Source organism: Caballeronia zhejiangensis, assembly GCF_000698575.1.
In the GTDB taxonomy this organism is placed as follows: domain Bacteria; phylum Pseudomonadota; class Gammaproteobacteria; order Burkholderiales; family Burkholderiaceae; genus Caballeronia; species Caballeronia zhejiangensis.
This window is the reverse complement of the sequence record NZ_JFHD01000004.1, coordinates 169,207-284,549: the sequence shown is the minus strand read 5'-3', so window position 1 is coordinate 284,549 and position 115,343 is coordinate 169,207. Positions and strand designations below refer to the sequence as shown.

The 115,343-nt window shown below is 63.6% G+C and carries 86 protein-coding genes and 1 pseudogene (2 of these 87 only partly in view); 37 read left to right on the top strand and 50 right to left on the bottom strand.

Going from position 1 to position 115,343, the window contains the following annotated elements; all coding sequences use genetic code 11:
• From BG60_RS09155 to BG60_RS09125, 7 genes are all read left to right on the top strand, one after another.
• A protein-coding gene (locus tag BG60_RS09155; RefSeq protein WP_008345379.1) for a DUF6484 domain-containing protein crosses the window boundary here: on the top strand, window positions 1-231 show its end. 237 nt of this gene lie to the left of the window's left edge; the window shows 231 of its 468 coding nt (coding positions 238-468); its start codon lies off the left edge, out of view; the stop codon is at window positions 229-231.
• A gap of 11 nt (window positions 232-242) precedes the next feature.
• Window positions 243-1,532, top strand: a complete 1,290-nt coding sequence (locus BG60_RS09150) for a TIGR02270 family protein (protein WP_160172880.1) — start codon at window positions 243-245, stop codon at window positions 1,530-1,532.
• Between the two features lie 61 nt (window positions 1,533-1,593).
• A complete protein-coding gene (locus BG60_RS09145) occupies window positions 1,594-2,592 on the top strand; it encodes a DUF2169 family type VI secretion system accessory protein (RefSeq protein ID WP_008345381.1) in 999 nt (332 codons plus the stop codon).
• Entirely contained in the window at window positions 2,589-3,659 is a 1,071-nt protein-coding gene (locus BG60_RS09140) for a beta-ketoacyl synthase N-terminal-like domain-containing protein (protein WP_008345382.1), read from the top strand. The genes BG60_RS09145 and BG60_RS09140 overlap by 4 nt, the downstream gene beginning before the upstream one ends.
• A gap of 15 nt (window positions 3,660-3,674) precedes the next feature.
• Window positions 3,675-4,658 carry a PAAR-like domain-containing protein gene (locus BG60_RS37835; RefSeq protein WP_051078947.1) on the top strand — a complete coding sequence of 328 codons (984 nt, stop codon included), beginning with the start codon at window positions 3,675-3,677 and terminating at the stop codon, window positions 4,656-4,658.
• Between the two features lie 9 nt (window positions 4,659-4,667).
• Window positions 4,668-5,195, top strand: a complete 528-nt coding sequence (locus BG60_RS09130; protein WP_144403556.1) for an SMI1/KNR4 family protein — start codon at window positions 4,668-4,670, stop codon at window positions 5,193-5,195.
• A gap of 17 nt (window positions 5,196-5,212) precedes the next feature.
• A complete protein-coding gene (locus tag BG60_RS09125; protein WP_008345385.1) occupies window positions 5,213-6,115 on the top strand; it encodes a type VI immunity family protein in 903 nt (300 codons plus the stop codon).
• A gap of 10 nt (window positions 6,116-6,125) precedes the next feature.
• On the opposite strand, the gene flhC is transcribed toward BG60_RS09125, so the two are convergent.
• From flhC to BG60_RS09105, 4 genes are all read right to left on the bottom strand, one after another.
• Entirely contained in the window at window positions 6,126-6,695 is a 570-nt protein-coding gene (flhC, locus tag BG60_RS09120) for a flagellar transcriptional regulator FlhC (protein WP_008345386.1), read from the bottom strand.
• Complete coding sequence (gene flhD, locus BG60_RS09115) at window positions 6,692-7,009, bottom strand: flagellar transcriptional regulator FlhD (protein ID WP_008345387.1); 318 nt, start codon at window positions 7,007-7,009, stop codon at window positions 6,692-6,694. The genes flhC and flhD overlap by 4 nt, the downstream gene beginning before the upstream one ends.
• 193 nt (window positions 7,010-7,202) lie before the next feature.
• A complete protein-coding gene (locus tag BG60_RS09110) occupies window positions 7,203-9,563 on the bottom strand; it encodes a putative bifunctional diguanylate cyclase/phosphodiesterase (RefSeq protein ID WP_008345388.1) in 2,361 nt (786 codons plus the stop codon).
• A gap of 195 nt (window positions 9,564-9,758) precedes the next feature.
• A complete protein-coding gene (locus BG60_RS09105; RefSeq protein WP_033535665.1) occupies window positions 9,759-10,694 on the bottom strand; it encodes a cation diffusion facilitator family transporter in 936 nt (311 codons plus the stop codon).
• Window positions 10,695-10,889: 195 nt separating this feature from the next.
• Between BG60_RS09105 and BG60_RS09100 the strand changes: the two genes are divergently transcribed.
• Window positions 10,890-11,213, top strand: coding sequence for a DUF4148 domain-containing protein (locus BG60_RS09100; RefSeq protein ID WP_008345390.1), 324 nt, complete (start codon window positions 10,890-10,892; stop codon window positions 11,211-11,213).
• Between the two features lie 93 nt (window positions 11,214-11,306).
• Entirely contained in the window at window positions 11,307-12,878 is a 1,572-nt protein-coding gene (locus BG60_RS09095; protein WP_008345391.1) for a S53 family peptidase, read from the top strand.
• Window positions 12,879-12,930: 52 nt separating this feature from the next.
• Here the strand turns inward: BG60_RS09095 and BG60_RS09090 are convergent, their stop codons facing one another.
• From BG60_RS09090 to BG60_RS09065, 6 genes are all read right to left on the bottom strand, one after another.
• Entirely contained in the window at window positions 12,931-13,323 is a 393-nt protein-coding gene (locus BG60_RS09090) for a hypothetical protein (RefSeq protein WP_033535664.1), read from the bottom strand.
• A gap of 65 nt (window positions 13,324-13,388) precedes the next feature.
• A complete protein-coding gene (locus BG60_RS09085; protein ID WP_008345394.1) occupies window positions 13,389-14,057 on the bottom strand; it encodes an RraA family protein in 669 nt (222 codons plus the stop codon).
• Window positions 14,054-15,094: an amidohydrolase family protein gene (locus BG60_RS09080; protein WP_008345396.1), complete on the bottom strand. Its 1,041-nt coding sequence runs from the start codon at window positions 15,092-15,094 to the stop codon at window positions 14,054-14,056. Before BG60_RS09080 ends, BG60_RS09085 begins: the two co-directional genes overlap by 4 nt.
• The gene (locus BG60_RS09075) at window positions 15,091-16,437 is read right to left on the bottom strand and encodes an MFS transporter (protein ID WP_033535663.1); all 1,347 of its coding nucleotides are present in this window, start codon (window positions 16,435-16,437) and stop codon (window positions 15,091-15,093) included. Before BG60_RS09075 ends, BG60_RS09080 begins: the two co-directional genes overlap by 4 nt.
• A gap of 186 nt (window positions 16,438-16,623) precedes the next feature.
• Window positions 16,624-17,523: a LysR family transcriptional regulator gene (locus BG60_RS09070; protein ID WP_008345398.1), complete on the bottom strand. Its 900-nt coding sequence runs from the start codon at window positions 17,521-17,523 to the stop codon at window positions 16,624-16,626.
• Between the two features lie 234 nt (window positions 17,524-17,757).
• Window positions 17,758-18,666, bottom strand: coding sequence for a LysR family transcriptional regulator (locus BG60_RS09065; protein ID WP_008345399.1), 909 nt, complete (start codon window positions 18,664-18,666; stop codon window positions 17,758-17,760).
• Window positions 18,667-18,769: 103 nt separating this feature from the next.
• Here BG60_RS09065 and BG60_RS09060 point away from each other — a divergent pair, with 103 nt between their 5' ends.
• A complete protein-coding gene (locus BG60_RS09060) occupies window positions 18,770-19,576 on the top strand; it encodes a phytanoyl-CoA dioxygenase family protein (RefSeq protein ID WP_008345400.1) in 807 nt (268 codons plus the stop codon).
• A 34-nt stretch (window positions 19,577-19,610) separates the two neighbouring features.
• Here the strand turns inward: BG60_RS09060 and BG60_RS09055 are convergent, their stop codons facing one another.
• On the bottom strand, window positions 19,611-20,498 hold the full coding sequence (locus tag BG60_RS09055) for a LysR family transcriptional regulator (RefSeq protein ID WP_034471135.1): 888 nt from the start codon (window positions 20,496-20,498) through the stop codon (window positions 19,611-19,613).
• A 126-nt stretch (window positions 20,499-20,624) separates the two neighbouring features.
• Here BG60_RS09055 and BG60_RS09050 point away from each other — a divergent pair, with 126 nt between their 5' ends.
• Window positions 20,625-21,806: an MFS transporter gene (locus tag BG60_RS09050; protein WP_008345402.1), complete on the top strand. Its 1,182-nt coding sequence runs from the start codon at window positions 20,625-20,627 to the stop codon at window positions 21,804-21,806.
• Between the two features lie 75 nt (window positions 21,807-21,881).
• Here the strand turns inward: BG60_RS09050 and BG60_RS09045 are convergent, their stop codons facing one another.
• From BG60_RS09045 to BG60_RS09035, 3 genes are all read right to left on the bottom strand, one after another.
• Window positions 21,882-22,343, bottom strand: coding sequence for a MarR family winged helix-turn-helix transcriptional regulator (locus BG60_RS09045; RefSeq protein ID WP_034471134.1), 462 nt, complete (start codon window positions 22,341-22,343; stop codon window positions 21,882-21,884).
• Window positions 22,344-22,427: 84 nt separating this feature from the next.
• Window positions 22,428-23,309: an NmrA family NAD(P)-binding protein gene (locus BG60_RS09040; RefSeq protein WP_008345404.1), complete on the bottom strand. Its 882-nt coding sequence runs from the start codon at window positions 23,307-23,309 to the stop codon at window positions 22,428-22,430.
• 461 nt (window positions 23,310-23,770) lie between these two features.
• Window positions 23,771-24,397, bottom strand: a complete 627-nt coding sequence (locus BG60_RS09035; RefSeq protein WP_008345405.1) for a TetR/AcrR family transcriptional regulator — start codon at window positions 24,395-24,397, stop codon at window positions 23,771-23,773.
• 234 nt (window positions 24,398-24,631) lie between these two features.
• Here BG60_RS09035 and BG60_RS09030 point away from each other — a divergent pair, with 234 nt between their 5' ends.
• Window positions 24,632-25,105 carry a nuclear transport factor 2 family protein gene (locus BG60_RS09030; RefSeq protein WP_008345406.1) on the top strand — a complete coding sequence of 158 codons (474 nt, stop codon included), beginning with the start codon at window positions 24,632-24,634 and terminating at the stop codon, window positions 25,103-25,105.
• Window positions 25,106-25,129: 24 nt separating this feature from the next.
• A complete protein-coding gene (locus tag BG60_RS09025) occupies window positions 25,130-26,566 on the top strand; it encodes an MFS transporter (RefSeq protein WP_033535661.1) in 1,437 nt (478 codons plus the stop codon).
• Window positions 26,567-26,863: 297 nt separating this feature from the next.
• On the opposite strand, the gene BG60_RS09020 is transcribed toward BG60_RS09025, so the two are convergent.
• From BG60_RS09020 to BG60_RS09010, 3 genes are all read right to left on the bottom strand, one after another.
• The gene (locus tag BG60_RS09020) at window positions 26,864-27,682 is read right to left on the bottom strand and encodes a MetQ/NlpA family ABC transporter substrate-binding protein (RefSeq protein ID WP_034471132.1); all 819 of its coding nucleotides are present in this window, start codon (window positions 27,680-27,682) and stop codon (window positions 26,864-26,866) included.
• Between the two features lie 119 nt (window positions 27,683-27,801).
• Window positions 27,802-28,095 (bottom strand): peptide ABC transporter substrate-binding protein, encoded by a 294-nt coding sequence (locus BG60_RS09015; RefSeq protein WP_008345409.1) that lies wholly within the window; start codon window positions 28,093-28,095, stop codon window positions 27,802-27,804.
• Between the two features lie 16 nt (window positions 28,096-28,111).
• Complete coding sequence (locus tag BG60_RS09010) at window positions 28,112-29,287, bottom strand: acyl-CoA dehydrogenase family protein (protein ID WP_008345411.1); 1,176 nt, start codon at window positions 29,285-29,287, stop codon at window positions 28,112-28,114.
• Window positions 29,288-29,466: 179 nt separating this feature from the next.
• On the opposite strand from BG60_RS09010, the gene BG60_RS09005 reads away from it, so the two are divergent.
• Window positions 29,467-30,279: a MetQ/NlpA family ABC transporter substrate-binding protein gene (locus BG60_RS09005; protein ID WP_008345412.1), complete on the top strand. Its 813-nt coding sequence runs from the start codon at window positions 29,467-29,469 to the stop codon at window positions 30,277-30,279.
• 23 nt (window positions 30,280-30,302) lie between these two features.
• Here the strand turns inward: BG60_RS09005 and BG60_RS09000 are convergent, their stop codons facing one another.
• From BG60_RS09000 to BG60_RS08975, 6 genes are read right to left on the bottom strand one after another with little or no spacing between them, the layout of a single operon-like run.
• Window positions 30,303-31,181, bottom strand: coding sequence for an ABC transporter permease (locus tag BG60_RS09000; protein ID WP_008345413.1), 879 nt, complete (start codon window positions 31,179-31,181; stop codon window positions 30,303-30,305).
• Window positions 31,178-32,170, bottom strand: coding sequence for an ABC transporter permease (locus BG60_RS08995; RefSeq protein ID WP_008345414.1), 993 nt, complete (start codon window positions 32,168-32,170; stop codon window positions 31,178-31,180). The genes BG60_RS09000 and BG60_RS08995 overlap by 4 nt, the downstream gene beginning before the upstream one ends.
• Window positions 32,171-32,175: 5 nt before the next feature.
• Complete coding sequence (locus tag BG60_RS08990) at window positions 32,176-33,897, bottom strand: ABC transporter substrate-binding protein (RefSeq protein WP_008345415.1); 1,722 nt, start codon at window positions 33,895-33,897, stop codon at window positions 32,176-32,178.
• On the bottom strand, window positions 33,833-35,539 hold the full coding sequence (locus tag BG60_RS08985; protein ID WP_034471130.1) for an ABC transporter ATP-binding protein: 1,707 nt from the start codon (window positions 35,537-35,539) through the stop codon (window positions 33,833-33,835). The genes BG60_RS08990 and BG60_RS08985 overlap by 65 nt, the downstream gene beginning before the upstream one ends.
• Window positions 35,536-36,933, bottom strand: a complete 1,398-nt coding sequence (locus BG60_RS08980; protein WP_008345420.1) for an LLM class flavin-dependent oxidoreductase — start codon at window positions 36,931-36,933, stop codon at window positions 35,536-35,538. Before BG60_RS08980 ends, BG60_RS08985 begins: the two co-directional genes overlap by 4 nt.
• A 27-nt stretch (window positions 36,934-36,960) precedes the next feature.
• The gene (locus BG60_RS08975; RefSeq protein WP_033535660.1) at window positions 36,961-38,205 is read right to left on the bottom strand and encodes an acyl-CoA dehydrogenase family protein; all 1,245 of its coding nucleotides are present in this window, start codon (window positions 38,203-38,205) and stop codon (window positions 36,961-36,963) included.
• Window positions 38,206-38,527: 322 nt separating this feature from the next.
• On the opposite strand from BG60_RS08975, the gene BG60_RS08970 reads away from it, so the two are divergent.
• The 6 genes from BG60_RS08970 (at window position 38,528) to BG60_RS08945 (ending at window position 44,117) form a co-directional block, all read left to right on the top strand.
• A complete protein-coding gene (locus tag BG60_RS08970; protein WP_008345423.1) occupies window positions 38,528-39,358 on the top strand; it encodes a CmcJ/NvfI family oxidoreductase in 831 nt (276 codons plus the stop codon).
• A gap of 267 nt (window positions 39,359-39,625) precedes the next feature.
• Complete coding sequence (locus tag BG60_RS08965) at window positions 39,626-40,564, top strand: TauD/TfdA dioxygenase family protein (protein ID WP_008345425.1); 939 nt, start codon at window positions 39,626-39,628, stop codon at window positions 40,562-40,564.
• 66 nt (window positions 40,565-40,630) lie between these two features.
• Window positions 40,631-41,716, top strand: a complete 1,086-nt coding sequence (locus tag BG60_RS08960) for an ABC transporter substrate-binding protein (RefSeq protein WP_008345426.1) — start codon at window positions 40,631-40,633, stop codon at window positions 41,714-41,716.
• Between the two features lie 51 nt (window positions 41,717-41,767).
• Window positions 41,768-42,541, top strand: coding sequence for an ABC transporter permease (locus tag BG60_RS08955; protein ID WP_235366137.1), 774 nt, complete (start codon window positions 41,768-41,770; stop codon window positions 42,539-42,541).
• 9 nt (window positions 42,542-42,550) lie between these two features.
• Window positions 42,551-43,333, top strand: a complete 783-nt coding sequence (locus BG60_RS08950) for an ABC transporter permease (protein ID WP_008345434.1) — start codon at window positions 42,551-42,553, stop codon at window positions 43,331-43,333.
• Window positions 43,334-43,346: 13 nt separating this feature from the next.
• Entirely contained in the window at window positions 43,347-44,117 is a 771-nt protein-coding gene (locus BG60_RS08945; protein ID WP_033535709.1) for an ABC transporter ATP-binding protein, read from the top strand.
• Here the strand turns inward: BG60_RS08945 and BG60_RS08940 are convergent.
• A complete protein-coding gene (locus BG60_RS08940) occupies window positions 44,114-44,488 on the bottom strand; it encodes an ester cyclase (protein WP_008345436.1) in 375 nt (124 codons plus the stop codon). The genes BG60_RS08945 and BG60_RS08940 overlap by 4 nt on opposite strands.
• A 173-nt stretch (window positions 44,489-44,661) precedes the next feature.
• Here BG60_RS08940 and BG60_RS08935 point away from each other — a divergent pair, with 173 nt between their 5' ends.
• Window positions 44,662-45,975, top strand: coding sequence for a Gfo/Idh/MocA family protein (locus BG60_RS08935; RefSeq protein ID WP_008345437.1), 1,314 nt, complete (start codon window positions 44,662-44,664; stop codon window positions 45,973-45,975).
• 899 nt (window positions 45,976-46,874) lie between these two features.
• A complete protein-coding gene (locus BG60_RS08930) occupies window positions 46,875-47,576 on the top strand; it encodes a sterol desaturase family protein (protein WP_008345438.1) in 702 nt (233 codons plus the stop codon).
• A 61-nt stretch (window positions 47,577-47,637) separates the two neighbouring features.
• Here BG60_RS08930 and BG60_RS08925 read toward each other — a convergent pair whose 3' ends face one another.
• The 11 genes from BG60_RS08925 to BG60_RS08875 form a co-directional block, all read right to left on the bottom strand.
• Window positions 47,638-48,528 carry a LysR substrate-binding domain-containing protein gene (locus tag BG60_RS08925; protein ID WP_008345439.1) on the bottom strand — a complete coding sequence of 297 codons (891 nt, stop codon included), beginning with the start codon at window positions 48,526-48,528 and terminating at the stop codon, window positions 47,638-47,640.
• 65 nt (window positions 48,529-48,593) lie between these two features.
• Window positions 48,594-49,319, bottom strand: a complete 726-nt coding sequence (locus tag BG60_RS08920) for an amino acid ABC transporter ATP-binding protein (RefSeq protein ID WP_008345440.1) — start codon at window positions 49,317-49,319, stop codon at window positions 48,594-48,596.
• Between the two features lie 43 nt (window positions 49,320-49,362).
• A complete protein-coding gene (locus tag BG60_RS08915; RefSeq protein ID WP_008345442.1) occupies window positions 49,363-50,019 on the bottom strand; it encodes an amino acid ABC transporter permease in 657 nt (218 codons plus the stop codon).
• Window positions 50,016-50,780, bottom strand: a complete 765-nt coding sequence (locus BG60_RS08910) for an amino acid ABC transporter permease (RefSeq protein ID WP_008345443.1) — start codon at window positions 50,778-50,780, stop codon at window positions 50,016-50,018. The genes BG60_RS08915 and BG60_RS08910 overlap by 4 nt, the downstream gene beginning before the upstream one ends.
• A 43-nt stretch (window positions 50,781-50,823) precedes the next feature.
• Entirely contained in the window at window positions 50,824-51,636 is an 813-nt protein-coding gene (locus BG60_RS08905; protein WP_008345445.1) for a transporter substrate-binding domain-containing protein, read from the bottom strand.
• 39 nt (window positions 51,637-51,675) lie between these two features.
• On the bottom strand, window positions 51,676-52,758 hold the full coding sequence (locus tag BG60_RS08900) for an ABC transporter ATP-binding protein (RefSeq protein ID WP_034471128.1): 1,083 nt from the start codon (window positions 52,756-52,758) through the stop codon (window positions 51,676-51,678).
• A 13-nt stretch (window positions 52,759-52,771) separates the two neighbouring features.
• The gene (locus BG60_RS08895) at window positions 52,772-53,614 is read right to left on the bottom strand and encodes an ABC transporter permease (RefSeq protein WP_008345448.1); all 843 of its coding nucleotides are present in this window, start codon (window positions 53,612-53,614) and stop codon (window positions 52,772-52,774) included.
• Entirely contained in the window at window positions 53,611-54,531 is a 921-nt protein-coding gene (locus tag BG60_RS08890; RefSeq protein WP_008345449.1) for an ABC transporter permease, read from the bottom strand. The genes BG60_RS08895 and BG60_RS08890 overlap by 4 nt, the downstream gene beginning before the upstream one ends.
• Before the next feature lie 5 nt (window positions 54,532-54,536).
• Window positions 54,537-55,634 carry an ABC transporter substrate-binding protein gene (locus tag BG60_RS08885; RefSeq protein WP_008345450.1) on the bottom strand — a complete coding sequence of 366 codons (1,098 nt, stop codon included), beginning with the start codon at window positions 55,632-55,634 and terminating at the stop codon, window positions 54,537-54,539.
• 159 nt (window positions 55,635-55,793) lie between these two features.
• Window positions 55,794-57,269, bottom strand: a complete 1,476-nt coding sequence (locus BG60_RS08880) for an aldehyde dehydrogenase family protein (RefSeq protein ID WP_008345452.1) — start codon at window positions 57,267-57,269, stop codon at window positions 55,794-55,796.
• Window positions 57,266-58,963, bottom strand: a complete 1,698-nt coding sequence (locus tag BG60_RS08875) for a 5-guanidino-2-oxopentanoate decarboxylase (protein ID WP_008345454.1) — start codon at window positions 58,961-58,963, stop codon at window positions 57,266-57,268. Before BG60_RS08875 ends, BG60_RS08880 begins: the two co-directional genes overlap by 4 nt.
• Window positions 58,964-59,406: 443 nt before the next feature.
• On the opposite strand from BG60_RS08875, the gene BG60_RS08870 reads away from it, so the two are divergent.
• The 3 genes from BG60_RS08870 to BG60_RS08860 all read left to right on the top strand — a co-directional run bounded on the left by BG60_RS08870 (window position 59,407) and on the right by BG60_RS08860 (window position 62,105).
• Entirely contained in the window at window positions 59,407-60,315 is a 909-nt protein-coding gene (locus BG60_RS08870; RefSeq protein WP_008345455.1) for an ABC transporter permease, read from the top strand.
• Window positions 60,302-61,075: an ABC transporter ATP-binding protein gene (locus BG60_RS08865; protein ID WP_008345456.1), complete on the top strand. Its 774-nt coding sequence runs from the start codon at window positions 60,302-60,304 to the stop codon at window positions 61,073-61,075. Before BG60_RS08870 ends, BG60_RS08865 begins: the two co-directional genes overlap by 14 nt.
• Before the next feature lie 61 nt (window positions 61,076-61,136).
• Window positions 61,137-62,105: an ABC transporter substrate-binding protein gene (locus tag BG60_RS08860; RefSeq protein WP_235366136.1), complete on the top strand. Its 969-nt coding sequence runs from the start codon at window positions 61,137-61,139 to the stop codon at window positions 62,103-62,105.
• A 49-nt stretch (window positions 62,106-62,154) separates the two neighbouring features.
• Here BG60_RS08860 and BG60_RS08855 read toward each other — a convergent pair whose 3' ends face one another.
• The 5 genes from BG60_RS08855 to BG60_RS08835 are packed head-to-tail and all read right to left on the bottom strand — an operon-like array spanning window position 62,155 to window position 68,073.
• Window positions 62,155-63,387, bottom strand: coding sequence for an SfnB family sulfur acquisition oxidoreductase (locus BG60_RS08855; protein WP_034471126.1), 1,233 nt, complete (start codon window positions 63,385-63,387; stop codon window positions 62,155-62,157).
• A 22-nt stretch (window positions 63,388-63,409) separates the two neighbouring features.
• Window positions 63,410-64,747 carry an LLM class flavin-dependent oxidoreductase gene (locus BG60_RS08850; protein WP_008345459.1) on the bottom strand — a complete coding sequence of 446 codons (1,338 nt, stop codon included), beginning with the start codon at window positions 64,745-64,747 and terminating at the stop codon, window positions 63,410-63,412.
• Window positions 64,744-65,937, bottom strand: coding sequence for an LLM class flavin-dependent oxidoreductase (locus BG60_RS08845; RefSeq protein ID WP_034471124.1), 1,194 nt, complete (start codon window positions 65,935-65,937; stop codon window positions 64,744-64,746). Before BG60_RS08845 ends, BG60_RS08850 begins: the two co-directional genes overlap by 4 nt.
• The gene (locus BG60_RS08840) at window positions 65,934-67,598 is read right to left on the bottom strand and encodes a rhodanese-like domain-containing protein (RefSeq protein WP_034471158.1); all 1,665 of its coding nucleotides are present in this window, start codon (window positions 67,596-67,598) and stop codon (window positions 65,934-65,936) included. The genes BG60_RS08845 and BG60_RS08840 overlap by 4 nt, the downstream gene beginning before the upstream one ends.
• A 40-nt stretch (window positions 67,599-67,638) precedes the next feature.
• Window positions 67,639-68,073: an SDR family NAD(P)-dependent oxidoreductase gene (locus tag BG60_RS08835; RefSeq protein WP_051078948.1), complete on the bottom strand. Its 435-nt coding sequence runs from the start codon at window positions 68,071-68,073 to the stop codon at window positions 67,639-67,641.
• Between the two features lie 211 nt (window positions 68,074-68,284).
• On the opposite strand from BG60_RS08835, the gene BG60_RS08830 reads away from it, so the two are divergent.
• Entirely contained in the window at window positions 68,285-69,652 is a 1,368-nt protein-coding gene (locus BG60_RS08830; RefSeq protein WP_008345463.1) for an LLM class flavin-dependent oxidoreductase, read from the top strand.
• A gap of 144 nt (window positions 69,653-69,796) precedes the next feature.
• Here the strand turns inward: BG60_RS08830 and BG60_RS36270 are convergent, their stop codons facing one another.
• On the bottom strand, window positions 69,797-71,980 hold the full coding sequence (locus BG60_RS36270; protein ID WP_051996446.1) for a hybrid sensor histidine kinase/response regulator: 2,184 nt from the start codon (window positions 71,978-71,980) through the stop codon (window positions 69,797-69,799).
• Between the two features lie 344 nt (window positions 71,981-72,324).
• Between BG60_RS36270 and BG60_RS08820 the strand changes: the two genes are divergently transcribed.
• From BG60_RS08820 to BG60_RS08810, 3 genes are read left to right on the top strand one after another with little or no spacing between them, the layout of a single operon-like run.
• Window positions 72,325-74,316, top strand: coding sequence for a TonB-dependent receptor plug domain-containing protein (locus tag BG60_RS08820; RefSeq protein ID WP_008345465.1), 1,992 nt, complete (start codon window positions 72,325-72,327; stop codon window positions 74,314-74,316).
• 2 nt (window positions 74,317-74,318) lie between these two features.
• The gene (locus BG60_RS08815; RefSeq protein ID WP_081851830.1) at window positions 74,319-74,840 is read left to right on the top strand and encodes a YfiR family protein; all 522 of its coding nucleotides are present in this window, start codon (window positions 74,319-74,321) and stop codon (window positions 74,838-74,840) included.
• Entirely contained in the window at window positions 74,837-76,771 is a 1,935-nt protein-coding gene (locus BG60_RS08810) for a putative bifunctional diguanylate cyclase/phosphodiesterase (RefSeq protein ID WP_008345467.1), read from the top strand. The genes BG60_RS08815 and BG60_RS08810 overlap by 4 nt, the downstream gene beginning before the upstream one ends.
• 72 nt (window positions 76,772-76,843) lie before the next feature.
• On the opposite strand, the gene BG60_RS37825 is transcribed toward BG60_RS08810, so the two are convergent.
• The 3 genes from BG60_RS37825 to BG60_RS08795 all read right to left on the bottom strand — a co-directional run bounded on the left by BG60_RS37825 (window position 76,844) and on the right by BG60_RS08795 (window position 81,266).
• On the bottom strand, window positions 76,844-77,098 hold the full coding sequence (locus tag BG60_RS37825) for a hypothetical protein (protein ID WP_081851829.1): 255 nt from the start codon (window positions 77,096-77,098) through the stop codon (window positions 76,844-76,846).
• 803 nt (window positions 77,099-77,901) lie between these two features.
• Complete coding sequence (locus tag BG60_RS08805; protein ID WP_008345468.1) at window positions 77,902-78,969, bottom strand: hypothetical protein; 1,068 nt, start codon at window positions 78,967-78,969, stop codon at window positions 77,902-77,904.
• Between the two features lie 1,118 nt (window positions 78,970-80,087).
• A complete protein-coding gene (locus tag BG60_RS08795; RefSeq protein ID WP_008345477.1) occupies window positions 80,088-81,266 on the bottom strand; it encodes a porin in 1,179 nt (392 codons plus the stop codon).
• A 999-nt stretch (window positions 81,267-82,265) separates the two neighbouring features.
• On the opposite strand from BG60_RS08795, the gene BG60_RS08790 reads away from it, so the two are divergent.
• Entirely contained in the window at window positions 82,266-83,819 is a 1,554-nt protein-coding gene (locus BG60_RS08790) for a methyl-accepting chemotaxis protein (RefSeq protein WP_008345479.1), read from the top strand.
• Window positions 83,820-83,831: 12 nt separating this feature from the next.
• On the opposite strand, the pseudogene BG60_RS36785 reads toward BG60_RS08790, so the two are convergent.
• From BG60_RS36785 to BG60_RS08780, 3 genes and pseudogenes are all read right to left on the bottom strand, one after another.
• Window positions 83,832-83,993 (bottom strand): annotated as a pseudogene (locus tag BG60_RS36785) (NAD-dependent epimerase/dehydratase family protein); the annotation flags it as partial.
• A 131-nt stretch (window positions 83,994-84,124) separates the two neighbouring features.
• Complete coding sequence (locus tag BG60_RS08785; protein WP_008345481.1) at window positions 84,125-85,816, bottom strand: cyclic peptide export ABC transporter; 1,692 nt, start codon at window positions 85,814-85,816, stop codon at window positions 84,125-84,127.
• Window positions 85,816-86,691: an alpha/beta fold hydrolase gene (locus tag BG60_RS08780; RefSeq protein ID WP_235366135.1), complete on the bottom strand. Its 876-nt coding sequence runs from the start codon at window positions 86,689-86,691 to the stop codon at window positions 85,816-85,818. Before BG60_RS08780 ends, BG60_RS08785 begins: the two co-directional genes overlap by 1 nt.
• Window positions 86,692-86,845: 154 nt before the next feature.
• Between BG60_RS08780 and BG60_RS08775 the strand changes: the two genes are divergently transcribed.
• Window positions 86,846-87,505 (top strand): hypothetical protein, encoded by a 660-nt coding sequence (locus BG60_RS08775; protein WP_008345485.1) that lies wholly within the window; start codon window positions 86,846-86,848, stop codon window positions 87,503-87,505.
• Between the two features lie 101 nt (window positions 87,506-87,606).
• Here BG60_RS08775 and BG60_RS08770 read toward each other — a convergent pair whose 3' ends face one another.
• The 3 genes from BG60_RS08770 to BG60_RS36780 form a co-directional block, all read right to left on the bottom strand.
• Window positions 87,607-107,478, bottom strand: a complete 19,872-nt coding sequence (locus BG60_RS08770; protein WP_051996444.1) for a non-ribosomal peptide synthase/polyketide synthase — start codon at window positions 107,476-107,478, stop codon at window positions 87,607-87,609.
• A gap of 200 nt (window positions 107,479-107,678) precedes the next feature.
• Window positions 107,679-108,575, bottom strand: coding sequence for a cupin-like domain-containing protein (locus BG60_RS08765; protein ID WP_034471119.1), 897 nt, complete (start codon window positions 108,573-108,575; stop codon window positions 107,679-107,681).
• Between the two features lie 24 nt (window positions 108,576-108,599).
• Window positions 108,600-108,779, bottom strand: a complete 180-nt coding sequence (locus BG60_RS36780) for an MbtH family protein (RefSeq protein ID WP_008345490.1) — start codon at window positions 108,777-108,779, stop codon at window positions 108,600-108,602.
• Between the two features lie 558 nt (window positions 108,780-109,337).
• On the opposite strand from BG60_RS36780, the gene BG60_RS08760 reads away from it, so the two are divergent.
• From BG60_RS08760 to BG60_RS08735, 6 genes are all read left to right on the top strand, one after another.
• On the top strand, window positions 109,338-109,685 hold the full coding sequence (locus BG60_RS08760) for a hypothetical protein (protein WP_033535656.1): 348 nt from the start codon (window positions 109,338-109,340) through the stop codon (window positions 109,683-109,685).
• Between the two features lie 284 nt (window positions 109,686-109,969).
• Complete coding sequence (locus BG60_RS08755; RefSeq protein WP_008345492.1) at window positions 109,970-111,004, top strand: substrate-binding domain-containing protein; 1,035 nt, start codon at window positions 109,970-109,972, stop codon at window positions 111,002-111,004.
• A 33-nt stretch (window positions 111,005-111,037) separates the two neighbouring features.
• Window positions 111,038-112,519 carry a sugar ABC transporter ATP-binding protein gene (locus BG60_RS08750; RefSeq protein ID WP_008345493.1) on the top strand — a complete coding sequence of 494 codons (1,482 nt, stop codon included), beginning with the start codon at window positions 111,038-111,040 and terminating at the stop codon, window positions 112,517-112,519.
• Window positions 112,516-113,466 carry an ABC transporter permease gene (locus BG60_RS08745; RefSeq protein ID WP_008345494.1) on the top strand — a complete coding sequence of 317 codons (951 nt, stop codon included), beginning with the start codon at window positions 112,516-112,518 and terminating at the stop codon, window positions 113,464-113,466. The genes BG60_RS08750 and BG60_RS08745 overlap by 4 nt, the downstream gene beginning before the upstream one ends.
• Window positions 113,463-114,449, top strand: a complete 987-nt coding sequence (locus BG60_RS08740) for an ABC transporter permease (RefSeq protein ID WP_008345495.1) — start codon at window positions 113,463-113,465, stop codon at window positions 114,447-114,449. Before BG60_RS08745 ends, BG60_RS08740 begins: the two co-directional genes overlap by 4 nt.
• Before the next feature lie 27 nt (window positions 114,450-114,476).
• Window positions 114,477-115,343: the 5' portion of an SMP-30/gluconolactonase/LRE family protein gene (locus BG60_RS08735; protein ID WP_008345503.1), read on the top strand. Its footprint extends 42 nt past the window's final position; 867 of the gene's 909 nt are visible here — the first part of the coding sequence; its start codon is at window positions 114,477-114,479; the stop codon falls past the right edge of the window.

Below are 115,343 nucleotides of genomic sequence, written 5' to 3'. Positions count from 1 at the left end.
TGTCTGATCGGATGCGAAGCCTGGCCGTTCGACGATGCGCCCGCACAGATCGATGTCGACGCCGATGGCAAGCGGCTTCTCGTGACGGCGAAGGAGCAGATGGTGCTGCGTTGCGGAAAAGCCAGCATCACGCTCACGCGCGACGGACATGTGCGCATACGCGGAAGCAGCGTGTCGAGCAGTGCGTCAGGACTGAATCGCATCATCGGCGGATCGGTGCAGATCAACTGATGCATGTCGCCGTGGACACGACGAAAGCCGACGAAGCCGAACCGGTCGCCGACTCGGCGAGCGGCGTGCTTTTCCGCGTGCTGGAGCAACATGTCGAAGACGCCGCCGCCTTGCGGCGAATCCGCTCCCGTCTCGTGCGCGCGCCGCATGTGCGGCTCTCCGATCTGACACGGCTCGACGAACGCATCGCGGCGCATCTCGACGGCATCGCCGTGGCGGGACGCGCCGGCCTGCGTTCGAGCATTCGGGCGCTGGAGCACGCGGGCAAGGGCGAACTGTTCACCGCCGCCGTCGGTTGCATCGAGGCGCGTTCGGACCCGGCGATCATGCGGCTGCTCGCTTTGAGTCAGGCCACGCCCAATGCCAGAGCGGGCTTTCATTCGGCGTTCGGCTGGGTGAGTCCGGGCCGTCTCGCCGGTGTCGTCTCGATCCTGCTCGCGTGCGACGACCCCGCCGCGCGACTGGCTGGCATCGAGGGATGTGCGCAGCATCGCGTCGATCCGAAGCGGCATCTCGACGCGGCGCTCGTTTCCGACGACGCTGTGCTGCGCGCCCGGGCGCTGCGCTGCGCGGGTGATATCGGCCGCGTCGATCTGCTCGGAACATGTCAGGCCCATCTCGATCACGCGGACGCGTCATGCCGGTTTCATGCCGCGCGATCCGCGCTGCTGTTCGGCGATCGCGACGAGGCGCTCGAGGTCATTCGCGATATTGCGGCTACGCCATCCATGTTCGGCGACATCGCGCTCGCGCTCGCGGCGAGCGTGCTCGCGCCCGCCGATGCGCATCGATGGCTGGAGCGATTCGCTTCTAAACCGGAGAGTGCGCGCAGGCTGATTCGCGCCGTCGGTTTCACCGGCGATCCACGTTATGCGCAGTGGCTGATCGGCCGTATGGACGATGACCGCGTGGCGCGGCTCGCGGGCGAGAGCTTCAGTCTCATCACGGGAGTCGATTTCGTTCGTCTCGGGCTGGAACGCGCGCCGTTGGCATCGGGGAATTCCGGCGGCGAAAAAGATGCCGATGCCGCCGAGGAAGAGGACGACGGCGCGCCGTGGCCGGACCCCGACAAGACGCGCACATGGTGGCACGCCAACAAGGCGCGGATGCCGGGCAGCGGGCGCTATCTCATGGGCGCGTTGTCGTCGAAAGCGCAGTGCATCGACGTGTTGCGCAATGGCGCTCAGCGGCAGCGCGCCGCGGCGGCCATTCAACTGCGCCTCGCCGATCCGCGCAGCGTGCTCTTCAATTGCGCAGCGCCTGCATGGCGTCAGCGACGCGCATTGCAGGCGATGGATTGACGCTCTTTCAAAACGATTCTTCGTGCTTCGTCTTAACACTGTTCGCGATAGGGGGTCGTCAATGTGGAGCATCGAGAATCGGACTGCCTACGAAGTCGATACGTCATGGACGCGCGACAAGGAGGGCACGCACGAATGGATCGTCGCGGTAAAGGCGACCTATGACATCACGCCGGCGGGACCGCGGCTCGCGGACGAGCAGACGCCGCCGGTCGAGACCGCCGAATACACCGGCACGCCCGGACGGTCCAGCCTTCGCTACGACTCGGACTTGCTCGGGCCCAAGCCGACGACCGACATCGTGCTCAACGGTACCGCTTACGCGCCCGGCGGCAGGCCCAGCGACGACTTTCTGGTCGACATGCGGGTTGGGCCGGTTCGCAAGACGCTGCGTGTTCGCGGACATCGTAGATGGGGAAAAGGGATGCCCGGACGCATGCTGGCGGAGCCGGTCGTCCGTCTGCCGGTCATCTACGAGCTCGCTTATGGCGGCTACGATGCGCCCGGCGACGACCCCGCCAGACACGGCTATGACGCCCGAAATCCGGTCGGGCGAGGCGTAGTCGGCGCAGGGCAGAGCCGGGAAGGCATGGCGATGCCCAATTTCGAATACCCGAGCGGACGTCTGGACAAGGATGGCCCCGCCGGGTTCGGCGCCATCGACAGCTTCTGGTCGCCGAGGCGGGAACGCGCCGGCACTTACGACGATGCGTGGATGCGCGATCGCTCGCCGCTGTTGCCCGAGGATTGGAGTCCGCACTCCTTGCAGTGCGCTCCACCCGATCAGCAACCCGCAAGCCCTCTGCAGGGCGGAGAGCCGGTCGAACTGATCAACCTCACGCCCGCAGGGTCGATGTCCTTCGCGCTGCCGAAGGTGCGCCTGGCTTTCACGACGCGCATCGACACCCGCGACGACGAGCATCGCGCACGCCTTTCGTCGGTGATACTGGAACCCGATGCGCTGCGTTTGATGCTCGTGTGGGTCACGGTTCTGAAGGTCGAAGACGAACCCGATTATCTCGAGAGCACGCTGGTCCGCGAGAAGGATTACCTGTCATGAGCGCACGCGTCGTCATGGCGGCCGCCGGTGCGCGCACGCCGCTCGGTCTCGGGGCAGAGGCAAGCGCGGCGGCCGTGCGGGCGGGTATAGGGGCGGCGCGCGAGCATCCGTTCATCGTCGACAGGCTCGGCAACTACGTGAACCTGGCCTTCGACGCCGGACTCGACCCGGGGCTGCACGGTCCGTCTCGTCTGCTTGCGCTGGCAGGTTTCGCGTGGCGCGACCTGACGCGCGCCCTCGCTCACCTGGGCGAAGCGCCGCTTCGATCGCCGATGATGGTCGCGCTGCCGGAAATCCGCCCTGGCTTCACGCATGAAGACGCGAGCGCCGTCATGCAGGGATTGCGGCGGCTGGGCGGATCGACGATCGATCCGATACAAGTCTCGGTGCATGCGCAGGGGCACGCAGCCGGAGTAGCGGCCTTCAGGAAGGCGAGCGAGTCGCTCGGAAGCGGCGAACTGGACGCGTGCGTCGTCGGCGGCATCGACAGCTATCTGCATCCTGAGACGCTGAATTGGCTCGACGGGCGCAGGCAGATCGCAGGCGAAGGATCGAGGAGCGGCTTCGTCCCCGGCGAGGGCGCGGCATTCTGCCTGTTGATGAGCGACGCCGCGTGCCGGCGGCTCGGCGTTGCCGAAACGATGCACCTCGTTGCAGCTGCGACAGGATCGGAGCGCTGCCTCATCAAAACGCGCGAGGTGTGCGTCGGCAAGGGTCTGACCGCGGTCGTGCGAGACGCGCTGACGAGCGCGCCGGGCGCGCGGAAGACGATCGATCATGTCATCTGCGATATCAACGGCGAGCGTTATCGAGGCGAAGAGTGGGGGTTCGTCTGCCTGAGACTGGGCCGGCATTTCAAGGATGCCACCGGCTATCTGTCGCCAGCGGACGTCTGGGGCGATGTGGGCGCGGCGTCCGGGCCATTGTTCGCGATGCTGGCTCATCAGGCGGCGTCGCGTGGCTATGCGGCAGGCCCGAGAACATTGATCTGGTCGAGTTCGGAGGCGGGCTTGCGGGCCTGCGCGCTTTTCGAATCGGCCACGATGCCGGCCGCTTCGCGCCATTGACTTGCTCGACGCGCCATGACCAGCGTTGGAATTCATCCTCCGAAGACGCCTGTCACCAAGGGCAGTTCCGGCACCGCTCGGGCCACGCTCCCGAACATGTGCAAGATGCCGGGGCCGCCCGCTCCGTTCGTTCCGGCTGCGTTGCCCAATACCGCCAAATCGGGCGATTCGCCGGACGGCTATTCGACGAGCGTCAAGATCGAGGGCGACGAGGTGGCTATCCGGGGCGCGATGTTCAACAGCTTCGGCGACATGGCGAGCAAGGGCACGGGCGGCGGTCTGCTTTCGAGCAACACGCACGGGCCGGCCAGATTCATCACGCCGGGATCGATGACGGTGAAAATCGAGGGCAAGAGCGTTCATCTTCTCGCCGAGCCGATGCTCAACAACTGCGGCCCGAACGGTTCTCCGCCCAATACCGGCGCGACGATGACAGGCGTGAAGCAGAAAAGATCGAAACGTCCGCCGGCGACTCAGGTCGGACCGGATTGCGGGAAAAAGAAGAAAAAGAAAAAGCGCAAATGGGACGATTGCATGTGCGGTCAGGTCTGCGAGATGGTCAAGGCCTACAACCAGTCGAAGAGCAAGAAGGCGAGGCTGAGCGATAGTCCCAGCAATCCCGGTTCCGACCACTACGATGCGTATCAGGCGAGCCTCAAGCAATTCGCGAAGGACTTCGCCGACGCCGTGACCGCGGCCGCCGGCAATCCCGATCATCCGGCCATCAAGCGCATGTTTTACAGTCCGAAGAACGTGAAGCCGCCGGACTGTCAGCACGAAAAATGGAAGCAGGCGGGAGGATTGGCGGACCCCGCTCGCAGCGGCCGGGGCGCAATGAATCCGGATCACATGCACCCGGCTTCTCTTAGCGGGCCACTCACCAGCGCCAATATGCGATGGGCCGACGCCCGCGTGAATTACACGGTCGGCGGCAGCATGAACCGGCTCAAACCCGCCCCCAAGCGCATGAAAGCGCATCCCTCTTGTAACTGTGATTAAGGAGGTCGCGTGAACACCCAACAGATGCAAGACCTGCTGCAGAAGCTGAGTGATACCAAGTTCAAGCTCAACGGCTACTTCAGCGACGATCCCGTGCGGCCTCAACTGCGCCCGCCGGCGAGCGGAGGCGACCTCGCGGCGCTCGATGCCTTTCTGCAAGCGCGCAACCTCGTCATGCCGGCGAGTTATCGATTGTTTCTGTCCACGAGCAATGGCGTATCCAGCTTGATGAATGATGAATTGTCACTGCTTTCGGCGCTCGAGGTCGCGCGCGACGACCACGGTCTCCTTCCGGAAATGGTCGACGAGTACCCGGCGTGCAGCCAGTTCGTCATCGGTGCGGGGAACACGCCGGAGTGCGTTTCGTTCGACGTGGACACTTCGCCCTCTAAGCATGGCTACGAGGTTGTGTGGATTTCCAGCATCGGGGAGCAATGGCGTCACGATAACTTCGAGGCTTTCCTGAAGGGCTATCTTTCAGTGCTGGAGCGTCGTGTTGCCGCTCAGCAGAAAGACCGGAAAAACCTCAAACCCTGACCGGGAAGTCCGACGCGATGGCAAACCCCATCCTCGAATTCACGGATGATCCTTCGTCGCCCATGCCGCTGGTCGAATTGAAACAGCATCTCGTGTTCTATGTGCCCGATCCGCCCGGTCCGGTCACGGCGAGACGCGTGTATGACGCGTACCTTCGCGCGGTCGGCGATGTCTTCAGGAACTACAGGTCGACCGTTTCGTGGGCGAGGCTCGAAGCGTGGGATGCGGCGGCGCGCATTCGCTTCGAAACCGTCTTGCTTCCCGAACTGCGCAAGACGGTGCATTGGGGCTATGGGTTTTCGGACGCAAAGCCCGTCGATTCGCGGGTCTTCATGTTTCACGGCTTTCGGCCTTTTACGGAACCCGAAATGGCGAGCTTCTTTCGCTTCGAATTCGATTGGCAAGTCGATGCCGCATTCCTCCGTTCACTCGCACTCGACATGATGTCGATGTTTCCGGTTTGCTCGGGCTATGGCGGTTATCTGCTGCAGGGACGTCCGTCTTCGAAATACGAAGAAGTTTCGTTCGAGCGCATCTATGCTTTGGCGCGCCGATACTGGGGCTGCGATGTGGAGGAGATCGAACTGAGCGCGAGGGAACTCAAGCGAGGCTACAAGTGCCTGAGCTGGCTGACGGTCATCGGCGAACCTTTTCGAACGCAATTTCAAAAGGAATTAGCGCAGGCGAAGCTTGCTGCTTTCGATTTCGTCGATGGGCCTTTCGCGACGCTTTTGCAGGTGTCGGACAGCCCGACGCTCGGCGACCGCAACGTTCAAGCGGATCTGAAACCGTATTTCGATGTCGCACGTGCGTTGTTGCCGATGCAGATCAAAAGCCACGAACCGTTCTGGAGCACTCGATGGGAAGACGGCCAGACCATGGCGTGGCTACAGCGCTTCACACATGGATGGCCGACCTGAGTTCATCCACTCACGCCGCCAGCGAACCGCACTCGGCCTTGCTGCTCGCAGCCTTCTTCGTCCGCCCCGCGCGTGACGGCGGCTGACACGCGCCGCACACGAAATGCGCCTGAAGATCGTGCCTGTGCGCGACGAACTTGCCCTTGCAGCGGCAGCATGGCGTCTGCTGCAGCATGTCCGCTTCGAAGAAGCGCACCAGTGTCCATGCACGCGTCAGGCTCAGGACGACTTCGAGCCGGTTCTGCCCGCAGTGCTCCACATACAGTCGATAAGCCTTGGTCAACGCATCGAGACGCGAACAGCGTGTCTGCTCCTTGAGAAACAGATAGATGTTGTAGAAGAGCGATGAATGGATGTTGGGCATCCACGTCATGTACCAGTCCGCCGAGAACGGCAGCATGCCCTTGGGCGGCGGCATGCCCTTCAATTCCCGATACAGACGGATCATGCGGTCGCGCGATAACGTCAACTCGGTTTCGAGCAACTGCATGCGAGCGCCCAGTTCGATGAGGGCAATCGCGCGATAGACTTCCTGCGCGTCGTCGCTGACGCTTTTGCGAAGCGTGGTTTCCATGCTCATGCGAACTGTTCCGCCGGCTGTCCGGCCAGCAGGATGGCGGCGTGAGTGGCGCCGACGTCGACGTGCGTGGCCGGTTGCGTCAATGCGGACAGCAACGAATGATCGTTGAAGCGGAACGCGCACAACAACTGGTTCGAACTGCAAAGCTTGATTGTTTGCGCGGCCGTGAGATTGGCCAGAATCATGGCGATTTCCGGCGAAAGCCCGAGCCGGAACATGGCGACGGACTTGTCCTCGAGCAACATGCGTTGTGCAAGGATCACGTACGACAGATTGATCTCGCGGATCGAGTCAAGCGATTCACTGCTATTCATGGTTTCCCGCTCTTCGGAAAAACCCCGTGGTTCATGCCGGCATTCTTGCCGTGCAATTTTCTTGTGCGTCGTTTGCGACTCGATCGACGTTCGCGATCATCTTGATACAAACGTTACATTTAGTCACAACTTCGGCGTAAGGTTAGGGTTCACCGAAAGGAAAAGCAAGCGCGCGAATTTCGCGGTTCCTTTCCTAATCTATCAATGCGGACGGCGTGGCGATCGGGAGCCCGAGCACGTCGTCGGGGGCGACCGGCCGGCTCAGCAGGAAGCCCTGCACGAAGTCACATTGCGCATGCCTGAGCAATTCCAGTTGCGCTGTTTCCTCGACGCCTTCAGCCGTCACGCTCAGGCCCAGCGTGTGACACATCTGGATGATGCCGCACACGATGCTGCGCGTTGCCTGATCCGATTCCATCCGCGTGATGAAGGAGCGGTCGATCTTCACGCAGTCCGGTGCGAAATCAGCCAGATAGCGCAGACTCGAATAGCCGGTGCCGAAGTCGTCGATGGCGATGCGCACGCCCAGCTTCTTCAACGCACCGAGCGTGCGCTGTGCAAGGCTCGGGTCGTCCATCAGCGCGCTCTCGGTGAGTTCGAGTTGCAGCGTCGAGGCGGGCAGGGCATGGCGGCGCAAGGCTTCGTCGACGACATCGACGATGGTCGCGTCGCGCAACTGTCGCGCCGACACGTTCACCGAAACGCCGAGCGCGCGCGCGCCGGCCTGCCGCCATAGCGCGAGCTGACGCAGGGCGTCGTCCATCACCCATGCGCCGACTTCGGCGATGAAGCCGCTCTCTTCGAGAATGGGAATGAAGACGCCCGGCGAGACGAGCCCGCGCTCCGGATGCCGCCAGCGAATGAGCGCTTCGACGCTGCGGACCTCGCGCGTGTGCGGCTCGTGGATCGCCTGGTAGTGAAGCTGAAACTCCTTCTTGGCGAGCGCCGCGGGCAGGTCGCGCTCGAGTTCGAAATCGACGATGCGTTCGCTCGAATCCTTGTCGGCGAAACGGTAGCCGTTGCGTCCGGCTTTCTTGGCCGCATACATCGCGATATCGGCGCTCGTCAGAAGCGTCTCGCGATTCCCCCCGTTTTCGGGAAAGACCGATATGCCGATCGACGCCGTGATCGTGCCGGCGCGGTGTGCCTGATCCGCCTGCACGAGCGCATCGAGCGTGGCGCGCGCGATCTCGGCGAGCGGGTCCTTGTGCTTCGCGCCGTCGATCAGCACGGCGAATTCGTCGCCGCCGAGACGTGCGAGAAATGCATCGGCCGGCAACGCGGCCCGGATGACCCTGCTCAGCGATTTGAGCAGCCGGTCCGCCGCCGTGTGACCGAGCGTGTCGTTGAGCACCTTGAAACGGTCCAGGTCGATGAACATCAGCGCGAAGGGCGCCTGCTTGCGGCATCGCTCGTCGATCCTGCACATGAGCGCGGCGCGATTCGCGAGACCGGTCAGCGAATCCGTGAAGGCGAGGCGGTCCAGTTCGGCGAGGCGGTCCTGCTCCGCCGTGACATCCTCGCTGATGCCGACGATGCGCGCCACATTGCCCGCGCTGTCCAGAACGGGCGATCCGGTGCTTTGAATCCAGCGCACATTGCCGTCCAGACGGCGGATGCGGTATAGCGCCTTCTGGCTGACTTTCGATTCGGCGATCCGGCGCATCGCGGCCGTGAGTTGCGGCAGGTCTTCCTGCAGCACGAGCGCCATCCAGGCCTGGGGCGACTCGCGAAACGTTTGCGCATCCAGGCCGAAGACGGCCGCGCATCCCGCGCTGATGTGATGAAAGCCCGTGAAATCGGCGTTATAGGAATAGAAGCAAAGGCCGACGTGCGCCTCCATCTCCGACATCAGCGTCTCTCTGGCGCAGAGCGCGGCGGCGAGTTCCGCCTGCTGCGTCATGTCCTGCGAGGCGCAAATCACGCCTTCCACGCCGCCGTCGCCGTTCTCTATCGGAATGAGGCGCGAATGCCAGGTCTTGGGCGCGCCCGACGTGGTCGGGCAACTGCCTCGGAATGTCGCGCGTGCGCCGCTCATGGCGGCATGAAACGCATCGTGCGCGGCGGTCGCGTCTTCACCGGACCAGAAGCCGAGCCAGTTCGAACCGGCGAGTTGTTCGGGCGCGCTCGCTTCCATGAGTTCGGCGCCATATTCGGAAATGCGGACCATGCGGCCATCGGCGTCGAGCAGTTTCAGGCATTCGCGATTGGCGTCGAGAAGCGCTTTTGCGAGCGCGGTCGTGGCGTTCGCGCGCGCGGCGCTCCGGCGTGCACGACGCAAAAAGAACGCGAACGCGATCGCGCCCGAGACGACGCCCGCGCAGGAAGCCGCACCTTCGGACACGAACGACAGTGCGAGGTAGCAGAGCGCGCCGACGCCCAGGCCCGCGAGGCCGATCTGCGTGAGAACGGTCCAGGAGAGCGTCGCGCGGTCGCTTCGCGTGGACAGAAAGAAAGCGAGAAATTCCTGATTTCGCGCGGTCTTGTGCCCCTGTCGCGAGCGATCGCCGCTGGCGACGGTGCTGGACGATCCGGATTGGGGAGACTGGGACATTACGTTGATGACGCGGGCTCTCGATGAACGGGCAGCGGGCTCGGCGTTGCTTTTAGCGAAGATCACGCCTTGTTTACGTCAGCCGGATTCGGGAGCTTTAGGCGCCCGGAAGCCGGCGGGCGTCGGCCGACGCGCCGACGCGGTAATTTTGTCCAGCCGATGCCGCGTGCGCCGCGCCACGACGAACCGATGCAATCACTTGTGGCCGGCGGTGGATGCCGTGCCGAGCACGCGGTCGTCCAGACGATCGTCGACGATGCCCGCCGGTTCGACGTGCGCCGTGACGTCCGATGCCTGAAAGAGCCGCTGCACGGCTCTTTCCGCGTCATCGGCGATGGCGTGGCCCTGCGCGACGGTCAGCTCGCCGGCCACTTCGAGATGGAACTCGACGAATACGCGATCGCCGCCGTTTCGCGTGCGGATGTCGTGCACGCCTTGCACGCCTTCGACCGCCGTCACGGCCGCCGCAATGCGCGCGCGTTCGGGATCGTCCAGTTCGCGATCGAGCAGTTGCACGAGCGCAGCCACCGCCATGCCGCGCGCGTTCCACAGCATGTAGAGCGAGATGCACAGCGCGCCGATTGCGTCGGCGCGTGGCCAGTCGAGCAAGTGATCGAGCAGCAGGGCGACGAGCACGGCGATATTCACGGCGATATCGGTCGCATAGTGCGCGCGGTCGGCGGCGATGGCGGTCGATCCCGTGCGCTTCACGACCCACGTCTGCATCAGCACGAGTCCGATGGCCGCAAGCGTACTCACGACGATGACCGCGATCCCGAAGTCTGTCTGATTCAACGGTTCGGGATTCACGACGCGCTGCCCCGATTCGATGCCGAGTCCGACAGCCACGCCCGTGAGCAGCAGCGCCTGCACGAACGCCGCCACCGCTTCGGCCTTGCCGTGACCGTAGCGGTGCCCCTCGTCGACCGGGCGCAGGGCATAGCGCACACCCATGAACGTCACCGAAGACGCGACGACATCGACGAGGCCATCGGCTGCGGCGGTGAGCAGCGAAATCGATCCGGTCGCGAACCAGGCCCACACCTTCAACACGACGAGCACCAGCGCGAACACCAGCGCGACGATCGACGCCATGCGACGAAGCGCCTCGTCAGTGTTTCGTTGTGACATCGTTAGCTCCTTGCAGCTTTTCGCGCAGCATTATTCTGACGCGATTCTACGGACGATTCGCGAAGGCGTTGCCCTTCGCGCGCATCGCGTTCATATCGCGCAACGAAGAATGCGATTTTTTCCATCGGTGATCGTCTTTCATCTGCGGACGAGCACGTCCGCGTCACGAACTTTCGCATCATCAAGGAGATCATCATGAAACCGATTTTGATGGCGCTCGCGGCGGCGTCCGCGCTTGCGCTGCCGATTGCCGTGCTCGCGCAGACGGACGCGGCGCTCACGCGCGCCCAGGTGCGCGCCGAGCTCGAGCAACTGGAGCAGGCCGGCTACTACCCGGGCAGAGGCGAGGATCCCGGCTATCCGGCGGCGATCCAGGCAGCGGAGGCGCGCGTATCGAGCCGGAACGACGCGACTGGCTATGGCGGCGCGATGTCGGGCGCGTCGGCGACGGGCGCTCGCGCCGTCATGCGCCCGGCATCAGCGCAGGAGATGAAGCAGATCTATTTCGGCGGTCAATAAGCGCGTATCGCACGGCATCCGATGCCCGCCCGCCGCCCGCGAGGCATCGAAAACGCAACCCACGACGGCGGCGTTTCTCAGGAGTGTTCAGACATGGCAAACCATCCGCTCAACGGAAGCGAACGCGAGTGTTTAAAGGACGCGCAGCCCATCGGAAAGGCAGACCCGAACGAACGTCTGGAGGTCACCATGCTCGTGCGACGGCGCTCGCACGATGCGTTCGAGAAGCACATCAGCGCGCTCGCGGCGCAAGGCGCGTCGGCGAAGCATATCGATCACGACGAGTTCACGAAGCATTTCGGCGCGGACAGCGCGGACCTGGCGGCGGTCCATGCGTTCGCGCAAAAGCACGGACTGTCGGTCGTCGAGAGTCACGAGGCGCGGCGCGCGGTCGTGCTCTCCGGCACGGTCGCGCAGTTCGACGCGGCCTTCGGCGTGAGCCTGCAACAGTACGAACATGACGGCGGCACCTATCGCGGCCGCACGGGACCGATCCATCTGCCCGATGAACTGAACGGCGTCGTCGATGCCGTCATGGGTCTCGACAACCGTCCGCAGGCGCGGCCCAGCTTCCGGACCCGCGCGCAGGGCAACGTGCGCTGGACAGCGCGCGCAGCCGGCGCGTCGACGTTCACGCCCGTGCAGCTCGCGTCGCTCTATGACTTCCCGCAAGGCGACGGTCAGAATCAATGCATCGGGATCATCGAGCTGGGCGGCGGCTACCGTCCCGCGGATCTCAAGACGTATTTCGCGTCGCTGAATATGAAGGCGCCGTCCGTGACCGCGGTTTCGGTCGATCACGGACGCAATCATCCGACCGGCGATCCGAACGGTCCCGATGGCGAAGTGATGCTCGATATCGAAGTCGCGGGCGCGGTCGCGCCGGGCGCGAAGATCGTCGTCTATTTCGCGCCCAACACCGACGCGGGTTTTATCGACGCCATCGGCACCGCGATTCATGACACGAAGAACAAGCCGTCGGTGATTTCGATCAGTTGGGGCGGTCCGGAATCGGCATGGACGCAGCAGGCGATGAACGCGTTCGATCAGGCGTTCCAGTCGGCGGCGGCGCTCGGCGTGACGATTTGCGCGGCATCCGGCGACAACGGTTCCGGCGACGGCGTGGGCGATGGCGCGGATCACGTCGATTTTCCTGCGTCCAGTCCGTATGCGCTGGGCTGCGGCGGCACGTCGCTGCAGGCGAGCGGCAACGGAATCGCTAGCGAGACCGTATGGAACGACGGCGCCAACGGCGGCGCGACCGGCGGCGGCGTGAGCTCGTTCTTCGCGCTGCCCGCGTGGCAGGAAGGGCTGCGGGTCACGCGCGCGGGCGGCGCACACAGTCCGCTCGCGATGCGCGGCGTGCCCGATGTCGCCGGCAATGCCGATCCCGTGACCGGCTACGAAGTGCGCGTCGACGGTCACGACATGGTGATCGGCGGAACGAGCGCGGTCGCGCCGCTATGGGCCGGACTGATCGCGCGCATCAACGCGATCAAGGGCGCGCCGGTGGGGTATATCAATCCGCATCTCTACAAGGACCCGCTGGCGCTCGTCGACATCACAAAGGGCAATAACGACGATTTCCACGCGACAGCCGGATGGGACGCCTGCACCGGCCTCGGACGGCCCGATGGCAAGAAGGTGAAGGATGCGGTGAGTTGAGGCTGAAATGCGTGCTCGCGCGAAACGGACGTTCCTGCGCGAGCGCGCATTGTCACGGCGAGACGTCTTCGATCAGATCCGCGCGCACCGCGCGAATCCTGCGATCGACGAAGTAGCCGCCGCCTTCCGTGTAGCGCAGATACAGCCGCCCGCAGGACGAGCATTCCCAGACGCCGCAGCGGTTATACGGAAAGAAGCGCGGCGCGATGGGCGCATCGGCGGACCAGTAGTTCGTCTTGCCTGGCAGATATTCGGCGAAGGTCGGCTCCGGATCGTGCTCCGGTAACAGCGTGCCGATCTCGCGGAACTGCGATTCGTCGAGCGACAGCGGCTGCGATTGCCAGCCGTCGAGCGGCGTTTTCGTGCACGCGCAGGGTTGCGGCGCGCGGGCTTGCGCGCGTCGCGCGAGGTCGATGAGCGCGGCGGCGTCGAGAAAGTCGGGCATGGCGGTCGATAGTCGATGAAGCGAACGCGCCATCATGCGCGCGTTCGCGGCGGTTCGGCAAGGCGTCAGCCGTTCATCATGCGATCGCGCTGAACCGCGACCCACGCACGATCGAAACGGCCTTCCGCGATCGACTCGAGCGCCGCCGCTTCCTTCGCCGCCTGCTTGCGCGCGCCTTCGATCACCGCTTCGACGTCGGCGGGCGCGATGGCGAGCACGCCGTCTTCATCGCCGACGACGATATCACCCGGATTCACCACCATCCCGCCGACCGTCACCGGCACGTTGATCTCGCCCGGCCCGTTCTTGTACGGCCCACGATGCGTGACGCCGCGCGCGTACACGGGAAAGTCGCGCTGGCCGAGCGCGCCGACGTCGCGGATCGCGCCGTCGATGACGAGACCCTGCACGCCGATGCTCTGCGCGAAGCTCGCCATGATGTCGCCCATGAGCGCCTGCGTGAGCTCGCCGGCGCCGTCGATGACGAGCACGTCGCCGGGGCGGCAGTAGTCGAACGCGCGATGGATCGCGAGATTGTCGCCGCCGCGCGTGCGTACCGTGACGGCCGTGCCGGCCATCGGCTTCGGACGATGATAGGGACGCAGTCCGGTCGTGCCGCTCACGCGGGCCATGTTGTCGCTCAGAAGCGATACCGCCAGCTCGCGCAACGCGGCGAGCGTCGCGGGGCTCGCCTGAGCCGCGGATTCGTATTCACGCCATCCGGCCGGATTCATGCGGTCGCTCCTTCGTTCGATCGTTGCCGTTCCAGTTGCGCGGAAAGCCGTCCGTACACCGCGCGCGCGTTGTCCTCGAAAATGCGCTGGCGATCCGCGTCGCTGAGCCATTCGATCGCGTCGATATAACGGCGCGTGTCGTCGAAGTAATGACCCGTTTCGGGATCGATGCCCTGCACCGCGCCGATCGTCTCCGACGCGAACAGGATGTTCTTCGCCGGAATCACCTTTGCGAGCAGCTCGGCGCCCGGCTGATGGTAGACGCAGGTATCGAAGAACACGTTGTTCAGCAGATATTCGGTGAGCAGCGGCCGCTTCATGTCCTGCGCGAGTCCGCGATATCGTCCCCAGTGATACGGCACCGCGCCGCCGCCGTGCGGAATGACGAACTTGAGCGTCGGGAAATCCGCGAACAGATCGCCTTGGAGCAATTGCATGAACGCCGATGTATCGCCGTTGATGTAATGCGCGCCGGTCGCATGAAAGTTCGGATTGCACGACGACGAAACGTGGATCATCGCGGGCACGTCGAGCTCGACCATCGCTTCGTAGAGCGGATACCACGAGCGGTCGGTGAGCGGCAGCCCGGACCAGTGCCCGCCCGAAGGGTCGGGATTCAGATTGCAGCCGATGAAACCCAGTTCTTCCACGCAGCGGCGCAGTTCGGCGATGCAATTCTCGGGCGCCACGCCCGGCGCTTGCGGCAACTGACAGACGCCGACGAAATTACGCGGAAACAGGTCGACGACGCGATGCACGAGGTCGTTGCATGCTTCCGACCAGACCGCGTTGGCCTCCGCCGTCGCCAGATGATGGCCCATGCCGGCGGCGCGCGGCGAGAAGATCGTGAGATCGGTGCCGCGCTCGCGCTGGATGCGAAGCTGCCCGTTCTCGATGCTTTCGCGGATTTCATCGTCGGAGATGGCGGGGCGCGGCGGCGCCGATGCGCCGTCCTTCAGCGCGGCGATCTGCTGCGCGCGCCATGCTTCGTGCTGCGGCGGCGAGGTCGTGTAGTGACCGTGACAATCGATGATCATGCGTGGTTTTCCTGTCGTTGTGCGCCCGCTTCGTGCGAATCGGATGCGGGCAGCGAAGTGTCTTCGTCGTCGGCGGGCTTCACGCGCATGACGAGCGCGATGATCGTCGCGACGACGAGGAACGCCGCGATCGTCAGCAACGCGAGCTTGAAGTTGCCCGTCGCGTTGCGCACGAGCCCGATGCTCCACGGCCCGACGAGGCCGCCGAACTGCGCGATCGTGTTGATGAGCGCGATGGTCGCCGCGCCCGCCGCGCCGGTCCTGAACGACGAGGCGAGGCTCCAGAACAGCGGATTGCCTGCGTAGATGAAGAGGCCGGTCACGCACAGCAGCGCATAGGCGACGACCGGATTCGGCGCATACGCGCTGCCCGCGATCGCGAGGGCGCTCATGCCGTAGACGAACGCGAGATGCTTCTTGCGGTCGCCCGTGCGGTCCGAACTGCGGCTGATGATGAACGTGCCGAGCACGCCGAGAAGCGGCGGCGCGGCGGAAAGAAAGCCGACTTCGATGTTGCTCAGATGACCGAGACTCTTGACGATCTGCGGCAGCCACAGAAAGAGCCCGTAGATGCCGACGAGCGCGCAGCCGAAGAGACACGCGAGGCTCCATACGCGGACATCGCCCGCCACGCGCAGCAGCGGGAAGTGCGCGTTGCCGCCGACCGCTTCGCGCTCTGCCGCGAGCGTCGTTTCGAGCCAGCGCTTTTCGTCGTCGGCGAGCCAGTCGGCGTCGGCGGGGCGCTCCGTCATGATGCGCAGCGTGAGCAGGCCGAGCAGCATCGCCGGAATGCCTTCGAGGATGAACATCCATTGCCATCCCTGCAGGCCGAGGATGCCGTTCGCGTAGGTCATCAGCGCGGTCGAGATCGGGCCGCCGAGCACGGCGGAAAACGATCCCGCGATGATGTAGCCGCCGACCGCGCGCGCCCGATAGCGCTCGGGGAACCACTTCGTCAGATACACCGCGACGCCCGGCAGGAAACCCGCTTCCATGACGCCGAGCAGAAAGCGCAGCACGTAGAAGCTCTTGTCGTCGAATACGAACGCGGTGACGGCCGCGACCGCGCCCCACGTGAGCAGGATGCGCGCGATCCAGCGGCGCGCGCCCACGCGATGCAGCAGCAGATTGCTCGGCACCTCGAGCACCATGTAGCCGACGAAGAAGATGCTGCCTGCGAAGCCGAACACGGCAGGGCTGAAGCCGAGCGCCTTGTTCATGTCGAGCGCGGCAAAGCCGATGTTGATGCGATCGAGGTAGTTGAAGAACATCATCGCGAAGAGCAGGGGCATGAGCCGCCCGTATACCTTTCGCATCGTTGCTGCTTCGTTGAATGGGGCCATGCCGTCTCCACGTTCTTTTTCATCGGATCGCGAGGCTCTGCGGCCTCGCTTTACAAACGGCCTGCGCCGCTCGTCTGTCCGTTCGGCTGCGCGTAAGGCATGCCGGCCCAGGACATGAAAATCGATGATAAGTAGCGCGCCGGCCCGCGTCCAAGACGCGTTCCTTATGCTTCTATAAGCGTTCTCTTATAGTGCGGCGCCGGTCAGCGGCGGAGGAAGGCACGCGAGAAAGGCACGCAGATGCGCCGAATCGTCGTCCGTGCGGAATGTGGCGGCGAGCGTGGACCAGCGCGACGCACCCGGGCCTGAGAGCTGACGGAACACGACGTCGGTGCGTCCATGCCGCGCCACCGATTCGCCGACGAAGGTCACGCCGAGCCCCGCCGCGACGAGCGCGATCGCCGTCTGGATTTCGTAAGCCTGATGAGCGATGAAAGGCGTGACGCCCGCATCGCGATACAAGGACTGCACGGTGCGCTTGAACTGCGCGTTCTGATGCTTCGGATACACGATGAGCGGCGTATCTTCGAGTTCGGCGATACGCACCTTCTTCCTGCCCGCCAGCGGATGATCCGGCGACAGCACGGCCACCACATGTTCACGCAGCAGCGGATACGACGTGCAACCGGGGATGTCGAGCGGCTGACGTCCGATCCCGACATGAATGCGCAGGTCGCGCAGTGCATCGGTGTGTTCTTCGGTCAGCATCTCGAAGAGCTTGAGCTCGACTTCCGGATACGAGTGATGGAACGCCTTCAGCGCGGGCGGCAGGATGCTGTACATCGCGGATCGCGTGAACCCGATCGACAGCCAGCCGCGCCGCCCGATGCCGATTTCCTGCGCGCCCAGACTGGCTTGTTCCCACGAGCCGAGAATCTGACGCGCTTCGGTGCAGAGATAGTGGCCCGCCTCGGTGAGCCGCAGCGGGCGTCTCGCGCGATCGACGAGTTGCGTGCCGAGCCGCTCTTCCAGCAGCCGGATCTGCTGGCTCAACGCCGGTTGCGCGATATGCAGCCGCTCGGCCGCGCGGCTGAAGTTCAGTTCCTCCGCGAGAATGACGAAGCACTGTAAGGACCTGAAATTCATGTCGACCTTCTTGGAGACGATGGCGAACGTTGCAAACGCATGAGTGCGCGCCGATGCAGGCGGTGTGCTGGATGACGTCGGGCGAAGCGATCACCGAATCTTGCCGAATGCGTGGCGATCGAGCAATCGCATCAGCGTCGCATAGGGTGGCCGCACAGCAGAGCAGGTTCGCCGACATTTTCCCTTTTTCAAAACCAACCTGTTCATCGCCATTGACGCCGTACCGCTTCGCGCTTACTCGACCTTCGCTTTTCGCGGGTAGTGCGCGGCTATCTCGCGCGCTAGTTGAACAAAAGAGCCTAGCGCGGGGGGCGGACCGGGTTCCTTCCACGCGAGGTAGAGTTCGCTTTTCGCGTGCTGTTCGCGCAGAGGACGATAGACGACGTTGTCCATGTGCGTTCGTTGAACTGACGCCGGTACGAGCGTCACGCCAAACCCGGCGCTTACGAGGCCAAGCGAAGCGTAGATCTGCCCCATTTCAAAGCTCGTGGATGGGGAAAATCCGGCAAGCGCGCACAACTGGTTGATGGTGGCGTGATAGTCCGGCGCGACATCTTTCCGGTAATTGATGACGCGCAACTGCCTGCAGTCCTTGATGGAAATCCGCCGTTTTGCTGCGAGTGGGTTGTCCTTGGCGATAGCAACGTAAAACGGCTCCTGAAGCAACAAGACGCTGTTCAGTCGCGTATCAGGCGGCAAAGAGCGGACGAACGCCAGATCGATGTCCCCTCGGTCGAGCGCATTGATCTGTTCCGCGGAGGAAAACCATCGAAGCTCGACTGTCACCGCGGGATAACGCTGCTGAAATTCGCGCAAGAGCGGCGGCAGCAGTGTATACGCGATGTGCTCGAAGAACCCCACCGCCACCCGGCCGACTTCCCCTCGTGCCGCGCGTTGCGAATCCACGATCGCGGAGTTCGTTTCCATCAGGATTCGCTTGGCCCGTTCTTCGAAGACCTGGCCCGCCGACGAAAGAAACACTCGTTTGCCCCGTCGCTCAAAAAGCGCTACGCCGAGTTCTTCTTCCAGATCGCGTATCTGCCGGCTCAACGGCGGCTGCGCCATGTGCAGTTCATCCGCCGCTTTCGTGAAGTTGAGCGTGCGTGCCACCACCAGAAAGTAGCGTAGATGACGCAGTTCCATCTGGAACCTCTGAGGTATCGATACGCAACTTATTATATCTTTTACATTGGACGTGACCGGTCTTACGATCATGACATTGCGCCGACAAGTCAGGAGACCCCTCATGGAACTTACCGCGTCACAGTTGGAAGCATACGAGCGCGATGGATTCGTTGTTCTGCCGGAGCTTTTCTCAGAAGAAGAAATTGCGCATATGAAGAGCGAGTTGCGCCGAATCCAGAAGATTGACACCGACCATCTTGTCCGGGAAAAAACGGGCGGCATTGCAAAAACCATCTACAAGGTTCACGAGACAGAAAGTCCGACGGCATCGGCGGTTTTTCACGCCGCAGTGCGCTCTCCCAGATTGCTCGGGCCGGCACAACAACTGATCGACGATGACCAGCTCTACGTCTATCACACGAAGTGCAATTTGAAGACGGCAATCGACGGTTCCGTCTGGCAATGGCATCAAGACTTCGGCACCTGGCATATCGACGGCGTGAAAGAGCCGCGGATGACAACTGCCTTGGTCATGCTCGACCAGCCGACCGAAATGGGCGGATGTCTCTACTTCATCCCGGGGAGCCACAAACTGGGTTCGCTCGATCCGACGTTCGACGAGGCAACCGGTTATCGCTTCTACGTGGTACCGAAGCCGACCATGCTCGATATTTTGTCGAGCCATCCCAAGGCCGTGCCTATCATCGGCCGCCCGGGAACAGTCGTGTTTTTCGACGCGAACATTGTGCATGCTTCGGGTCATAACCTGTCCGGCGACGATCGATGGCAGGCCTATATCGTCTACAACCAGGTGAAGAACAAGCCTGAAGAAGTAGAGCAGCCGCGACCGGATTATGTGCGCTCGACCAATTTCGCTCCGCTCGAGGCCGGTTCAGACGAGATTCTCGACAGCGTTCGGATCGGTTGAACTTGCGCGGCGTCGCTTGCCTGGCGCAAGACGGTCATGCGGATGGCCAATGTTCGACGAGATAGTCGGCGAAGATCCGGATTTTCGGCGACGACAATTTCACGCGTTCAAACAGCACGTGGACCGGCGTTGCGGGCGGTGCGTACATCTCCAGGACGGGCCGCAAGCGACCCGACTGGACGTGCTCCGCGACCTGCCATGCGGGCGCGCGCACGATCCCGGCACCTTGAATCGACGCCAGTACCAGCGCGTCCAGGCTATTCATCCACAGACGGCCCGTTACGCTGACGCGCGTGCGCATCGCACGCGACTCGAAGCGCCAGTCAACGGCCCCAGGCGCGTCTGAAAAGACGAGGCAGTCGTGCTTGCGCAGATCGCCGGGAGTACGAGGCGTGCCGCGATGCGCGAGGTACGCGGGCGCTGCGCAGGTCACCATCTGAATGTCGCCGAGCTTGCGCGCGACGAGGCTCGAATCCGGCAGACGCCCGATGCGCACGGCGAGATGCAGACCCTCGTCGACCAGATTGACCGCACGATCGACGAGCAGGAGATCAACAGCCACGTCCGGATGAAGCTCGAGAAAGCGCGGCAAAAGTGGCGCGATCACCAGCCGGCCGAGCAGGTTCGGCGCGCTGAACCGTAGGCGGCCAGAGAGCTTGCCACGCCCCGCCGACATCGCACTGCCGAGTTCATCCACTTCGCCAAGGATTGCCTTCGCGCAGTCGTACAGGATGCGACCTTCGTCGGTCATCGCGAGATGGCGTGTGGTGCGTCGAAGCAGTTGCGCGCCGAAATGCTCTTCCAGCGCCGAAATGTGCCTGCTGACCGAAGTTAGCGACATCGGAATCGCGCGCGCGGCGGCCGACAAACTACCGGCATCGACGACCCGCACGTAGACGTTCATTGCTTCGAGGCGGTCCATGATTCGGCTCTTCCGTATTCAGCAAGGGTGATTGCCGCATCAGAGGGATACTGGCGAAATCCGGAATAGTCGACATTCGTCGCAAACGGAATAGCAAAGGCGGGGCGCAGCCTGAGGAGCACAGAGATGAAACGGTCGGTGTATTGGCTGATGGCCGCGGCGGCGGGCATCGTGGTCGCGAACAACTACTACAACCAGCCCTTGCTCGCCGACTTCGCGCTCACGTTTCACACCACCGAGCGCGCAGCCGGTGCAGCATCGGTTGCGACGCAGACCGGCTATGCGCTCGGACTTCTGCTCTTCGTTCCGCTGGGCGACAAGCTCGATCGACGTTCGATACTGGGCACGCTGCTGTGCATCTCTAGCCTCGCACTCGCCGCAGTGGCTGTGTCACCTACACTCGACTGGCTCGTGGCCGCCAGTTTCCTGACCGGGCTTACCAGCGTCGCGCCGCAGTTGCTCACACCCTTCGCGGCGCAAATTGCAGGACCCGAGCGACGCGGCGAAGCGGTCGGCATCGTGATGTTCGGATTGCTATCCGGCATCCTCATGTCGCGCGCGGTATCCGGATCGATCGCCCAGCATTGGGGATGGCGGACCGTGTACTGGCTTGCATCCGCAGCGATGCTTGTCACGGCCGCCGTACTGTCGCACAGGCTGCCTCGCTCGACGCCGACTTGGTCGGGCACGTACCGACGCCTGATGGGTTCGCTATGGACGCTGATCCGCGAAGAGGCGCTCTTGCGCCGGACGTCGGCGATCGCGGCCCTTCAGTTCGCTGCGTTCAGCGCATTCTGGGTCACGCTGACGTTTCATTTGCGCAGCATGAATGCGCATTACGGCAGCGAGATCGCCGGTCTGTTCGGACTTGTGGGCGTGGTCGGAGCGCTGGCCTCGACGGGAGCGGGCAAGCTGATAGACAAGCGCAATCCGCGTCTTGTGGTTTTGGCGAGCTCCGCAATTTTCTTCATGGCGTTCGCAATCTTCGCGTGGGTGGGCTACGGTATCGCCGGTCTGATCGCCGGTGTGATCCTTCTCGATTTCGGGCTGCAAAGCGCACACGTCGCGAACATGGCACGCAGCATGAGCATCAGGAGCGATGCGATGAGCCGCATTAACACGCTGTATATGACGATTCGCTTCGCGGGCGGCGCGCTCGGTTCGTTGCTGGGCGTGTGGGCGTGGAGCGTATGGCAATGGCCGGGAGTGTGTGGTGTCGGCCTCATTCTCGCGTGCGGGTCTTTGGCGTTGCAGGCCGGACCGGGGGTGGCCGGTGCCGGCGTGCAGGAAAGATGTTTGCGCGATTGATTCGACATGTGCGGTGATCTGGTTGCGGAACACGTGCTTGACGAATGACGTTCTTGCCGCAATGCATCGGAAGGCTCAGTCTTCCGACGAACGCATCGACACGTCGCCGATGAGTACCCCTCTCAACCGTTCTCGTAACGCGAGAACGTGGTCCGCACCGTTCAACTGCTCGAACTCCCGTTGCGCTTCCTGCCAGAGAGGGGCTGCTCTTTCATGCAGGCGCCGTCCCTCCTTGGTGAGTTCGACAAGGCGGCTTCGGCCATCGGTGGGCGAGGGCTTGATCGTGACGAAACCGTCGCGCTCCAGGAAGCCCACCATCTTCCCCATCGCGGTTCGTTCGATATCGAGCCGTTCGGCAAGCGCGTTGACCGGGGTACTTCCCACTTCGCGCAGGGCGGCCAGGGTGAGGAATTGCGTGATGCGCAGACCCGAGGGCTCGAGATGGCTATCGTAGAGTCGGGAGATCTGCCTGCTCGCCTTCCTCACGGCGAAGCAGTTGCATTGATCGATGCCGAGCGGCTTATTTACTGGCAACATCCGTTGCACTCCTCATTCGGTTAATTGCGAGAAGCTTACGCGCGCGTCGTGCGAAGGTGCGGCGATAGCTATTCAAGGACCTGTTCACACGAAGGCGTCCCGATACTTCGCGACGAACTCCTGGACCGACAGCGGCGGCTTCCCGGTGATCTTCTCGACGGCGTCGTTAGTGCCCGAGAAAATGCCGTCGCGATAGTCCTGCGCGACTTCGACCAGATGCTGCGTGAGGAACGGCGGAAACTTGTAAAGGGTTTCCATCTTGATCCGAAACTCCTCGATGGAAGTCGGCGCGTATTCGATCCGGGCGCCGAGAACCTCGCTCATTTTGGCTGCGATCTCGACGTGATTCATCTCGACGGGGCCGTGGAGCGTGTAGGTCCTGCCCTCGTGGCCTTCGGGGTTGGCGAGGATGTGGGCGATCACGCGTCCCTGATCGTCGCTGGAGATAGGCGCGTGACGGCCGTTGCCGAACGGAAACTCGATCTTCTTCGTGGCCCAAATTTCCCGCGCGAAATGCGGATAGACGAGCCAATCGGCAAAGAACGTCGGGCGCAAATGCGTAGTCGCGACACCCGACCAATCGAAGACTCGCTCGGAGACCCAGTGATCCTGTGCTGCGTGGCTCATCGATTCCCGACGCGCGGAAATCTGCGACATGTTGACGATCGCCGTGACGCCCGCTTCCTGTGCTGCCTGCGCGAAATAGGCCGCGGCCCCGATGATTCCCGGCGCAATCGGATGAAGGAAATAGGCCGATCGAATGCCTTCCATCGCTGCCCGAATATCGTCGATGTCGGTAAAGTCCCCGACCGCGACATCGACGCCGCGCTGCCTCAGCGCTTCCGCTCGATCGTCATCCGTACGCACATATGCCCGCACGCGTTTGCCCATCTCGAGCAGTTCGTCAATAGCATTGCCTCCGGTCCGTCCGGTTGCACCGCTCACAAGAATCTCAGGCTTGTTCATCGCATCGCTCCGTTTGAAAGTGAGAGCATATGCTCTCTCGAGATGGAGATTAGGTGCATATGCTCGTATAGTCAAGTTTTTTGTCGGCTCTTTTACGCAGAGCGCAGCGTCGGCGCAAATTCGGCCAACAGACATCCTTCAAACGAAAGCAGGGAGACGACGCGCTCTGCCGCTCGCCATGCGCCATGCGCCCCGTCGAATACAGCGCGGAGAGCGCTATCCCCGGCAGCTTCCGGTCATCCTCATTCGGATGCGACAGCAAGGCCGATGGCCGAGTCCCTGCGGAATGACGCGGGCGATTACCTTGTCATCTGGAAGCGCGTGAACGGACAGCGGAAGCAGTATCGCGACATATACGACGCCGGCCGCGTGTTGCCGGTGCTAACAGCGGTACATGCGCGGCGGCGGGAATAGGCGATCGTGATGATATGCATCGGTGCCTTCCACGGCACCACGCGCTTCTACTGCGGCATCGGCCGGTCTACTGCGGCATCCCAGATCCCCATCGCGTCGTTCACGGCCTTCTCGATGACGGCATGCCGGACTGAATCGCGGGCGAGCACGGACAACCCCTGAAAAAAGCAGTCGAGCGCGATGGATAGCGACGCCGGATCCGTGCTGCTGCGCAGCTCCCCACTCTTGATGCCCCGTGCCACGCAGGCGCGGAAGCCAGCGCGCGTGCGATTGCGCACCTCACGAAGCAACTGAGTGACGGCTTCGCTGCCGGTGGAACTGGCCCCCACAACGCCTAGCGCGACCATACAGCCTTTCGGGTGGCCGCTCTCGGTCTGCATCCTTGCCGACCGAAGCATCGCCAGAAACACGCTCTCCCGTGGCGGAAGCGACGTGTCATGGAGACTGCGCGTCACCTTGCCGTAAATCTCCATGTATCGTTCCAGCGCCTCCTTGTACAGCGCCTCTTTGGACTCGAAGGCCGCATAGAAGCTGGGCGCGGAGATGCCCCCGCCGATCGCGGCCTTCAACTGCGACAAAGACGTCGATTCATAGCCATGTTCCCAGAACAGATGCATCGCCGAAATGATTGCCGCATCGCGGTCGAACGTGCGTGGCCGACCCCGCTGAACCATGAACATCTCCTTCAGTCGAAATATACATACTAGTCGATACATAATTTGGGTGCAAGTCGCGAGCTGGCACCTCTGGTGCATGTCAGCGGGCCGTTCAAGAAAGCGGTTGACACAGCCTTCCGTATTCTTTTAAATATGTACCATTCGGTATGTAAAGCCGGAGCCGCGCGGGGTCATCACACGAATCCCGCATTTTTTTAGCTATTTGTGTACCATTCGGTATGGAATAAGCCAATGTCCAAAGAACTCGAAGCACGTCTTGACGCCATCGAAAGCCGCTTCGCCATCGAGGCGCTGATCGCCAACTACGCCGAGGCGTTCGACACCATGAATATCGAGCTGCTGGCCACGCTCTGGCATCCCGACTCGCGACTGCACCTGGGCGCGAACGGCAACTCCGATGGCCTGGAGGCGATCCTGGCGCAAGCGCGCATCAACATGAAGCGCATGCCCCACATGCATCATTGGATGGCGAACGCGCTAATCACGGTGGACGGTGACAACGGCCACGGCCTTGTAGCGGCGGACTGTCTTTTCTACGACGTCGATCAGGGCACGCTACAGGTGAGCGGCCAATACCGCGACATCTATCAGCGACGCGAAGGCCGCTGGGCATTCGTGGAGCGCACCTTCACCATGCACTACGCGACGCCGCTCCAGAACTGGCAGCCCATCGCGGGAACGGAACGCTTCGGCCGTCCGGCTTGATGCGGCCCGCGGCCGCCGGGACTTATGCATATGACAACCTCTTCCACACGTCGATGGTCGGCGTTCGCGGTGTTGCTGGTGGGCGCATTTCTGCCGCCGCTGGACTTCTTCATCGTGAACGTCGCCCTGCCGTCCATCCAAAGCACGCTCCACACGAGCGCTGCGGAGCTGCAACTCGTCATTTCCGGATATGCCGCGGCCTACGCGGTTTTCCTTATCACAGGCGGACGGCTAGGCGATCTATTCGGACGACGAAGTATCTTTCTGATCGGCGTCACGGGCTTCGGACTGACATCGGTGATCTGCGGGCTCGCATCGTCGCCCGCCATACTGATCCTCGGGCGAGTGCTGCAGGGTCTGAGCGCCGCCGCCATGGCGCCGCAAGGACTGGCCTCCATTCACGCCCTGTTTCCAGAGAAAGAGCGTGCGCGCGCCTTGGGCCTATACGGCGCGGCGGTGGGTCTGGCCGCCGTAGCCGCGCAGGCGCTCGGGGGCGCGTTGATCTCTGCGGACGTCTTTCACCTTGAGTGGCGCGTCGTCTTTCTCATCAACTTGCCCGTCGTCGCCGCTGTTCTGATCTTCGGGCTGCCGTTGCTACCCGACGTCCGCGGTGACAGCCCGGCACCTGTAGACCGAATCGGCGTGCTGCTCTGCGCACTCACGCTGGCCTTGCTCATCGTGCCTCTGGTCGAAGGGCGGGAGTTGGATTGGCCGTGGTGGGCCTGCGCAATGCTGATCGCATCCCCCGTCGCCGGGGCGGGCTTCTGCCGATATGAGATGGCCTACGCCCGCCGAGGCGGTGTGCCTCTAATCAGCGTGGAGCTGATCCGCAGGCCCGGCCTGATGAGCGGGCTTACGGGCGTCCTTTTCTTCTACGTCGTCTCTGCATTCTTCCTGACGTTCTCCGTCTACCTCCAGGCGGCGCTTGGGATGAGCCCATTCGAGACAGGGCTGGTGTTCCTTCCGTTCGGTGTCGGCGCCTTCATCGGGCCGCTGACGACCCCGCTGGCCATTCGCCTCTTCGGCGACCGCGTCCCCGCCATCGGCATGATGCTGGAGGCCGCCGGCTGCATACTCCTCGCCGCCCTCGTGGCCGGCGCGCCCGGACAGATGCCGGCTCAGTTTCCGCTGATAGGAGCAGTAGCGCTCTTGGGATTCGGTCAGGGCTGGGCGCTGCCGACGCTGGTGCGCTCGGTTATCAATCGCGCACCGGCGACCGGTTCCGGGATGATCGCGGGCATCACGAATTCGGCGTTGCAAATCAGCGCAGCACTGGGTGTCGCGGTCATCGGCGGTGTTTTCTTCAGTGTCGCGGGGACTTCGCCGGATTCGGTGACCTTGGCCAGGGCACTGGTCATCGCCATGATGTGCGTCGGCGGCAGTCTGACCGTTTCGGCCGTCCTGTCTATCGTCGCTTCGAGATCGAGCATTCATGCCGCTGCGAGGGCGGCGCCTCGTTGAGTCCGGCGCGCCATCACTCACGGCATTGCAGGGCCGTGGACATGTCGATGGCGACCCCGTGCCATTTCGGCCAGCACCATCGTCGGTTCGAGCGCCAATGCGCCAGGACCGGCGCTCGGGCACCTTCAAGCGGGACCTGTCCGCCGAGCCGGAAGACGACGCCTCCCCCGCGCTCGATACACATCCGCGAGGGCACGCTCCGCAGTCTCTGTCGCGCTGAGCGCGAAGTCGGTCCGGCGCGATATCGTGTCTTATCCGCGGTTTGCATCGGTCGTCGAAGGCGCGTCTGTCGGCCCCTCAGAACGCCGGAATGATCGCGCCTTGATAGCGCGACAGGATGAACTGCCTGACTTCGGGAGACTGATAGGCGGCGACGATCTGCTGCACCCACGGCTTGTTCGCATCCTGCTCGCGTACGGCGATCAGACACGCGTAGACCCCGGAGCCGTCCTCGCGCAGGATCGTGTCCTTCGCCGGGTTGAGTCCGGCCTTGATCGCATAGTCCGCATTGACCGTCGTGGCGTCGAAATCGTCGAGCGTGCGCGGAAGCTGCGCCGCATCCACTTCCTTGAATCGGAAGTGCCTGGGATTGTCGATGATGTCGAGGGGCGTCGCGTTGACGCCCGTGACAGGATCGATGCCCTGTCGCAGCCGAATGCTGCCCGCCTTCTGCAACAGCAGGAGAATCCGGCTCTCGTTGGCGGGATCGTTCGGAATGCCGATGGTTGCGCCGTCCGGCAGGTCCGAGTACTTCCGGTAACGCTTCGAATAGAGTCCGATCGGCCCGATCCACGTGCGGCCGATGCCGACCAGCTTGTAGCCGCGCGCGCGAATCTGCGAGGAGAGGAAAGGCCGGTGCTGGTAGCTGTTGGCATCGAGATCGCCTGCGTCGAGGGCCGCGTCGGGCTGAATATAGTCGTTGAACGACACGATCTTGATGCGCAGACCGTAGTCGCGCTCCGCGACCTTTTTCACCGCCTCGAAGATTTCCTCATGAGGTCCGCTCGTCACGCCGATCTTGAGCAAGGGCGTTTCCGCCTGCGCGGTCGCGCTCACGACCACGGCAAAAAATGCGCATAGCAGCGCGCGCAGAAGGGAAAGGGAGAGTCGTTGCACGAGAACTGTGTCCTTGTCGTGAGGATGGCGAACCCGGTCATTCTATGGACCCGATCCCGTTCCGATAACCAATCCGTTGGCATAACCTTATGCCGGCCTGCCTTCGGTTTCGGCGCGCGTCACGGCAGGATGTAAAGGTCCGCGAAATTGCCTCTCAGACCTTCGCCTGTGGATGCATGGTTCTTCACTTTGGTCGATGCGATCGTGATGTTCGGATTGGCGCCGAACTCGATCGACGGAATATCGTCATGCACGATCTGCTGGAACTGCCGGAACAGCTGACGGCGCCTGTTTTCGTCGGTTTCCACCGAGGCCGCTTCGAGCAGTCGGTCCACTTCCGGATTCGAATAGTGCGCGGCCTGAAGATCGCGCGCAGTTTGCTGGAATGGCCGCGCGCCATGGCGAAAGCGCATGGCGCGGCGCGTCGTCTCACGAATAGAACGACGGCTTCGGAATTCGTCCGTTGAGCGCCCAGTCGCCCAGCTCGCGCACCTTGTAATCGAGCGGATCGTGCAGCGTATGCACGCGCACATTGCGCCAGAAGCGGTCGAGCCGCAACGCCGCCGTCGTCGAGCGCGCGCCCGTCACTTCGAACATGCGATGCGCGACGTCGAGCCCCGCGCGCGCCGCCGCCACCTTCGCCGTGGCGACTGCGACGGCCACTTCGCCGCGCTCGCTTTCGGTGAGGGAAAGGCCGCGCGCCCACGCGCAATCGAAGGCCTGCATCGAACGTTCGACTAGCAGACACGCCCCTTCGAGCGCGACAAAGAAGTCGCCGTAGTGCGCGATCACGTACGGATCCTCGGCGGGACGCTCGGCCTGCGAGGCAATCCACGGCCGCGTCTGCGCGAGCGTCGCGTCGCGCGCCGCCTGCAATGCGCCTTCGCCGATGCCGAGATAGATATGGCACAGGATCGACTGCGCGAGCAGCGGCCGCAGCGTCGCGAACGGGCTGGAAAGCGGTCCGGGATTGAGCAGCAATTCGTCCGCCGCGATGGGCACGCGCTCGAAGATCACCGTGCCGCTGTCGGTCTGGCGCTGCCCCATGTTGTCCCAGTCGTCGAGCACGGTGATGCCCGCGCGATTCGTCGGTGTGATGCCGATCAGCAGCCGCCCGTCGCCATCGAACGCGGACGCGAGCAGCTGGTCCGAATCGCGGGCGCCGGAACAAAAGCTCTTGCGGCCATCGAAGACATAGCCGCCGGCGTCGCCTGGCAGCGCGCGCGTGCTCTTGTCGAGCGGATTGAGCGCGTTGCCCCAGAACCAGCCCTGCGCGACAGTCTCACGCGACCAATGGCGAATCTGCGCATCGCTGCCGAAGAGGCGGATCGTCGCGAGTTGCAGATGATGGAACGCGAACAGATGCGCGAGCGAGCTGTCGACTCGTGCCATCCGTCTGACGACATCGAGCGTCGTCGACCACGGAGCGCCGTCGCCGCCGTACTCCACCGGCAACGACAGTCGCAGCAGGCCGCTCTCGCGCAACAGGCGGCGCTCATGAAAGGCGGTTCCGCCGGCCTTGTCGCGTGCCGCGGCGGTTTTCGCCCATTCGCGCAGCACCGCTTCCAAAGGCTCGGCCCACGGGGCGTCTTGAGTGCGGCTCATTGCAGTGTCTCCTGTCGATGAAGGGTGCGCCGTGTTCGATGCCCGGCTTTGGCGTCAAACCGGAAAACCATAGATAAATACATTGGTTTGGCTTGGATGGGCCGATTTGTAAGCTTGTCGCGCACCATCGACGATAACCGCTTCGCTGCCTCGCGCGCGCGAAGCAAGAGGAGAACCCAATGAAGAAGTTCCATCCGTTGCGGGCCGGCGTGCTGGCCATCGCATCGAGCGCAATGATCGCATCGCTCGCGCAGGCCGCCGATCCGAACAAGCCCGAGATTCGCTTCGGCGCGACGGCCGGTCCGTACTCGGACCAGATTCGCTACGGTATCAAGCCACAGTTGGAGAAGGAAGGTTACAAGGTGACGATCGTCGAGTTCAGCGACTACGTGCAGCCGAACCTCGCGCTCGCCGACGGCGCGCTCGACGCCAACGCATTCCAGCACGAGGTGTATCTCAAGAAGTTCTCGGCGGATCACAAGCTCGCGCTCTCGGAGCTCGTGAAGGTGCCCACCGCGCCGATCGGACTCTACAGCCACAAGCACAAGCGCCTCGACGAGCTGAAGGACGGCGCGACCGTGTCGCTGCCGAACGACGTCACCAACCAGGCGCGCGCGATCATTCTGTTGCAGCAACTCGGCTGGGTGACGCTCAAGCCCGGCGTCGATCCGGTGAAATCGTCGGAGCGGGATATCGCGTCGAATCCGCACAGGATCAAGCTCGTGCCGCTCGAAGCCGCGCAACTGCCGCGCTCGCTCGATGACGTCGACTATGCGTTCGTGAACGGCAACTTCGCGCTCGCGGCCGGCCTCAAGCTCAATGACGCGCTCCTGCTCGAAAAGATTCCGCCGTACTACCTGAATCTCGTTGCGGTACGCACGGCCGATCTGAACAAGCCGTATGTGACGGACATCGCGAACGCGTACCGGTCGGCGGATTTCGCGCGCGTGATCGAGCAGCGCTTCGCGGGATTCTCCAAGCCGGCGCAGTAAGCGGGAACGCTGCGGCGCAACGCTCAAGGCCGCAGCCCTTCGACGGCTTCGAGCCGCGACGCCGCATCGTCGCGGCGGCTTCTCGACAGACGCGGATTGAACGCGGCGTGCAGCGCATCGCTCAGCAGATTGAGCGCGAGCACCGTCAGGGCGATCGCCGAGCCGGGCACCGCGATCATGTACCACGCGGTGCGCAGCGCTTCGCGCCCGGTGCCGACCATCGAGCCCCAGCTCACCACGTTCGGATCGCCGAGCCCGAGAAACGACAGCGCCGCCTCCGACAAAATCGCGTTCGCGACGAGCAGCGCGGTCGAAACGAGAATCGGCGTGAGCGCGTTGGGCAGGATCTCGATGAAGATCAGATGCGCATCGCTTGCGCCGAGCGCGATGCTCGCGCGGACGAACTCGCGCTCGCGCAGCACGATGAACTCGCCACGCGTGAGCCGCGCGATGCCCGGCCACGCGGTCACGCCGAGCGCGAACACGATCGTCGAAAGCGACGGCGTGAGAATCGCCACGAGGATGATCGCGAGCAGAAACGGCGGCACGGTCTGGAAGAACTCGGTGATCGCCATGAGCACGCGGTCGATCGCGCCGCCGAAGTAACCCGCGACGCCGCCGATCAGCACGCCCAGCACGAGCGCGATAACGGCGACCGTCCCGCCGACGGACAGCGAGACGCGCGCGCCGTGAAAGAGACCGGCGAGCAGGTCGCGGCCCATCAGGTCGGTGCCGAGCGGAAACGCGCGATCGGCGCCGGGCCATTGATAGGGCGCGGCGACCATGTCGAGCGGATCGCCGGGAAAGAGCCAGTTGGCCGAGAGCGCCGCGACAAGCGCCAGCGCGAGCAGGAGCGCGCCGACGAACGCGGAAGGCTGGCGCAGGAAAGTGAGCGGCTTCATCGGTTCGACCTCGTGCGTGGATCGACGAGTCCGTAGAGCAGATCGACCATCAGATTGAGCAGGACGACGAGACACGCCGAGAGCAGCAGCACGCCGACCAGCAGGTTGACGTCGCGGCTTTTGATGGCCTCGAACGACAGTTGCCCGAGCCCCGGCCAGCCGAACACCGTCTCGACGATCACCGAGCCGCCGATCAGCGCGCTGCCCTGCAGGCCGAGCATCGTGAGCACGGGCAGCACCGCATGGCGCAGCGCATGATGCGTCGTCACGTACCACGGCCGGCCGCCCTTCGCGCGCGCGGTGCGGATGAAATCTTCCTGCAGCGTCTCGATCATCGAAGCCCGCGCGAGCCGCGCGAAAATGGCCACGTAATACAGCACGAGCGTCGCGGCGGGCAGCACGAGATGGCGCAGATGATCGAGCAGGCGCGAAACGCCGCGATGCGCAACGTTTGTATCGGCGACACCGCCGATCGGCAGCCAGTCGAGATGCACGCCGAAGACGACGATCAGGAGCAGCGCGGTCCAGAACATCGGCGCGGAATAGCCGATGGTCGCGAGCGTGGAGACGAGCGTATCGACGACGCCGTGCGGGCGGCGCGCGGCGAGCACGCCGAGCATGAGCCCGAGACTGACGGAGACGACGAGCGCCGTGCCGATCAGCGCGAGCGTGGCGGGCAGGCGCGCGAAGATCAGCGACGCGACCGGTTCGCCGAAGCGAAACGAAAAGCCGAGATCGAGCCGCAGCGCATGTTCGATGTAATGCAGCAGTTGCCACCCGACGCCGTGATTCAAGCCATATGCTTCGCGTAACTGCGCGACGTATTGCGGCGACACGTTGCCGCTCTCGCTCGCGATGACATCGACGAGATCGCCGGGCATCAGCTTGAGCAGCACGAAGTTGAGCACGGTGGTGCCGAGCAGCACGAGCACGAGCTGAATCAGCCTGTGCCCGATCCTGCGTCCCGCGAGCGCCGATGTAAGCCGCATGACGGTCACGCCTTGTCGAACCAGACGCGCGCGAAATTGGCGCGCGAATGGCTGGCGGTGTCGGTGACGTTGCGCAAGTCCTTCGCCCACACGCCGAACCAGCGGAACTCGAACAGATTGATGAGCGACAGGTCGCGCTGCGCGATCTTCTGCAACTCGACGTATAGGTCGCGCCGTTTGGCCGGATCGGTTTCCGTCTGCGCCGCTTCGATCACGCGGTCCATCTCGGTGCTCGCATAGCCGGACGCGTTGAACCACGGCGTGCCGTTGGAGGCCGCCTTCGACCAGTAATGCTGCTCGATGCCGATCTGCGGATCGAGGCCGTCCGTGCCCCAACTGCTGATGAGCTGGAAGTTGTAATCGGTGAAGACGTTCTTGATCCACGTCGGCAAGTCTTGTCCGCGCAGATTCACGTCGATGCCCACGCGCCGCAGCGCCTGACGCACGAACTCGCCGGTGCGCCGATAGTCGTCGCCGTAGGGAATGAAATCGTGATCGAGCTTGAAGCGCCAGCCGTCCGCCTTCTTCGGGAATCCGGCCTTGTCGAGCAAGACCTCGGCGCGCTTCGGATCGTACGGATACTGCTGCGTATCCGCCGTATAGAAAGACTTCACCAGCGACGACTCCGGCCCCGTCGCGGGCACCGCGTAGCCGCCCCACACGGTCTTGACGAGCACGTCGCGGTTGATCGCGTGCGCGATCGCCTGACGCACTTCGAGCTTGCCGAGAATCGGATCGCGCAGATTCGGTTCCAGCCAGAGCCACGCCGCGTAGCCGTTATAGCCTTCACGCGAAACGACGAGATGGGGCAGCTTCGCGAGCCGGTCGGCATCGGCGAAAGTCACCGGATTGCGTTCGCCATATTGCGCCGCGCCGGTTTCCAGCGCGGTCGCGCGGCCGGAAACGTCGGGCGTGATTTTCCATGTGATGCGGTCGAGATACGGCTGACCCGGCGCCCAATACTTGTCGAAGCGGTCGAGCACGATGCGGTCGCCGCGCGCCCATTCCGTGAACTTGAACGGACCGGTGCCGACCGGCTTGTTGTTGTACGGATTGTTGCGGATGTCCGTATTCTCATAGAGATGCTTCGGCAGGATCGGCGTGCCGAGCGAATCGAGAATGCCGAAGGTCGCGGGCGTCGATTTCGACAGATGCAGCACGACCGTATGCGCATCCGGCGTATCGATCTTCGTCAGGTATTGCAGCACGCGCCGCGACGCCGGGCTGATCTTCAACCACACTTCCTCGGCTGAGAATTTGACGTCGGCGGACGTGAAGGGCTGGCCGTCGTGCCAAAGCGCATGGCGGCGCAGCCTGAAGGTCCATGCGAGGCCGTCGGGCGAGACGGTCCAGCTCTCCGCGAGCTGCGGGCGCGGCTTGAGGTCCGGGCCGTATTCGACGAGGCCGTCGAAGATCTTGCTTGCGACCGCGCCGATCATCGTCGCGGAATTGACGAAGAAGGCGAGCGTCGGCGGTTCCGGATGGATGACCGCCGTGAGCGTGCCGCCGCGCTTCGCGCCGTTCAGCGTGATCGGCGTCGTTTCGGTCGTGGCCCAGGCGTTGCCCGTGAACACGAACGGCGTCGCCGCGCCCGCGACGAGCGCGCCCGCGCCCTTGAGCAGCCTGCGCCGCTTCAGATCGGCCACGGCGGCGCCCAGCGGATCATCGCGGAACAGAAGCGTCGAGGTCGAGGTCGAGGTCGGCTGCGGCTTGCGCTTGAAAGTCACGATCAATTTTCCTTGTATCGAATAAGAATGGCGCATGCGATGACGGCACCGCGTCGATCAGCGCGCGCGTGTAGGTGTGTTGCGGCGAAGTCCAGATCGAAGCGTGATCCCCGCTCTCGACGATGCGTCCCGCCTGCATCACGAGCACGCGGTCGGCGATATAGCGGACCACCGACAGGTCATGCGAAATGAAGAGCAGCGCGAGGCCCAGCTCGTGCTTGAGGTCGGCGAGCAGGTCGAGAATCTGCGCCTGAATGGAGACGTCGAGCGCGGACACGGGCTCGTCGCAGATGACGAGTTCCGGCCGCAGCACGAGCGCGCGCGCGATGCCGATGCGCTGCCGCTGCCCGCCCGAGAACTCGTGCGGATAGCGCCGCAGCGCCGATTCCGGCAGACCGACGGCATCGACGATGCGGCGAATCCTGTCGTGCCGTTCGCGCCGGTTCGAGACGCCGTGAATGGCGAGCGCATGACCGAGCGTGCGTTCGACGGTATGACGCGGATTGAGCGAGCCGTACGGATCCTGAAAGATCATCTGCACGCGGCGGCGATAGGGCCGCAACGCACGCCGTCCACGATGCGTGACATCGTCGCCGTCGAAGACGATGCGCCCGCCCGTGGGCTCCACGAGCCGCGTCAGCGCGCGCGACAGCGATGACTTCCCGCATCCCGATTCGCCGACGAGGCCCACTGTCTCGCCCGCGCGAATCTCGAAGCTGACGCCGTCCACGGCGCGCACGCCGTCGTAGTCGACGCGCACGTCGCGGGCGTCCAGCAGCACGCGCGCGGGCGTTTCGGCGGTGGATCGCGGCTTGGCGCGCGGCGCGTCGGTGAGCCGCGCGTCGCGATAATGCAGTCCCGCGCCGAAATGCAGCGACGCGCTGAGCAGCGCGCGCGTGTACGGTTGCGCGGGCTGCGTGAACAGTTGCCGGCTCGATGCTTCCTCGACCTTCGCGCCGTCCTTCATCACGACCACGCGATCCGCCCAGCGCCCGACTATGCCGAGATCGTGCGTGATGAGCAGCACGGCCATCGACAGTTCGCGCCGCAGGCGGTCGATCAGCGCCAGAATCTGCGCCTGAATGGTGACGTCGAGCGCGGTGGTCGGCTCGTCGGCGATCAGGAGGCCGGGGCGGCACGCGACCGCGATGGCGATCATCACGCGTTGCCGCTGTCCGCCCGACAGTTGATGCGGATAGTGCGCGAAGCGCCGGCGCGGCTCCGGCAGATGCACGAGTTCGAGCAGCTCGAGCGCTTCCTTGCGCGCGGCCTGAGCGGACATCGGGCGATGCAGCGTGAGCGCTTCGGCGACCTGCTTGCCGACGGGCTGAAGCGGATTCAGCGAGGTCATCGGCTCCTGAAAGATCATGCTGATGCGATCGCCCCGCAGCGCGCTCCATTCACGCTCGCTTTGCGCGAAGAGCGGTTTCCCTTCGAAGCGGATCGCGCCTTGCACGCGCGCACGTTCCGGCAGCAGTCCCATCGTCGCGAGCGCGACGGTCGATTTCCCGCTGCCCGATTCGCCGACGAGCGCGACGATCTCGCCACGCGCGATCGTCAGATCGAACGGGCGAACCGCCGCATGGCCGCCGAAGGACACGCTCAACTGGTCGATCTCGAGCAGGGGCGTCGCGGCGCTCATGTCGCCTGCCTGTCGGCCGGCCCGGACGGATCGCGGAAGCCGGCGGCCGTGTGACGCGCGCCGAGCCGCGCGCCGCCGCCGAAGAGCTTCTCGCGCAGCGTGCCTTCTGCATACGCCGTCTTGTAGATGCCGCGCGACTGCAATTCCGGAATGACGAGATCGATGAAGTCCTCGTAGCTTTCCGGCGTCACGGTCCGCGTGAGATTGAAGCCGTCGATGCCGGCCTCGTCGACCCAGGATTGCAGCGCGTCGGCCACCTGAACCGGGTCGCCGACGATCGTCGTGTAGCGGCCGCCCAGTTGCATCTGGTCGAGCAGATGCCGCACGGTGACGCCGCGCTTGCCGTCGGTCACGCGCTGCACCGACGATTCGATGCCGCGTCCCTTGTGGCCGCCGGGCGGCGCGAGTTCGTCATCGGGCGCGTAAGTCGAATAGTCGATGCCGCTGCCCGCCGCGAAGTGCGCGAGACCCGCTTCAGGACTCGCATACCGCGCGTACTCGGCGAACTTCTCTTCGGCTTCGCGCTGCGTGCGGCCGACTACCACGGTGATACCCATGATGATCTTCAGATCGCCCGCATCGCGTCCGGCTTCGACGGCTTGCGCGCGCAGCGCGTTCACGAGCTTGCGCGTGCCTTCCTTGCTCTGGCTCGACACGAACACGCATTCGGCATGACGCACGGCGAACGCCTGGCCGCGCCCCGACGATCCGGCCTGGAACAGCACCGGCGTGCGTTGCGGCGACGGCTCGCACAGGTGATAACCGTCGACGTCGTAATAACGGCCGCGATGCCGCACCTTGCGCACCTTCGCGGGATCGGCGAACACGCGCGCCTCGCGGTCGCGCAGCACGGCATCGTCCTGCCAGCTTCCTTCCCACAGCTTGTAGAGCACGTCCAGATACTCGTCGGCGCGATCGTAGCGCTCGTCGTGCGCGATCATCTCGGTTGCGCCCATCGCGCGGGCGGCGCTGTCGAGATAGCCGGTCACGATGTTCCAGCCGATACGTCCCTCGGTCAGATGATCGAGCGTCGAGAAGCGCCGCGCGAGCAGATACGGCGCTTCATAGGTGAGATTGACGGTGATGCCGAAGCCCAAGTTCTGCGTCGCGGCGGCCATCGCGGAGACGAGCATCATCGGATCGTTGACGGGTAACTGCACCGACTCCTTCAGCGTGACATCGACCGATTGCTGATAAACGTCGTACACGCCGACGATATCCGCGATGAACAGCCCGTCGAAGAGGCCACGCTCCAGCAGCTTCGCGAGGTCGGTCCAATAGGAGAGTTTGCGATAGTCCGTCGAGCGGTCGCGCGGATGGGTCCAGAGGCCATGATTGATATGGCCGACGCAGTTCATGTTGAACGCGTTCAGAATGATGTGCTTCTTGCTCATGAAAGGGCGGGGCGATCGAAGAAAAAGTCAGGCCACGCCGATGCGCCATTGGCCCGGCGGCAGCGTGCCGTTCACGGCGAAATCGCCGACGATCCGGTCCTTGTAGATGCGCGGATTGTGCGACGCGATCGTGCGCGCGTTGCGCCAGTAGCGGTCGAGCCCGGCGGTGCGCAGCGTCGCGGATGCGCCGAGCGCGTCGAACACGCTCGCGCTCGCGTCGAGAACGAGTTGCGACGCGACCGTCTGCGCCTGCCAGATCTCGATCTCCGTTTCCGCGATGACGGCGAGCGCATCCGGCCTGTCGAACGACGCCGCCGCGCGTTCGAGCGCGCGCGCCGCCTGCGCGACGATCGCGCCGGCCGTCCAGGCGTGCGCGCGGGCGCGGCCGACTACTTGCAGCAATTGCGGATCGTCCGCGGCGCGCGTGCTGACCGCGTGGCTGTAACTGCGCGTGCGCGCGGCGATGGCGGCGGCCGCATCGCTCGCGACGGCCCGGCCGATGCCCGCGAGCGTCGCCAGATGCACGAGCTGATAGAACGCTTCGGAGTACGGGAACGGCGCGCGGCCCGCGACGATTTCGCGTTCGTCGACCTTCACGTTGTCGAAGCGGCTCGTGCCGCTCGCGGTGAGGCGCTGGCCCATGCCGTCCCAGTCGTCGATCACTTCGACGCCGTCCGCACGACGATCGACCGTGACGGACACGGCCTCGTCGTCCGCATTGGTTGCGCCGACGTGGATCCAGTCGGCGAAGAGCGAGCCGGTCGTATAGAACTTCGTGCCGTTCAGATGCCAGCCGTTCGCGTCGCGGGTGAGGCGCGTCGCGAACTGGCTGCGCGGCGCTTCGCCCGTCTCGGACCACGCCGCCCCGACGATGACGCCCTTCGCGAGCCGCGCGAGCCATCGCTCGCGTCGTTCGACGGGACTGTCGAGCGCGTGCTCGATGAAGCCGAAGTGCGCGCGCAGCGCCTGCGTGATGTTCGAATCGGCTTCCGACAACTCGATCAGCAATTCGAACAATTCGACGAGGCGGATGCCCTGGCCGCCATAGTCGGCCGGCACGCGCAAGGACGTGAAGCCGGCGTCGCGCAGCCAGGCGATTTCGTCGGTGGGAAGACGGCGTTCGAGCTCGCGCGCGACGCTCTGTGCGCGGATGCGAGCGAACACGGGCCGAAAGCGCGCGGCGAGCGCGGCGTACCGTTCCGTGGGACCGGGACCCCACGCTGCGCCGACTTCGACGCCGGAAGGCAGGGGAGCATTGCGATCGAAAGGCATGGCGCTCCGATGTGATTCGTGAAAGCGTCGATTATCTGCAACCCGTGCGCCAACGCTAAACGATGAATCATCAGAAGCTAAGCGCAATCGCCGCTATTCGCCGTTATCTGGTGTCGACGGCCATCTTCGCGGCAGGCGCGTGGGCCAGGCGAGCAGCTATAACCTCGAGCCACCGCTGGTCGCGCTTGCGCTCGGGCTGATCGACCGTCTGACGATGCCGCGGGTTCCTCGCGTGCAATGCATTGCAGAAAAGCTTCGTTGTTGAACCGTTCCGGCGAGCCTAGATTCGATCTGTCGAACCTAGCCAGCGGGGCGTGCAATCATGAGCGATGTCGTGATCGAGCAGCCGGTCGAAGTCGAGGCCGGGTTGAACTATCTCGTGCCTACGGGCGTGAAGCCCGCCTCCTACGCCTACGATCCGCCGCCCGGCGTGCCGCGCCGCACCGGCGAATATCGCACGCACGCGGTGAGGATTTCGAATGCGCGGCTGCGACCGCCGCCGGGCGGCCTGTCGCTGGACCGGAATGGTTTCGAGTTGCATCGCGAAGCGAGCGCGCTCAGCGATTTCTCCGACGATGCCGCGATTCGTTCGGTCTACTACCCGCAATCCGAGCGCCTGCTGAAGCAATGGACGGGGGCGAAGCGCGTCGTCATCTTCGATCACACACTGCGGGATGGCGCGGCGGCACGCGCGAACGGCGTGAAGGAGCCGGTGCATCTGATCCACAACGATCAGACCTTCGTTTCCGGGCCGCGCCGGGTGCGCGATCATCTTCCCGCCGATGAAGCCGCCCGCCTGCTGCAAGGGCGCTTTGCGATCGTCAATCTGTGGCGGCCGGTGGGCGAGGTCGTGGAATCGTCACCGCTCGCATTGTGCGATTCGCGCAGCATCGACGAACGCGATGCGGTCGCGCAGGACTTCATCTATCCGACGATGACGGGCGAAACCTACGCGTTCGTGCATAACCCGCTGCATCGCTGGTACTACTTCCCGCTGATGTCGCCCGACGAGGCGCTGCTCATCAAGATCTACGACTCGGCCGGCGACGGCGTTGCGCGTTTCACCGCGCACACGGCCTTCGACGATCCCGCATCGCCGCCCGATGCACGGCCACGCCGCAGCATCGAGTTGCGCAGCCTGCTGTTCTTCTGAGGTACTGCCGAGCAAGCCTGGTACGCGCTGCAAATACGAAAAGGTAACTCGGTATCGCAGAGGAAGGCATCGCACGCGGCCGCGAAAGCAACGAACGAATTCGGCTACGGCGCGCAATGGGCGAGCTGCGGGAAAGCATCGCGGGATTGCAGCGATATGCATAGTCGAAACGCTTCGTTGGCGACGCGTCTTGTCGATGCTTCAATGTTTCCGTCGCATTGAATGCGGCCTGCATCCGACAAACGCAAACCACAACGGAGATTTTCGATGTCCGAACTTTCCACGCTCGCCGCCGAATCCACGCTGTCTCCCGTCACGTCGAATGAACCGTTCCAGGTGCGCCCGATCGGCGGGCGCATCGGCGCCGAAGTGCGCGGCGTGACGCTTTCCGCCGATCTCGACGATAACGCCATCGCCGCGATCAACAATGCGCTGCTCGAACACAAGGTTCTGTTCTTCCGCGGCCAGTCGCATCTCGACGACGCCGCGCAGGAAGCCTTCGCCGCGCGTTTCGGCGAGACCGTCGCGCATCCGACCGTGCCGTCGCTTTCGAGCGGAAGCCGTCTGCTCGAACTCGATTCGAAGCATGGCACGCGCGCGAATTCATGGCATACGGACGTCACGTTCGTCGATGCTTATCCGAAGATTTCGATTCTGCGCGGCGTCGTGATCCCGCCCGCCGGCGGCGACACGGTATGGGCCAACACGGCCGCCGCATATGCGAACCTGCCGGAAGCGCTGCGCGATCTCGCCGACAAACTCTGGGCGCTGCATTCGAACGCCTACGACTATGCCGCCACGCGCAACGTGCCCGATACGGAATCCGAGCGCGAGTACCGCAAGCAATTCACCTCGACGCTCTATGAAACGGAGCATCCGGTCGTGCGCGTGCATCCGGAAACGGGCGAACGCACGCTCGTGCTGGGTCACTTCGTGCAGCGCTTCATCGGTCTTTCGCAGCGCGATTCGGACCGTCTCGCCGAAATCTTCCACGATCACGTCACGCGCCTCGAAAACACCGTGCGCTGGCGCTGGACGCAAGGCGATGTCGCGATCTGGGACAACCGCGCGACGCAGCATTACGCGGTGGCCGATTACGCCGATGCGCATCGCGTCGTGCGTCGCGCGACCGTGCACGGCGATGTGCCCGTAGGCATCGACGGGCGCAAGAGCCGCATCGTCAAGCAGGAAACGCGCACCGCCTGACGCGTGGCGCGATACCCCATGCACCGGCGATCGCATCGCCGGCGATCCACTCTTTCTCATTGCACGATGACACTACGATTCAAGCTCTTCGTCGGCGCGGCGACGCTGTTCGCTGCGCTCATCGGTCCCGCGCAGGCCGCCGATCCGGCCGTGGTGCGCATCGGCGTCGCGCAGCAGGGAACCGGCGATCCGCCCGTTTTCGGCGGCTCGCCCGCGGCGACCGCGCTTTTGCAGCATCGCGTCGAAGATGCGTTGCAGCCCGAGCACATCAAGGTCGAGTGGATCTTCTTCAAGGGCGCGGGACCCGCCGTCAACGAGGCGCTCGCGAACAAGCAGCTCGACTTCGCGTATCAGGGCGATTTGCCTTCCGTGCTCGGCCGCGCGAACGGATTGAAGACGCATCTGCTGCTGGCGTCGAACGTCCGGACCGGTGTGTACCTCGCGGTGCCTCCTGATTCGGACATCAAGAGCGTCAAGGATCTGAAGGGCAAGCGCGTCGGCATCTTTCGCGGGACGAATCTGCAACTCGTCGCCGATAACGTGCTGAAGCAAAACGGCCTCAGCGAACGCGATCTGCGCGTCATCAATCTCGATACCGCTGCCTCGCAGGCCGCGCTGGCGTCGAAGGGCGTCGATGCGGTGTTCCTCGACTACTCGCTCTTCAAGCTGCAACGTCAGGGGCTCGCGAAGATCGTCTATGCATCGCGCGATGACGGCGTGCAGTTCACGCGCCAGGCGCATCTTCTCGTGCTCGAAGACTACGAGCGCGCGCATCCCGACACGGTGCAGAAGGTCGTGACCGCCGTGGTGCAGGCCGCGCAATGGTCGTCCGATGAAACCAATCGCAATGCACTCTTCGCGTTGTGGGCGAAGAGCGGCGTGCCGGTCGAATCGTGGTCGTCCGAGTTTGCGAATCAATCGATGAAGGACCGCATGTCGCCGCTCATCGATCCGTTTCTGGTCGCGCGTTATCAGGCCGTCGCCGACGATGCGTTGCGTCTGAATCTGATTCGTCAGCCCGTCAGCGTGAATGGATGGTTCGAGCCGAAGTATCTGGATCAGGCGCTGAAGTCGCTGAAGCTCGAAGCCTACTGGCCGCGTTTCGATGCAACGGGCAAGCCTTCCGGCGAACGTCTCGCGGAGAACAGATAAATGGCCAATGCACTGACGCGTGTGTTTCAGCCCGCGGATCGTGCGCGCGGAATGTCATCAACTGATGCGTGGCGCACGATCGGCTGGACTGCGTTGCCGTGGATCGTGCCCAGCGTCTGCGCGTTGCTGTGGGTGCTCGGCTCGCACTACGGCTGGATCTCCGCGCAAGTGTTGCCGGCGCCCGCGCTCGTCTTCGAAACGCTCGGCGCACTCGCGAAGAGCGGCGAGTTGTGGACGCATCTGCTGGCGAGCACGACGCGCGCCGCTGTCGGATTCGGCGGCGGCGTGCTGCTCGGCATCGCGCTCGGCGGATTGCTCGGCCTGTCGCGCACGCTGGAAGCCTACGTCCTGCCGAGCTTCAACGCGATCGTGCAAGTGCCGGTGCTCGGCTGGTTGCCGTTTCTCATGATCGTCGTCGGCATCGGCGAGCCGCTGAAGTATCTGCTGATCGGGCATGCGGCGCTCGTGCCCGCCACGCTCTCGACACTGCAAGGCTTTCGCGGCACGCCGCGTGCGTTGCAGGAAGTTGCGTCGGTGTATCGCTATACGCGCTGGCAAGTCATCACCCGCGTGACTTTGCCGTCCGCGATTCCGGTCATCGGCACGGGCGTGCGGCTCGCGTTCACGAAAGCGTGGCTGACGCTCGTCGTCGTCGAGCTCGTCGCGTCGTCGGAAGGGCTGGGTTATCTGATCGTGTATGGACGTCAGCTTTTTCAGCTTGATCTCGTGCTGGCCGCGGTGCTGATCGTCGGCGCAATCGGCTATGCGGCAGATCGCCTGCTCGATGCATTCGAGCGCAAGCTGCAACGCGGCCGCGTCAATTGAGGATCAGCCATGTCGACTCTGGATTGGGAAGCGGGAACAGTCAAAGGATCGTGGCGCGGACTCGTGCTGCCGATAGCCGCGCTCGCCGTGTGGTGGTACGTGTCGCGCGATGCGCAAGTGGGGCGAGGCGTGATGGTTTCGCCTGCACACGTGTGGAGTACGGCGGTCGATCAGGTCCGCAGCGGGGCGCTCGCGCGTGCGTTGTCGGCATCGCTTGCGCGCGAGTTGACGGGCTTTGCGATCGGCACCAGTCTCGGCCTCGCGCTCGGCGCATTGCTCGGCATATCGAAGCTCGCGAATCGCGCGATCGCACCGAGCTTCAACACGTTCAAGCAAGTGTCGCTGTTCGCGTGGATTCCGTTGATCTCCGTGTGGTTCGGACTCGGCGATGTCGCGAAGGTCGTGTTCCTGTCGCTTGCCGCGCTCGTGCCCGTCGTGATGCATACGAGCGACGGCATCCGCGCCGTTCCCGCGAACTGGCTCGACGTGGCGCGCGCATATCGCTATGGCAGGCTGCAAACGGTGGCCTATGTCGTGGTGCCCGCAGCGTTGCCGTCCATCTTCACGGGCGTGTATCTGGCGCTCATCTATTCGTGGCTCGCGACGCTCGGCGCGGAGTATCTGCTCGTTGCGGGCAGCGGCATAGGCAATACGCTCGTCGATGGCAGCGAACAGTTTCGTATGGATCTCGTCGTGTTCGGCGTGATCGTGGTCGGTTTGACGGGGTGGGCGTTGAATGCTTTCGCACGCGGCGTGCAGCGGCGCTGGTTCGGCGCGTCGCGCGCGGCTTGAGGAGAATCCGGATATGACGACGCAAATAGAGCAAGACAGTGGCCTGACGCTGCGGCACGTGAGCAAGCGCTTCGCTGGCGATGCGGGGCCGCCGGTGCTCGATCGCATCGAGCTGTCGATTGCGAGCGGCGAGTTCGTGAGCATCGTCGGGGCGAGCGGTTGCGGAAAGTCGACGTTGCTGCGGCTCATCGCGGGCCTCGATGGCGATTACGACGGCGAGATCGATTTCGGCGGCGAACGCGTCGTGACGACGGATCTGTCGCGCGGCATCGTGTTTCAGGATCATCGGCTGTTTCCGTGGCTCGATGTCGCGCAGAACGTCGCGGTCGCGTTGCGCAACGCGCCGTTATCGAAGGCCGAGAAGGCGCGCGCGGTGGCCGAGCATATCGAGCTCGTCGGATTGAAGGGCTACGAGCGGCTTTATCCGCATCAGTTATCGGGCGGCATGGCGCAGCGCGTTGCGATTGCGCGAGGACTGGTGAACCGGCCGCGTCTGCTGTTGCTCGATGAACCCTTCGGTGCGCTCGACGCACTTACGCGAAGCCGCTTGCAGCTCGAATTGCAGCGGATATGGGAGCATGAACGGATCACGATGGTGCTCGTCACGCACGATGTGGAGGAAGCCGTGCTGCTGTCGGACCGGATCGTGGTGATGCAGGCGCGGCCGGGACGCATCGGGGAAGTGGTGGATGTATCGCTGCCGCGGCCGCGAAAGGTTGGAGATAGCAAGGTCGCCAGGTTGCGCGACGATATCGTGGACAGCTTCTTTACCGAAGCGGCCTAAAGCTGCGCTTCGATCGCCGCTTTATCGATAACGGACCACACGCGCTCGATCTTGCCATCGCGGAACTCATAGAAGACGTTCTCGCAAAACACGACGCGTCTTCCATCGATATGCAGGCCGAGGAAGTCAGCCTTCGGCGTGCATTCGAAGCGCAACCGGCAAGCGACGCGCGGCGGCTCCGCTATCAGCAGTTCGATATCGAAGCGGAGGTCCGGAATTTCGCGCACATCTTTCTTCAGGAGCTCGCGATAGTCATCGAGCGTGAGCGCGCGCGCGTTGTACTGCAGCGCATCGTGAACGAACGCGCCGAGATTCGGCCAGTCGCGCGCATTCAGGCAAGCGATGTATTGCCTGTAAATATCTGAAAGCATCGTGTGCGCTCCAAAAGGAATGGTGATGCGCTTATCGTAGCGTTGTGCGTTCGGCGGTGAACCGACCCGCGCAGCGCTCAATCCTCATCGACGACTCGCTAACCAACAAGCTTACTTCGAATGGCACGCGCAATGCTGAACGCAGGGATCACATTTCCCCGCCGGAGTTCTCCATGCCTTTTCGCGGCCAACCCGATCAGCTTTTGCCCAACGCCGCGCCCGCCGAACCGGAAGCGGGGCGCCGTTCGTTTCTGACACGCGGCGGCGCGGGCATTGCAGTCGCGCTCGCGGCCGGAACCGGCAGCGCATGGGCCGCCGGTCCTTCAGGTGCCGATGCCAATCAGGTCAAGCTGCCGCTGATTCAAGATCCGAACACGGAGCAGAAGGAAGAAACGCCCGACGCGAATCTGCCGCCCGACGCGCGCATCGGCTATGCGATCGTCGGGCTCGGACGTCTTTCGTTGAATCAGATTCTGCCCGCGCTCGCGCAATGCAAATACTCGAAGGTGGCGGCGCTGGTTTCCGGCGATCGCGAAAAGGCGCGGCGCGTCGCGCGTCAATACGGCATCGCCGATGCCGACATCCACGATTATCAGGACTTCGAGCGTCTTGCAGACAATCCGCGCGTGCACGTCGTGTATATCGTGTTGCCGAACGGCATGCACAAGGCGTTCACGCTGCGCGCGGCGAAGATCGGCAAGCATGTGCTCTGCGAGAAGCCGATGGCGAACAATGCCGCCGACTGCGAGGCGATGGTCGAAGCGATGAAGCGCGCCAATCGCAAGCTGATGATCGCGTATCGCAGCCAATACGAGCCGATGGATCGCATGGTTGCGAAGATGGTCAAGGAGAAGAAGCTCGGCACATTGCGCGAGTTCATCGCGGGAAATTCGCAAAATGTGGGCGATCCATCGCAATGGCGCTTGAAGAAGGCGCTCGCGGGCGGTGGCGCAATGCCCGACATCGGCCTCTATTGCCTCAACGCGGCGCGCTTTCTGTCGAACGAAGAGCCGATGGAAGTCGTCGCGACGGTGCATCGCCCGCAAGGCGATCCGCGCTTTGCCGAGGTCGAGGAATCGGTGCACTTCATCCTGCGCTTTCCGAGCGGACTCACGGCGACGTGCATGTCGAGTTATGCAAGCCACGAATCCCGTTTCTTCAGGCTGCAAGGCGCACAAGGCTGGGTCGAGATGGATCCGGCGTTCGGCTATAACGGATTGCGCTTGCGTCACGGCATGCTCGTCGACGGCAAGAGCGCGACGACCGAAGTGCAGATCGATCCGCAGAACCAGTTCGCGCGCGAAATCGATCACATGTCGGTCTGCGTGAAGGACGATCTCGTGCCGCACACGCCGGGCGAGGAAGGCTTGCAGGATCAGCGGATCATCGACGCGATCTACGAATCGGCGCGCACCGGCCGCGCCGTGAAGCTCGCCCAGCCGGATGCGCCGACGCGCGGGCCGGAGCCGCAGGAAGAGACTTTCTGATCGGTTGCGAACGGGTGGCATGCGGCGCGTGCGGAAGAGATAGCGCACGAGCACGCTCGCCGCGTTGACGCCCGTCGCGAGGTGGACGCCTTGTGCGCGGTAAGGATTGGCCAGCACGACGTTGGCGAGAATCTTAACCGCGAAGCCTCAGAGATCATGCGATAGCGCGTTTCGCTCGCGAACTGATTCGCGAGTCCGCAGCGGAACAGTTTCGTCACAGCGACGGTGTCTCCGGCGTGAACGCGCCCCTCTGAAACAACAGGTTGATCCCCCGCAGAAAAAGAAGCACTTTCGCCGTGGCCCGCCCCGCGCGTGCGCCAACTCTCGCACGATCGGCAAAGACGGGCGGTACATCAGCCGTCCCTCGCGGCATCAGCGATGCTAATAGCCGAAGACGCCGTTATCAGATCGATTTGACGGGGCGCGCCGGGCATTCATTCAGGCTTGCTGCTTAACCGCCCATTCCCGCGCGTCCCATTGATACGGAACCGTAAGGACGGTGTCATCCGGGCTAGCACCGATATAAGCCCGAATTATCCGGCGCATCAATAAACAGTATTAGGCGTTATGGTGCGATCTCGCTACGCTTCATCCAATGCGCTCGCTTACCACCGTCGGCGCGCACAGATGGAGACGCTGATGAACACGCGCTGCCGCAGCGAACGGCAATACCGCATTCGTCTAGCCGGTGTTGTCGTCCGCGCGCGGCAGCGCCGATCATGCGCCCGTGCTGATCTTCCAGAACGAGCGCGTGCATCGGCTTCGCGATCAGCGTTATTCGTGGTGCCAGAGACGCTCGACAAGCTCGAAGGCGGCTGCGCGCGGACTCCCTCCCGAATCATTGCGCATAACGGCGGACGCCAACGGGCACACGCCTTTCACAACAGCCGGAGACATTGATGAAATACGAAGATGACGTTCGTGCGCGTTCCTACAAGTTCCGCGACGAATATGTCGATGCCACGCCATGGTGGTATCGCGGCGAAATGCACCTCGGCTTCACATTGCTCTTCACGGGCGGCGTGATCGTCTTTTGTCTGATGCAGCTTCATGCGCCGACGCTCGCCGAATGGCTGGCCGTCATTCCGCTCTTTCTGTTCGGCAACTGGGCGGAATGGGCGGCGCACCGCTATGTGCTGCATCGTCCGACGAAGTATTTCAGCATGATCTACAAGCGCCATTGCGCGGTTCATCACCGGTTCTTCACGCATGTGACGCTTGAATACAAGGGTCACCGCCACTGGCGCGCGCTGCTGTTTCCGCCTTTCGCGCCGGTTGCATTCGTGCTGGCCGCCGTGCCGTTCGCGCTCCTGATCGGGTTCGTATTCTCCCGCAACGCAGGCTACATCGCGCTGTTCACGATGGCGGCATACTTTCTGATGTACGAGGGCCTGCATACGCTCTCGCACGTCACCGACAGCCCGTTCCTCGACCGCGTTCCGTTCGTGAACACAGTGCGGCGCCTGCACGCTACACACCACGATCCCGAAGTGATGGCGACACAGAATTTCAACCTCACGTTCCCGATCTGCGACACGCTGTTCGGCACACGCAGCGACGTTCCCGGTCGTGCGCGTCAACCGTTGGAACGCGGCCACTAAGGCGCTTGTTTCCGCAAAACACAGTCGCTCGCGACGTGGCGTTGCGTACGGCGGCCTCGAACTACCCGGCCGTCGCAGCCGCCTCACGGTTGCGCATGATCCATTCGCTGAAGAGTTTGACCTTCGGCTGACTCGCGACGCACTCCGGATAGACGAAGTAATAGCGTGAGCCCGTTTGGAGCACGGTGTCGAACGGCATGACGAGCCGCCGGGCCGCCACGTCTTCGCTGACCAGCGTCCGGTCGCCGATCGCGACGCCGAACCCTTGCATGGCGGCGTTGGTCGCCAGATCGAGCGTTTCGAATGTCGGTCCGAGCGTCGCGTCGATCTCGCTCGCACCCGCGCAATCGAGCCAGAGCTTCCAGTCGCGGTGATCGCGCGTCGGATGCAGCAACGCATGATGCGCGAGATCAGCCGCGGCGGCGAGCGGACTTTCATTGAGCAGTTCGGGCGAGCACACGGGCGTGAGCTGCTCGTCGAAGAGCGGCACGGCGTGCACGTCCGCACCGGGCGACGAGCCGTAGATGATCGCCGCATCGAACGATTCGACCTCGAAATCGACATCGTGCTGCCAGGTCGTCGTGATCTGCAATTGCAGTTCGGGATGCTCGCTCTGGAAGCGCATGATCCTCGGCAGCATCCATCGCATCACGCAGGTGGGCACTTTCAGCGCGAGATCGGTGCGCTGGCGCGTGAGACGCAGCGATACCTCTTCGATGCGCCCGAAGCTCTCTCTCACGACGGGCAACAGCACGTCGCCTTCCGCCGTCAAGGTCAGGCCCCTTGCGCCGCGGATGAAAAGGGGAAAGCCGAAGTATTCCTCCAGCGCGAGAATCTGTCTGCTGATCGCCCCCTGCGTGAGGCACAGATGTTCCGCCGCACGCGTGAAGCTGCGGTGACGCGCGACGGTCTCGAAGATCTGCAGTGCGTTGAGCGGAGGAAGTCGTCGCATCGGGGCGTGTCTCCGATCATGAAAATCACGTCAGCCGGAAATAGTGTAGCAAGCCGGGCGCGGTGCTAATGCAGTATCTTGCCCAGAAAATCCCTCGCCCGGTCGGACCGCGGATGCGCAAAGAACGCGTCCTTATTTTCGTCTTCCACGATGCGCCCGTGATCCATGAAGATCACCCGGTGCGCGACCTTTCTGGCGAAGCCCATTTCGTGCGTGACGCACATCATCGTCATGCCTTCCTGTGCCAGTTCGACCATCACGTCCAGCACCTCGTTGATCATCTCCGGATCGAGCGCGGAAGTGGGTTCGTCGAACAGCATCGCGACCGGGTCCATCGACAGTGCGCGCGCAATCGCCACGCGCTGCTGCTGGCCGCCTGAAAGCTGCGCGGGATACTTGTCGGCGTGCGCGCGCAGGCCGACGCGCTGGAGCAGACGCAGCGCCTTGTCGGACGCTTCGTCTTTCGAGCGCCCCAGCACTTTCGTCTGCGCGAGCGTGAGGTTGTCCGTGATCGACATGTGCGGAAACAGCTCGAAATGCTGAAACACCATGCCCACTTTCGAGCGCAGTTTCGACAGGTTGGTGCGCCTGTCGTGGACGGACTCCCCGTTGACCGTGATGCTGCCGCTCTGGAACGGCTCGAGCCCGTTGACGGTCTTGATGAGCGTCGACTTGCCGGACCCGGACGGCCCGCAGACCACGACCACTTCGCCTTTGCCGACGGTGGTGGTGCAGTCGGCCAGAACCTGGAACTGGCCGTACCACTTCGACACGTTACCGATGGAAATCATGCGCAAACCTTTTTGAAGTGCGTTAGCCATTGAGACGCGGCTTTTAGCGATGTCTGCCGACGCGATACCGGCGCTCGAGCGCGCGCGCATACCAGGTCAGCGGAAAGCACATCGCGAAGTAGAGCAACGCGACGAGGGCGTAGATCGGGAAGGGACGGAACACTGCGTTGGTGATCATGGTGCCGGTCTTGGTCAGCTCCGTGAGACCGATGATCGACGTGAGCGCCGTGCTCTTCACGACCTGCACGAGAAATCCCACGGTGGGCGGCACGGCGATCTTCCATGCCTGCGGCCAGACGACGTAACGCAACTGCTGCGTCCACGTCATGCCGAGGCTCGCCGCGGCGCTCCACTGGCCGCGCGGCACCGCCTCCACGCAGCCGCGCCAGATGTCGGCGAGACAGGCGCCCGTGTACAGCGTGAGCGTGACGGTCGCGGCAGCCCAGGGCGACACTTCGACGCCCAGCAGCGGCAAGCCGAAGAAGCCGAGGAAAAGCTGCATCAGAAGCGGCGTGCCCTGGAACACCTCGACATACAGCACCACCGTCCGGCGCAGCCACGGCAGCGGCGACACGCGCATGGCGAGCAGCGCCAGTCCCGTGAGGCCGCCTCCGACGAACGCGATCACCGAAAGCACAACCGTCCAGCGCGCGGCCAGCGTCAGGTTGCGGGCGATATCCCACAGCGTGAACTCGATCATCGTGAACGCTCCTTCGGAAGGCCGGGTTCGGCCGCGCCGATGCGCAGGGACAACAGGTTGCGCAGACCGCGCCGGGAAGTGGTCGCGGCCGCGCGGCCGGCCCGTCCCGCGAACAGCCGCTTGCCGAGTCGGTTGATCAGCATGCGCAGCACGATCGACAGCAGCAGATAGATCGCGGTGACGATCACGTAGCACTCGAACGAACGGAAGTTGCGCGACTGAATGAAGCTGGCGGCGTGCGTCAGGTCAGGCACCGAAATCTGCGATACGACCGCGGAGCCGAGCATCACGATCAGCACCTGCCCGAGCAGTGCGGGAAACACGTTGGCGAGCGCCTGCGGCAACACGACGTGGCGGAACACGTGCGGTCCCCGCAGGCCGAGCGCCATCGCGGCCTGGAGCTGTCCGCGCGGTATCGAGTCGATGCCCGCCCGGACGATTTCCGTGGCGTACGCGCCGAGGTTCACCGTCATCGCCAGCACGGCGGCCTCGATTTCGCCGATATGCACGCCGAGGCTGGGCAGCCCGAAGAACACGAAGAAGAGCTGCACGAGAAACGGCGTGTTGCGAATCAGCTCGACATATGCGGTGATCGCCGCGCGGACCGGCTTCGGGCCCGTCACGGCGAGACACGCGCCGCCGATGCCGACCAGGCCGCCCAGCAGCGTCGATATGGCGGTCAGGCCGAGCGTCACCGCGACGCCATGCGCGAGCACATCGACATAGAGGCCGACGTCGCTGAAGTCGAACGTGTAGGTCATCGAGCGATCCTCCCGCGTGCGAGTGAACGGAGCGCTCCGCGCATCACAGGTCGGCCGGCAGCGGTGCGCGTAGCCACTTCTGCGAGATCGCGTTCATCGTGCCGTCCTTCTTCGCCGCGGCGATGGCTTCGTCGACCTTCTGCTTGAGGCGCGGCTCGTTCTTGTTCAGGCCCACGTGATCGGGCGAGCTGAAGAGCGAGAACTTCTGCTCGGGATCGTTCGACGGATGACGGGCGATGATCGTCGCGCCCACGTCGTTGCCCACCACGAGCAGTTGCGCCTGCCCGGCCAGAAACGCGGAGATCGCGCCGTTCGGGTCGTCGAATCGCTTGATCGACGCGGACGGCGGCGCGACCTTGCTCACGCTCAGGTCTTCCAGCGTGCCGCGCGCGACGGCCACGCTCTTGCCGGCAAGGTCGCCCGCGTTCTTCACGGGCAGCGACTTCGGACCGAATACGGCCAGGTTGTACGGCGCGTAGGCCTGCGAGAAGTCGATCACCTTTTCGCGCTCGGGCGTCTTGCCGACCGAGAGCAGCATGTCGGCCTTATGGTCGACGAGATACGCCATGCGGTTGTCGCCGGTGACCTGAATCAGTTCGACCTTCGCGTTGAGGGTCTTGCCGATCAGGCTGGACACGTCGATGTCATAGCCCTGCGGCTTCATGTCCGGCCCGATCGAGCCGAACGGCGGATAGTCCTCGAAGACGCCGATCCGGACGACGCCGGACTTGTTGATCGAGTCGAGCGCGTCGGCGTGCGCCAGCGGCGCGAATGCGCCGAGGCCCGCGATGCCCGAGAAGGCGAGGAGGGCGGCGGTGCGGGCGAGGAAGCGCTGCGCGGAAGTCGTCGTGTGCATGAAGGTCTCTCCTGTGTCGATACGGTGGGCGGCGTGAATTCAGTGCGCGGTGCGTGCCGCGATGAGCTTGCAGGCGTGCGGCGGAAGTTCCGCGAAGACGGGCATGCCGATTCGCAGGTCCGGCGTCTCGCGCGGCGTCGTGGCGGCGGTGAGCGTGACGCCCGCGCAATCGATGGTCGCTTCGAGCGACGCGCCGACATCCCGGATGAACGCCACCTTTCCGGCGAGCACGTTGGGCCCGGGATCGACGGCGCCGTTTACGGCTGTCCGCATGCAGACGTCTTCGGGACGAATCAGCAGGCGGACGTCGCCCGCCGCGCCGCGCGCGGGCGGTGCGGCATCGACGACGATCTGCTGGCCGCCCGGAAGCGCGATCCGGTCTCCGCCTTCGAGCGTGACGGGCAGGATGTTGCCGAGGCCGATGAAGTCGGCGACGAATTCGCTGACGGGATTGCGATAGATGTCGAGCGGCTTGCCGACCTGCGCGATGCGTCCTTTTTCCATGACGACGATCTCGTCGGCCATGGTCATGGCTTCGCGCTGGTCGTGCGTCACCATGATCGTCGTGATGCCGAGGCGCTGCTGCAGGAGACGGATCTCGACCTGCATCGCCTCGCGCAGCTTCGCGTCGAGCGCGGAGAGCGGCTCGTCGAGCAGCAAGAGCTTCGGCGACGACGCGATGGCGCGCGCAATCGCCACGCGCTGGCGCTGTCCGCCCGACAGCCGCGAGACCGGCCGGTCCGCCATGTGCGGCAACCGGATCAGATCGAGCAGCTCGGCGACGCGGCTGGCTTCCGCCTCCTTGCCGACCCGGCGAAGACGCAGCGGATAGGCGATGTTCTGCGCGACCGTCATGTGAGGAAAGAGCGCGAGCGACTGGAACACCATGCCGAAATCGCGTCGGTTCGCGGGCACGTCAGTCAGATCGCGGCCGGCGAAGGCGACCGTTCCGGACGACGCCGTTTCCAGCCCCGCGATGATGCGCAAGAGCGTCGTCTTCCCGCAGCCGGACGGCCCGAGAAAGCACACCAGCTTGCCGTCGGGCACGGCGAGATCGACATGATCGACGGCGTATGCGGCGTGGAAGCGCTTCGTTACCGCCTGAAGTGTCAGATGAGTCATGAGGGTTCCCCGGTTACAGCGCGACGCCTTCGTCGCCGACCAGCTTTTCGAGCAGCCAGATCAACGCAAAGTCGATGAGCACGATGACGACCGCGAACGAGAACACGGTCGGATCGAGCGAGGACACGGTGCGGCTGTACAGCCAGATGGGCAGCGTCATCGTGTCGATGCCGTACAGAAAGAACGTGACCGTGAACTCGTTGAACGAGACGATGAAGGCGAACAGCATGCCGGCGAGAATGCCGGGCCGCATGAGCGGCAGGACCACATCGACGATCGCGCGGCGCGGGCTCGCGCCCATCAGGCACGCGGCTTCCTCGAACTCCGGGCCGATCGCCGCGACCGAGGCGGCGCAGTTCTTCACCGTGAACGGCAAGGCGAGGATCACGTGCGCGATGATGAGCCGCAGAATGCCGAGCTCGACGGGCAGCACGTTGAACACGAGCAGCAGCGAGAGCCCGAGCATCACGAGCGGATAGACCAGCGGCAGCGCGACGAGCTGCTCGATAACCGCCTTGCCGCGGAAGCGATAGCGCGAGAGCGCGTAGGCGGCGGGCACCGAGACGGCGGTGGCGATGATCATCGTCGATACCGCGACGACGAGGCTCGTCGTGAGGGCCGTGCCCATCGAGAGCACATCGCTTGCGTCGGGCGATACGAACGTGTGCCACGCGGCCCGATACCAGCGCAGCCCGAAGCTCGGCGGCGGGAACTGGAGCGTGTCCGAATTGCCGAACGACATCGTCACCATCGTGAGGATCGGCAGGGCGGCGAGAAAGAGCACGACGGTCGCGAGCAGGCTGGCGGCGCGGCTCAGGCGTCCCGGCATGATCGCGGAAAGGCGCAGGGCGCTCATGAACGGGCTTCCTCCGTGCTTTGCATGCCGCGTACGAGCCGTTGCGATACCGACATGACGACGAGCGTCGCCACCATCAGCACCACGCCGGATGCCGACGCGGCGGGCCAGTTCAGAAGCGGCGCCACCTGGTCGTGCACGAGCACGGCGAGCATGGGCACGCGGCGGCCGCCCAGCAGCAGCGGCACGGCGAACGCGCTCGCGTTGTAGGCGAAGACGAGCAGCGCGCCGGAAACGAGACCGGGCATCGCGAGCGGCAGGACGATGTGGCGCAGCGTCTGCGAGCGCGTCGCGCCGAGCGTAGCGGCCGCTTCCTCGTAAGAGCGCGAGATGGCGCGCATGGCGCTCGCGAGCGGCAGCACGGCGAGCGGGAACGCGGTCTGGATCAGGCCGAGCAGCACGCCGTTCTCGCGATAAAGCCACTGCACCGGACGCCGCACGACGCCGGCCGCGAGCAGCGCGTTATTCAGCATGCCCGCCGGCCCGAGCATCACGAGCCAGCCGTAACCCTGCAGCAGCAGATTGACGAGCAGCGGCAGCAGCACGCCGGCAAGAAGGAGCCGGCGAGCGAGCCGCGATTCGGTGCGCGCCATCGCGAGCGCCACCGGAATCGCCAGCGCCACCGCGCAGACCATGCTCTCAAACGCGAGCTTGAGCGTCAGCCCGAGCGAACGCAGGAAGTACGAATCGGCGAGGTCCGCGTAATTGTGAAGCGTGAGTGCGCGCCATTCGTTCCCCGGCACGCCGAAGCTCATGCGCAGCACCGCGAGCGACGCCGCGACGAGCACGGCGAGAAACGCGAGGATCGGCGCGAGCAGCACCCACGGCGGCACCCTGGGCAGCGCGGGAGCCGACGTCTGTCCGGAGGCGGCGTCTGCCAGCGCTGCCGTCCTGCGGCGGAAATAGAGTGCGGACATGGAGCTCAGGCCGAGAAGATTTCCGTATAGCGCTTGATCCACGCCGGTTGCACCGCCGCCAATGCCTTGTCGTCGTGCAGCACGGCGTTCTCCGCGATTTGCTGGGGAGACGGCACGAACGCGCGGCTTTCGGCGGGAATCGCCGCCTTCGAGTTCACCGGACCGTTCAGCACGTCGGCGGCCATGCGGCCTTGCACGCCTGCGTCGAGCGAATGGTTGATGAACGCGTGGATCAGGTCGATGTCGCCCGGATGCGCCTTCGGTATGACCGTGAACATCAGCTGGGTGGCGAAGCCTTCCTTCATCCCATACGTGACGGCCATCTTGTACTCGGGCTTGCGCAATTGATCGGGGAAGAACGCCGGCGAGTAGATGCCGCCGATATCCAGCGAACCCGTGCGGAACAGGTCGGCGACCTGATTCGGATTCTCGCCGAGCGTGAGCACGCGGTCCTTGAGTTGCGCGAGCTTCGCGAAGCCCGGTTCGATGTTCTGCTGCGAGCCGCCCGCCATCTTGGCGGCGATGATCGCGAGATCGACCGCTTCGGCCCATTCCGGCGGCGGCAGGAAAATCCGCCCCGCATACTTGGGATCCCAAAGCGCTTCGTAGGTCGTGGGCGCCGTCTTGACCGACGACGTGCTGTAGACGAGACCGTCCGACCACAACAGATAGCCGATGCCGAAGCCGTTGGCGCCCGTTTGATACCGCGCGGCGACATCCTTCAGGTTGGGGAGTTTGTTCAGATCGGGCTTCATCAGCAGACCGGCATCCGCGAGACCCGAGGCGCCCACGCCCGCGAGCGTGATGACGTCGTAGGTCGGGCGGTCTCCGGCCGCTTTCACTTTCGCCACCATGCCGGAGGTGCCGTCGGCGCGATCGGCGATGACCTGCGCGCCGGTCTTCTGGCTGAACGTCGCGGCAATGTTGCGCAAGGCCGCCGCGCCGGTGTCGTCGGACCATGTGAGCAGGCGCAGCGTCTTGCCGGCGAAGCTCCTCTCCTGCGCCTTCGCGGTGCTGATGAACGGCATCGGCAGACTCGATGCGGCGAGCGCCATGCCGATGGTCTTGATGGCCTGCCTTCTGCCTCGTTTGATGTCATGCATGGTTCACTCCTCGCTGAACGTGCAGCAGTCGGTCAATGCGGTCGGTCGATCAACAGCGGCGTTGTGAGAGCACTCTAGGTACGCAAAATTTCGGCAACAATCGAAATCTCGGCATGGTTGCCATGAGCCGAACGCATGGCTCGGCCTTAACAAAAGCTTTCAGTCGGAATCGGCCGCAGTCAGCACCTGCTTGATTTCCTGGAAGGCCGCGAGTCCGAACGGCCCGAGTTCGCGGCCGATGCTGCTCTTCTTGAAGCCGCCCCAGGATGTCTGAGGAAAGATCAGTTGCGGCGCGTTGATCCAGACGACGCCCGCCTGCAACGCGGCCGCCACGCGCTGTCCGCGTGCCGCGTCGCGCGTGACGACGCTTGCGACCAGCCCGAACTCGGTGTCGTTGGCGGTGGCGATCGCTTCGTCTTCCGTGTCGAAGCTGCGCACGCACAAGACGGGTCCGAAGATCTCTTCGCGCCACACGGCGCTGCCGGCGGGCACGTCGACGAACATCGTTGGCTGCACGAAGTATCCGGGTCCGTCGGGCGCCTGGCCCTGGACCACGAGGCTCGCGCCGTCCGCCTTGCCCCGCGCGATGAAGCGTTGCACGCGTTCGTGCTGCGCGCGGTTCGTGAGCGGCCCCATCTGCACGGCGGCGGCGAACGGATCGCCGACGACGGTGCGCGCGACCCGGTCGGCGAGGCGAGCGATCAGCGCCTGCGCGAGCGGCCGTTCGACCAGCACGCGCGACGTGGCCGAGCACATCTGTCCGGCATTGAAGAACGCACCGCCGATGACGAGATCGACGGCGAGATCGAGGTCGGCGTCCGCGAAAACGACGATGGACGACTTGCCGCCCAGTTCGAGGCTCACGCCCTTGATGGACTGCGCCGCCGCCTTCATGACCTGCTCGCCGACCGCCGTGCTGCCGGTGAACGAGACCTTGGCGATGAGCGGATGCGTGGTCAGCGCCGCGCCGACATCGGTGCCGGCGCCGGTCACGATGTTGAACACGCCGGGTGGCAGGCCGGCCTGCTCGACGATCGCGGCCAGCGCCAGTTCCGGCAGCGGGGTGAATTCGGAAGGCTTGAGCACGACCGTGCATCCCGCGGCGAGCGCGGGCGCGAGTTTCCAGGCCGTGGTCACCATCGGGAAATTCCACGGCACGATCAGGCCGACCACGCCCGCGGGTTCACGGCGGATCACCGCGCGATGCCGGTCGCTCGGGATGGCGATCGCTTCGCCCGGTTCATCCAGCCGTTCGGCCAGCCCGGCGTAGTAGTCGAAGGTGGCGACCACGTCGCCGACATCGATGCGGGATTCGGCGATCGGCTTGCCGTTGTTGAGCGACTGAAGCGCGGCGAGTTGCTCGGCACTGGCTTCCACGCCGCGTGCGATCGCTCGCAGAAAGGCGGCGCGCGCGGCGCCCGAAGTCTGTTTCCAGGCGCGCCATGCGTGCGACGCGGCGCGCACCGCGCGATCGACGTCGGCGGGACCGGCCGCGTCCACTTCGGCGATCGTCTCTTCGGTCGATGGATTGATGACGGGCAAGCGTTGCCGCGTTTCGGGCGCGCACCAGCAGCCGTCGATGAAGAGCTGGGTGCGCAGCGGAAAGTCGAAGACGGGGCGTGCGTCCGCGTTCATGACGGCACCCGTGCAAACCAGTCGGCTTCGCGGACCTCGATCACGGTCGGGACGTCGCGCGATGCTGCGCGCCGCAGCTCGGCTTCGAGGGTCCGCGGGTCGTCGACTCTTGCGGCCTCGCATCCGAAGGCTTTGGCGAGCGCGGCGAAGTCGGGCGTGTAGATATCGACGCCGACGGGCGTGATATCGCGTTGCGCCATGTATTTGCGGATCTCGCCGTAGCCGAAGTTGTTCCACACCAGCACGATCACGGGCACGCGCGCCTCCACGGCGCTCGCCAGTTCCGGCAGCGTGAACTGCAGACCGCCATCGCCGATCAGGCAGACGACCGGCCGCCTGGGCGCGGCGAGCTTCGCGCCGATGGCGGCGGGCAGTCCATACCCGAGCGTGCCGTAGCCGGTCGACGAGTTGAACCATGAGCGCGGCGCCGGTGCATCGTGGAGAAAGTTGCCCGCGTAGACCGGGCTCGTCGAATCGCCTGCAATGACGACGCCGGGCAAGGTGCCGACGATCGTGTCGATCAGGCGCTGCTGCGAGCGCATCGCGGCGTCGTAGCCGGCCAGGTTGGCGGCCCGCACCGCGGCGACGCGCGCCGCGCCCCAGTCCGTCGCGGCCGGGCGAACGGGACGCTCGTGCAGTCTCGTCGACAGCTCGCTCAACGCCTCGCGCGCGTCGCTGACGATGGCCACATCCGGACGAACGTTGCGCATCAGTTGTTGCGCATCGATATCGATGCGGATGAGCTTGCCTGCGATCGCAAAGCCGCCGTCGAAGACGACGTCGTAATCGGTTTCGCCCAGTTCGGTTCCGACCGCGAGCACTACGTCGGCTTCGCGGATCATCGCGCGGGTGTGCGGCAGCGACTGCGTGGACCCGATGAGAAGCGGCTGTCCGGACGGCAGCAGACCTTTCGCATTGGTCGTGAGCGCCACCGGCGCCTGCAGCCGCTCGGCGAGTTCGCGCAGTTCGGCGGCAGCGTCGGCCGCGCCGCCGCCAGCGAGAATCAGCGGGCGGCGCGCCTCCGCGAGCAGTTCCGCGGCGGCGGCGAGCGCGGCGGGGTGTGCAGCGGGTTTCGCCGCACGCACGGCGCACGACGCCTCGATGACGCCCGCCGGCGACACGATGACGTCGAGCGGGATCTCGATATGCACCGGCCGCGGCCGGGCGCTCTCGAACACCGCGAACGCGCGGGCCAGCACCTGAGGCAGATCGGCGGCATCGAGCAAGGTGTGCGAGAACGCGCCGAGCCCGTTGAATACTTCGCGCTGCGAGGGCAGTTCGTGCAGGCGTCCGTCGCCGCTGCCGAGTTCGCTGCGCGCATTGACGCTCGATATCACGAGCATCGGGATGGAATCGGCATGGGCCTGTGCCATCGCGGTCGCGATATTGGTCATGCCCGGACCGGTGATGATGAAGCACACGCCGGGCTTGCCGGTGACACGCGCATATCCGTCGGCCATGAAGCCCGCGCCCTGTTCGTGACGGGGCGTCACGTGCCGGATCGACGAGCGCGCAAGACCGCGATAGAGCTCTACTGTGTGCACCCCCGGGATGCCGAAGACATACTGGACCCCGTAAATCTCGAGCAAGGTGACGAGCGATTCGCCACAGGTTCGATGGCGCGAGCCGGCCTGGCCGTTTGCCGTTCTCACGTTGCGATCGTCGAAGTGCCTGGTGGATTCACGAAGGTTCATCGGTCGTTGCATTCCTGATTGGTTGGACTGCGGAGGCGGCTGGGGTGCAATCATTCTCGACGCGGCTCCGTCGCGAAGCCAATCGAAAAGATCTCATGAGGCGCATCAGATTTCGGCATGGGTCAGGCAGGCCGCGCGTGGATGGATGGCAGCCCCGCGGCGGGCTCGTGCTCCGTGCTTCGGAAGCGCATCGCGGATCTTCAGCTCGGGACACGCGGCTGCGTGAAATGCGACGCTCGCGCTGGTCGGCGGACCGATCCGCATCGGCCTGACAGATGAAGAGGTGGAACAGCGCGGCTCGCCGGATCCGGATAGTCCCTCGACTGCAATAGTTATTCGGGAAAGCGCGCATAGCATCCGGCAAACGCTTCGTTTGCTCGCAATGGGGGCGAACGTACCATCATTCGTTCAACCCGCTCCCGGTCATTCCCGCCCGCCTGCCCATGAACGTTCCCCGCTATCCTTCCGCCGCGCTACGGCTCGATGCCGGCGCGCCCCCCGAACGGGACGACAAGCGCACAAACGATACGCGCGCGCTAGTCGACCTGCCCACACGCGAAGCGGCGCAGGCACGCGCGCGCACGTTGAGCGCGCTGCGCTCGCGGGGTTTGCGCATCGGCGTTCCGCTCGCGTTGATCGTGTTGTGGCAGCTTGCATCCTCGCTGCAACTCGTCGCGCCCGAAACCTTGCCGCCGCCGACCGTCATCGTCGCGGCACTGAAGGAACTGATCGCGGACGGCGAACTGCAAAGCGCGATCGGCGTGTCGCTCGTGCGCGCGGCGACGGGCTTGGCCATCGGCGGCGGCATCGGTCTTTTGGCGGGCCTGTTTGCGGGCCTGTGGCGCGTCGGCGAAGAGATCGTCGATGCGCCACTGCAGATGCTGCGCACCATTCCGTTCATTGCCCTGATTCCGCTCTTCATCACCTGGTTCGGCATCGGTGAAGGCGCGAAGGTCGCCGTGATCCTCGCGGCCACCATCTTTCCGATGTATCTCAACACGTATGCCGGCGTGCGCGGCGTCGATCCGAAGCTGCTCGAAGCGGCGCGCGTTTTCGGGCTGTCGAGCCGGCAGATGGCGCTGCGCATCATTCTGCCGACGGCGCTGCCATCGATCCTCGTCGGCGTGCGCTATTCGAGCGCCGTCGCCTTGCTCGCGCTCGTCGTCGCGGAGCAGATCAACGCGCAGAACGGCATCGGCTACATCCTCGTGAACGCGAACCAGAATCAGCGCGCGGACATCATCATCGCGGGCATTCTGGTGTATGCGGCGCTCGGCATCGTCACCGATCTCGTGATGCGCGCGCTCGAACATCTCGCCCTGCCGTGGAGGCCGCGTTTTGAACTCGCCTGACATCGAACGCTCCGACGCGTTGCAACAGCGCGAAGCCGCGCTCGAACTCGACCGCGTGAGCCGCGTGTTCTCAGGGCGCGCGGTGCTGAAGGACGTCTCGCTCACCATCAGGCGCGGCCAGTTCGTGTCGATGCTCGGCGCATCGGGCGCGGGCAAGACGACGCTGTTGCGCATCCTCGCCGGGCTCGATCGCGCCGACAGCGGTCGCGTGCGCGTCGCGGGCGCGCGTTCCGTCGTGTTTCAGGAGCCGCGTCTCGTGCCCGCCAAGCGCGTATGGGAAAACGTCGTCATCGGCCACGACCGCCTGGGCGCGGCGAAGCAGTCCGCGCTCGCCGCGCTCGACGAAGTCGGCTTGTCGCGCCACGCGCAAGGCTGGCCGAAGACGCTTTCCGGCGGCGAGGCGCAACGCGTCGCGCTCGCGCGTGCGCTCGTGCGCGAGCCGAAGCTCTTGTTGCTCGACGAACCCTTCGCCGCGCTCGATGCGTTGACGCGCATCCGCATGTACGAACTCGTCGCGCGTCTGTGGCGCGCGCATACGCCTGCGGTCGTGCTCGTGACGCACGACATCGACGAAGCGATTCTGCTGTCCGATCGCATCGTCGTGCTATCGCAAGGCGAGATCAGCGCGGATGTGACGGTCGATTCTCCGCGTCCGCGTTCGCGCGGCGACGAGCACGCCATCGCGTTGCGCGCGCGGCTGCTCGCGGAACTCGGCGTCGACGACGCTGCATTGCAAGCCGCGTCCCGAAACGCGGCATGAAGACTTCATTCACTCAGACCACACGTTCATGCGCATCAGGAAACGCTTCATCGCTTTTTTCGTGACGAGTTTCGTCGCGGGGTCGTCGGCATCGTTCGCGCAAGGCGAACCGCTGACGCTCACGATCGGCACGCAGGACGCCGCATGGCCATTGATCGTCGAAGCGTCGCACGTGCTCGACGGCGCGCCGTACAAAGTCAAATGGGCCGTGCTGACCGGTCCGGCGGCGCAACTGTCCGCGCTGTATTCGAAGGTGCTCGATGTCGGGCTGATGGGCGATACGTCGCTCATCATCGAACAGGGCAACGCACGCACGCCGTGGACCGCGGACACCGCGCCCTTGCAGATCATCGCGGGCTGGCGCAATCCGGATAGCAGCTATCCGCCTATCGTCACGGTCGTGCGCAAGAGCGCCGACGTCAAGGACCTCGCCGATCTCAAGGGCAAAACGTGGGGCTATAACTTCGGCGGCTTCAACTATCTGCAATACGTGCTCTCGTATGTGAAGGCCGGACTCAAGCCGAAGGACTTCGAAGCCGTCAAGTTCGGCGACGGCAACGTGTCCGCGTCCGCGTTCAATGCGGGGCAGGTCGCGGTGTATTCGGGCGGCTACGGCCCGGTCAAGGAAACGGTGGACAAGGGCGATGCGCGCGTCATCATCAGGAGCGACGAACTCGACATACCGGCGTTGTCCGTGTTCACCGCCCGCACCGACGTGCTGCGCGATCCGAAGAAGAGCGAGGCGCTCGGCGACTTCCTCGGCCGCCTGAAGAACTCGTGGACGTGGTGGGCGCAGAACGTGCCGGCTGTCGAGAAGATCTATCTCGAGAAGATGAAGCAAAGCCCGGCGCGCGCGAAATTCTCCGCCGAAAACGGACGTTCCCGGTTCTATCCGCTCGACAAGGAACTGGTGGCGCGCGAGCAGAAGATCGCGGACACGCTCTATAAATCCGGCGACATCAAGAATCAGATCAAGGTGGACGTAGAGTTCAACCCGGTGTTCGACAGGCAGGCCGTCGCATCGCACTGAAGCTTCGCGGAAACGGCGTGCCTTTCGTGCTGAAGGCACGCCGTTTGACTTACACGTCGAGCTTCGTATAAGGATTCGCGTAAGTGAACGGATCGCAGAGTAGATCGTTCAACGCATACTGCCCGACCGCGTGATATTTCCACCGCACGCTGTCGTGCAAAGTGTGCGTGCGCGCATTGCGCCAATGCCGGTCGAGTTTGTGTTCGGAGCGCGTCGATTGCGTCCCCGCGAGTTCGAACAGATTGTTCGATGCATCGAGCGCGAATCGCGTCGTGACGATCTTCGCTTCCGCCGTCGCGACGATGGCAGCGGCGACGGCCTCGCGCGGCGCGTCCGGGTCGCGCGCCCGGTCGATCGACTCGGCGGCGCGTGCGGTCAGCGCCTCGGCCGCATGCAAATCGACCGTCAGTGCGCCGATGTCGCGCAGCGTGTACGGGTCGTCCGTCGCATGCGATGCGCCGCTGCCGCGCGCGGGATGCGCGAACGCGTGCAGGAAGCGCTTGGTCTCATCGAGCGCGGCCCGGCCGATACCGAGATCGATCGCCGCATGGAGCACCTGCGACACGGCATTGGCCGCATCGATATACGGACGGCGCCCGCGCGCGACGATCTGCAGCGCATCGAGTTCGACCTCGTCGAGCCGCACCTGACCGCTCGCCGTCGTGCGCTGACCGAATCCCGACCAGTCGTCGATGACCTCGACGCCGCGCGCATGCCGTGCGACGAAAGCGGTCACGGGAAGACCGTCGTCATCGCGCGCGGCGACAGGAATCCAGTGGGCGAAAAGCGCGCCCGTCGAATACACCTTGCGGCCCGTCAGCACGAAGCCGTTGCCATTCGCGCGGCGGCGCACGCGCGTCTCGTGCTCCGAGGGCAGACGGTCGCCCGGTTCGGCGGTCGCATTGCCAAAGCGTTCTCCGGCGAGCGCGCGTGAAAAGAAGAAGTCCTGCTGACTCGGCGTGCCGTCGTGTCGCAGACGTTCGAGCGTCGCGAAGTGATTCTGCGGAATTTGCCCGAGCGACGAATCCGCCGCCGAGATCGTATCGAACACCTGCGCGATGGTGCGCACGGAGACATCGATGCCGCCGAATGCGCGCGGCACGCCGATGCCCCATAAGCCGCTCGCGCTGAACACTTCGATCTCGTCGAGCGGCAGCCGGCGATCGCGATCGCGCGCGGCGGCGTCGACGGCGAATTCGGCGGCGAGACGCCGCGCGGTGTCGAGGGCTTCGTCGTCCGAGCGGATGAGCGCCGCGCGCGTGAGTTGCTTGTCCTGTGTCATGCGGTTCCTGTCCTCTCGATGTTCATGCGGCATGCGCCGACGATGCATACTGGCTGGCCGGTCGCGGCAGGCCGAGATGGTCGCGCAGCGTCGTGCCTTCGTAGTCGCGGCGAAAAATGCCTTTGCGCTGCAGGATCGGCACGACGTGATCGACGAAGGCCGCGAGGCCCGAAGGAAACACGTCGGCGTTGAGATTGAAGCCGTCCGCGCCGCGTGCCTGGAACCATTGCTCGATATCGTCGGCGATCTGCTCGGGCGTGCCGACGATCATCCGGTGGGCGCCGGGGTTGCGGTCGAGCAGATCGCGCACCGTGAGGTTCCCGCTCTTCGCGAGCGCGACCGTCGAGTCGATGAAACCGCGCGGCAGGTCCGAACGCGCGACCTTGCCGATGAGCTCGTAGGGCAAGGGCGCATCGATCGACAGATCGTCGGGCGCGAGGCCGAGTGCGCCCGCAAGCCGCGCGATTTCGCGATCGGTATCGAGCAGCGCGTCGAGTTCGGCCTTGCGTTCGCGCGCCTCGCGCTCGGTTCCGCCGACGACCGGATACAGCCCCGGCAGCAGCAGGAAATGATCGGGATTGCGGCCATGCGCGCGCACGCGGTCTTTCATCTCCGCGTAGAAAGCCTGCGCCGTCGGCAGCGTCGTCTGTGCGGTAAAGACGGCGTCGGCGAAGCGTGCGGCAAGCGCGCGTCCGCCTTCCGAGGAGCCGGCCTGCACGAGCACGGGCCGCCCTTGCGGGCTGCGCGGCACGGACAGCGGCCCGCGCACGGAGAAGTACTTGCCGCGATGCTCGATCGTATGCACGCGCGCGGGATCGGTATAGCGGCCCGACGGGCGGTCGGCGACGAAGGCATCGTCTTCCCAGCTGTCCCAGAGCTTCGTCACGACCTCGACGAACTCCTGTGCGCGCGCATACCGCTCTTCGGTCGAGAGCGGAATCTCGTGGCTGAAGTTCGCGGCGGCGTGCGTGTCGTAAGTCGTCACCGCATTGAACGCGATGCGTCCGCCGCTCAGATGATCGACCGATGCAAAGCGGCGCGCGAGATTGAACGGATCGTTGAACGTGGTCGATGCCGTCGCGATCAGGCCGACATGTTGCGTCGCGCCCGCGAGCGCGGTCAGCAGCACGGTCGGTTCCAGCGCCTGCGACGGGCCTTCGGCGTGATTGCGCAGCGACAGGGTATCGGAGAGAAACACCGCATCGAGCTTGCCGCGCTCGGCCGTCGCCGCGATCGCCTTGAAGAAGCTCAGATCGATGATCGAACGTGGATTGTCGAGCGTGCGCCAGCCCGCCGGATGCCGCCCGGTGCCGGTCACGTTCGTGTTCAGATGGAGTTGCCGTGGCCGCGTGGTGGTCATGTCGTCGTGTGCGGAGAGTTGGATCCGGCGAAGTCGCGACGCAGGCCCGCTTCGACGAGCAAAGGCAGCACCGCTTCACCGAAATAGGCGAGATCGGGTTCGAAGTCGAAAAAGGTCAGTTGCACGCCGTCGCATCCGGCGCGTTTCAGCGCGAGCAGCTTGTCGACGATCTGCTCGGGCGAACCGATCAGATGCAGATTGCCGCCGAGGATGCGCTGCTCGCGCTTGTGCTTCGACCACGCTTTCGCGTCGCTGCGGCTGCCTTGCGCGACGAAGCCGTCGAGCGCCCCTTCATCGGCGTGCGCGACGATGGCGTCGCGATACGCATACGCCTCGCGCTCTGTCGGACGGCATACGATCGTCGGGTTAATGAGCGTGCGTACGCGCCGTTCGACGCGCGCCGCGCCTTCGCGAATTTTTGCGGTGTGCGCGGGCAAGGCGCCGATGGCGTCGTCGAAATCCGCGCCCGCCGGACTCGTGATGAAGACGAGGTCCGAATGGCGCACCGCATAGTCGATGCCGGCATCGGAGCCGGTCGCGTTGACGAGTACCGGACGGCGATAGCGCGGGCGCGGGCTCACGAAGGCATCGTCGAGCTGCCAGCGCGGCGTGCGGATCGTCAGGTTCGCGTCGCTGCGCCAGAGCGTGTCGAGCACGCCGACGAATTCCGCCGCGCGCGCATAGCGCTCGTCGTGCTCGATCATCGGCTGGCCGAACATCGCCCATTCGGTGGAGACGTGACCGGTCACGAGATTGATGCCCCAGCGCCCGTTCGAAATGTGATCGAGCGTCGCGCCGAACTTCGCGAGATGCAGCGGATGCCACGGCCCGTAGAGCGCATGAACCGTCGAGATCAGCAGGATGCGCTCGGTGATCGCGGCGAGCGCGCTCGTCGCGATGAATGCATCGAGCGACTGCTCGCGATACTTCATCTCGCCGCCGTGACCGTTCTTGCCGAGCCATTGCGCGAGCCCGAAGACGAGATCGAAGCCGAGCGCTTCCGCCTGCTTCGTCAGACGCGCGTTGTAGTCGAAGCGCCAGTCGGTGCCGCGCGGCAGCGTCGAAATGGACCAGCCGCCGTTCTGGATCGGCAGGAAGAGGCCGCGGATCAGCGGTTGCTGGAACGCCGCGTGCAGCGGACTGCCTTCGATGTCCGCCGGGCTCGATGCGCCGTCGAACGTGGGGCTCATTCCGCGCGCCCCGCGATGTCGGCGAGCCGTTCGCGGCTGCGGCGCGCGGTGGGCGTTTCGAAGTCGAGCACGTCGATGGACGCGATCGCATCGCGGTCCACCTGTTCGACGAGTTGCAGCTCCCAGGCGAGATACGCGTTCATCTGCGCGGCGACCTGATCCGCCTTTGCGTGATACGGGCTGTACCACGCGTCGTCGTCGCCGGTCAGGTTGCCCGCGTCGCCGGCGTCCTGGGGCAGTCCGAGCGCGAGCCAGCGGCGCGTGCCGCCGATGAGCGCGGATACGCCGCCGCGCGTCTGCGCGATTTCCGCCGCGACAAGTCCCGCGAGCACGCCGTCTTCTGACGTGAGCACGATCGGCGTGTCGCGCGGCAAGTCGCTCAGATGCGCGAGAACGGCGCTCGCCGCGACGAAGCGCGCTCCCTTCACATGGGCGCGGCGGAACGCGAGGCTGCTGTCGATATCGATGGTCTGCACGGCGCCCGCTTCGATCTCGCGCAACAACGCATCGGCTTCTATCCAGCGCGTGCGCGCGCCGTGCGGACGCACGCGCACGGCCTGCGCACCGGCTTCGACGTGCTCGGCGACGAGCGATGCGCTCCCCGCATCGTCGAGCACGCGGACATCGAGATAGCCGAGTTGCTTGAGCCACGACGCCGTCATGCGCGCGCGCACGCCGTCGTCGTCGCGCAGCACGACGCGCGCATGCAGCGTGCCGACGTATTCGTCGGTTGCCTGCACGAGCTGTCCGCCGGGCGCGTTTTGCCAGTCTGCCGGATGACCCGCTTCGTATTCGAGCGGATCGCGCACGTCGAAGCGATACAGCGTGCGTTCCCCGCTTTCGCGTTCGAGCGCGGCGAGCGTGTCGCGGTCGATGACCGGCACACGGGCGCGGCGCGCGGCGGCGGCGGCGAGCTCGCGCGCGGTCGCGAGCGCCTCGCCTTCGGGGCGCGGCGCGGTGCGGATCTTGCCGTGTTCGAGTTCGAAGCCTTCGAGCAGCCACGACATGGAGCCGCCCGTGAGCGCGGCGACCGGGTTCGGCACGCCCGCGTTGATGAGCGACTGCGCGCCGAGGATGCTGCGTGTGCGGCCCGCGCAGTTCACGACGATCAGCGTATCCGGCGACGGCACGGCAGCGAGCGCGCGATAGACGAGTTCCGCGCCCGCGCAATCGATGCCGCCGGGAATGCTCATCGTGTTGAATTCGCCGAACGGACGCGAGTCGAGCACGACGAGATCGTCGCCGGCATCCTGGCGGGCCTTCAACGTCGAGGCGTCGATGTTGGGCGTATGCAGCTTGTGCTCGATGACTTCGCCGAATGCCTTGCCCGGCACATTGGTGCCCGAAAAAACTTCGAAGCCCGCCTGCGCCCAGCCTTCGACGCCGCCTTCGAGGATCGCGACGTCGGTATAACCCCAGCGTTCGAGCAAGGCGGCTGCGCGCGGCGTGTACTCGCCGTGGGTATCGACGAGAACGATGGGTGTGCCGCGGCGCGGCACGAGGCGATCGATCAGCAGTCCGAGCCGGCCCACCGGCGCAACCGACGAATAGAACAGACGCTTTCGCGCGGAGACGCCTTCCTCGCGCACGTCGAGCACGGCGAGTTCCGAGCGTTGAGCGATGAGCGTGCGCAACTGCGAGGCGGATACGGAACGGGACATGAGAGAGAAGTCCTTGAAAGTAGGAAGCGGAATCGAGAAATCAGGCGTACGGCGGGCCGCCGCCATCCACATAGAGACGCGTCCCGGTGACGAAGCGGGCATCGTCGGAGAGCAGATACGTGACCGCGGCCGCGACGTCGTCGGGCGTGCCGGGGCCGTCGAGCGCGGTGAGACGCGTGGGTTCGGCATCGACCTGGCCGGTCGTCATCGACGCGAAGCGCGGCGATTCGATCGGACCGGGCGCGACCGCGTTGACGCGCACGCCATGCGGCCCGTACTTGCGTCCGAGACCTTGCACGAGCAGGTCCAGCGCGGCGTTGACGCTCGAACCGGGGAAATGATTATCGATGTTGCGCGAGGACGCGACCACATGCGCGCCTGCGCAAGCGAGTCTTCGCACGACGGCCGCGCCGAGCGCGCCGAATGCGCCTGTGACCCAGAAAACCCGGTCATTGAACTGATCGTGACTGGACATGGACGGATGCACATGGGATGGAAGCTCTCCATGTTGATTCCTCGTGTCGTCAGGACGAACGGATCATTTCGCGAAAGCTCTGCACGATGGGCGTAATGGGCTTGCCAGCGACCGGTCAATTTGCTTAGCTGATTAACTTGGTTGGCGCGACGCGGCCTCTCTCCTAGTGTGTATCGCTCCGAAATGCCGGCCGCGAGAAAGCGCGCGCACCATGAACAGACATCTGCATTTCAACGCGTTCCACATGAACGCGCCCGCGCATTCGTGGGCCGGATTCTGGCGGCATCCGCGCGACCGTTCTCTCGAACACAACACGCTCGGCTACTGGATCGAACTTGCGCAGACTGCCGAACGCGGCCTGTTCGACGGCGTTTTTCTGGCCGATGTCTTCGGCATCTACGATGTCTACGGCGGCGGCGTCGACGCGACGCTGTTCTCCGCCGCGCAATCGCCATCGCACGATCCGCTGCTGACGGTGCCCGCGATGGCGCATGCGACGAAGCACCTGGGCTTCGGCGTGACCGCCAATTTGACGTACGAGCATCCGTATCAGTTCGCGCGGCGTTTCTCGACGCTGGATCATCTGACGGGCGGGCGCGCTGGCTGGAACGTCGTCACTGGATATCTGGAGAGCGCGGCGCGGGGCATGGGACTGGAGAAGGCGCGCGAGCACGACGAGCGCTACGCGGCGGGCGAGGACTTCCTCGAAGCCGTCTACAAGTTATGGGAAGCAAGCTGGACGGAGGGCGCGGTCGTGCATGACAGGCGCGCGGGCAAGCCTTACACGGACCCGTCGAAGATCCGCCGCGTGTTGCATGAAGGGCCGTACTTTCGCGTCGATGGCTTCAATCTCGTCGAGCCGTCGCCGCAACGCACGCCGGTGTTGTATCAAGCCGGCGCATCGGGACGCGGCAAGGCGTTCGCCGGCAAGCATGCCGAATGCGTGTTCCTCGAAGGCCAGACGCCTGCCATCGTCGCGGCGGCGGCGCGTGACATCCGCAAGCATGCGGTCGATGCCGGCCGCGCGCCTGACGACGTGCTGCTTTATCTCGGCGCGACCGTCGTGGTGGCGCGCACGTCCAGGGAAGCTCGGGCACTCCACGCCGAATACGCGGAATATGTCGACACGCTCGGCCAGCTCGTGCTCGTGTCGGGATGGACCGGCATCGACTTCGCGGCGATGGATCTCGACGAACCGATCCGCTATGTCAAAAGCAATGCGCTGCAATCGACCGTCGAAAACCTGACGAAGCGCGCCGGGCGGCCGATCACGCCGCGCGACATGACGCGCTTCGATCAGATCGGCGGGCGCGGGCCGTTCATTGTCGGCGATCCCGCAGAAGTGGCGGATCAACTCGTCGCGTGGGCCGATGAAACCGGCGTCGATGGCTTCAATCTGCGTCGCACGGTCATGCCGGAGAGCCTGCATGCGTTCGTCGATCTGGTCGTGCCGGAGTTGCAGAACCGTGGCCGATACCGCACGGCGTATGCGGACGGCACCCTGCGCGAGAAGCTGTTCGCGGGACGCGGGCCGCATCTGCGTGACACGCATCCCGGCGCGCGTTATCGCGCGGGCTGAGAAGCGCCGCCCGCGATGCGGTGCCGCTTTCATAGACAGCATGGGCCGAGTACCGAACTCCGCACTGCGTTATCGGGAGGAGCGCAGGACTTGATCTACCAACTTCGCCAGATCCGCCATTACGGGTCGGCAGACGCCTGCCTGTCAACGCAATTCGCCTGTCGGGCGATGGTGTTCTATTCGCGATCCGCGCGCGAAGCGACATCGCCAAGCAGGGAAAAAAAGTCTCCGCACGTCCAATGGCTTGACAAAGTGATGATCGAACCCGGCGGCGATCGCCTTCTCTTTGTCCTGTTGCAAGCCGTATCCAGTTACTGCGATGAGAACTTTGCGCGCGGTCTCCGGGCGGCGCCTGAGTTTGGACGCCAACTGATATCCGTCCATGTCGGGCAAGCCGATGTCGAGAAGGCATACGTCGGGATTCCACTGTTCGACTTCCTTCAGGGCTCCATTGCCGTTTGCCGCGACACGTACTTCATTTCCCAAGGTTTGCATCAGCATGGCAAGCGTCTCCGACGCGTCCGGGTTATCGTCAACGATCAACACCCGCAATCGGGATAACACAGGCAGCTCAAGAGAATTGTCCGTCTTGTCATTTCGTTGGACATTCGAGGTTTCAGCCTGCTTCAGGCATACAACAAACGTGCTGCCTTCGCCGGGACCTGCGCTGTACGCGGTGACGGTACCTCCATGGAGCTGGACCAGACTCTTGACGAGTGCGAGTCCTATCCCCAGTCCACCTTGAGAGCGATCGGAACTGCGTTCGCCTTGCGCGAACAAGTCGAAGGCGCGCGCGGCAATTTCCGGCGTCATCCCGATGCCGTTGTCGGCTACGACGGCTTTGACACAGTCGTCGTTCAAGCTCACGGTGAAGTCGATAACGCCTGCTTCCGGCGTGTACTTGGCTGCATTACTGAGCAGATTGACGAAGACTTGGGTCAGCCGCTTCTCGTCTGCCCGTACCAGCGCCGCCGTCGACGACGTACGCAGCGAAAGACGATGCCTTTTCCTCTCGATGATCGGTCTGACCTGCTCGATTGCGTCAGCCGCAACCCGATTTGCGTCGAGCACCTCGACGTTGAGGTTGATCAGTCCCTGCGTTACCCGTGACACATCGAGAAGGTCATCGATGAGTCCCGTCATGTGTTTTACTTGTCGCGAGATGATTTCGCACGACTTGCTGACCCGTCGCGCATCGTTAGGTGCGACCCTCATCAGTTCTGCCGCGCTTGCGATAGGCGAGAGCGGATTGCGGAGTTCATGTGACAACATGGCGAGGAATTCGTCCTTCCGTCTATCGGCGAGACGCAACTCCTCTTCGGCGTTGACGCGATCGGTGATGTCCAACTGTGCGACAACGGCGCCGACGATGGCGCCATGATCGTCCCTGATGGGGGCCCCCGTGCTCAGTAATGTCCGTCGATTGGGCGGGTCATCGAAGCTTTCGATGGAGACGATATCCCTGGCGGCGGCTTCACCGTTTAAAACGCGCGCCGTAGTCCACTCATGGGCGGTGAGTGTATGACCGTGTCTGTCTGAATGATCGGCCCAGCGTCCTTTCCACATCTCGAAGTCTTCGATGTTTTGTGGGCGCGGATGATTCTCGCCCCAAAACTGAGCAAACGATCGATTCACTCGTTCGATCGCACCGCCTCTGTCGCTGACGACAATGCCGATCGGCGCGGCTTCCAATACTGCGTCCAGGCGGCGGGTAGCGTCCAGTGCTTCGCGCGCGGCGCTTCTTGCGTTCCGCTCGCTGGCGACCAGACGTTGCTCATCTTCTCGCTGCTCGGTAATGTCAGAAAAGAGGACTCCCACCTGATGAGGCGTTGCAGCGTCAGGGCGGAATGCATAGATGTCGAACCAGCGTCCTAGCTGCGACGCCTCCCTCTGTGCGTGAATCGGGAGGCCATTCCTGGCGACCGCGCCATAGATCGTGGTATGGGAGACGCAGAGCAGCGTGCCCTCTGAATTGAAAATCGGCGTGTTGACAGCACTCCAAAAGCGTTCTTCGTAACGTGTCTTCCCGTCGTCGGTGGTCACCCAGAGCGGGAATCGCTGTAGCGGCAATGTCTGAGGTTCACCCGTCTCGATTGCACGAGCAATCGATTGGCGCAGCGCTTCGACCCCTGTGTCTTCCGGATCAGCTTCATTGTGGGGGAACACATCGAAAAGGCTCCGTCCGACCATCTCTTCTCTGCGAAGCGTCGAGGCCTTGAGGAACGCATCGTTGACCGCAAGGATGATTGCGTCCCGTGTGGGGGAGAGCAAGTAGCTCCCGACGGGCGCCGTGTTGAAAATTTCTGCGAAGATCTCAGGGGAGGCCATGGGGACGGAGGCGCGGCAGGAGACGCCTTGAATTCTCCGGAGGATGGAGAAGGCAGTTGCGCAACATCCGTGCCGCCATGCTTCAGGGTAAGCGATCAGACGACGGCGCTGGCGTGCGCTCACGCCAGCACACAGCGCGGTGCGGGGTGCCGCGAAAGTATTACCGACACGCGGCCGCTGAAGCGCGCCGACGCATGGAGTCCGACTCAAGCGGCCGGGTGCGGATGCCGATAAGAAAAGAACCCTCGAATTCATTAGAACATGCCGTACAGATGTCGATCTTCACCCAGCCGCCAAGTCTTTGTTCCGCTGATGCACCGCTGCACTTTGTCGCCGGACTGTTCATGGCCGCGTTCGTCGGCGCGTGCGTGACGCCCGCGTGTGCGGCTACCGCTCCGTCGCTCGCGCGCGCATCGCTCCAACCGGAGAACGAAGACCTGGCTTCGATGCCGCTCGAGTCGCTGATGAGCATGACCGTGAGTGGTGCGACGCGGGTCGCACAGTCCGCGGCGAGCGCGCCTGCCGCCGTCATCGTTCTGACCGCCCGTGACATACGCGACTACGGCTGGCGCACGCTGGCCGATGCGCTTGCAACGCTGCCCGGACTGTATATCACCTCCGATCGCATGTACTCGTATCTCGGCGCGCGCGGTTTCCAGCGCCCGGGTGATTACAACAGCCGCTTCCTGCTGCTCGTCGACGGAATGCGTTTGAACGACGGAGTCTATGATCAGGCGCCCGTCGGCTCGGACTTTCCGATCGACATGGATCTCGTCGAGCGTATCGAATACATACCCGGCCCCGGCTCGGCCGTGTATGGTTCCAATGCGTTGCTTGGCACCATCAACGTAATCACAAAGAAGGGCAGCGAGATCGGTGGCGTTCAACTCGCCGGCGCTGTCGGCAGCTTCGGTGAGAAACAAGCTCGAGCGACGTATGGTTGGCATGGCGCGCACGGCGCGGACCTCGTGCTGTCCGCGACGGCCTACGAGCGCCACGGCCAAGACCTCTTTTTTCCCGAGTTCGATACGCCGGACAACAACAACGGCGTAGCAAACGGACTCGATGGCGAGCGCAACCAGAAGTTGTTCGCGAAGTTCGGCATCGGCGGCTTGCGCATCAGCGCGGGCTACGGCAACCGCACGAAGGACGTTCCGGGCGCGCCTTACGACGCTGTCTTCAACGCACCCTTCAGCGTAACGGACACGCATTCCTTCGTGGATGCCACGTACACGCATCATTTGCGCAACGACATTGCGATCGACTATGAGCTTTATTCGGGGCGTTACGACTACACGAGCCGTCAGCTCGTCTCCCCCGCGCCGGGCATCAGCAACGTCGATGGCGATCATGCCGTGTGGTACGGCGGCGATGTGCATGCGACCGTGCGCACGGTGCCGCGCAATCGCATCGTGGCCGGCGTCGATTACACGATAAACACGGCACGCGACCAGTGGAACTACAACGTTGGGCCGTATGAGCGCCTGCTCGACGACCATCGCGTCAGTCAGCGCGTCGGCGTGTATGTCGATGACGAAATCAAACTCGCCGAGCCGCTGACGCTCGACATCGGCGGCCGCTTCGATAGCGAGACGCGCATCGGCGGTAATTTCAGTCCCCGTATCGCGTTGATCTGGCGGCCGACCGCAAGCGATACGTTCAAGCTCGTCTACGGCACCGCATATCGCGCGCCGAATGCCTACGAGATGTATTACGCAATTCCCGGCGAAGGCGGGCAGCTTGCGAACCCCTGGTTGAAGTCGGAACGTATCGGCACGCAGGAGTTCGTCTACGAGCGTGCATTGGGCGGCACGGGACGCGTGACCCTCTCGTTGTTCCGTTACTCGCTTCGGGACCTCATCACCGAGTCCATCGACCCGGATTCGGGTCTCTATGTGTTTCGCAACGTCGATCGCGCGCAGGCACGCGGCGCGGAACTCTCATGGCAGCAGCAGTTTGCCTCGGGCGTGCGCGCGCGGGCCAGTTACGCCTATCAGTTCTCGCGCGATTCCGTGTCGGGCGGCGCGCTTCAAAACTCGCCGCGCCACATGGCCAAGGTCAACGTGAGCGTCCCGCTGTTTGCCATGTCGGCGCGCGCAGGTTCCGAAGCGCAGTGTCTGTCGTCGCGGCTCGCACAAGCGGGTTCGGCGGGGGGCTACTGCGTCGTCAACGTGTCGCTCCACAGCCGGAAACTTATTGCGCCGGCAGATGTGTCGCTGTCGGTTTATAACGTCTTCGACCGCCGATATGCGGATCCGGCCGGCCCCGGCTTCGCTCAGAACGTCATCGTGCAGCAGAGCCGCACGCTGCTGGCGAAAATGGTCTACGGGTTCTGAAGATGTGGATCCGTCGAGGCATAGCGCTCTGTTTGTGCACGGCCGGTTCGCTCGCGGCATGGTGTGCGCACGCGCAGGTAGATCTGCCAAAGCTCGAGAGCGCCTACATCTTCAACTTCACGCAATTCACGCAATGGCCCGCTGAACGCGCTCGCGGCGCCGAATTGCGCGTCTGTGCGAGCGAGCGCAGTTCGCTGCGCGACGCGCTGGCTGGACTCAATGGGCGGCTGGTGGGTGCGCGCGTGTGGCGTTTTATGACCGTGGGCAGCAAGGGGGCCGGCGAATGCGACGTGCTTGCCCTGGACGACGGCGACAGCACGAGCGCGGAGATGCGCGAGGCATTGCGGTCGGACGATGCAGTGCTCGTCATCGCTGGCGCCGGCGCGACCGCACCCGGTGAGGCGGTCATCAAGCTGATCGCGGAGGACGAACATTTGCGCTTCGACATCAGCAACACCGAGGCCTTACGCCGAAAGCTGGTTCTTAGCTCGAAACTGCTGCGGCTTGCAAGGAGACTCAAATGACCATGCGGAGCAGCAGTCGGAGCGCCGAGCGTCTGACGGTGCACGCGAATCTCGTGAGCGTCGGCATTGCGCTGGTGGTCGCGAGCATCGTGCTTCTCGTGTACCAGGCGGTGGCATTCCGCAGCGCTCTCTATGACGATGCGTCGCTGCAAGCGTCCGTCATCGCAGAGAACGTCAGCGCATCGTTGATGTTCGATGACGAAGCGTCGATGACAGACGTCTTGCGATCGCTGCGCCGCGTTCCCTACGTCGAGAGTGTCAGCGTATATCGCGACGACAACCGGATCTTCACTCGCTACGCGCGCGCAGGAATTAGCGCGGAGCACATCGACGAGGGTACGCTCGCGTCGACGGAGCATCGCACGACACTCTCGCTCGGTGACGTCTACGTGCGCGCGACGATCGAGCATAAAGGCCACAAGCTGGGACATGTGGTGCTCGTAGCAACGAGCGACCTGGTGCGTCGACAACTCCTGCAATATGCGTGCTTTCTCGGCGTCGCGTGTCTGGGTGCGCTCTGGGTTTCGACACTCGTCATGCGCCGGATGCGGCGACGAGTGACGGAAGCGGAACGCGAGTTGGAGCACCTGGCGCGCACGGACCCGCTCACGAGCCTGTCGAACCGGCGTACGTTCTATGAAACGCTGGAGGCGCGGCTCGGGGCGGCAAAGGACCCGCATCGCCATCTTGGTCTCGTGCTGATCGATCTCGATGACTTCAAGACGGTGAACGACACGCTCGGTCACGGGGCCGGCGACGAACTGCTGCAGCATGTGGCGCGCGTGCTGACGAGTGCCGTGCGCGGTCGTGGGATCGTGAGCCGGATGGGCGGCGACGAATTCGCCGTAACGGTAGAGTGCTCCTGGAAACGGAGCGCGGTTGAGGAAGTCGCGAATGAAGTCGGACACGCGCTCTGCCAGCCCGCGATAATCGACGGCGACGAGATCAGCGTGACGGCGAGCATCGGCTATGCGAGCTTTCCGGAGGCCGGGCACGACAGCGGAAGCCTTGTCGCCAGCGCGGACATCGCGTTATACGAAGCGAAAACGCGCGGCAAGAACATGGTCGTGGGATTCTCTCGTGAACTGATGAATGCAGCGCATCGCCGTGCGTATCTCGAAGCGGAATTGCGCAAGGCCGTCGACGGCGGTGCGCTCGATCTCGTCTATCAACCGCAGTTCGACTGCCGCAACGGTTCGCTCGTCGGTGCAGAAGCGCTGACGCGGTGGACGCATAGGGACGAAGGCGTCGTATCGCCGGCAGAGTTCATTCCGATCGCAGAGAACAGCGATCTGATCGTGCGGCTCGGGCGTTCGGTGCTGCAGCGCGCGTGCGTTGCAGCGGCGACGTGGTGCGCCGACCATCAGAACGTGAGCGTTCGCGTTGCGGTGAACGTGTCGGCGCGGCAGTTGCGGCATCCGGCCTTTGTCGACGACGTCCTCGCGGCGCTCGCGGCGAGCGGCCTCGCACCCGGGCTGCTCGAGCTCGAGCTTACCGAGAGCCACCTCATTGCCAACCGCGAGACGGCGCTCGACGTGATGAATCGTCTGCGCACTGCGGGTGTGCTGTTATCCATCGATGACTTCGGCACAGGGTATTCGTCGCTGTCGTATCTGCATGCCTTCCCTGTCAATACGATCAAGATCGACCGTTCATTCATCGAAAGGCTTCCAGAACATGGACAGCCCATCGTGACGGCGATCCTGTCGATGGCTCATAGCTTCGGGCTTGACGCGGTTGCCGAGGGGGTGGAAGACGCGAAACAGCTCGCGTGGCTGATGGAAGCGGGATGCGACGTCGTCCAAGGTTATTTCACCGGCACGCCCATGTCGATCGACAGATTTCGTGCCCTTCTACGAGAGCATGCATTGGCGCAACAGACAGGTACGTCCGGGATCATCGCCAATGATGAACACCCGCAATCGGCATAACACGGGCAGCTCAGGAGAATTGTCCGTCTTGTCGTTTCGTTGAGAGACCGGAAGAGGGTGCAAGCGGATCAATCACGTCGCAGTCGGCTCTCCGGACATACTGAAGACCATCGACGGCGGGCCTAACGGAGCGACTTCTTCGCGGGTTGAAATTCCAAGAAGATCCAGTAACGCGATCAAGCGACGGCGATCGCGGGCGGACAGTCCCGGAAACACCAGAAGCTTTTCCGTCTGAGCAGCCCAGTATTCACGGCGGATCAATGTGGGTCGGCATATCAGGGTGTTGACGGACCGTTCAAGTTGCCGAATTTCATTTTCGAGGATCACCCCAGCCTCCTGCCATGTGCATGAACTGAAACCGCGTCCCCGAACGTACTACCGAGGTAGCGTCTGCATCGGAAAGCGGTACTTTTCTCATCGAATCAGTCATCTTTTTGCCAAGTCCGGCGCATCGATTCGGACCGGCTTCTGCAATCCCAATTCGGGCTATGCGACGCATCAAAGCGCCATGTACGGCTGCTCGAAACGCCTGGTCACGCAAACGTTGGCGCTCTTGCGTGCCGTTATGACCTGTTGCTTGCAGCGGATAACGGCAATTTGACGAGACGAGTTAATACGGGAAAACCAGTATTTCGCGGCATAGGCGATTCCTGCTCGCCGAGCCGAGGCCCGACGGTCGGGAAGTGATGGAAACGGCGCGTGGACCGCTGCGGCGCTAAGCCCGTGGTGAGCGCGCTTGCACGAGTCTGCGAAATTCTTCCGGTCGCATCGGCAGTTCTTGAGTGGAATCGGTGATACCGCAAAGGGGGCTGAGGGGCACTTGTGCGCCAGACGTCCTTGCCCACTCGGGGAATGTTGTTGAGACCGCAGACGCCTCGACAGTGGGATGTCCCGAGGTTGTTGTCGCCGGTTCGTAAGCGCGGGACCGATGGTTGCCTTGGCGAAAGATCGAGAGGTCGTGCTAGACGGTCTTAGCCGGCCAACTCAAGTCGTTATTAGTCGGTGGAGGATCCGAGGGAATCGAATATCTTTCGAAGTGAGCGATTCCCTTGTTCGCCGGGTTTTTCGATGACCGCGTCATCGAAAGCCCCGACGCGGCGAATTTCAGCTGGCGACCGCCCTGCCGCTTATTACTTCGGGTGGCTCGCAATGAAATTCTTGACTGCCATGTACGAGGCCTTCTTCGTCTTGCCATCGCTTTGCAGCATGCCGTAGTTGCCTTCCTGGGAGTCGTACAACTCGAAACCTTGAATCGACTGGATGTTGTACTTCGACGCCTGGGTGTAGTACTGCTGCATCATCAGGTTACCGGTCAGGTAAGAAGCGATAGTGTCATTCGCGCCATATTCCGGACGCACGCCGAACTCGTTGATCCAGACGGGCCTGCCAAAGGAACTGATGATACCGAGAATGTCGTGACACCCCGTGCCCCCGCACGCATTCGTCATGTCGCCCTGGTCGGAGTACCAGTGCCATGCGGTGATGTCCCAGCTGACGGTCGGGTGACCGTGTGTTCCGTCGGGCTGTGAGCCGTCGAGAAGCATCTGAAAAAACGCAATGTGCTTCCATGTGCCATCGACGATAATCTTCGCGGAACTGTCGACCGACTTCACACCCGCGATCATGCCACGGATCACGCCGCGCGCGATCGTGAACGGCCGATTGCTGTATTGCCACCAGATGTTGCCGTCGTAGTTTCCAGCCAGCGCGGCAGAATCCAATTCGTTGGCGACTTCGTAGTACGTGTACTTATAGGTCTGTGCCGTTTGCTGACCCATTACGAAGCCCGCATTGTAAGCCGCTTCCTCGCTGTCAAAACCCAGCCCGAGCAGCATCACCGGATACACCTGAACCCCTCCTGCCGCAAACTGTTTGGCAACGGTAGCGAGCACTTTGGCGGATGCCAAGTTGTACACGTCGTTGCGGAAAATCTTTACGCCAAGGTCTTGGAGCTGCGAGAGCTGTGTCGCGTAGGGCGTGTTGTCATAGGCGCCGCCGTTGGTAATGTGACCGTTCATGCCGTAAAAGATTGAAGCCGTGGTGGCCGCCTTTGCGGTCGCCTCCGGCATATCGGTGGCTTTCGCCGTGGCGGCCTCGACGGCGCCTTCGCCGCCGCCGCCGCATGCCGCGAGCATCAGACTGGTGGCGACGGCAACGACGGCCGCCGAGATATTGACGAGGCGGAAACGGTCACGCAAGCAATGGCCAGGTTTTCTGTGGTTTGTCATGGTAGTTAGCAATACGAATTGATGTGTTCCGAAGCCGTGGGCGTGCGGACTGATGACGCCTATTTCTCTAAGTCGGTAGTCAGACCGCGATGGAATGCAGGTTTCGGACTGAAACGCCCGGTTGCTGCAGTTCGGTCGGTACGCTGTATGGACCGGAGCGTTAGGGGATTAATGAGGACGACTTGCACGGCAAGGGAGCCGGGTTCGCAAATCGGCCGCAATGTCGCTCCGCGATGTTGCTACCCCGTCGACCTTTGAGGACGCATAAGGGTTAGCCAAAATTACCGAATGGATGAGCCTTATAAACAGTTTTACGGCAAGCTTTGTGCGTTCTTTAGGTTATTCGGAACGGGATACCGAAACGCAGTCGCTTTGAATCCTGGGTAAGAGGTAATAATTGCGTATTCGCCGGGAAATCTATTGCACATTCCGCGGATCGACGCCAGCCCGGCAATGACTCAGCCGACGGTCGCGGAAGCAGCGCGGGAAGCGGAGCACTACACGTCAGATCTGAATGTGACTAGTCGGCCGGGCCTGGCCTGCAAATAAAGCGGCGCCACCGTCGAGTATCAAGTAAGCGATCCTAATAAATAAAGTGGCGCCGGCTTTCGTGGCTTCCTGGGTCCGGCGCGATAGAGCTTTCGCCGCTGTATTCTTGACGTCGACCGATGCTTCTTGAATTGGACGCATTGCGAATCTGCTCTCCTTAACTGAAGGTGAGCCGCGCGCCATACGCGGCGCTGTCATTCGAAGGAGATACGCATGCGTCGCTTGCTCGACATTGTGGTCTCTCTTCTTTTGAGCGTCACGCCGCTTTATTCAGGTGCCGGTGGCGACAAGGATGGGGCCTAAAGGCGCGCGGCTGTTCTTCATCCGTTCCGATCGCTACGATGCGGCCTCGCAATGTGTTAGTGGCTCCGCGCGCGACGATGCAATTAGCGCACAGTGCGCCGTTGTTCCACCGTTCTTGGCGATCGGTGGCCGCACACGACCGGGAGGACCGCTTTGCGCGGTCATCCGTCATCGATAGATTCGTCGTTGGATAGTGTCCTTCGTCCGGTTTGACGCTTAAGGCTGTTTCGAGGGCGTCAGAAGCGATGCTTCAAGCCGACGGCCGCTTCGAGCTGATTCGTCGTGGAAGCCGGGGCGGTCACGCCGTTAATCCATGCCACGCCCAAGGGCGAAGTGCCGCTCGGGCTCGACCGTTGCCACGCGCCCTGAATGTAGACATCGGTGCGCCGAGAGAAGCGGTAATCGGCCATCGCGCTTACCTGATTCCAATGTGGAACGCCGCCGCCGCCATTTCCGCCTGCGCGCGAATAGGTGTACGCGCCCGAAAGTTCGACCGCCGGCGTCAGCGCATACCGAATGTTTCCTTCGAAGTTCTGGAAAGTTCCGCTCAGCCCAGTCTGAAAGAATTGGGAGAGCTTGGTGTGCGAGTACACGAAGCCGGCCACAGCCGGACCGAAGGTGTAGTTCACGCCGGCGCCGAAGGTCTTCTGACTGCTGGCCAGCACGCCCAAAGGCACACCCGTCGGCGTCAGCGCGCCTTGCAGGGACGCGCCGGTTGTATCGGTGACTGCGCCGTTCGTATTCAACTGTGCCGGCGTGCGCGCAGAACTGCTGAGCGCGAGATAACCCGCACCGAAGTTCCACGCGCCCGCGACGTATGAGATGCCGAAGCTATACGCACGATTGTTCGCGAATTCGCCCGCCTGATTGGAGAAGCCGTACAGCCCACCGAACCGAAAGCCTGCGATGTTCGGGCTCAGGTACTTGACCGCGTTGTTGATCTGAAACGAGTCGTTCAGATTGTCGTTGTCTAGCGGATGCGCGAAGTGCGTGCCCCCGAACTCCGTACCCGTCAATGAAAGCGGCGCGACGAAATCGACCATGCTGTCGGTCTGGCGGCCTAGCGTGAGCGCGCCGTAATCGCGGCTCGACAAGCCGACATACGCCAGGCGATTGAAGAGGCGCATGTTTGCCGAGTACTGCCCGGTATTCAAATTGAAGCCGCTTTCCAGTGTGAAGATTGCCTTCACGCCCCCGCCGAGGTCCTCGGCCCCGCGCAAACCCCAGCGGCTGTACTGGACTGCGCCGCTCGTCATTTCCCACTTGCTGTGCCCGCCGCCCGTCCCGCTGATCTGGCTGTTCGTATAGGTCAAACCCGCATCGATTAGCCCGTAGAGCGTGACGCTGCTTTGCGCATGCGCTGCCCCGCCGAGTGTGAGGATCGTCGTCGCACCTATCTTAAGCATCTTGTTCATGTGCCTGCTCCAGCAGCCAAGACCGGGAGATACATTCTCTGGGAACGCTTTCTACACGGAGCTAGATGTCTTACGGGCGCGCAGCCTTGCGAGTCATCGATACGAAAAGGCGCGATGTGCTCTACCTGACTTTATGCGATCGCGGTCAGATCTGCCAACTCAAAAGCTACGCAGACACAGATGTCGGGACATCCGTGCTGGAACAACAGGCACGCAGCTAACTAACGCCCGCGACCAACGGACTGACTACTGCGCAGATGGGCAATCCGACGAGCTTCGTACGATCGGGACCGTCATTCCGTAACGTCACGACATGGTGGGCGTCGGCCTGCGTCGTCGTGGTCCGACTTCACTTCGATGTACTTTCCGAAGACGGGTGTTCGGCCTGCTCAGCCGGAATCACACGACCGCTTACCGAGGTCGCGTCGGCTCTGTGCTGCGTTCGACTCTCGTCGCGTGGAGCGGTTGCGAGAACCCCTCCAACAGCGATCGCGCCGATGATGGCGATGCTCGACGCGAGCAACATCTGCCGGCTGACGCTTTGTGACGAGGACGTCAGAGATTCTCCTGTCGCTTCATCCGGAGGCGGATTCGGCGGCAAATGTGTCTGGCAGCGTTTGCATAGAGAGGCCATAGCGCTTACTTCGGCGCCGCATGTATCGCATATTTTGTAGCGCATTCAGTTATCTTCTCGAGTTTCTACTTCGCGCGCAGCGGTGGCGTCCGGAGCTAAAGAGGCGAAAGCGATCTCGCCATATCGGCAGTGGAAGCGCAAGACTTGAGACGCCCGATGCCTGAGGGTGTGATTGCCCGAATGAGGAAGTACAAGCGACGGCAAAACCAAGGCGATGCGCTAGCCCGTTGCTTTGCGCGGCACACTCGTCAAAAGACGCCGAAAGCACCGTAAAGTAAACCGAATGCTATCCGTAAACAGTATGAAAGCAGTGGATTTCTCATCCTGGGAAACCCGCTCGCATCTGTCTACGGAGAATCACAACCATGAAGGTCGTCACCAAACTGGGTCTGGGCTTCGGCATCGTGCTGTCAACGTTGTTCGCCGTGCTCGTCTTCGGTCTCGTGAGCATGTCGCAAATCCAGGCGCGCTTCGATGAAGTCGTCGAAGTCAACAATGCGGAGGCGAAGCTCGCGCACGTGCTGAGCCTGTCGGTGAGCGACCGGATGATTGCACTGCGCAACATCGCGCTCCTGACCGATGCGGCCGCGGTCGAGACGGAGAAAGCGCGCATCCGTACGCAGGCGCAAGGCTACGCGCAGGCTTACGACGCACTCGGCACGCGCTTCAAGGAAAGCGATCAGACCTCCGCAAGCGAACGCGCGGTATTCGAGAAGCTTCGCGCGAACGAAGCCGCCGCCGCGCCGATCATCGAAAAGGCGATCTCGCTTGCCGAAGCGCGCGAGCAACAGGCGGCAATTCGCGTGCTGATCGACGAGTTGCGGCCTGTGCAACGGGACTGGATGAGTACCACGAAGGACATGATCGCGCTGCAGGATGAACAGAACGATATCGCCAACCGCGACGCCGACGCCGCCTACGCCCGCGCCAAAGCGATCATGCTCGCGCTCGGCGTAGCAGCCTTGCTTGCCGGCATCGTAGCCGCGCTTGTCATCACGCGCGGTCTTACACGCGCGCTCGGCGGCGAACCGGGCGAAGCGATGGCGCTTGCGGCACGCATCGCTCAAGGCAATCTACGCGATGCGATCCCGCTCGAAGGCCGCAGCCCCGACAGCCTGATGGTCTCGCTCGAGACGATGCGCGCGCGTCTGAACACGATCGTGGTTGGCATTCAATCATCGAGCATGGCGATTGCCGAATCGGCCAGCGAAATCGCGCAGGGCACTGTCGATCTGTCGAAACGGACGGAGTCTCAGGCGGCATCGCTCGAAGAAACGGCGGCGAGCATGGAAGAACTCGCGAGCACGGTCGCGAAGAATGCCGACAACGCCGCCGAGGGCACGCACGCCGCGACGAAAGCATGCGGCGACGCGACTCAGGGCGGCGACACGGTCAACGACGTGGTCGCGACCATGCGCAGCATCGCGCAGGCTTCGTCGCAGATGGCCGACATCATCGGCGTGATCGAAGGCATCGCGTTTCAGACCAACATCCTCGCGCTCAATGCGGCCGTCGAGGCCGCGCGGGCAGGCGATCAGGGCCGCGGGTTCGCGGTCGTCGCCGGCGAAGTGCGCGCACTGGCGCAACGCAGCGCCGTGGCCGCCAAGGAGATCAAGACGCTCATCGATGCTTCGAACGCGCGCGTGTCGAACGGCTCGGCGCTCGTCGAGCATGCCGGCGGCACGATCGAAGGCCTGGTCGCGTCAGTGAATCGCGTGACGGCCATCATGAGCGAAGTGGCGGCGGCATCTGGCGAGCAGCGCATGGGCATCGATCAGGTGAATGTGGCCGTCGCGCAGATGGACGAGGTCACGCAGCAGAACGCGGCACTCGTCGAAGAGGCGTCCGCCGCCGCTCAATCGCTCGCCGAGCAGGCCGAAGCGTTGCGTCGGGCGGTCGCGGTGTTTCAAGTGGAGTGAGCCGCGCGGTCCTGGATCGCCGCGCAGCGCCTGCACGATGAAGTTCGACGCGACGCGTCCGTCCTGAGGGTCCATGCGCGGACCGTAGGTGTTGAAGATGCGCGCGACGCGCACATCGGTGCCGTACATGCGGCGATAGGCGAAGCACAGCGTCTCCGCGGCGCGCTTGCCTTCCACTGGTTGCGCAGCCCTAAGTTTTTGCGGAAGGAATTACGCGCCAAACGTTTGCTTGGTCGGCGCTGACTTTGCCGGCGTCGCTGTCGAACGCCGTAGGTGGGGACGTCTTGTTCGAGCGAACGGCGAAGTTATTCGGCCACTGCCGAGCCGCTGCGTCCCGCGAAGAGGCCTTCTTTCAGTGCTTCGGAAGAGACGTCGATGAGGCGCCCGTTCGCAACCTGAACGAGACGATCGGCGCATTCGAAATAGGCATCGTCGTGAGAAATGACGATGACCGTCTTGCCCTTGCGCTTGAGCTCGGGAATCAACTGCGTATAGAACACGCGCCTGAATACGGGATCCTGGTCGGCGGCCCATTCGTCGAAGAGATAGATCGGGCGGTCTTCCAGATACGACGCTATGAGCGCCATGCGCTTGCGTTGTCCGGAAGAGAGATTGACCGTGCTGAACCGGTTGCCCTTCATGCTGACCTTGTGGTCGAGTTCGAGCTTGTGAAGATACTGTGCCGCCTGCTTCGCGATTTGCGACTGGTCTTCACACAGCACTTCATCGAACAGATGAAAGTCGGCGAACACGGCCGAGAAGCGCTCGCGATAATGCGCAAGGTTGTCTCTCTCGACTTTTACACCGTTCAGTTCTACGTGCCCTTGCTCGGGCTCGTACAGTCCGAGCAGCAGCATCGCGAGCGTGGTCTTGCCGCTGCCGTTTCCGCCGATCAGATAAACGACTTCGCCCTGACGAATCGACAGATCGATCGGTCCGAGTGTGAACGGATGATCTTCCGTCAGCCCCGGATAGCGATGCGATACGGCGGAAAACCGGATCAGCGGCACGCCTTCGACCGCGGCCCCGAAGGGATCGTCTGCGGACCCATGACCGTCATCGTCCGCTTGCTGCATGAGCTCGGCATCGAGAATGCGGATGCGCTGGAGCGCAATCGACGCCTGACGAAGAATCGGCAAGATCGTCATGACTTCGCTGACCGGATGGATCAGGAAAAGAAGCAGGAGGGTGAGCGTCACGAGCACGCCGTGGGATTGTGGAAACCAGTGCGGCACGACGAGCAGGATCAGGCCGATCGCCACATAGAAGAGCATGCCACCGGCGTTGGCGACGAGCGAATAGATGAGCATCGCGCGGGTGAACGATCGGCGGAATGCGTGTGCGGTCGAATGGACGACGTGTTCGGTGAAGTATCGGGCTCGCGCGTCGTTGAGTTGCAATTCCCGCGTGCCTTCAAGCAAGGAACGAAAGTGCCGGAAGATGACATCGAGCTGATCTCGCACCGCTTGCATTTCGCGCAAGGGCCAGCGTTCGATACTGTGATAGATCGCCCCCCCGACGACGAGAAAGACGAAAAAGCACGCGAACGCCTGCCACGAAAGCCAGGCCATATACACGAGGCATACGACAATGAGCACGACGTTGCCGAACGCGAGCGGCAGCATTTGCGATGCCTGCGCGAACGTGTTGATGTCCGTGGTAAGAATGGCGAGCAGGCGCGGCTTCCCGAGCGATTGCAGCTTCTTGTAGGGCGTGCGCAGGATCTTGCGGCATAGCTCGATTCGAAGACTGCAGATCACCTGCTGACCGAAATCGAGCACGATGATCTGCGAACTCGTTCTGAACAGCAATTGCGCCGCGCACACCGCGAAGAAAACGATCACCAGTCCGCGCGTTTCGATCTGGCCGGCGGCGACCTGGCCGATGAGACGCGCGATCTCCGCGCTGCACAGCGCCCCGGCGAACCCGGCGATGACTGCAATGACCAGTCGCGGCATCGACTGTCGGCGAAGCTGCGCGGGAATGATCGAGAACATCACTGACCTCCGCTCACGGCATCCGGCAGCGAAGCAAGGAAGGCGTCGATCGTACGATTGAATTCGTCGGGGTTATCGGTCATCACCGCATGGCCGGCGCGGGATATCGTGGCGAGTTGCCCTTCACATAGCGCGTGATGCGCCATGCGTTGCGCAACCTGCGGCTTTAGCACCGCTGACCCGACGCCTCTCACGACGAGCGTCGGGCAGCGCACGGACGCCAGCATCTGCCACAGTTGTTCCGCCTGCGGCTCCCTCTTTTGCGGCGACTCATCGGCGACGCGCCGGTCCAGCTTCGGCTCGAACACTCCGGCCGGCGTGCGGCGCAACGCATGCAGCGCGAGATTGCGAAGCGCACGGCCGTTGGCCAGCGGACGCCGTTCGAGCAACCACGAGACATATCCGTCGACCGTGTCGAATGTAGCCGGCGTCTCGCGTATGTCGGCACGAACGCGTTGTGAACCCGATGCATCGGATTCCGGTCCGAAGTCCACCATGACCAGTCCGGAAACATGGTGTCCGAGCAGTGCGTTCAATTGCAGTGCGACACTGCCGCCGAGCGAATGACCGATAAGAACGGGCTTTCTTATGTTCATTGCAAGCAGAACCTGCAATACATCGCCCGCGAGGGTTGGCGAATCGTAAGCGCGCTCCGGGTCCCAGCTCGAATCTCCGTGGCCCCTCAGATCGATCGACACGAAACGATGTTCGGCCGACGCTGCGTCGGTCAATGTTCGCCATACGCCGCTGCACTCGCCGCGGCCGTGCAGCAAGACGCAGGGCGTGCCGATACTTCCGGACTCTTCGACGGAAATATCAAAACGGCCGTCGCGAACCTTGATGCTGCGACGCTGCATGAATAAGGGACGTTTCATCGTGAGCACCTGTCAGGAATGACGCTTAGTGTGTCTTTCGAAAGTTAGCGTGGGATGAGGACGCGGATCGGTTCGAATCACGGTCATGGGCTAACTGCGAACTAACTCTCGACGCATACCCTGACGCACATCCAAACCTACCGGTGGAGTGCTCATGAAAAGCGCCGAACATGTTTATGAAGCGCAGGATTCGCTGCTCGTCGAGTTTGCGGACACCGAGACGACCGACGTATCGCCGGAAGCACTCGCAGCGATGGTCGCCGAGGCAATGCGCGTGAAGCGATGCGTCGTTTCGATACCCGTCGACGATCGCGTTGTTGAGTTGTGCGCCGCTCGCGCGGAGGCATTCGGCGAAGTGCATATCGGGGAGAAGACGGCCATCGTCGAATACTCGGACGCGCGCGACAAGATGTTCGCCGTCCTCGCGCTGAACGGAAAGACGATAGGCGTCGTGCAAGTATCGGGACCGCGGCTCGGACGGCAATTCGATGAACATGATCTGAAGCTGCTTCGCATTCTCGGCACGTTCGTCACGCGATCCGTCGAGGCGGACCGGCTTGAGAAGCTCGTCGCCTCGCCGTTCGCTCAGGCAACGATCAAGCGATCCTCGGATCAGACGATCGGCGACATCGTCGCGCAATCCGTACAGAACCCGAGCCAGCTCTCGAAGATGCTTGCACGATCGTTCTATCGGGAGATGACGCGCGCGGGATTCGACTTCGGTCAGATCATCGGCGCAGCCACCGAAATCATTTCGGAACTCGCCAGCAACGTGCGCAAGCATACCGATCGCAAGCAGCGGCGCGCAGGTTGAGCGATCGTCATATCGGCGGCCTCGGCGCACTCTTTTCACTCCTTCCATTCCTTCGTTCGATAGCAGCGCCACCGGCCTAAGCCCGTGGCGCTGTTCGTTCTCTACTTCGCTGATGCACCAATCACATTCATCGATGCGAGGTTCTGTCCGATCATCGCGAGCGACGATGGCAGGCACATCTCGCCATGCATGCAGTCGATGTCGTAGTTCACGATCGAACCATTCACGCACGCTCGCCATTGCGCGCTACGTCGGGGTTGTCCGGGCGCTTCGGAGCGCGTCGCCGTGAAATAGACGATATCGCCATGGAACGACCGGGGCGTGTACATCGATTGCAACTGCATGTTCCGTTGCGTCGTGCCGATCAGCGTTGTGACGTGCTCGTCGGTGATATACGCCGGTATCAGCCGATGCTCACGCAGCGCGACCACGCGCTCGGTGGTCGATTGCAATGCCTGAAGCGTGAGCGTCAGATCGGGCGACATGTCCGGGAACGTCGCGGCGAACAGCGCCCATTCATCGACTTCGGATGCAGTGAGTCCGTCCGGAAGACGCGAATCCAGCAACACGAGCTCGCCGATCTTCTCGCCAAGGTTTTGCAGTTGCGTCGCCATTTCGTACGCGAGCAGTCCGCCGAAGGACCAGCCGAGGAGGTGATAGGGACCGTGAGGCTGAACCGTGCGGATGCGCGCGATATAGTCCGCCGCCATGTCGACGATGCTCGCGGGACGGTAGCCGGGCTCCTTCAACGCCGGCGTCTGGACGGCGTAGAGGGGCCGGTCGTCATCGATGATCTTCGCGAGACCCGCATAACTCCACGCCAGTCCGCCGACCGGATGAATGCAGAAGAGCGGTGCGCCGCTCCCCGATGCCCGGATAGGCAGAATCGGATCGAATTCGTTGTTCGAAGGCGCGGCGTTCAGTTGATCGGCGAGTTCCGCGACCGATGGCGCATTGAAGAGAACGCGAATCGAAATGTCCTGGCCGAGCTTCGCGTGAATCGATGCCATCAACTGAACAGCCAGCAACGAATGCCCGCCGAGCGCGAAGAAGTTGTCGAAGACACTCACGCGCTCGAGTCCGAGGACGCTGGCAAAGCACTGCGCGAGCGTATGTTCGAGCGAGGTGCGCGGCGCGACATAAGCGGCGAGATCCTGCCACTGCGGATCGGGCAATGCGCGCCGATCGAGCTTGCCGTTGGGCGTGAGCGGCAGCGCATCGAGCGTGACGAACGCCGATGGCACCATGTAATCCGGCAAGCGCGCAGTCACATGCTCGCGAAGCGCGTTCGTATCGATAGCGGTGGCGCCAGTGACATAGGCGATGAGCTGCTGGTCCTGCGTCTCTTCACGCCGCGCCCGTGCGATGACGACGGCCTCGCGCACGGCCGGATGACTCGCGAGCTGCGCTTCGATCTCGCCGAGTTCGATCCGGAAACCGCGAATCTTGACCTGATGATCGTTGCGTCCGAGGAACTCGAGATTGCCATCGGCGCGATAGCGCGCGAGATCGCCCGTGCGATAGATGCGCGCATCGGCAATGAACGGATCGTCGAGGAAGCGCTCGGCGGTGAGCTCGGCACGATTGAGATAACCACGCGCCACCCCCGCGCCACCGATATACAACTCGCCCACGGCACCCGGCGGCACGAGCCGGTAGTGCGCATCGAGCACGTACAGACGCGTGTTGGCAATCGGCCGGCCGACCGATACCGTGGATGACCTATGCGCGTCGCGGCCCGTGCGATAGCACGAGGACCAGACCGTCGTTTCAGTCGGACCGTAGAGATTCCACAGCGCCTTGACCTTCTCGTTCAGACGCGCCGCGAGGTTCGCGGACAACGCTTCGCCGCCGCACAGCGCGGTAAGCTTCGCGCTGCCGCTCCACTGCGTGTCGAGCAGCATGCGCCAGGTGGCCGGGGTCGCCTGCATGAAGCTGATGGCGTGTGCATCGATGAGCGCTTGCAACGCGAGCGGATCGGCCGCATCGTTGCGCGATGCGAGCACGATGCACGCGCCGGCGCTCAAGGGTAAATACAACTCCAGGCCCGCGATATCGAAGGATATCGTCGTGACAGCGAGCAGTGTGTCGGCGGCGTTCATCGAGGTGATATCGCGCATCGAGCACAGGAAGTTCAGCATCTGGCGATGCTCGATCATCACGCCTTTGGGCTTGCCTGTGGAGCCCGATGTAAAGAGCACGTATGCGAGATGATGTGGTTCGATTCTGGTTTGAGGATTGTCCTCTGATGCATCGAGCGATGCGTCCGGATCGAGCACGCTCAACGTACCCGTATCGCCGAGTGCTTCACGGCCGATGGCATCGGCGAGCAAGAGGCGCGGCGTCGAGTCAGTGAGGATGTGAGTCAGGCGTTCGCCGGGGTAAGCCGGATCGAGCGGCACATAGGCGCCGCCCGCTTTGAGTATCGCGAGCAACGTCACCACCATGCCGATGCCACGCTCCACGCACAGCGCCACGCGATCTTCCGGACGCACGCCCAACTTGATCAAATGATGCGCGAGCCGATTGGCACGCGCATTGAGTTGCGCATACGTGAGCGTCTGATCTCCAAAGATCAGCGCGATCGCATCGGGCGTGCGCTCGACCTGCTGCTCGAACAACTGATGAATGCACAGATCGACAGGGTACGACGCAGCCGTATCGTTCCACGTCTGGACCAGTAACTGACGCGTCTTGGGCGGCAGCACATCGAGTTGGTCGACGGGCGTCTGCGGTGCCTGCTCGAGTGCCTGCACGAGGCTCGATAACGCTTGCTCCATGTACCCGCACAACTGATCGGGCGAGAGCGGCGCGAGCGTTTGCGCGGTCAAGCCAAGGCTCTCGCCGTTGTCTTCGACAGCGAGCATGAGCGGATAGTTGGTGCGCTCTTCGGCGCCCAGCAGCTCGATCCCCTCGAAGGCATATTGTTCATCGGCGACGGCCTGGTTGTGGCGATAGTTCAGCAGCGCGCTAAAGAGCGGCGCGGGCGCGGCCACGCCACTGCATCGCTGAGCGAGTGCGAGCGGAGCATGCTGATGCTGCAGCAAGGCCGCGAGACGTTGATGCGTGTCACGCACGCTATCGACAACAGAGACATCGTTCACATCGAGGCGAATCGGCAAGGTGTTGATGAGCAGCCCGAGCGCCTGATCGACACCTGCCTGCATGCGCCCGAGCAGCACGGTGCCGAAGACGATGCGGCCATCGCCGGTGCTTGCCGCGTCGAGCACACGCGCCCATGCGAGATGACAGAGACTGGCGAGACTGACGCCGAGGTCTCGCGCCTGCGTGCGCAGACGCGTGTTCAACGCCGCGGGCAACGTCACGCGAGCTTCGGCGATCGAGGAGCCGTCGTGATGCACATCGGTGAAGCCGAAGGGCAGCGTGGGCTCGCTGAGCTCGGCGAGCATGTCGCGGAAGAACGCTTCATGCTCCTGCTGAGTGGCGCCGAGCCGCGCCTGCGCGACCAGATCGCGAAACGGTTGCGCCACATCGAGCGCATCGGCATGGCCCTCGAGCAATGCGCTGATCTCTTTCTGAATCACTTCGAGCGTAACGTGATCGCCGATCAGGTGATGCCACACGAGCAGCGCGAGCCAGCGCGGCGAATCGTGTTCCTTCGCGAGGGTGAGTCGAAGCAGGGGCGCCCGATGCAGAGGCAGGCGTTGCGAGCGCGCATCGAACAGACGCGCCAGTTGATCGACAGCCGGACCGTGTGCGGGATCGAGCTCGATCTCATCGATGGTGACAGGCGCTTGGCGACAGACGACTTGCGCGGGCGTGCTGATGCCGTCGTGGATGAAGGCGGTGCGCAGGATGTCGTGCCGTGCGATGATCCGTTGCAGCGCATCGAGCCAGGCATCCAGACGCTCGCGGCTATCGAAGGCGATGCGCGCGGTTTGCAGATACGGGTCGCCCTCGGTGCTCAGCATGTGATGGAACAGAATGCCTTCCTGCAGCGGTGCGAGCGCGTAAATGTCCTGCACGTTCGTTATGCCGCCCGGGACTTGTTCGACGATGGAGTCGATATCCGCTTGCGTCAAGGCGATGAGCGGCAGCATGGCAGGGGTGAGCGCGGTCGTGTCGGGCGTGATGACATTGGGCGGCACGACGATATCGTGCGCAATCGCACCGCGCTCGATCGATGCGGCAAGCGTGCTGAGCACGGGCGTGGCGAAGAGATCGCGCACATTGGCGTGCAGGCCGATGCGGCGCATGCGTTCGATGAGCGTGACGGCCAGCAGCGAATGGCCGCCGAGCGCGAAGAAGTTATCCTGCCGGCCGACGCGATCGAGGCCCAGCAATTCGGCCCACAGATCGGCGAGCGACGATTCGGTCTCGCCCAAAGGCGCTTCGAAGGGACGCAACGCGAAGGCATCGGCGTGCGGATCGGGCAGCGCGTGACGGTCGAGCTTGCCGTTGGGTGTGAGCGGCAGTGCATCGAGCATGACGATCGCTGAGGGCACCATGTAATCGGGCAAGCGCTCGGCGAGATGCTCGCGCAAGACACTGGCATCGACATCGGCGAGCAGCGTGACATAAGCGATGAGTTGCTGATCCTGCGAGGCTTCGCTGCGGGCCCGCGCGATGACGACCGCTTCACGCACGGCGGCATGATCCACGAGTTGCGCTTCGATCTCGCCGAGCTCGATACGGAAGCCGCGCACCTTCACCTGATGATCGTTGCGGCCGAGGAACTCGATGTTGCCATCGGCACGATAACGTGCGAGATCGCCTGTGCGGTACATGCGCTCGCCGGAAGCGAAGGGGTCGGCGACGAAGCGCTGCGCGGTGAGCGCCGCGCGCCGCAGATAGCCGCTCGCGAGACCCGTACCGCCGATATACAACTCACCCGTCACGCCGAGCGGCACAGGACGCAGGAATTCATCGAGAACATAGGCTCGCGTGTTGGCCAGCGGTCTCCCGATGGGAATCGACATGCCGTATGCGATGTCATCGTGATAGGCATGCGTCAACACGCCCACGGTCGTCTCGGTCGGGCCATAGTGATTCAGAATGCGCATGCCGGGCTTCAGTGCCTGCACGCGGCGGATCCAGTCGGAGCGCGTCGCTTCCCCGCCTAGCACGAGCAATTGCGTCGGCAATGCAGGCGCGGTGTCGAGCGTAACGTCAACGAGCGCGCGCAAATGTCCGGGCACGATCTTGAGCACATCGATTCCGCGCTGACGCATGTACTGCCCGAACAGATAGCTGTCAGTGGTGCGGTCGTTCGACAGCACATGCAGCTCGTGGCCAGCGACCAGCGCACCGAACAGAATCGTATTGCCCAGATCGGTCGCGATGGTTGAAGCGAGGGCCATCTTGCACGGCGCGAGCACGTTCATCCTCGCAAGCACGCCGCTCAGATAGTTCGATAGATTCCGATGACTCAGCACGACGCCCTTGGGCTTGCCGGTCGAGCCGGACGTGTAGATCACATACGCGGGGCTGTGCGACTGCAGGTCAATGGCGGGATCGATATCGGGACATGCTTCGATACGGCACGCTTCGTCGTCGGGACAAACGATCGAGACGTTAAGCGCGACCCGTGAAAGACCGTCGAGCAACGATGTCTGAGTCACGAGCAGCGATACATCGGCGTCGTCGAGCATGTACGCGAGGCGCTCGGCGACCGAGGCGGGATCGAGCGGCACATACGCAGCGCCTGCCTTGAGTATCGCCATCAACGCGACGATCATGTCGATGCCGCGCTCCATGCACAACGCGACGCGATGTTCCGGTTCGACGCCAAGCGCGATGAGATGGTGCGCAAGCCGATTAGCGCGCGCATCGAGTTGCGCATACGTGAGGGATTCGTCTTCGAAAACGAGCGCGATCGCATCGGGCGAGCGTCGGACCTGTTGGGCAAAAAGTTGATGGATACTCAAGTGCTCGGGATACGCAGCAGTGGTGTCGTTCCATCGCCTGAGGGATGCATGCTCTTCGGGTAGCACGATGTCGAACGCCTGCAGAGGCGCATCGGGTTTTTCTAGCGCTTGTTCGAGCAGACGCGCGAAGCGTTCCCCGAGCCTCGCAATCGTGTGCTCGTCGAAAAGATCGGATGCGTAGCTCAGGCTACCGGTAAAGCGCCCTTGCGTGTGCGCGAGCTTCAACGTGAGATCGAACTTCGCGCCGGCTTCGGAAGGAGGCAGCAACTCGAGCGTGAGTCCGGGCAAGGCGAGCGGCTCCGTCGGGGCGTTCTGCAACACGAACATCGCCTGGAAGAGCGCCGTACGGCTAGTATCGCGAGCGGGCGCGAGTGCTTCGACGAGCTTCTCGAACGGCAAGTCCTGATGCGCGTACGCGGCGAGCGTCGTATCGCGAACTTGCCTGAGCAATGTACGCAACGAAGGCGAGCCGGAGAGATCCGCGCGCATGACGAGCGTATTGATGAACAGGCCGATGAGCGGCTCGACTTGCGCATGCGTGCGATTGGCGATCGGCGAGCCCACCGCGATATCCGTTTGCCCGGACAAACGCGCGAGGAGCGTCTGGAAGACGGCGAGCAGCAGCATGAAGGGCGTGGCGCCTTCGCGTTGCGCGAGCGCGATCAGCCGCTCGGAAAGCGCCGGGCTGAGGGCGAAGGGCAAGCTGGCGCCGCGCCCGCTGATGTGCGAGGGCCGGGGGTGATCGGTCGGCAGATCGAGCGGCGCGAGGCCTTCGAGCCGATCGCGCCAGTACCGAGTCTGTCTTTCGAGCTCGGCGCCGGCGAGCCAATCGCGCTGCCACAAGGTGAAGTCGGCGTACTGCACATCGAGCGGCGGCAACGCAGCAGGCGCGTTCGACAACGCCGCCGTGTAGCACGCGCCGAGTTCACGCACGAGCACGCCCGTCGACCAGCCATCGTAGATGATGTGATGGATCGTGAACAGCAGGACATGCTCTCGCGCGGACAGGCGCAGCAATCTCGCTCGGAGCAGCGGACCCTGTTCAAGATCGAATGCGCGTGTTGCCTCATCTTGTGCGAGGCGGCGGACTTCGGTGGCCTGCGCATCGGCATCGAGCGTATCGAGCGCGATCAGCGGCACGGTGACCTGCGCTTGCATTGCGATGCGTTGAACCGGAACGCCGTCGTGTTGCGCGAAGCAAGTGCGCAGGACTTCATGCCGATCGATGAGCGCGTTCATCGCGGTCTGCAACGCCCGAGCATCGAGCGATCCGGTGAGACGCACGGCCACTGGAATGTGATACGCGGACTGACCCGGGTTGAGTTGCTCGAGGAACCATAAACGTTCCTGCGCGAAGGACAACGGCAGATGCGCGGGGCGCTCGCGCGTCTGCAAAGGCGGCAAGATGCTCGCGCGATCCGAAGGCGCATCGAGCGTCAGCGCTTCGGCAAGCAAAGCGACGCCAGGCGCATCGAACAGCGTCCGCAAGGGCAGCTCGATCGCAAGCGTCTGACGCAAACGCGAGACGAGTTGCGTAGCAAGCAGCGAATGGCCGCCGAGCGAGAAGAAGTTGTCGAAGACGCTCACGCGTTCGAGGCCGAGTACATCGGCGAAGCACTTCGCGAGCGTGTGTTCGAGCAAGGTGCGCGGCGCGACATACGCGGCAAGGTTTTGCCATTCAGGATCGGGCAACGCGCGACGATCGAGCTTGCCGTTGGGTGTCAGCGGCAGCGCGTCGAGCAGCACGAAGGCCGACGGCACCATATAGTCGGGCAGACGAGAACGTGCATGTTCCCGAAGTGCCTCGATGTCGATATCGCCGGTTGCCGTAACATAAGCGACGAGTTGCTGATCCAGCGTTTTTTGATGCCGCATGCGGCCGATGACGACAGCCTCGCGCACCGACGGATGACTGGCGACGTGCGCTTCGATCTCGCCGAGCTCGATACGGAAGCCGCGTATCTTGACTTGATGATCGTTGCGTCCGAGGAACTCGATATTGCCATCGGCGCGATAACGCGCGATATCGCCGGTTCGATACATGCGCGCGCCCGCGATGAACGGATCATCGATGAAACGTTCGGCCGTGAGTTCGGGCCGGTTCAGATAACCACGCGACACACCCGCGCCGCCTATAAACAACTCACCGATCGCGCCCGGCGGAACCCGCCGAAGGTGCGCATCGAGCAGATAGATGCGCGCGTTGGCAATCGGCTTGCCGATGACCGGCTGCACCTGGTCAGCCGTGATCTCGGTAAGCGCCGCATCGACGGTGCATTCGGTCGGACCGTAGACGTTGAACGCGCGAATCTGTTCAGCGTTCGCCAGTCGATTCCACGTCTGTTGTGTGATCGCTTCGCCGCCGATAAGCAAGGTCAGCTTCGACCGCCGGCGTTCGAGCAAGCCGCTGGCGAGCATGACATCGAGTTGAGTGGGCGTGCAGTCGAGCACGTCGATATCGGCGTTGTTCAGATAGTCGATGAGCACCGCACTATCGGTGCGCACGTCGGCGGGAATCACGATCAGTCGATGACCTGCAAGCAGCGCCGTGAGGCTCTTCAATGAAGAGTCGAACGCGATGCTCGCGTTCAGACCGATGCCGGAGCGCGCGGCGCAACGTGCGAACACCGTCGATTGCAGCGCGTAATGCAGATTCACGACATGGCGATGTTCGACCATCACGCCCTTGGGCTTGCCGGTGGAGCCGGAGGTGTAGATGACGTAGGCGAGATGATGCGGCGCGACGTTCGTTTGCGGGTTCTCTTGTGGGAGCGCTTCATCGAGCGATGCATCGATTTCGAGTACGTCGAGCGCGCCGGTGTCGCCCAATGCTTCCCGGCCCGCGGCATCGGCGAGCAGCAGACGCGGCGCGGCATCGGTGAGGATATGGTTCAGGCGCTCGCCCGGATAAGCCGGATCGAGCGGCACGTAAGCGCCGCCTGCCTTGAGTATCGCCATCAACGCGACGATTATGCCGATGCTGCGCTGCATGCACAGCGCGACGCGATCGTCCGGCCGGACGCCGAGCGCGATCATTCGATGCGCAAGCCGATTCGCGCGCGCATTGAGTTCGGCATACGTGAGCGATTCGCCTTCGAATACCAGCGCGGTCGCTTCAGGCGAGCGTCGTACCTGCTGCTCGAACAGACGATGGACGCATGCATCTTCGGGATGCGCCTCGGCCGTGTCGTTCCATCGTTCGAGCAGCGCATGCTCGTCAGGCAGCACCAGTTCGAACGCGTGCAAGGGCGCATCCGGTTGATCGAGCGCCTGTTCGAGCAGACGCGTGAAGCGTTCGCCCATGCGCACGATCGTCTGTTCATCGAACAGGTCGGTCGCATAAGCGAGCGTGCCTTGGAATCGATCTTGTGTATGCGTCAGATTCAGCGTGAGATCGAACTTCGCGCCGGCATCGGCGGGGCGCATCACTTCCAGCGTCAGGCCGGGCAGCGCGAGCGGCTCCATCGGCGCGTTCTGAAGGACGAACATGACCTGGAACAACGCCGTGCGGCTGGTGTCGCGAACCGGCGCGAGCGCTTCGACGAGCTTCTCGAACGGCAAGTCCTGATGGGCGTAAGCGGCGAGCGTGGTCTCACGCACTTGCGCGAGCAGGTCACGCAGCGACGGCGATCCCGAAAGATCGGCGCGCAAGACGAGCGTGTTGACGAACAGGCCGATGAGCGGTTCCGTCTGCGCATGCGTGCGGTTTGCGATCGGCGACCCTATGGCGATGTCGTTTTGACCGGACAGTCGCGCGAGCAGCGTCTGGAACACGGCGAGCAGCAGCATGAACGGCGTGACGCCCTCCCGATTCGCAAGCGCGTCGATCCGTTCGCATAACGCGGCACCTACCGCGAATGGCACACTCGCACCGCGTCCGCTCATTTGCGATGGACGTGGGCGATCGGCGGGCAGGTTCAGCGGTGCGAGTTCGGCGAGCTGATTGCGCCAGTATTGCGTCTGACGGTCGAGTTCTGCACCCGCCAGCCAATCGCGCTGCCACAAGGTGAAGTCGGCGTATTGCACGGCCAGCGGCGGCAGTGAAACAGGCTCATTGCGTAACGCAGCCGCATAGCCCGCACCGAGTTCACGCACGAGCACGCCCGTCGACCAGCCATCCGAGACGATATGATGCATCGTGAACAGCAGCACATGTTCGTCTTGTGCAACGCGCAGCAGGAGTGCGCGCAGCAACGGACCGCGCTGAAGATCGAATGCCCGCGTGGCTTCGTCCTGCGCGAGTCGACGCAGTTCGGCGGCTTGCGCATCAGATGCAAGCGCATCGAGCGCGATGACCGGCAGCGCGATGTGCAAGTGCGGCGCGATGCATTGCACGGCCTGTCCGTCGTATTGCGCGAACGTGGTTCGCAAGCTCTCGTGACGCTCCACGAGCGCGTTCAGCGCGGTCTCGAATGACGGCACATCGAGCGATCCGTTCAGACGCACCGCGACTGGAATGTTATACGCGGATTGTCCGGGATCCAGTTGTTCGAGGAACCACATACGTTCCTGCGCGAAGGAAAGCGGCAGATGAGCGGGTCGCTCGCGTGCTTGCAGAGGCGGCAAGGCGCTCGCGACGCGACGTGACTCATCGAGCGCAAGCACTTCGGCAAGCGCTGCAACGCTCGGCGCATCGAACAAGGCACGCAGCGGCAAGTCGATGGAGAGCGCTTGGCGCACGCGCGAAACGAGTTGCGTGGCCAGCAGCGAATGACCGCCCAGCGAGAAGAAGTTATCGAACACGGCGACACGTTGAAGGCCGAGCACACTGGCAAAGCATTGCGCGAGGGTTTCTTCCAGCGATGTGCGCGGCGCGACATATGTGGCCTGATCCTGCCACTGCGGATCGGGCAATGCGCGACGATCGAGCTTGCCGTTGGGCGTCAGCGGCAAGGCATCGAGCACCACGAACGCCGAGGGCACCATGTAATCGGGTAAGCCCGATGCAAGATGTTCGCGCAACATGCCCGCGTCGATCTCGTCCGTACCGGTGACGTACGCGATGAGTTGCTGATCCTGCGTCGCTTCATGCCGCGCGCGCGCGATGACGACAGCCTCCCGCACCGACGGATGACTCGCGATCTGCGCCTCGATCTCGCCGAGTTCGATACGGAAACCGCGAATCTTGACTTGATGATCGTTGCGTCCGAGAAATTCGATGTTGCCATCGGCGCGATAGCGTGCGATGTCGCCGGTGCGATACATGCGCCCGCCCGGTACGAAGGGATCGTCGAGGAAGCGCTCAGCGGTGAGTTCGGGACGGTTCAGATAGCCGCGTCCGACACCCGCGCCGCCGACATAGAGTTCGCCCACGGCGCCGATAGGCATCAGGCGGCGCTCGGCGTCGAGCAGATAGATGCGCGTGTTCGCGATGGGACCGCCGATCGGCACCGGGTTCGACTCTTCCGGCAGGCACCGATACGCGGTCGCCCAAACCGTCGCTTCCGTCGGACCGTATTCGTTGTAGAGGGCGACCGGTCGAGGCAGCGTGGAGCTTTGCTTCGCGAGTCCGGGCGGGCACGCTTCGCCCGCTACGATGATCTCGCGAAGCTTATGATCATCGCTCGACGACATACTGTCGAGAATGGCCTGACCGAGCGACGGCACGCACAACACACGCGTGATGTCGCGGTGCCGCACCAGTTCGATGATCGCGTCCGGGTCTCGCGCGGTATCGAGATCGACGAGCGCAAGACAGCCTCCGTTCGTGAGTGTGCCGAAGAGGCCTGCGACGGAGCTGTCGAACGCGAGCGACGACAGCAGCAGGAAGCGTTCGTTCGGTGCGCGCTCATAGAACCGGTGCCGCGCGAAGGTGGACGCGACGAGCGTTCCGTGCTCGATCGCCACGCCTTTGGGCTTGCCGGTCGAACCCGATGTATAGATCACATAAGCAAGGTTGCTCGGCCTGACGTTCGGGTGCGGATCATCCTGCGGATACGCGTCGTCGAGCGCTGCTTGCGGATCGATGACAGTGAGCGAACCCGTGTCGCCCAATGCTTCGCGACCGGCGGCATCGGCAATGAGCAGACGAGGCATCGCATCGGTGAGGATATGCGTCAGGCGTTCGCCCGGATAAGCGGGATCGAGCGGCACGTACGCGCCGCCTGCCTTCAGTATCGCCATCAACGCGACGATTCCTCCGATGCCGCGTTCCATGCAGAACGCGACGCGATCTTCCGCTTGCACGCCGAGCGCGATCAGCCGATGCGCAAGCAGGTTCGCGCGCGCATCGAGCTGCGTGTACGTGAGCGACTGGTCCGCGAAGATGAGCGCGAGGGCATCCGGCGTGCGCCGGACTTGCTCTTCGAAGAGTTGCTGAATGCAAACATCGTCGCGATAAGCCGTTGTCGTGTCATTCCATCGTTCGAGGAGCGCGTGCTCCTCGGGCAGCACGATGTCGAGCGCAAAGAGCGGCGCATCGGGCTGATCGAGCGCCTGTTCGAGCAAGCGCGCGAAGCGCTCGCCGAAGCGCGCGATGGTGCGTTCATCGAAGAGGTCGGTGGCGTAGTTCAGGCTGCCGGTCAGATGGTCTTGCGTATGAGTCAGGTCCAACGTGAGATCGAACTTGGCGCCGGCTTCGGCCGGTGGCAGCGGTTCCAGCGTGAGGCCGGGCAGCGCGAGTGGTTCGAGCGGCGCGTTCTGTAACACGAACATCACCTGAAACAACGCGGGGCGGCTAGTGTCCCGAACCGGCGCGAGTGCTTCGACGAGCTTTTCGAACGGCAAATCCTGATGCGCGTAAGCAGCGAGCGTCGTTTCGCGGACTTGCGTGAGCAACGTACGCAACGACGGCGATCCCGAAAGATCGGCGCGCAGCACGAGCGTATTGACGAAGAGGCCGATGAGTGGCTCGATCTGTGCATGCGTGCGATTGGCGATGGGCGAGCCGACGGCGACATCGTTCTGTCCGGAAAGGCGCGCAAGCAGCGTCTGGAACACGGCGAGTAGCAGCATGAAAGGCGTGACGCCTTCCCGCTGCGCGAACGCATACAGCCGTTCGCACAGCGCGGGGCCGAGCGCGAAAGGCAAGGTCGCGCCGCGTCCGCTGATCTGTGCGGGGCGTGGACGGTCGAGAGGCAAGTCCAGCGGCGCGAGATCGGCAAGACGACCGCGCCAGTATTGCGTCTGGCGTTCCAGTTCCGCATCGGCGAGCCAGGCACGCTGCCAAATCGTGAAGTCGGCGTACTGCACGGGCAAGGGCGGAAGCGCAACCGGCTCCTTGCGCACGGCAGCCGTATAGCATGCGCCGAGTTCGCGAACGAGCACGCCGATAGACCAGCCGTCCGAGACGATGTGATGCATCGTGAACAACAGGACATGTTCAGCGGATGACAACCGCAGCAATCGCGCGCGAAGCAGCGGTCCATGTTGAAGATCGAAGGCGCGCGAGGCTTCGATCTGCGCGAGACGGTGAACCTCGGCGCTTTGCTCATCGGCGACGCGTTCATCGAGTTCGATGATCGGCAGCGCGATCTTCAGACTGGGCGCTATGCATTGCATCGCTTGGCCGTTGTGCTCCACGAACGATGTGCGAAGGCTCTCGTGACGTGCCACGAGCGCGTTCAACGCGGTTTCGAATGCGTGAACATCGAGCGAGCCGAAAAGGCGCACGGCGACGGGTATGTTGTACGTCGATTGTCCCGGATCGAGTTGATCGAGGAACCACAAGCGTTCCTGTGCGAACGACAGCGGCACTTGCGCGGGACGCGGCAACGCTTGCAACGGCGGGCGCGCCCCGGCGCGATGAGCCGTGTCCTCCAACGCGTCGGCGAGCGCGGCGACGCTCGGCGCATCGAACAGCGTGCGCAAGGACAATTCGATCGACAGGGCTTCGCGCAGTCGCGAGACGAGTTGCGTGGCGAGCAGCGAGTGCCCGCCAAGCGCAAAGAAGTCATCGAAGATGCTCACGCGTTCGAGGCCGAGCACGCTGGCAAAGCACTCGGCAAGCGATGTCTCGAGCGATGTCCGCGGCGCGACATACACGGCGAGGTTCTGCCATTGCGGATCAGGCAGCGCGCGTCGATCCAGCTTGCCGTTCGTCGTAAGCGGCAAGGCATCGAGCGTCACGAACGCGGACGGCACCATGTAATCCGGCAGACGCGAACCGAGATGCTCGCGAAGGTCGCTCGTGTCGATGTCGGAAACGCCGGTGATATAGGCGATGAGTTGCTGATCCTGCGTCGCTTCATCGCGTGCGCGCGCGATGACGACGGCTTCGCGCACCGCCGGATGACTGGCGATCTGCGCTTCGATCTCTCCCAACTCGATACGAAAGCCTCGAACCTTGACCTGATGATCGTTGCGCCCGAAAAACTCCAGACTGCCATCGGGACGATACCGTCCGAGATCGCCCGTGCGATAGAGCCGCGCGCCCGGAACGAAGGGATCGTCGATGAAACGCTCCGCGGTCAGCTCGGGCCGATTGAGATAGCCGCGCGCCACGCCCGCGCCGCCGACATACAACTCGCCGACCGCACCGACAGGCGCGAGCCGCTGTTGCGCATCGAGCAGATAGATCGTGAGGTCAGGAATGCGCACGCCGATCGGGCTGTGGCTGTCCGCGCAGTCTTCGCGATCGAGCGGTCGATAAGTCACATGCACGGTCGTCTCGGTGATGCCGTACATGTTGACGAGGCGCGGATGCCGATCCGGATGACGCGCGTACCACGGCTCCAGCATCGAAGGATTCAACGCCTCGCCGCCGAATATCACATAGCGCAACGCGGTGGGCGCATCGTTCGTCTCCTGCGCCTGAATCAATGCGCGAAACGCGCTCGGTGTCTGATTCAGTACGGTCACGCGTTCCCGCTGAAGCAGTCGAAGAAAGTCGGGCGCGAAGCGCGCAAGCTGTTGCGGCACGATCACGAGCTTGCCGCCATAACGCAGCGCGCCCCACATTTCCCAGACCGAGAAGTCGAAGGCGAACGAGTGGAACAGGCACCATACGTCGCGTTCATCGAAATTGAACCAGTCGTGCGTCGCATCGAAGAGGCGAACGATCTGCGCGTGCTCGATCATCACACCCTTGGGCTTGCCGGTAGAACCGGACGTGTAGATCACGTATGCGAGATGCGACGGAGCGACGGCCGTGACCGGATCGTCTTGCGAGATGTCGTCGTCGAGCAATGCATCGGGATCGATCACGGTAAGCTCGCCCGTATCGCCGAGCGCCGCGCGGCCGGGGGCGTCGGCGAGCAACAGGCGCGGCGTCGAGTCGCTGAGAATGTGGCTCAGGCGCTCGCCCGAATAAGCGGGATCGAGCGGCACATAAGCGCCACCGGACTTGAGGATCGCGAGCAACGCGACCATCATGCCGATGCCACGCTCCACACGTAACGCGACGCGATCTTCCGGCCCCACGCCCAGCGCGATCAGACGATGCGCGAGCCGGTTCGCTCGCGCATTGAGCTTCGCATAGGTCATGGATTGATCTTGGAAGACGAGCGCGACCGCGTCGGGCACGCGCCTGGCCTGTTGCTCGAAAAGCTGGTGAATGCACATGTCCGATGGATACGAAGCCGTGTCGTTCCATGTCTTCACCAGCAGCTCATACGTGTCGGGCGGCACGACGTCGAGCTGATTCACTGGCGTTTGCGGCGCTTCTTCGAGTGCGTGCGCAAGGCTCGACAAAGCCTGCGCCATATATCCACAGAGCTGTGCGGGCGACAGCGGCGCAACGGTCTGCGCGATGAGACCGAGACTATCGCCGTTGTCATCGACGCACAACGTCAGCGGATAATTGGTGCGCTCTTCGGCGCCGAGCAGTTCGATGCCGTGGGTGTGCCGGTCGTCGGATGCGCGATTATGACGATAGTTGAGCAGCGCATTGAAGAGCGGCGCGGGCGCGGCGACGCCGCTGCATCGTTGAGCGAGCGCGAGCGGGGCATGCTGATGCTGCAGCAGCGCGGCGAGACGGTCATGCGCAAGACGCGCGCTGTCAGCGACGGAAGCGTCGTCGATGTCGAAGCGAACCGGCAAGGTGTTGATTACGAGCCCGAGCGCCTGGTCGACGCCCGCCTGCATGCGTCCGAGCAACACGGTGCCGAATACCACGCACCCATCGGAATCCAGTGCGCTGCCCGCGTTCAACACGCGCGCCCACGCGAGATGACAGAGACTCGCGAGACTGACGCCGATATGCCGGGCCTGCGCGCGCAGACGCGCATCGAGTTCGGCGGGCAGCGTGATCTGCGCTTCGGCGACGGCCGAGCCGTCGTGATGCACATCGGTCAAGCCGAACGGCAACGTGGGCTCGCTGACATCGGCGAGCATGTCGCGGAAAAAGGCTTCCTGCGCGTCATGGTTCGCCCCGAGCCGGGCCTGCGCGACAAGGTCGCGGAATGGTTGCGCCGCGCCCAACGCGTGCGCGCGGCCCTCGAGAATCGCGCCGATTTCCGCATGCATGACCTCGAGCGTCGCATGATCGCCGATCAGATGATGCCAGTTCAATTGCATCAGCCAGCGATCCCCGCTCGCGTCGCGTGCGATTGCAATCTGCATCAGGGGCGCGCGAGCGAGATCGAGGCGCTGCGTGCGCGCATCGAAATGATGCGTCAGATCGTCGACCTCGACGATCGTCACGGGCGCATGACGCAGGACGACTTGCGCCGCCGTCGTCACGCCTTCGTGAACGAACGCAGTGCGCAGAATGTCATGCCGCGCGACGACGTGTTGCAACGCATCGACCCATGCATCGAGACGGGCGCGGCTGTCGAACGCGAGGCGCGCGGTTTGCAGATACGGATCGCCTTCCGTCGTGAGCATGTGATGAAACAGGATGCCTTCCTGAAGCGGCGCGAGTGCATAGATATCCTGAACGTTAGAGATTCCGCCAGGCATTTGATCGGCGATGCGATCGATATCCGTCTGCGTCAGCGAGATGAGCGGCAGCATGTCCGGCGTGATGGCGCTGTTCGCGGGCGTGATGACATTGGGCGGCACGACAATGTCGGACTTCGGCGCGGCGTAATCGATGGCATCGGCGAATGCGCTGAGCACGGGCGTCGCGAAGAGATCTCGCACGCTCGCTTGCAACCCGATGCGCCGCAAGCGCTCGATCAGCGTCACCGCGAGCAGCGAGTGGCCGCCGAGCGCGAAAAAATTGTCATGCCGACCGACACGTTCGATTCCCAGCAGTTCAGCCCACAGTCCGGCAAGCGCGCTTTCGGTGCGACCTTGCGGTGCTTCGAAGGGACGCAGCGCGAAGGCGTCGGCTTGCGGATCGGGCAACGCGCGGCGATCGAGCTTGCCGCTCGGCGTAAGCGGCAGCGCATCGAGCGCAACGAACGCGGCGGGCGTCATATAGTCGGGAAGACGCGTGCTCAGATGTTCGCGCAAGTCGCTTGCGTCGATGCCGAATTCATCGCGTGCGGTGACATAGGCGATGAGTTGCTGATCCTGCGAGCCGGGCGTGCGCGAACGCGCAATCACCACCGCATCGCGCACGGCCGGATGACTCGCGATCTGCGTCTCGATCTCGCCGGGCTCGATGCGGAAGCCGCGAATCTTGATTTGCAGATCATTGCGTCCGAGGAATTCGATATTGCCGTCGAGATGAAAGCGGGCGAGATCGCCGGTGCGGTACATGCGTGCGCCGGGCACGAACGGATCGTCGAGAAAGCGCTCGGCCGTGAGCTCGGGACGATTCAGATAGCCGCGCGCGACACCCGCGCCGCCGATATACAGCTCGCCCACCGCGCCAGGCGGCACCGTGCGACGCCGTGCGTCGAGCACATACGTGCGCGTGTTGGCGAGCGGCTTGCCGATAACCGGTCGCGCCTGTTCATGCGTGATCTCCGCGAAAGTCGCATCTACCGTGCATTCGGTCGGACCATAGACGTTGAACGCACGTATGCCTTGTGCGCGCGCAAGACGGCTCCACGTCTGCGGCGTGAGCGGTTCACCGCCGACGAGCACGGTCAGTGGCGCTTGCCGTCGTTCGAGCAGACCGGCCGAGAACAGCGATTCGAGTTGCGTCGGCGTGCAGTCGAAAACGTCGATACCGGATGTGTCGAGAAAATCGACGAGCGCCATCGCGTCGGTGCGCACATCGGCGGGAACGATGACGAGCCGATGCCCGGACAGCAACGCGGTGAGATTCTGGACGGACGCATCGAAGGCGATGCTTGCGTTCAGCGTCACGCCCGCATGCGGCGCGCAATGCGCGAACACGGTCGATTGCAACGCATGATGCAGGTTCATCACGTGCCGGTGCTCGACCATCACGCCCTTGGGCTTGCCGGTGGAACCCGACGTGTAGATCACATACGCGAGATGATGCGAGGCGAGGGCGGGCACATGCGGATCGTCTTTCGGCAGGGCATCGTCGAGCGATGCATCCGGATCGAGCACCGTAAGCACGCCGATATCACCGAGCGCGTGACGGCCCGCTGCATCGGCGACGAGCAACCGAGGCGAGGCATCGCCGAGTATGTAACTCAGACGTTCGCCCGGGTAAGCTGGATCGAGCGGGATGTAAGCGCCGCCCGACTTGAGTATGCCGAACAACGCGACGATCGCGCCGATGCCGCGCTCCATACACAAGGCGACGCGACCTTCGGGACGCACGCCGAGCGCGATGAGCCGATGCGCGAGCCGGTTCGCGCGCGCATTGAGCTGCGCAAACGTGAGCGATGCGCCATCGCAGACGAGTGCGACGGCGTCGGGCGTGAGCCGTGCCTGCTGCTCGAGAAGCCGATGAATGCACTCATGCTCCGAATACGGCGCGGTCGTGTCGTTCCAGCGTTCGAGGAGCGCCTGCCTTTCAGGTAACACGAGCTGAAGCGTATGGAGCGGCGCATCGGGCCGATCGAGCACTTGTTCGAGGAGACGTGTGAAGCGGCGCGCGTGCGCCTCGACGGACTCGGGCGTATAGAGCAACGGATTGCCATCGAACATCAATTCGATGCCAAGTTCATCGCCCTGGTCATGCACGATCAGCGCGAGATCATCGGGCGTGCCATAGAAGGAGCGATTCGAGCCGATGATGCAGCCCGCGAAGTTCAGCGCACGGCTGTACTCCGGCATGATGTTCACCGTGGGACCGAAGAGCGGCCTGTCGGCTTCGATGCGGCCGACATCGCGCCGGATATCTTTCACGCGATAGCGCTGATGACGCAGCACGCGGCGGCTTTGCCGCGAGACGGCATCGAGAAGATCGACGATTGTCGTGCGTTCGTCGACGATCGCTCGTAACGGCAGCGCATTCGACAACATGCCCGGCACGCTTCTCGCCAGACGTCCGACGCGTGCGGCGACGGGCAACCCGAGCACCACTTCGGGCTGGCCGCTCAGACGTGCGACATAGGCGGCCATGACCGCCGTCATGATTTGCGGCCAGGTCGTGCCGTTGCGTTCGGCCATATCGCGCATGAGCGCGGTCGTGTCGGGCGACAGACGGATCCGCGCGCTCGCCTGCGAATAGGCTTCTGCGGGCATCGGCTCGGGCGCCATGCATGCCGAGAGGATCACAGGCTCGGGGCAACCCGCCATGTATTCGTGCCAGAACTGCCGATCGTTTTCGAAGGCGCTGGACGCGCGATACGCGGCGTCGTTATCGAGGAGATCGGCAAGACGCGCCCAGCCGGACGGTGCGGGATCGTCTCCTTGGATCAGTGCCGAGTAAATGGCTGCGAGCCGCTGCGTGAACAGCAAAAACGAAAAGCCATCGAACGCTACATGGTGAATCCGCTGAAAGAAGAAGAAGCGCGTGGGGCTCGCCTGAAAGAGCTGCCCATCGAATAGCGGCCAATGGCCGAGGTCGAAGGCGGTGGCCAGCGCGATCTGCACAGCGCGATCGATTGCTTCCAGCGGATCGGGTGCATCGCTTACATCGACCACGCGCAGTGTGAAGTGCAACGGCTCATCGGGGACGATCTGACGCGGCAACCCGTCGGTGACGGAGAGGCGCACGCGCATGCCTTCGGCTTCGTCGATGGTTTGCCGCAGCGCTGCCTGAAGCGCATCGACATCGAGCGGTCCGATGATCTCCGTGAGTTGAGCAAGATTGAAGCGCGGATCGCGCAAATCGAGTTGCTGTCGAAAGAAGATGCCCGATTGAGCGGGCGTGATGGGAAAACCGTGCATGGCGTCGATCCGTAGTGGAGAGCACGCGCGTGCTCTGAAAGCGATAGTCGAGAACGTCGTCATCGGAACGCGTGGAAGAAGCGCACGCGCGTTCGCGCGTGGTTGCATCTGGCACAGGTCCTTGCGTGTTCGTCAGACTGATGCGGCGGCGTAAAGCGACGCAAACGCGCCTCGATTGGCCGCGGGTATGAATGTGAAACTCAGGAAGTCACGAGCCTCGAAAGCGAACCGAGGGCGACGAACGCTCTCATCCGGAACGCGAGCATGGCGCTGTGCTGCGCGCGGATGACGTCTTTCACCGCGGGATCGCTCAGTGAACCGAGGCGATTGAGCGGCGTTTTGAAACAATGAGCGAGTGTGATGCCGAAATCGTTATCGGCGGGATCGACGCCATGCCACCAGAACGGTGGGATATAGAGAACGTCGCCGGGCGCAAGCGTGGTTTCGAACTTCGTCAGTGCACCGTCCGCGGGAAAGAAGCGCGCGCCATCATTCATGTGATGAAGATTGGACTTGATCGGCACGGCATACGCTTGCCAGTTTTCACTGGACAGCCTGAACATGGAAATGCGCTTGGTGCCGATGATCTGCGTGGTTAGCGTCTCGTCGGTCGTGTGGTAGTGCCATTCGGTCGAAGCATTCCGATAGATGAAGAGCCGGTCTTGTGCATATGCGCGCGGCGGTCGATCGTGCTCTCTTTCGAGAAACTCATAATGGCCGAGATCGGGTTTCCATTCCGACGGAATAGGGAGCGCGCGGATCGCATGCGTCTCGTCCGGCCCTGCGTCGCGCAGACGCGTAATGGCCTGATTGAGTTTCAGCTTCGGGAGATTTGCATACCAGAGACCGGTGGGCGAGGCGTTGAACGCATCCGAGATGCCGACTTCGCTATCCGTCAATGCTTCGAGATAGCCGGGTGCGTTCCATTTCCGGAGAGCAGGCCAGTTGCGCACCGCTCCTCTGATGACAACAGGTTTCTGAGCGCAGACATTGTCGCTCCAGAATTGTCCGTGTCTGAGCGTTTCATTATCGATGGACGGAAGCTGAACGCTGCGTCCCGGAACGAGGTCGATCACTTTCACAATGCGCTTGGCCATTTCCCACTCCCAGATCGAGAATCATCAGGACCGTGCAGTCCAGTTCTGTTCGATGTAGTCCAGGCATTGCCTGCGTGAGCAATCTGGATACTCCACCGTCCAGCCGTCCGGAACCTCGAGATGAGCGGGCCAAAGCGAGCGCTGCTGCAATTCGTTGATCAGCACACGGAATGTGCCCTGATCGTCGTCGAATGGATTGTCCACGCTGTTGCTCCCTTCGTTCGTGCTTCGGATTGCAACGAAATATAGGCGCCGGGAGTTAGCATTGAATGAGGTGTCGCGAGAGCCATAGCGTGCGTCGAGCGTGGCGCGCACTCGATGCGACGAGCACCTTGCAAAAGACGTGAGGAATGCATCGCTATTTAATATCGGCTTCGGATTGGTAGCAAGGGAAATTGCGGGGGCCTTACCGAGTTCGATATGTCTCGCGTGACGAGTGCTTTGCGCGATGCCCACATCGCGCTCGGCGCAAGGCACGTCGAGTTGCTTGTGACGCGTGTGCTGCCCTTGGGGGACGAGGTACGCAGCTATGGAAGCGCTTCCCGATGGCCTCGATCGCAATAAAAGAAGCGTATCAAGGATTGGTTTTCTAATTCAAAGCGCCCGGCATTTGCATGCAGACCGGCACAGACTCGGTCTTAACTCGAAAGAGCGTGCGCTGTGCACCTCGCCCGAGTTTGTGAGTGCTTCAAACATGGACTGCGGTCCCGGTGAGCCGCGCACGCGCGTATCCCGGCGCATACGACAACTTTCCGCGATGCCGTGCGCTGGCGCCAGGCGCTGCGGTTCCGTCGCGCGGGCTCGACTGCACCCGCCGACGCCATCGAACGCGTGGCGCGTCATGCGAACTTCCATCTGCATCTGGCTGCGCCCTGGCACGAAGCCGTCGTCGATGACAACCGCGTGCGCGCGCGTGCGGAAGACGGCACGTTCGAATTCGATTTCGTGATCGCGGCACGGGCTACACGGTCGATCTGCATGCGCGGCCCGAACTCGCCGGCATCGCCCATCATGTGCTGCTTGGGCGCGACCGCTACACGCCCGCATCCGACGAACGCGACGATGCGCTCGAATATGTGGAGAAGCGGCCCGGCGAGGCATCGTTCCTGAAGAATATCCACGTCGTCAATGCCGCGGGATTGGTGAGCCGGGGCGAAGCCGCTGCGCCACGCTGTTACCGGTAACGCGCGCAATTGCACGAATCGCGAAACTGTCGTTATACTGGCTCCGCGATCGAGTGGCCTGACCACCGCGATTGGCCTGACCGCAGGACGAATCAAGCAGACTGACTGGAAGCGTCGCATCGGCACCGCGCCCGATGCGCCCGGAAGGGGCGTGCTGTAGATGAAGTCGCGCAGCGCCTCTCCACAAGAAAAATGAAAGGAGACAACCCGATGTTCCGTGAAGGAGTGCAGGCAAGAGCCGCGCTCGCGCTCGCCGTCTGCATGCTCGCAGGCGCCGCGCACGCGCAGGTCGCAACGGGCGACACCACGCAGAAAAAAATCGCCCTGTCGAATAGCTTCGCGGGCAACGCGTGGCGGCAGTCGATGCTCAAGAGCTGGAACGCCGTCGCCCAGCAAGCGGTGGCGGACAAGAAGATCGCGGCCGCGCCCGCTTTCACGACCGCCGAGAATCAGGTGACGGAGCAGGCGCAGCAGGTTCAGAACCTGATCCTGCAAGGCTATAACGCGATCGTCATCGACGCCGTTTCGCCGACCGCGCTCAACGGCACCATCAAGAAGGCATGCGCCGCGGGCGTCGTCGTCGTCTCGTTCGACGGCGTCGTCGACGAGCCGTGCGCGTATCGCGTCAATTTCGACTTCAAGGGCTGGGCGGAGCAGGGCGTCGACTATCTGGCGACAAAGCTCAATGGCCACGGCAACATACTGGAAGTGCGCGGCGTGGCCGGCATCTCCGTCGACAACCTCATGCACGAAGGTGTGCTCGAAGGGCTCAAGAAGCATCCGGGGCTCAAGCTCGTCGGCTCGGTGAACGGCGACTGGACGCAATCGGTCGCGCAGAAGGCTGTGGCCGGCATTCTCCCGACGCTACCGCAAGTCGATGGCGTGGCGACCGAAGGCGAGATGTCGTTCGGCATCGCGCAGGCGTTCAAGGCCGCCAATCGTCCCGCGCCGCCGATGGTCATCGGCAGCACCTATCCCGAACTGCAATGGTGGAGCGAGCAGGCGAAGACCGGTTATCAGTCGCGCTCGCTGTCGAATCCGCCGGGCGCGGTCTCGTTCGCGTTCTGGGTGGCGCAGCAAGTGCTCGCGGGCAAGAAGATTCCGAAGGAAGTCACCATTAACGTGCCGCTGCTCGCCATCTCGCAGCAGGAGTTGCCGGCGAGGCTCGCCGCGACGCCGCCGGGTGGAATCGCCGACGTCACTTATACGCTGCCGCAGACCGTGGCCTTGCTCGACAAGAAATAAGCATTCGATGACGCCACGCATGGAGGCATGTGAATGGGCGCAACTATCAATACAGAGGACGAGCGCACGCTGATTCGCTTCGAAGGCGTCGGCAAGACCTTCGGCCGGGTGCGCGCGCTCGCGGACATCGACTTCGCGTTCACGCGCGGCGAATGCGTCGGCATCGCGGGACACAACGGCGCGGGCAAATCGACGCTCATGGCCGTGCTCGCGGGCGTGTATGCGCCGACGCAGGGCCGTATCGAAGTGGACGGCCAAAGCGCGCCGCACTACGACGCCAACGCCGCGCGCAAGGCCGGCGTGCGCTGCGTCTTTCAGGAACTCTCGCTGTGCGCGAACCTGACGGTCGCGGAAAACATGACGATCGTGCATCCGAAATTGCGCGGGCGCGGCTGGCGGCGCACGGCAACGGCGCTCATGCGCGACAAGCTCGAAGAGATTTTTCCGGGCAACGGACTGAAGGGCAACGAACTCGTGTCCGATCTGACGCTCACCCAACAGCAGATGGTCGAGATCGCGCGCGGGTTCACGGTGACGGACGCGCCCGTGCGTCTCGTGATCCTCGACGAGCCGACCTCGTCGCTCGATGCCCATACCGCCGATCAACTGCTTGCCTTCGTCCGGCGCGCGGCAGAGAGCGGCATCACCTGTCTGCTGATTACGCACATGCTCGGCGAGATAGAGCGCGTCGCGAATCGTGTGATGGTGATGCGCGACGGCGGCATCGTCGGCGTGCTGCCGGGCAACGAGGCGAACCGTGCGTCGATCATTCAGGCGATGGGCCAGCATCTGGAAGCGGAGAAAACGCCGGCCGCCGCCCGCATACGCAACGCACAAAGCGATGACAAACCGTTCCGCTGGAACGTCGGCGGAAGGAAACATACGCTGATCGAGGCATCGCGCGGAGAGATCGTCGGCTTCGCCGGACTCGCGGGCCAAGGCCAGACCGAAGCGCTGCTCGCCATCTACGAGGCAGCGACGAGCCACGGCGCGGGCCGCATGAAAGCCGCATTCGTTGCGGGCGATCGCGGGCGCGACGGCGTGTTCCCGGTGTGGTCCATCGCGCAGAATCTCGATTTGCGGTGGCTTCTCGGCGGCGCGAAGCGCAAGCGCGGACTCGTCGATCGCGCGGCGGCGCGCGCGCTCGTGGAAGCGTGGCGCACGAAGATCGGCATACGCGGCGCGCCGATGGGCGCGGGCATCCTGTCGCTCTCGGGCGGCAACCAGCAGAAGGTGCTGTTTGCGCGCGCGCTGTCGTCGGACGCGCAGCTCATTCTGATGGACGATCCGACGCGCGGCGTCGATGTAGGCACCAAGCGCGACATCTACCGGCTCGTTCACGACGAAGCCGCGAAAGGCCGCACGTTCATCTGGTACACGACAGAAAACGAAGAGCTGTCGCATTGCGACCGCACGTATGTCTTTCGCTCGTCGGCGGTCACGCGCGTCTTGCATGCGGACGAATGCACGGAAGAAGCGCTGCTCGCTGCGAGCTTCGAGGAGCAGGCCGCATGACCCCCGCGCGCATCACCTTCCGGGACACGCAAGCGCGTCTGCGCGCGCTGCTTCCCGCCATCTCGCTCGTCGCGGTGCTCGTGCCGATTCTCGTCATGCAGCCCGCCGTGATGAGCTATTTCGGATCGAGCCTGCTGCTCAATCTGGCCGTGCCGATCGTGCTCGCCACGCTTGCGCAACTCGCGATCATCACCGTCAACGATCTCGACTTGTCCATCGGTCCATTCGTGAGTCTCGTCGCGTGCATCGGCGCGACGCTGCTCGTCAAGGAGCCGTGGCTCGGCGCGCTCGCGCTCGTCGCCTGTGTGCTCGCGTATGCAGCCGTCGGCGCGCTGATCGAACTGCGGCAAATTCCGTCCATCGTCGTGACGCTCGGGCTGTCGTTCGTGTGGAGCGGGCTCGCGATCGTGCTGCTGCCTTCGCCGGGCGGCGCGAGCCCCGGCTGGCTCGGCACGGCGATGAGCTATCAGACGCCGTTCATCGCCGCGCCGATCGTGTGGTCGGTGCTCATTGCCATCGCAGGGCACATTCTGCTGATGCGCACCTCGGCCGGCGTGCGCATACGCGGCGCGGGCGGCAATCCGCGCGCGATGCGGCGCTTCGGCTGGTCGCTCGTGCGCAGCAAGGCGACGCTTTACGGCATCGCGGGCGTGTTCGGCGTGCTGTCGGGTCTTTCGCTGCTCGGGCTCACGACCTCCGCCGACGCGAACCTTGCGCTGCGCTACACGCTGCTCTCGATTGCGGCGGTCATTCTCGGCGGTGGCGAATTCGTCGGCGGGCGCGTATCGGTCATCGGCGCGGTGCTCGGTGCCATCACGCTCACGCTCGCGGCGTCGTTCCTCGCCTTTCTCAACATCTCGGCGGATTGGCAAGTCGGCATGCAGGGCGCGATCCTGATCGTCGTGCTGTCCTTGCGCGTGCTGCTGCAACGCGGGGAACGGCAATGAAATCGCAGACTTCCGGTGAAGCGCTCGCCAACAACGATACCGCGTGGGAACGGCTGAAGGGCGTTCAAGCGCCCTGGGCGTGGTCTTTCGTCGGCACGGTGCTCGTGTGGTTCGGTATCGTCGGCATCTTCGGCTTCGGCATCGCGAGCAATGTCGCGCAGACGGCCCTCACCTACGGCGTGTTCATGGTGCTGGTCGGTCTCGGGCAGATGCTCGTCATCACGTCGGGTGTCGGCAACATCGACCTCTCGGTGCCGTCGACGATCGCGCTCGCGGGCGTCGTCGGCATGCACGCGATGGGCGGCTCCAACGGCCAGATTGCGCTCGGCGTCGCGGCGGCGCTCGGCGTGGGCGTCGCGGTCGGGATCGCGAACTACATGCTGATCCGGCTGCTGCGCATTCCGCCGATCATCGCGACGCTGTCGTCGAGCTTCATCATCCAGTCGATCGCCATTACGCAAGGGCGCCAGCTTCCGCCGCCGCCGCCCGCGCTGGGCGCATTCGCCACGAGCCGGCTCTTCAACGTGCCGTATATCGCGCTGGTTGCGCTCGCCTTGTCGGTCGCGCTCGCGGTGCTGCTTCATCGCGCCGTGTATGGCCGCAGGCTTTCGGCGATCGGACAGAACGCGCGCGCCGCGTGGCTCGCGGGCGTGAACGTGCATCGCACGCGCTGCCTTGCCTACGTGCTTTCGTCGATGATCGCGGCGCTCACGGCCCTGCTGCTCGCGGCGACATCAGGCGGCGCGTCGCTCGATATGGGCGTCGAGTACATGCTGATCTCGATCGCCGTGGTCGTGATCGGCGGCACGCTGGTCACGGGCGGCAAGGCGACGATCGTCGGCGTATGGGGCGCCTCGATGTTCCTGTTTCTCACCAACGCCGCGCTCAACGCGGTCGGCGCCGATGCCGGCGTGCGCTCCATCGTGTACGGCGTGCTCATCATCGCGGTGACGGTCGCCGCCGGCGGAAAACCGGCGCGCTGACACGCAATCCACAAAGGACGAGGAGACATGAAACCCAGCGATTTCGAAGTGCATGATCCGCGTTTCAGGCTGCTGCTGCAGCCGAACGCGTTCCTTTCCAAAGTGACGGACGAATGCCTCTGGGCGGAAGGACCGGTCTATTTTCCGGCCACGGACCTGTTCGTCTGGAGCGACATCCCGAACAACCGCATGCTGCGCTGGGCGCCGGGAATGGGCGTCGGCGTGTTTCGCGCGCCGTCGAACTACAGCAACGGCAACACGCGCGACCGCGAAGGGCGGCTCGTGAGTTGCGAGCATGGCGCGCGGCGCGTGACGCGCACGGAGCACGACGGCAGCGTGACCGTGCTTGCATCGCATTTCGAAGGCAAGCGGCTGAACTCGCCGAACGATGTCGTCGTTGATTCGAAGGGCGACATCTGGTTCACGGATCCCGACTACGGAATCTTGAGCGACTACGAAGGCTATCGCGCAGAGAGCGAGATCGGCCGATGCAACGTGTATCGCCTATCGCCCGACGGCGCGCGTGTGCATCTCGTCTGCGACGACTTCGCGAAGCCGAACGGCCTCGCGTTTTCTCCGGACGAATCGCAGATCTACATCGCGGATTCGGCCGCTTCCCACGACGAAGAAGCGCCGCGTCATATCCGCGTGTTCGATGTATCGGGCGATGGCGTATTGCGTAACGGACGCGTGTTCATCGAGATGCAGAGCGGCGTGCCGGACGGCATGCGGGTCGACGAGCACGGCAATGTCTGGACCAGCGCGGAGGACGGCGTGCACTGCTACGCACCCGACGGCACGCTGCTCGGCAAGATCCTCATTCCCGAGGTCGTCGCGAACCTGACGTTCGGCGGCATCCATCGAAATCGCCTGTTCATTACGGCGACGTCATCG

What these genes read in the sequence shown, in the direction of transcription:
- BG60_RS09145 (WP_008345381.1), top strand. Translation starts at nt 1,594, where the DNA reads ATGTGGAGCATCGAGAATCGGACTGCCTACGAAGTCGATACGTCATGG.
- BG60_RS09140 (WP_008345382.1), top strand. Translation starts at nt 2,589, where the DNA reads ATGAGCGCACGCGTCGTCATGGCGGCCGCCGGTGCGCGCACGCCGCTC.
- BG60_RS37835 (WP_051078947.1), top strand. Translation starts at nt 3,675, where the DNA reads ATGACCAGCGTTGGAATTCATCCTCCGAAGACGCCTGTCACCAAGGGC.
- BG60_RS09125 (WP_008345385.1), top strand. Translation starts at nt 5,213, where the DNA reads ATGGCAAACCCCATCCTCGAATTCACGGATGATCCTTCGTCGCCCATG.
- flhC (WP_008345386.1), bottom strand. Translation starts at nt 6,695, where the DNA reads ATGAGCATGGAAACCACGCTTCGCAAAAGCGTCAGCGACGACGCGCAG.
- flhD (WP_008345387.1), bottom strand. Translation starts at nt 7,009, where the DNA reads ATGAATAGCAGTGAATCGCTTGACTCGATCCGCGAGATCAATCTGTCG.
- BG60_RS09110 (WP_008345388.1), bottom strand. Translation starts at nt 9,563, where the DNA reads ATGTCCCAGTCTCCCCAATCCGGATCGTCCAGCACCGTCGCCAGCGGC.
- BG60_RS09105 (WP_033535665.1), bottom strand. Translation starts at nt 10,694, where the DNA reads ATGTCACAACGAAACACTGACGAGGCGCTTCGTCGCATGGCGTCGATC.
- BG60_RS09100 (WP_008345390.1), top strand. Translation starts at nt 10,890, where the DNA reads ATGAAACCGATTTTGATGGCGCTCGCGGCGGCGTCCGCGCTTGCGCTG.
- BG60_RS09095 (WP_008345391.1), top strand. Translation starts at nt 11,307, where the DNA reads ATGGCAAACCATCCGCTCAACGGAAGCGAACGCGAGTGTTTAAAGGAC.
- BG60_RS09090 (WP_033535664.1), bottom strand. Translation starts at nt 13,323, where the DNA reads ATGCCCGACTTTCTCGACGCCGCCGCGCTCATCGACCTCGCGCGACGC.
- BG60_RS09085 (WP_008345394.1), bottom strand. Translation starts at nt 14,057, where the DNA reads ATGAATCCGGCCGGATGGCGTGAATACGAATCCGCGGCTCAGGCGAGC.
- BG60_RS09080 (WP_008345396.1), bottom strand. Translation starts at nt 15,094, where the DNA reads ATGATCATCGATTGTCACGGTCACTACACGACCTCGCCGCCGCAGCAC.
- BG60_RS09075 (WP_033535663.1), bottom strand. Translation starts at nt 16,437, where the DNA reads ATGGCCCCATTCAACGAAGCAGCAACGATGCGAAAGGTATACGGGCGG.
- BG60_RS09070 (WP_008345398.1), bottom strand. Translation starts at nt 17,523, where the DNA reads ATGAATTTCAGGTCCTTACAGTGCTTCGTCATTCTCGCGGAGGAACTG.
- BG60_RS09065 (WP_008345399.1), bottom strand. Translation starts at nt 18,666, where the DNA reads ATGGAACTGCGTCATCTACGCTACTTTCTGGTGGTGGCACGCACGCTC.
- BG60_RS09060 (WP_008345400.1), top strand. Translation starts at nt 18,770, where the DNA reads ATGGAACTTACCGCGTCACAGTTGGAAGCATACGAGCGCGATGGATTC.
- BG60_RS09055 (WP_034471135.1), bottom strand. Translation starts at nt 20,498, where the DNA reads ATGGACCGCCTCGAAGCAATGAACGTCTACGTGCGGGTCGTCGATGCC.
- BG60_RS09050 (WP_008345402.1), top strand. Translation starts at nt 20,625, where the DNA reads ATGAAACGGTCGGTGTATTGGCTGATGGCCGCGGCGGCGGGCATCGTG.
- BG60_RS09045 (WP_034471134.1), bottom strand. Translation starts at nt 22,343, where the DNA reads ATGTTGCCAGTAAATAAGCCGCTCGGCATCGATCAATGCAACTGCTTC.
- BG60_RS09040 (WP_008345404.1), bottom strand. Translation starts at nt 23,309, where the DNA reads ATGAACAAGCCTGAGATTCTTGTGAGCGGTGCAACCGGACGGACCGGA.
- BG60_RS09035 (WP_008345405.1), bottom strand. Translation starts at nt 24,397, where the DNA reads ATGGTTCAGCGGGGTCGGCCACGCACGTTCGACCGCGATGCGGCAATC.
- BG60_RS09030 (WP_008345406.1), top strand. Translation starts at nt 24,632, where the DNA reads ATGTCCAAAGAACTCGAAGCACGTCTTGACGCCATCGAAAGCCGCTTC.
- BG60_RS09025 (WP_033535661.1), top strand. Translation starts at nt 25,130, where the DNA reads ATGCATATGACAACCTCTTCCACACGTCGATGGTCGGCGTTCGCGGTG.
- BG60_RS09015 (WP_008345409.1), bottom strand. Translation starts at nt 28,095, where the DNA reads ATGCGCTTTCGCCATGGCGCGCGGCCATTCCAGCAAACTGCGCGCGAT.
- BG60_RS09010 (WP_008345411.1), bottom strand. Translation starts at nt 29,287, where the DNA reads ATGAGCCGCACTCAAGACGCCCCGTGGGCCGAGCCTTTGGAAGCGGTG.
- BG60_RS09005 (WP_008345412.1), top strand. Translation starts at nt 29,467, where the DNA reads ATGAAGAAGTTCCATCCGTTGCGGGCCGGCGTGCTGGCCATCGCATCG.
- BG60_RS09000 (WP_008345413.1), bottom strand. Translation starts at nt 31,181, where the DNA reads ATGAAGCCGCTCACTTTCCTGCGCCAGCCTTCCGCGTTCGTCGGCGCG.
- BG60_RS08995 (WP_008345414.1), bottom strand. Translation starts at nt 32,170, where the DNA reads ATGCGGCTTACATCGGCGCTCGCGGGACGCAGGATCGGGCACAGGCTG.
- BG60_RS08985 (WP_034471130.1), bottom strand. Translation starts at nt 35,539, where the DNA reads ATGAGCGCCGCGACGCCCCTGCTCGAGATCGACCAGTTGAGCGTGTCC.
- BG60_RS08980 (WP_008345420.1), bottom strand. Translation starts at nt 36,933, where the DNA reads ATGAGCAAGAAGCACATCATTCTGAACGCGTTCAACATGAACTGCGTC.
- BG60_RS08975 (WP_033535660.1), bottom strand. Translation starts at nt 38,205, where the DNA reads ATGCCTTTCGATCGCAATGCTCCCCTGCCTTCCGGCGTCGAAGTCGGC.
- BG60_RS08970 (WP_008345423.1), top strand. Translation starts at nt 38,528, where the DNA reads ATGAGCGATGTCGTGATCGAGCAGCCGGTCGAAGTCGAGGCCGGGTTG.
- BG60_RS08965 (WP_008345425.1), top strand. Translation starts at nt 39,626, where the DNA reads ATGTCCGAACTTTCCACGCTCGCCGCCGAATCCACGCTGTCTCCCGTC.
- BG60_RS08960 (WP_008345426.1), top strand. Translation starts at nt 40,631, where the DNA reads ATGACACTACGATTCAAGCTCTTCGTCGGCGCGGCGACGCTGTTCGCT.
- BG60_RS08955 (WP_235366137.1), top strand. Translation starts at nt 41,768, where the DNA reads ATGTCATCAACTGATGCGTGGCGCACGATCGGCTGGACTGCGTTGCCG.
- BG60_RS08950 (WP_008345434.1), top strand. Translation starts at nt 42,551, where the DNA reads ATGTCGACTCTGGATTGGGAAGCGGGAACAGTCAAAGGATCGTGGCGC.
- BG60_RS08945 (WP_033535709.1), top strand. Translation starts at nt 43,347, where the DNA reads ATGACGACGCAAATAGAGCAAGACAGTGGCCTGACGCTGCGGCACGTG.
- BG60_RS08940 (WP_008345436.1), bottom strand. Translation starts at nt 44,488, where the DNA reads ATGCTTTCAGATATTTACAGGCAATACATCGCTTGCCTGAATGCGCGC.
- BG60_RS08935 (WP_008345437.1), top strand. Translation starts at nt 44,662, where the DNA reads ATGCCTTTTCGCGGCCAACCCGATCAGCTTTTGCCCAACGCCGCGCCC.
- BG60_RS08930 (WP_008345438.1), top strand. Translation starts at nt 46,875, where the DNA reads ATGAAATACGAAGATGACGTTCGTGCGCGTTCCTACAAGTTCCGCGAC.
- BG60_RS08925 (WP_008345439.1), bottom strand. Translation starts at nt 48,528, where the DNA reads ATGCGACGACTTCCTCCGCTCAACGCACTGCAGATCTTCGAGACCGTC.
- BG60_RS08920 (WP_008345440.1), bottom strand. Translation starts at nt 49,319, where the DNA reads ATGATTTCCATCGGTAACGTGTCGAAGTGGTACGGCCAGTTCCAGGTT.
- BG60_RS08915 (WP_008345442.1), bottom strand. Translation starts at nt 50,019, where the DNA reads ATGATCGAGTTCACGCTGTGGGATATCGCCCGCAACCTGACGCTGGCC.
- BG60_RS08910 (WP_008345443.1), bottom strand. Translation starts at nt 50,780, where the DNA reads ATGACCTACACGTTCGACTTCAGCGACGTCGGCCTCTATGTCGATGTG.
- BG60_RS08905 (WP_008345445.1), bottom strand. Translation starts at nt 51,636, where the DNA reads ATGCACACGACGACTTCCGCGCAGCGCTTCCTCGCCCGCACCGCCGCC.
- BG60_RS08900 (WP_034471128.1), bottom strand. Translation starts at nt 52,758, where the DNA reads ATGACTCATCTGACACTTCAGGCGGTAACGAAGCGCTTCCACGCCGCA.
- BG60_RS08895 (WP_008345448.1), bottom strand. Translation starts at nt 53,614, where the DNA reads ATGAGCGCCCTGCGCCTTTCCGCGATCATGCCGGGACGCCTGAGCCGC.
- BG60_RS08890 (WP_008345449.1), bottom strand. Translation starts at nt 54,531, where the DNA reads ATGTCCGCACTCTATTTCCGCCGCAGGACGGCAGCGCTGGCAGACGCC.
- BG60_RS08885 (WP_008345450.1), bottom strand. Translation starts at nt 55,634, where the DNA reads ATGCATGACATCAAACGAGGCAGAAGGCAGGCCATCAAGACCATCGGC.
- BG60_RS08880 (WP_008345452.1), bottom strand. Translation starts at nt 57,269, where the DNA reads ATGAACGCGGACGCACGCCCCGTCTTCGACTTTCCGCTGCGCACCCAG.
- BG60_RS08875 (WP_008345454.1), bottom strand. Translation starts at nt 58,963, where the DNA reads ATGAACCTTCGTGAATCCACCAGGCACTTCGACGATCGCAACGTGAGA.
- BG60_RS08870 (WP_008345455.1), top strand. Translation starts at nt 59,407, where the DNA reads ATGAACGTTCCCCGCTATCCTTCCGCCGCGCTACGGCTCGATGCCGGC.
- BG60_RS08855 (WP_034471126.1), bottom strand. Translation starts at nt 63,387, where the DNA reads ATGACACAGGACAAGCAACTCACGCGCGCGGCGCTCATCCGCTCGGAC.
- BG60_RS08850 (WP_008345459.1), bottom strand. Translation starts at nt 64,747, where the DNA reads ATGACCACCACGCGGCCACGGCAACTCCATCTGAACACGAACGTGACC.
- BG60_RS08845 (WP_034471124.1), bottom strand. Translation starts at nt 65,937, where the DNA reads ATGAGCCCCACGTTCGACGGCGCATCGAGCCCGGCGGACATCGAAGGC.
- BG60_RS08840 (WP_034471158.1), bottom strand. Translation starts at nt 67,598, where the DNA reads ATGTCCCGTTCCGTATCCGCCTCGCAGTTGCGCACGCTCATCGCTCAA.
- BG60_RS08835 (WP_051078948.1), bottom strand. Translation starts at nt 68,073, where the DNA reads ATGTCCAGTCACGATCAGTTCAATGACCGGGTTTTCTGGGTCACAGGC.
- BG60_RS08830 (WP_008345463.1), top strand. Translation starts at nt 68,285, where the DNA reads ATGAACAGACATCTGCATTTCAACGCGTTCCACATGAACGCGCCCGCG.
- BG60_RS36270 (WP_051996446.1), bottom strand. Translation starts at nt 71,980, where the DNA reads ATGGCCTCCCCTGAGATCTTCGCAGAAATTTTCAACACGGCGCCCGTC.
- BG60_RS08820 (WP_008345465.1), top strand. Translation starts at nt 72,325, where the DNA reads ATGGCCGCGTTCGTCGGCGCGTGCGTGACGCCCGCGTGTGCGGCTACC.
- BG60_RS08815 (WP_081851830.1), top strand. Translation starts at nt 74,319, where the DNA reads ATGTGGATCCGTCGAGGCATAGCGCTCTGTTTGTGCACGGCCGGTTCG.
- BG60_RS08810 (WP_008345467.1), top strand. Translation starts at nt 74,837, where the DNA reads ATGACCATGCGGAGCAGCAGTCGGAGCGCCGAGCGTCTGACGGTGCAC.
- BG60_RS08795 (WP_008345477.1), bottom strand. Translation starts at nt 81,266, where the DNA reads ATGAACAAGATGCTTAAGATAGGTGCGACGACGATCCTCACACTCGGC.
- BG60_RS08790 (WP_008345479.1), top strand. Translation starts at nt 82,266, where the DNA reads ATGAAGGTCGTCACCAAACTGGGTCTGGGCTTCGGCATCGTGCTGTCA.
- BG60_RS08785 (WP_008345481.1), bottom strand. Translation starts at nt 85,816, where the DNA reads ATGTTCTCGATCATTCCCGCGCAGCTTCGCCGACAGTCGATGCCGCGA.
- BG60_RS08780 (WP_235366135.1), bottom strand. Translation starts at nt 86,691, where the DNA reads ATGAAACGTCCCTTATTCATGCAGCGTCGCAGCATCAAGGTTCGCGAC.
- BG60_RS08775 (WP_008345485.1), top strand. Translation starts at nt 86,846, where the DNA reads ATGAAAAGCGCCGAACATGTTTATGAAGCGCAGGATTCGCTGCTCGTC.
- BG60_RS08770 (WP_051996444.1), bottom strand. Translation starts at nt 107,478, where the DNA reads ATGCACGGTTTTCCCATCACGCCCGCTCAATCGGGCATCTTCTTTCGA.
- BG60_RS08765 (WP_034471119.1), bottom strand. Translation starts at nt 108,575, where the DNA reads ATGGCCAAGCGCATTGTGAAAGTGATCGACCTCGTTCCGGGACGCAGC.
- BG60_RS08755 (WP_008345492.1), top strand. Translation starts at nt 109,970, where the DNA reads ATGTTCCGTGAAGGAGTGCAGGCAAGAGCCGCGCTCGCGCTCGCCGTC.
- BG60_RS08750 (WP_008345493.1), top strand. Translation starts at nt 111,038, where the DNA reads ATGGGCGCAACTATCAATACAGAGGACGAGCGCACGCTGATTCGCTTC.
- BG60_RS08745 (WP_008345494.1), top strand. Translation starts at nt 112,516, where the DNA reads ATGACCCCCGCGCGCATCACCTTCCGGGACACGCAAGCGCGTCTGCGC.
- BG60_RS08740 (WP_008345495.1), top strand. Translation starts at nt 113,463, where the DNA reads ATGAAATCGCAGACTTCCGGTGAAGCGCTCGCCAACAACGATACCGCG.